The 86,814-nt window shown below is 61.5% G+C and carries 68 protein-coding genes, 3 tRNA genes, 2 rRNA genes, 1 other RNA gene, 2 pseudogenes and 1 CRISPR repeat array (1 of these 77 cut by a window edge); of the genes and pseudogenes, 60 read left to right on the top strand and 16 right to left on the bottom strand.

Going from position 1 to position 86,814, the window contains the following annotated elements; genetic code table 11:
* Positions 1-25 precede the first annotated feature (25 nt).
* Positions 26-145, top strand: a 5S ribosomal RNA gene (gene rrf / locus CZ322_RS09610).
* 110 nt (positions 146-255) lie between these two features.
* On the opposite strand, the pseudogene CZ322_RS09605 reads toward rrf (CZ322_RS09610), so the two are convergent.
* Positions 256-798 (bottom strand): annotated as a pseudogene (locus CZ322_RS09605) (IS1634 family transposase); the annotation flags it as partial.
* A 10-nt stretch (positions 799-808) separates the two neighbouring features.
* Here CZ322_RS09605 and CZ322_RS09600 point away from each other — a divergent pair.
* The 9 genes from CZ322_RS09600 to ilvD all read left to right on the top strand — a co-directional run bounded on the left by CZ322_RS09600 (position 809) and on the right by ilvD (position 10,265).
* Positions 809-1,063: an iron chelate uptake ABC transporter family permease subunit gene (locus CZ322_RS09600; RefSeq protein WP_087071108.1), complete on the top strand. Its 255-nt coding sequence runs from the start codon at positions 809-811 to the stop codon at positions 1,061-1,063.
* On the top strand, positions 1,050-1,505 hold the full coding sequence (locus CZ322_RS09595; protein WP_459543368.1) for an ATP-binding cassette domain-containing protein: 456 nt from the start codon (positions 1,050-1,052) through the stop codon (positions 1,503-1,505). Before CZ322_RS09600 ends, CZ322_RS09595 begins: the two co-directional genes overlap by 14 nt.
* A 68-nt stretch (positions 1,506-1,573) precedes the next feature.
* A 5S ribosomal RNA gene (gene rrf, locus CZ322_RS09590) occupies positions 1,574-1,693 on the top strand.
* Between the two features lie 327 nt (positions 1,694-2,020).
* A complete protein-coding gene (locus CZ322_RS09585; protein WP_159455034.1) occupies positions 2,021-3,112 on the top strand; it encodes a heme/hemin ABC transporter substrate-binding protein in 1,092 nt (363 codons plus the stop codon).
* Between the two features lie 136 nt (positions 3,113-3,248).
* Positions 3,249-5,054: an ATP-binding cassette domain-containing protein gene (locus tag CZ322_RS09580; RefSeq protein ID WP_087071106.1), complete on the top strand. Its 1,806-nt coding sequence runs from the start codon at positions 3,249-3,251 to the stop codon at positions 5,052-5,054.
* Entirely contained in the window at positions 5,038-7,026 is a 1,989-nt protein-coding gene (locus CZ322_RS09575) for an amino acid ABC transporter ATP-binding/permease protein (protein WP_087071105.1), read from the top strand. Before CZ322_RS09580 ends, CZ322_RS09575 begins: the two co-directional genes overlap by 17 nt.
* 33 nt (positions 7,027-7,059) lie before the next feature.
* Positions 7,060-8,154: a FecCD family ABC transporter permease gene (locus tag CZ322_RS09570; RefSeq protein WP_234984534.1), complete on the top strand. Its 1,095-nt coding sequence runs from the start codon at positions 7,060-7,062 to the stop codon at positions 8,152-8,154.
* A complete protein-coding gene (locus CZ322_RS09565; protein WP_200807194.1) occupies positions 8,114-8,332 on the top strand; it encodes an ATP-binding cassette domain-containing protein in 219 nt (72 codons plus the stop codon). The genes CZ322_RS09570 and CZ322_RS09565 overlap by 41 nt, the downstream gene beginning before the upstream one ends.
* 88 nt (positions 8,333-8,420) lie before the next feature.
* Positions 8,421-10,265, top strand: coding sequence for a dihydroxy-acid dehydratase (gene ilvD, locus CZ322_RS09560; RefSeq protein ID WP_026429555.1), 1,845 nt, complete (start codon positions 8,421-8,423; stop codon positions 10,263-10,265).
* A 53-nt stretch (positions 10,266-10,318) separates the two neighbouring features.
* On the opposite strand, the gene CZ322_RS09555 is transcribed toward ilvD, so the two are convergent.
* Positions 10,319-11,620, bottom strand: coding sequence for a threonine/serine exporter family protein (locus CZ322_RS09555; protein WP_234984533.1), 1,302 nt, complete (start codon positions 11,618-11,620; stop codon positions 10,319-10,321).
* A gap of 293 nt (positions 11,621-11,913) precedes the next feature.
* Between CZ322_RS09555 and CZ322_RS09550 the strand changes: the two genes are divergently transcribed.
* The 6 genes from CZ322_RS09550 to CZ322_RS09525 all read left to right on the top strand — a co-directional run bounded on the left by CZ322_RS09550 (position 11,914) and on the right by CZ322_RS09525 (position 18,418).
* Positions 11,914-13,746 (top strand): acetolactate synthase large subunit, encoded by a 1,833-nt coding sequence (locus tag CZ322_RS09550; protein ID WP_087071103.1) that lies wholly within the window; start codon positions 11,914-11,916, stop codon positions 13,744-13,746.
* A 46-nt stretch (positions 13,747-13,792) separates the two neighbouring features.
* Positions 13,793-14,356 (top strand): acetolactate synthase small subunit, encoded by a 564-nt coding sequence (gene ilvN, locus CZ322_RS09545; protein WP_026429557.1) that lies wholly within the window; start codon positions 13,793-13,795, stop codon positions 14,354-14,356.
* A gap of 144 nt (positions 14,357-14,500) precedes the next feature.
* Positions 14,501-15,529 carry a ketol-acid reductoisomerase gene (gene ilvC / locus CZ322_RS09540; RefSeq protein ID WP_087071102.1) on the top strand — a complete coding sequence of 343 codons (1,029 nt, stop codon included), beginning with the start codon at positions 14,501-14,503 and terminating at the stop codon, positions 15,527-15,529.
* Between the two features lie 215 nt (positions 15,530-15,744).
* Positions 15,745-16,560 (top strand): thioredoxin domain-containing protein, encoded by an 816-nt coding sequence (locus CZ322_RS09535; protein ID WP_159455033.1) that lies wholly within the window; start codon positions 15,745-15,747, stop codon positions 16,558-16,560.
* Positions 16,561-16,613: 53 nt separating this feature from the next.
* Positions 16,614-16,880 (top strand): ACT domain-containing protein, encoded by a 267-nt coding sequence (locus CZ322_RS09530; protein ID WP_087071100.1) that lies wholly within the window; start codon positions 16,614-16,616, stop codon positions 16,878-16,880.
* Positions 16,881-17,050: 170 nt separating this feature from the next.
* Positions 17,051-18,418, top strand: a complete 1,368-nt coding sequence (locus tag CZ322_RS09525; RefSeq protein ID WP_087071099.1) for a PFL family protein — start codon at positions 17,051-17,053, stop codon at positions 18,416-18,418.
* A gap of 125 nt (positions 18,419-18,543) precedes the next feature.
* On the opposite strand, the gene CZ322_RS09520 is transcribed toward CZ322_RS09525, so the two are convergent.
* On the bottom strand, positions 18,544-19,725 hold the full coding sequence (locus CZ322_RS09520; protein WP_087071098.1) for a thiolase family protein: 1,182 nt from the start codon (positions 19,723-19,725) through the stop codon (positions 18,544-18,546).
* A 176-nt stretch (positions 19,726-19,901) separates the two neighbouring features.
* On the opposite strand from CZ322_RS09520, the gene CZ322_RS09515 reads away from it, so the two are divergent.
* Both CZ322_RS09515 and CZ322_RS09510 read left to right on the top strand, forming a co-directional pair.
* A complete protein-coding gene (locus tag CZ322_RS09515; protein ID WP_087071097.1) occupies positions 19,902-20,972 on the top strand; it encodes a 3-isopropylmalate dehydrogenase in 1,071 nt (356 codons plus the stop codon).
* A gap of 30 nt (positions 20,973-21,002) precedes the next feature.
* The gene (locus CZ322_RS09510) at positions 21,003-22,145 is read left to right on the top strand and encodes a branched-chain amino acid aminotransferase (protein ID WP_087071096.1); all 1,143 of its coding nucleotides are present in this window, start codon (positions 21,003-21,005) and stop codon (positions 22,143-22,145) included.
* Positions 22,146-22,251: 106 nt separating this feature from the next.
* Here CZ322_RS09510 and CZ322_RS09505 read toward each other — a convergent pair whose 3' ends face one another.
* Positions 22,252-23,232: a diacylglycerol/lipid kinase family protein gene (locus CZ322_RS09505; RefSeq protein WP_159455032.1), complete on the bottom strand. Its 981-nt coding sequence runs from the start codon at positions 23,230-23,232 to the stop codon at positions 22,252-22,254.
* A gap of 158 nt (positions 23,233-23,390) precedes the next feature.
* On the opposite strand from CZ322_RS09505, the gene CZ322_RS09500 reads away from it, so the two are divergent.
* The 8 genes from CZ322_RS09500 to cas5e all read left to right on the top strand — a co-directional run bounded on the left by CZ322_RS09500 (position 23,391) and on the right by cas5e (position 32,641).
* Positions 23,391-24,380, top strand: a complete 990-nt coding sequence (locus CZ322_RS09500) for an aldo/keto reductase (RefSeq protein WP_087071094.1) — start codon at positions 23,391-23,393, stop codon at positions 24,378-24,380.
* A 375-nt stretch (positions 24,381-24,755) separates the two neighbouring features.
* Entirely contained in the window at positions 24,756-25,073 is a 318-nt protein-coding gene (locus CZ322_RS09495) for a transposase (protein WP_087071093.1), read from the top strand.
* Between the two features lie 123 nt (positions 25,074-25,196).
* The gene (locus tag CZ322_RS09945; RefSeq protein ID WP_143231897.1) at positions 25,197-25,403 is read left to right on the top strand and encodes a hypothetical protein; all 207 of its coding nucleotides are present in this window, start codon (positions 25,197-25,199) and stop codon (positions 25,401-25,403) included.
* Between the two features lie 776 nt (positions 25,404-26,179).
* Positions 26,180-26,554: a transfer-messenger RNA gene (gene ssrA, locus CZ322_RS09485) on the top strand.
* Between the two features lie 273 nt (positions 26,555-26,827).
* Positions 26,828-28,199: direct repeats of the CRISPR family, unit length 29 nt; unit sequence CTCTTCCCCGCGCAGGTGGGGGTAGTTCC.
* A 290-nt stretch (positions 28,200-28,489) separates the two neighbouring features.
* Complete coding sequence (locus CZ322_RS09480) at positions 28,490-30,148, top strand: type I-E CRISPR-associated protein Cse1/CasA (protein WP_087071091.1); 1,659 nt, start codon at positions 28,490-28,492, stop codon at positions 30,146-30,148.
* A gap of 1 nt (position 30,149) precedes the next feature.
* The gene (casB, locus tag CZ322_RS09475) at positions 30,150-30,791 is read left to right on the top strand and encodes a type I-E CRISPR-associated protein Cse2/CasB (RefSeq protein ID WP_159455031.1); all 642 of its coding nucleotides are present in this window, start codon (positions 30,150-30,152) and stop codon (positions 30,789-30,791) included.
* Positions 30,792-30,813: 22 nt separating this feature from the next.
* Positions 30,814-31,923 (top strand): type I-E CRISPR-associated protein Cas7/Cse4/CasC, encoded by a 1,110-nt coding sequence (locus CZ322_RS09470; RefSeq protein ID WP_087071089.1) that lies wholly within the window; start codon positions 30,814-30,816, stop codon positions 31,921-31,923.
* A complete protein-coding gene (gene cas5e / locus CZ322_RS09465; RefSeq protein ID WP_087071088.1) occupies positions 31,916-32,641 on the top strand; it encodes a type I-E CRISPR-associated protein Cas5/CasD in 726 nt (241 codons plus the stop codon). The genes CZ322_RS09470 and cas5e overlap by 8 nt, the downstream gene beginning before the upstream one ends.
* A gap of 275 nt (positions 32,642-32,916) precedes the next feature.
* Here the strand turns inward: cas5e and CZ322_RS09455 are convergent, their stop codons facing one another.
* Positions 32,917-33,957 carry an iron-siderophore ABC transporter substrate-binding protein gene (locus tag CZ322_RS09455; protein ID WP_087071086.1) on the bottom strand — a complete coding sequence of 347 codons (1,041 nt, stop codon included), beginning with the start codon at positions 33,955-33,957 and terminating at the stop codon, positions 32,917-32,919.
* A 134-nt stretch (positions 33,958-34,091) separates the two neighbouring features.
* Between CZ322_RS09455 and CZ322_RS09450 the strand changes: the two genes are divergently transcribed.
* From CZ322_RS09450 to CZ322_RS09440, 3 genes are read left to right on the top strand one after another with little or no spacing between them, the layout of a single operon-like run.
* Complete coding sequence (locus CZ322_RS09450; RefSeq protein ID WP_087071085.1) at positions 34,092-35,126, top strand: FecCD family ABC transporter permease; 1,035 nt, start codon at positions 34,092-34,094, stop codon at positions 35,124-35,126.
* Positions 35,123-36,271 (top strand): FecCD family ABC transporter permease, encoded by a 1,149-nt coding sequence (locus CZ322_RS09445; RefSeq protein WP_087071084.1) that lies wholly within the window; start codon positions 35,123-35,125, stop codon positions 36,269-36,271. Before CZ322_RS09450 ends, CZ322_RS09445 begins: the two co-directional genes overlap by 4 nt.
* A gap of 2 nt (positions 36,272-36,273) precedes the next feature.
* Positions 36,274-37,146, top strand: coding sequence for an ABC transporter ATP-binding protein (locus CZ322_RS09440; protein WP_087071083.1), 873 nt, complete (start codon positions 36,274-36,276; stop codon positions 37,144-37,146).
* Positions 37,147-37,210: 64 nt separating this feature from the next.
* On the opposite strand, the gene CZ322_RS09435 is transcribed toward CZ322_RS09440, so the two are convergent.
* Complete coding sequence (locus tag CZ322_RS09435; protein ID WP_234984532.1) at positions 37,211-38,161, bottom strand: YggS family pyridoxal phosphate-dependent enzyme; 951 nt, start codon at positions 38,159-38,161, stop codon at positions 37,211-37,213.
* A 161-nt stretch (positions 38,162-38,322) separates the two neighbouring features.
* Positions 38,323-41,094, bottom strand: a complete 2,772-nt coding sequence (locus tag CZ322_RS09430; RefSeq protein WP_087071081.1) for a DEAD/DEAH box helicase — start codon at positions 41,092-41,094, stop codon at positions 38,323-38,325.
* Positions 41,095-41,951: 857 nt separating this feature from the next.
* Here CZ322_RS09430 and CZ322_RS09425 point away from each other — a divergent pair.
* The 3 genes from CZ322_RS09425 (at position 41,952) to CZ322_RS09415 (ending at position 43,558) form a co-directional block, all read left to right on the top strand.
* Positions 41,952-42,024 (top strand) — tRNA-Lys (locus CZ322_RS09425).
* Positions 42,025-42,439: 415 nt separating this feature from the next.
* Positions 42,440-42,880: a hypothetical protein gene (locus CZ322_RS09420; protein ID WP_087071080.1), complete on the top strand. Its 441-nt coding sequence runs from the start codon at positions 42,440-42,442 to the stop codon at positions 42,878-42,880.
* A gap of 195 nt (positions 42,881-43,075) precedes the next feature.
* Complete coding sequence (locus CZ322_RS09415) at positions 43,076-43,558, top strand: Hsp20/alpha crystallin family protein (protein ID WP_087071079.1); 483 nt, start codon at positions 43,076-43,078, stop codon at positions 43,556-43,558.
* A gap of 124 nt (positions 43,559-43,682) precedes the next feature.
* On the opposite strand, the gene CZ322_RS09410 is transcribed toward CZ322_RS09415, so the two are convergent.
* Entirely contained in the window at positions 43,683-44,570 is an 888-nt protein-coding gene (locus tag CZ322_RS09410; RefSeq protein ID WP_087071078.1) for an AraC family transcriptional regulator, read from the bottom strand.
* Between the two features lie 420 nt (positions 44,571-44,990).
* On the opposite strand from CZ322_RS09410, the pseudogene CZ322_RS09405 reads away from it, so the two are divergent.
* Both CZ322_RS09405 and CZ322_RS09400 read left to right on the top strand, forming a co-directional pair.
* A pseudogene (locus CZ322_RS09405) lies at positions 44,991-46,445 on the top strand (sugar porter family MFS transporter).
* A gap of 109 nt (positions 46,446-46,554) precedes the next feature.
* Positions 46,555-47,655 (top strand): alpha/beta hydrolase, encoded by a 1,101-nt coding sequence (locus CZ322_RS09400; protein ID WP_087071077.1) that lies wholly within the window; start codon positions 46,555-46,557, stop codon positions 47,653-47,655.
* Between the two features lie 478 nt (positions 47,656-48,133).
* Here the strand turns inward: CZ322_RS09400 and CZ322_RS09390 are convergent, their stop codons facing one another.
* Positions 48,134-49,705 carry an aspartate:alanine exchanger family transporter gene (locus CZ322_RS09390; RefSeq protein ID WP_087071075.1) on the bottom strand — a complete coding sequence of 524 codons (1,572 nt, stop codon included), beginning with the start codon at positions 49,703-49,705 and terminating at the stop codon, positions 48,134-48,136.
* Positions 49,706-49,736: 31 nt separating this feature from the next.
* Here CZ322_RS09390 and CZ322_RS09385 point away from each other — a divergent pair, with 31 nt between their 5' ends.
* From CZ322_RS09385 to CZ322_RS09305, 17 genes are all read left to right on the top strand, one after another.
* Complete coding sequence (locus tag CZ322_RS09385; RefSeq protein WP_087071074.1) at positions 49,737-50,660, top strand: ATP-grasp domain-containing protein; 924 nt, start codon at positions 49,737-49,739, stop codon at positions 50,658-50,660.
* Positions 50,661-50,841: 181 nt separating this feature from the next.
* A tRNA-His gene (locus CZ322_RS09380) sits at positions 50,842-50,917 on the top strand.
* A 283-nt stretch (positions 50,918-51,200) separates the two neighbouring features.
* The gene (gene mvk, locus CZ322_RS09375; protein WP_087071073.1) at positions 51,201-52,181 is read left to right on the top strand and encodes a mevalonate kinase; all 981 of its coding nucleotides are present in this window, start codon (positions 51,201-51,203) and stop codon (positions 52,179-52,181) included.
* The gene (gene mvaD / locus CZ322_RS09370; protein ID WP_087071072.1) at positions 52,178-53,152 is read left to right on the top strand and encodes a diphosphomevalonate decarboxylase; all 975 of its coding nucleotides are present in this window, start codon (positions 52,178-52,180) and stop codon (positions 53,150-53,152) included. The genes mvk and mvaD overlap by 4 nt, the downstream gene beginning before the upstream one ends.
* Before the next feature lie 73 nt (positions 53,153-53,225).
* A complete protein-coding gene (locus tag CZ322_RS09365; protein ID WP_234984531.1) occupies positions 53,226-54,347 on the top strand; it encodes a phosphomevalonate kinase in 1,122 nt (373 codons plus the stop codon).
* A complete protein-coding gene (gene fni / locus CZ322_RS09360) occupies positions 54,344-55,504 on the top strand; it encodes a type 2 isopentenyl-diphosphate Delta-isomerase (protein ID WP_087071071.1) in 1,161 nt (386 codons plus the stop codon). The genes CZ322_RS09365 and fni overlap by 4 nt, the downstream gene beginning before the upstream one ends.
* A 37-nt stretch (positions 55,505-55,541) precedes the next feature.
* On the top strand, positions 55,542-55,826 hold the full coding sequence (locus CZ322_RS09355) for a type II toxin-antitoxin system RelE/ParE family toxin (RefSeq protein WP_087071070.1): 285 nt from the start codon (positions 55,542-55,544) through the stop codon (positions 55,824-55,826).
* Positions 55,801-56,100, top strand: coding sequence for a HigA family addiction module antitoxin (locus tag CZ322_RS09350; protein WP_087071069.1), 300 nt, complete (start codon positions 55,801-55,803; stop codon positions 56,098-56,100). The genes CZ322_RS09355 and CZ322_RS09350 overlap by 26 nt, the downstream gene beginning before the upstream one ends.
* A 257-nt stretch (positions 56,101-56,357) precedes the next feature.
* On the top strand, positions 56,358-56,699 hold the full coding sequence (locus tag CZ322_RS09345) for a helix-turn-helix domain-containing protein (RefSeq protein WP_087071068.1): 342 nt from the start codon (positions 56,358-56,360) through the stop codon (positions 56,697-56,699).
* Between the two features lie 778 nt (positions 56,700-57,477).
* Positions 57,478-58,401, top strand: coding sequence for a transporter substrate-binding domain-containing protein (locus CZ322_RS09340; RefSeq protein ID WP_087071067.1), 924 nt, complete (start codon positions 57,478-57,480; stop codon positions 58,399-58,401).
* A 169-nt stretch (positions 58,402-58,570) separates the two neighbouring features.
* Positions 58,571-59,230: an amino acid ABC transporter permease gene (locus CZ322_RS09335; protein ID WP_087071066.1), complete on the top strand. Its 660-nt coding sequence runs from the start codon at positions 58,571-58,573 to the stop codon at positions 59,228-59,230.
* A complete protein-coding gene (locus CZ322_RS09330) occupies positions 59,214-60,110 on the top strand; it encodes an amino acid ABC transporter permease (protein WP_234984530.1) in 897 nt (298 codons plus the stop codon). Before CZ322_RS09335 ends, CZ322_RS09330 begins: the two co-directional genes overlap by 17 nt.
* Positions 60,107-60,997, top strand: a complete 891-nt coding sequence (locus CZ322_RS09325) for an amino acid ABC transporter ATP-binding protein (protein WP_234984529.1) — start codon at positions 60,107-60,109, stop codon at positions 60,995-60,997. Before CZ322_RS09330 ends, CZ322_RS09325 begins: the two co-directional genes overlap by 4 nt.
* Before the next feature lie 5 nt (positions 60,998-61,002).
* Entirely contained in the window at positions 61,003-62,085 is a 1,083-nt protein-coding gene (locus tag CZ322_RS09320; protein ID WP_087071065.1) for a hydroxymethylglutaryl-CoA reductase, read from the top strand.
* The gene (locus CZ322_RS09315) at positions 62,082-63,257 is read left to right on the top strand and encodes a hydroxymethylglutaryl-CoA synthase (protein ID WP_087071064.1); all 1,176 of its coding nucleotides are present in this window, start codon (positions 62,082-62,084) and stop codon (positions 63,255-63,257) included. Before CZ322_RS09320 ends, CZ322_RS09315 begins: the two co-directional genes overlap by 4 nt.
* Positions 63,258-63,466: 209 nt before the next feature.
* Positions 63,467-64,195, top strand: a complete 729-nt coding sequence (gene hemQ, locus CZ322_RS09310; protein ID WP_234984528.1) for a hydrogen peroxide-dependent heme synthase — start codon at positions 63,467-63,469, stop codon at positions 64,193-64,195.
* 137 nt (positions 64,196-64,332) lie between these two features.
* The gene (locus tag CZ322_RS09305) at positions 64,333-65,598 is read left to right on the top strand and encodes a ferrochelatase (protein ID WP_087071062.1); all 1,266 of its coding nucleotides are present in this window, start codon (positions 64,333-64,335) and stop codon (positions 65,596-65,598) included.
* On the opposite strand, the gene orn is transcribed toward CZ322_RS09305, so the two are convergent.
* Positions 65,599-66,306: an oligoribonuclease gene (gene orn / locus CZ322_RS09300; protein ID WP_257959927.1), complete on the bottom strand. Its 708-nt coding sequence runs from the start codon at positions 66,304-66,306 to the stop codon at positions 65,599-65,601.
* Between the two features lie 121 nt (positions 66,307-66,427).
* Positions 66,428-66,500 (bottom strand) — tRNA-Arg (locus CZ322_RS09295).
* 46 nt (positions 66,501-66,546) lie between these two features.
* On the opposite strand from CZ322_RS09295, the gene CZ322_RS09290 reads away from it, so the two are divergent.
* From CZ322_RS09290 to ettA, 4 genes are all read left to right on the top strand, one after another.
* A complete protein-coding gene (locus tag CZ322_RS09290; RefSeq protein WP_087071061.1) occupies positions 66,547-68,865 on the top strand; it encodes a GTPase in 2,319 nt (772 codons plus the stop codon).
* 43 nt (positions 68,866-68,908) lie between these two features.
* Positions 68,909-69,526, top strand: coding sequence for a single-stranded DNA-binding protein (locus CZ322_RS09285; protein WP_087071060.1), 618 nt, complete (start codon positions 68,909-68,911; stop codon positions 69,524-69,526).
* Positions 69,527-69,658: 132 nt separating this feature from the next.
* Positions 69,659-69,859 carry a hypothetical protein gene (locus tag CZ322_RS09280; RefSeq protein ID WP_087071059.1) on the top strand — a complete coding sequence of 67 codons (201 nt, stop codon included), beginning with the start codon at positions 69,659-69,661 and terminating at the stop codon, positions 69,857-69,859.
* A 249-nt stretch (positions 69,860-70,108) separates the two neighbouring features.
* Positions 70,109-71,788 (top strand): energy-dependent translational throttle protein EttA, encoded by a 1,680-nt coding sequence (gene ettA, locus CZ322_RS09275; RefSeq protein WP_087071058.1) that lies wholly within the window; start codon positions 70,109-70,111, stop codon positions 71,786-71,788.
* Positions 71,789-71,938: 150 nt separating this feature from the next.
* Here the strand turns inward: ettA and CZ322_RS09270 are convergent, their stop codons facing one another.
* Together CZ322_RS09270 and CZ322_RS09265 are read right to left on the bottom strand one after the other, a co-directional pair.
* The gene (locus CZ322_RS09270) at positions 71,939-72,874 is read right to left on the bottom strand and encodes an acyl-CoA thioesterase (RefSeq protein ID WP_180948632.1); all 936 of its coding nucleotides are present in this window, start codon (positions 72,872-72,874) and stop codon (positions 71,939-71,941) included.
* Positions 72,875-72,905: 31 nt separating this feature from the next.
* Positions 72,906-75,656 (bottom strand): DNA methyltransferase, encoded by a 2,751-nt coding sequence (locus CZ322_RS09265; RefSeq protein ID WP_180948631.1) that lies wholly within the window; start codon positions 75,654-75,656, stop codon positions 72,906-72,908.
* Between the two features lie 208 nt (positions 75,657-75,864).
* Here CZ322_RS09265 and CZ322_RS09260 point away from each other — a divergent pair, with 208 nt between their 5' ends.
* Both CZ322_RS09260 and CZ322_RS09255 read left to right on the top strand, forming a co-directional pair.
* A complete protein-coding gene (locus CZ322_RS09260) occupies positions 75,865-76,791 on the top strand; it encodes a DNA adenine methylase (protein ID WP_087071056.1) in 927 nt (308 codons plus the stop codon).
* A 291-nt stretch (positions 76,792-77,082) separates the two neighbouring features.
* Complete coding sequence (locus CZ322_RS09255; protein WP_087069845.1) at positions 77,083-78,507, top strand: IS3 family transposase; 1,425 nt, start codon at positions 77,083-77,085, stop codon at positions 78,505-78,507.
* Here the strand turns inward: CZ322_RS09255 and CZ322_RS09940 are convergent.
* Both CZ322_RS09940 and CZ322_RS09250 read right to left on the bottom strand, forming a co-directional pair.
* A complete protein-coding gene (locus CZ322_RS09940) occupies positions 78,437-79,963 on the bottom strand; it encodes a hypothetical protein (protein WP_143231896.1) in 1,527 nt (508 codons plus the stop codon). The genes CZ322_RS09255 and CZ322_RS09940 overlap by 71 nt on opposite strands.
* A 198-nt stretch (positions 79,964-80,161) precedes the next feature.
* Positions 80,162-80,860 carry a TetR/AcrR family transcriptional regulator gene (locus tag CZ322_RS09250; protein ID WP_087071055.1) on the bottom strand — a complete coding sequence of 233 codons (699 nt, stop codon included), beginning with the start codon at positions 80,858-80,860 and terminating at the stop codon, positions 80,162-80,164.
* A 92-nt stretch (positions 80,861-80,952) separates the two neighbouring features.
* Here CZ322_RS09250 and CZ322_RS09245 point away from each other — a divergent pair, with 92 nt between their 5' ends.
* Positions 80,953-82,206 (top strand): MFS transporter, encoded by a 1,254-nt coding sequence (locus tag CZ322_RS09245; RefSeq protein ID WP_234984527.1) that lies wholly within the window; start codon positions 80,953-80,955, stop codon positions 82,204-82,206.
* Positions 82,207-82,381: 175 nt separating this feature from the next.
* Here CZ322_RS09245 and CZ322_RS09240 read toward each other — a convergent pair whose 3' ends face one another.
* Positions 82,382-84,040: a SulP family inorganic anion transporter gene (locus CZ322_RS09240; protein WP_087071054.1), complete on the bottom strand. Its 1,659-nt coding sequence runs from the start codon at positions 84,038-84,040 to the stop codon at positions 82,382-82,384.
* Positions 84,041-84,282: 242 nt separating this feature from the next.
* Between CZ322_RS09240 and CZ322_RS09235 the strand changes: the two genes are divergently transcribed.
* Positions 84,283-85,635, top strand: coding sequence for an MFS transporter (locus CZ322_RS09235; RefSeq protein ID WP_087071053.1), 1,353 nt, complete (start codon positions 84,283-84,285; stop codon positions 85,633-85,635).
* Positions 85,636-85,872: 237 nt separating this feature from the next.
* Positions 85,873-86,814 carry the 5' portion of a hypothetical protein gene (locus CZ322_RS09230; protein ID WP_087071052.1) on the top strand. 915 nt of this gene lie beyond the right edge of the window, so only the first 942 of its 1,857 coding nucleotides appear in the window; it begins with the start codon at positions 85,873-85,875; its stop codon lies beyond the right edge, outside the window.

Raw genomic sequence — 86,814 nt, 5'->3', positions numbered from 1 at the left:
GGTTGGTTGGTGTTTGTTTGGTTGTGGCGGTGGTTATAGCGGCAAGGGTATACGCCCGGTCTCCTTTTCGAACCCGGTAGCTAAGGTTGTTTGCGCTGATGGTACTGCACTCGGTGGGGTGTGGGAGAGTAGGTCACTGCCGCCATATTTTCTTATGTGTGTGGGGTGTTAGTCCTGTTGTGGGGCTGGCACCCCACACACCCATTTAACCCGAAGAGCCGGCGAAGGGAATAGGTGAAACCTGACTTGGCTCATTTAGTGCGACTTTGGCAGTGACTCGATAAGCACGGCCACGTCCGCCGGCAGCGGGGTGCGAGCATGAACGACCTGCCCGCCGACCTCAAGCGTGAACGAGCGGTACTTCTTCAACGTCCGCACCAACCGTTTCAACGACACACCCGTGGACTGCTCAAGAACATGCCCGCACGCCATCGCTACCATCACAATCGTTAAATGCGCCTGGATCGAGTCTTCTTTACGGTGAAAGATCGGACGCGCCCGTAAATCCGACTTCGCCATCCGGAAAGCCTTCTCGATACGGAATAACTGGCGATAAAACCCGATCACCGCACCAGCATCCAAATCCAACCGATTCGTCTCATATCCCTTAATCCCAGCCAACGCAAGATGCTTATCCGCTAATGCCTGGTTCACGCGCTTATTGGGAGCTTGCAAGTCAACATACCGGTTACGCTTGACCGGTATTTTCCCTTCCACCGCACGCCTGGCCTTGTCTAACTGTTCTTTCACACCCCGCCGCGTGCGCCGAGCCCGATCCTTCGAGTACTGATAATAAACAANCGCCGCCGTGTGCTTCGCCGGCGTGATCGGCTTCGTGGGCCTCATTGTCCCGCACGTGCTGCGCCTCCTCATGGGCCCCATGAATCGGATGCTCATCCCCGCCGCGCTCCTGGGCGGAGCGGTGCTCCTCACCTACGCCGACCTCGCGGCCCGCACCCTCGTGCCCTTCGCGGAACTCCCCATCGGAATCTTCACCGCGCTGGTGGGCGGCCCCACCTTCTTCATCCTGCTGCGCAAGAACCTGCGAGGTGCCCGTGGTTGATCTTTTCTCCGCGGTGGGTGGGCCGGCCGGGGAGCTTCGCGCCGAGCACCTCAATTTCGCCTACGGTACCCACCGGGTTCTCCACGACGTCAGCATTACCGCGCGCCCCGGGCGGGTCCTCGGGGTGCTCGGCCCCAATGGCACCGGAAAATCCACCCTGCTTTCCCTGCTCGCCGGCGACCTCAGCCCCACTTCCGGGCAGGTCCGTATCGGCACCACCGCGGTTACCTCTCTCTCTTGGCGGGAGCTGGCGCGCCTGCGCGCCGTCATGCCGCAAAACTCCACCTTCCCCTTCGCCTACCTGGTGCGCGACCTGGTGGCCATGGGCCTCGGATCCGGAAACGGCGCGGCACGGGGGAACGGGGCCGGGCGAGGCGGCGGCGCGGCACGGGGCAACGGCGCCGNGTCAGGAAAAATAATGTGTGAGAGATTCTTTGCGTGAGATAGGTATGTTTGCGTTCACTGTGCGATGACTGGCCACCGCGGGTTGGTTGGTGTTTGTTTGGTTGTGGCGGTGGTTATAGCGGCAAGGGTATACGCCCGGTCTCCTTTTCGAACCCGGTAGCTAAGGTTGTTTGCGCTGATGGTACTGCACTCGGTGGGGTGTGGGAGAGTAGGTCACTGCCGCCATGTTTCTTGTGTGTGGGGTGTTAGTCCTGTTTGGGGCTGGCACCCCACACACCCATTTAACCCGAAGAGCCGGCGAAGGGAATAGGTGAAATGGTCTCAGCAAAGAAGCTGATCCAAAGCGTCACCAGCCGGAAAGGTGTGTACCCGGATCCGCTCACATAGCGACAGTTGGGCGGATGCGTCGCCAGGGCTCAACCTTGTCGTAAGGGTGTGGTACCGTCCGATACATGATCGGCGCGCCGCCTTCGGATAGCGACATGCACGCGGGTTGCTCGCGGGGGCTAGCTGCGCCGTCGTACCTTAGGTACACGCGAAATGGAGGTAAGAATGAAACGTTGGGGAGCGCTGTGCGCGGTGCTCGCACTCGCCCTGGGCGCCTGCGGAACCACCGGGAAAACCGAAGGGAATTCCCCGAAAGAAGGCGCCGCATCCGCACCGGCTGCTGAAGCGCAAGCATCCGCGCCCACCACCACCGCGGTAGCCGTGCCCGATCCGCGCAGCCTCACCGGAATGGTGAGCGTCGATCCACTCCCCGAACCGCATCCGGCGCAGCCCGCCGCCGTCAACCTCCCCGTCACCATCACGGACGCCAGTGGCGCGAAAGTGACCGTGACCGATGCGTCGCGCGTGGTGACCCTCGATATGTCCGCCGCGATTTCGCAAACGCTCCTCGCCCTCGGGCTGGGCACCACCATCGCGGGCCGCACCGTATCCGATACGGAGCCGAGCCTCGCGGACGTTCCGGTCGTCACCGAGAGCGGGCACAGCGTGAACGCCGAGGCAGTACTGCGCCTCGCCCCAACCCTGATCCTCACCGACGGCACGATCCGCGGGGCCGAAGGTGCCCTCGCGCAACTCGAAGCCTCCGGTATTCCGGTGGTGCGGCTTACGCGCGCAACAAAGTTCGACGACGCGCCCGCCCGCGCGGCGGAAGTCGCCCGCGCCGTGGGAGCCGGGCAGGCGGGCGAAGAACTGGCCGCCCAGATTTCCCAATCCATCGCGCAGGCGCGGATCGACGTCGCCCAGCTGGCCCCGGCCGACCCGCTGCGCATGGTCTTCCTCAATATTCGCCCCCAGGCCGGGCTGTTTATGCTGCTCGGGAGCGAATCGGGTGCCAGCGACGTGATTGACGCGGTGGGCGGGCGCGATATGGCCGGGGAAGCGGGAGTCACCAAGGCCCGGCCAGCCAGCCAGGAAGCGCTGCTCGTGGCCAACCCCGAAGTTATTATCGTGATGACCAATGGGCTGGGCGCACTCGGCGGGATCGAGGCGCTCGAAGGCCAACCCGGGATCTCGCAAACCGACGCCGGGAAGAAGCGGCGCGTGCTCGCCATCCCCGATAACCTTTCCCTCGGATTCGGTCCGCAAAGTGGCGATCTTATTCGCGCGATGGGCCAGGCGCTTTACACTGCCCAGTAGCGGCACAACGCCGGCAGCGGTGGGAACGCATAGCCGGCACGTAGTGGGAACACGCCACGCGGCGTGGGAAACGCGGGCGGGCAGGGTGCCCGCGGTAGCGCACCGCGAAGGGATAATACGAAAGGATAGTGAGAGGATGACCGTGGCCCAGCGCCCCAGCTCGCGCGAGGGACATCCGCATTCTTCGCCGGCCGGGCATGCCGCCCGGTCGACACAAGGCCCGAGCTCACGGCAGCGCCCTCGCTCACGCGGGGCGGATCCGATTTCCGCCCCCGGGCGCCGCGCCGCGCTCATCGCGGCCTGCCTGCGCCTGGCCACCATCGCGGCGATTATTGCCGGGTACGTGACGGCGGCTCACACCAGCGCGGCACCGCTGAGTACCGGCCACCTCTGGCTCGCGGCCGGCTTCTTCGCCCTGGCCGCCGCCTGCGCGCTAGCCGAACGAGTGGGCAGCACCGGGGCAGCCCGCGCGGAGGAACGCCGGCTGCGCGGCCGGCTCCTCGAACGCACCTTCGCGCTCGCCCGCACCGGCACCCCCACGCCCTATACTGCTGGGCGCCTCCTCCCGCTCCTCACCGATAGCGTCGAGCGCATCACCAATTACCGGCAGGGTTACGTGGGCACCACCATTGGTGCGTTGCTCGCCCCGTTCCTCACTCTCGCCTTTATCGGGATCGCCATTGACCCGGTGATCGGCTTCGGCGTGATGGCGGCCCTCCCGCTTATCCCCGCCGGCATCGGCCTCTTCTTCCGTTTCTTTCGCCGCGCGTCTACCGAATCGCGCCGCGCGCGCGACACCCTCGTGGATAGCTATCTCGACGCCATCCGCAATATGACCACCATCCGCCTCTTTAACGCCGGGGAACGCACCGAAGCCGACCTGGCCCGCCGCGGCGAAGCGAACCGCCGCGCCATTATGCGGATGCTGGCCGGCAACCAAATCGTCATTATCGTGATGGACGGCCTGGTCGGGCTCCTCCTCATCTGCCTGACCGCCGGGCTCACCACCGCCCGCGCCGCGCACCTCGCCCCGTGGGAAGCCCTCGCCGTGGCCCTCCTCGCGGTGGTTCTCCTTGAACCGCTCTCGCAGGTAGCGGGCTTCTTCTACATCGGGATGGGCGGGCGCGCCGCCCAAAAAGCCATCACCCGGTACCTCGCCATCGCTCCGCGTATAGTGCACGACGGCGCAGCTGCGGCTCCCAGCACCGTTGAGGATTCAGGTGCGGCTGAGAGTGACGGCGCCACCCCGCCCGCCAGCGCCGCCCCGCTGATCACCGTGACTAACGCGGCGGTGAATTACGGGCGTGAAGAGGTGCTGACCTCGGTGAATCTGCGCGTGGCGCGCGGGGAACGCCTCGCGATTGTGGGAGTGAGCGGAGCCGGGAAATCCACCCTGCTCGCGCTGCTGCGCGGAGCCCTGCGCCCGCAAGCCGGGAGTGTGCAGATTGGCGAGGTCCACGTGGATGCTGAGAGTGGTGACCTGGCGCAGTTGCGCGCGCGCAGCGCCGTCGTCGCCCAAACAACGTGGATGTTTACCGGAACTATTGCAGATAACCTGCGCCTGGCGCGCCCGGATGCCACCGCGGAACAGATGTGGGAGGCACTGCGGCGCGCGCAGGTGGACGAGGACGTGGCGCGGATGCCGGAGGGGCTCGATACCTACCTCGGGGAGGATTCCGCTTTGATTTCCGGCGGGCAGGCGCAGCGTATTTCGCTGGCGCGGGCGTTTTTGGCCGGGCGCACCCTGCTGCTGCTCGACGAGCCCACCGCGCAGGTAGACCTCGAATCCGAAGACCGGATTTGTGCGGCGCTGGCGGGGCTGGGGCCCGAGTATACGCTCGTCATGGTCACGCACCGTCCCGCCTTGGCGGCGCTGGCGGACCGGGTGGTGCGGGTCCGCGACGGAATTCTCGAGGAGGTCAGTGATGTCCACGCCGAGTAATAAAGCCGCGCTGCGCGGGAATGATGCGCGTGAGAATAACGGCGCCGTGCAGCGCAGGAATGGTGCGCGCGAGGATAACGGCGCCGTGCTGCGCGGGAATGGTGCGCGCGAGAATAACGGCGCCGTCCGCGTAACAAGCGGCGCCGCGCCGGGGTTGCGCACCGTGCTGCGCTGGTTGCTTTCCCTCACCCGCCCCGTCCACGGCCCGCTCGCCCTGTCCACCCTGTGCCGGGCCGCCGGCCAGGTGGCCGATATTGGGCTGTTCGCGGTGGCGACCTACGGGATGGTGGCGGCCGTGAGCAGCGGCGGGGGAGCGGGCTTCCTCTGGTTCGTGGCTCTCCTCGCGCTCCTCAAAGCCGCCCTGCGCTACCTCGAACAATTCACCGGGCACTACGTGGCCTTCCGGGCCCTCGAACTGCTGCGCACCCGCGTTTTTGCCGGCCTGTGGCCCAAGGCCCCCGGGATTATGGCGCGCTCGCGTTCGGGGGATATCGTTGCCTCCCTCACTCGCGATATTGACCGCATTGAAGTGGTCTACGCCCATACTGTGGCGCCGGTGGTCTGCGCCTACGTGCTCACCCCCGCGGCGCTGCTGGTGGGCGGCGCGCTACTCGGGTGGCACGCGATGGCGCTGCCGGCCGTGGCCGCGGCTCTAGCACTTGCGGTTATCCCTTACGTGGGTACCCGGCGCGCGATTGATGCGACGACGGCGCAACTCGCCGCCCGCGCCGATCTGGCCGCGCATGTGACCGATTCGCTCTACGGCCTCGAAGACGTGCTCGTCTTCGGCCGCACCGCCGACCGGATGGACGAAACAGCGGCCCTGGGTGCGAAAGTCGCCACCGGTGGATCTTTCCCGGCCTGGGTGGCCGGGCTGCGCCGCGGGGCCAATATTATTGCCGCCGGTATGAGCGCGGCGTGGATTATCGCGGTGGGAGTGAGTGACCCGAGTATCTCGTTGCCGCTCGCGGCGGCCGGCGCGGTGGCGGCGCTGCGGGTATGGGAAGGCCCCCAGGCTCTCGAAGATGCGGCGTCGTCCCTCGATGCCTCGCTCGCGGCCGCGCGGCGTATCTATGCCCTCGCGCACGCGCCCCAGCCGTGCCCGGACGGCCCCGGGATCCTCATGCCCGAACGCGGCCTCTCCGTGGAATTCGACGACGTCCACTACGCCTACCCGGAGCGCGAGCGCGAGGTGCTGCGCGGAGTGAGCCTGCGTATTCCCGCCGGTTCCCATACAGTGCTGGCCGGGCGTTCCGGCTCGGGTAAATCCACCCTGGTGCATCTGGTGGAACGCTACGATGACCCGACATCCGGGATGGTGCGCATCGGCGGGATTCCCACCACGGACCTCAAGGTCGCTTCGTTGCATGCCTGCGTGGTGGGGGTGTCTCAAAAAAGCCAGATTGTGGCCGGGACCATCGCCGATAATCTGCGGCTCGGGGTACCGAAGGCCACCGAAACTGAGCTGTGGCGCGCCCTCGGCGTGGCCGGGCTGGATAGCGATGTGCGGGCCATGCCGGACGGCTTGAATACCCGGGTGGGAGGCGGTACCTCGCACGGGCGGCCCACCGGATATGCGCTTTCGGGCGGGCAGGTGCAGCGCCTGTGCCTGGCCCGCGCGGTTCTCATGCACCCGGCCGTCCTCATCCTTGATGAATTCGCCGCGGCCCTCAATAGCGAACTTGAAGCGCGCATCCGCGCCAATCTGCGCGCCGCCCTGCCCGAGGCCACCATTATTGAAGTGAGCCACCGCCTCGATGCGGTGCGCGAAGCCGATACCGTGGCGGTGCTCTCCGGCGGGCGCCTGGTGCTGGCCGGCCCGCCCGCCGAGATCACCGAAGCGCGGGTGCGGGAAGCCGTGCGGGAGAACGGCGCAGCGGTGGAAGGGGCGGCGCACCGCGAGACGGCGGAGGATACTGCCGCGCAGCCGGAGACTACGGCAGAAAACGCGCCCCGGGCGCCGCGCCATTAGCGCTCCGTACAACATTAAGGCAAGATAGACAGGATGAGTGGACAGCGCGGCAACCAGGGGCACGCGGCCACCGCGCTCTCCGCGGTGCCCGGCGCGCCAGCTATGCCCGCGGAGCCGGGCACGCCGGGAGCACCCGGAGCGTCAGCCATGCCAGCGCTCCCCGCGGTGCCCGCCGGCATAAAAGCACGCCGCCACCGGCGCTTCTGGACGTTCCTCATCCTCACCGTGCTCCTCGCTTTGGGTATGCTCCTCTCCGCACACCTGGGCCAATTCCCCGTCACCGTGGGAGATGTAGGGCGCGGTATCGCCGCCCGCTTCGGGCTGGCCGCGCCCCCGGAAGATCCCCTCGTCATGGCGGCGCTCTGGAATATTCGCTTCCCCCGCATCTGCTTAGGCGTTTTGGTGGGCGGGGCGCTCGCGGTGGCCGGCGCCGTTATGCAGGCGGTCTTCTCCAACCCGTTGGCCGAACCGGGAATTATCGGGGTGTCCTCCGGATGTGCTTTCGGGGCCGCCCTCACCATGGTCTTTGTTCCCGGAGCCTTGGGCGGTTTCTCGGTACCGCTAGGAGCCTTCGCTGCCGGGCTCGTCACCTCCGCCACCGTCTACCTGCTGGCGCGCTCGCACGGGCGCGCTGAAACTCTCACCCTGGTGCTCACCGGCATCGCCGTGACCGCGGTGGCCTCCGCCCTCACCTCCATCGCCACCTACCTGGCCGATACCAATGCCCGCGAACAAATCGTGTTCTGGCAGATGGGATCGCTGGCTGGAGCCTCCTGGTTCCAGGTCGCCGTGGTGGGCGCGGTGGTTGGCATCGGTATCCTTGGCGCCCTCGCGCTGGCCGGCCGCCTCGACCTGCTCAGCCTGGGGGAGCGCGAAGCCGGGCACGTGGGCGTGAACGTCGCCGCCCTGCGCGCTTCCGCCATCGTGCTCACCGCCATCCTCACCGCCGCCGCCGTGTGCTTCGCCGGCGTGATCGGCTTCGTGGGCCTCATTGTCCCGCACGTGCTGCGCCTCCTCANTTTCCCACCAGCAGCGCCTCCTCGAGCTGTGCCGGCGCCTGGCTGCAGGCGGGCACACCGTCGTCGCCGTGCTGCACGATATTCAACTGGCCGGCGCGCTCTGCGATGACGTGGTCCTCTTGCGCCACGGCCGGGTGGAAGCGGCCGGCACCCCGCGCCAGGTACTCACTTCTGAGCTACTCACCCGGGTATACGAATGGCCGATCCGAGTGGAGACGCTGCGGGATGGGACCATCGTCGTCGTTCCTACCACCGCGACCACCACCGCAACCACGTCCGAAAAGTGAGAAAGCAATTCTCACTACGTGGACACGGCTAGACTAAGGACCACGGCGGCACCGCCCGCCACCACAACACACGATACGAAGGGGAATAATGGCGCAGCTGCGATCGGCAACCTCAACAACAGGCCGGAATATGGCCGGGGCGCGGGCGCTCTGGCGCGCCACCGGGATGGGCTCGGAAGATTTCGGAAAACCGATTATTGCTATCGCTAATTCCTTCACCCAATTCGTTCCCGGGCACGTGCACCTGCGCAACGTCGGGAAAATCGTGGCGGACGTGATCCAGGCGAACGGCGGGGTGGCGCGCGAATTTAATACCATTGCCGTGGACGACGGCATCGCCATGGGCCACGAGGGCATGCTCTACTCGCTGCCCAGCCGCGAAATTATTGCCGACTCCATCGAATATATGTGCAATGCGCATACCGTGGACGCCCTCGTCTGCATTTCTAATTGCGATAAAATTACACCCGGCATGCTCATCGCGGCCATGCGCCTGAATATTCCCACTATTTTTGTGTCCGGCGGTCCCATGGAGGCGGGCAAGCCGGTGGAAGGCGTCGTCGATCATAATATTGACCTGATCGACGCGATGGCCCTGGCCGTGGATGATTCCATCACGGACGACGAGCTCGCGCGCGTGGAAGAAAACGCCTGCCCCACCTGCGGTTCCTGCTCGGGCATGTTCACCGCAAATTCCATGAATTGCCTGACCGAAGCGCTGGGCATGTCCCTCCCCGGCAACGGCTCGACCCTCGCCACCGCCACCCGGCGCCGCCGGCTTTTCGAGGAGGCCGGGAAACGCATCGTCGCGCTCACGAAACGTTTTTATAACGACGACGACGCCAGCGTGCTGCCGCGCAATATTATGACGAAAGCGGCGTTTACCAATGCCATGTCCATGGATGTGGCCATGGGCGGCTCCACCAATACCGTGCTTCATATTTTGGCCATCGCCCAGGAAGGGCACGTGGATTTCACGCTCGCGGATATTGATGCGCTTTCGCGGCGGGTGCCCTGCATGGTCAAGCTCGCCCCGAATTCCACCGAATTCCATATTCAGGACTTCCACCGCGCCGGCGGGATTCCGGCGCTGCTCGGGGAAATGTACCGGGCGGGGATGCTCGATGACTCGGTGCATTCGGTGCATTCCGATGACCTGAAATCCTGGCTGGAAACCTGGGATATCCGCGGGGTGGCGCCTTCCGAGCAGGCCCGTGATCTTTTCAGTGCCGCGCCGGGGAACGTGCGCACCACCCGCGCATTTTCGCAGGATTCCACCTGGGAAAGCCCGGATCTGGACGGGGAGCACGGTTGTATTCGCAGTGCCGATCACGCCTATACCAAGGACGGCGGGCTGTGCGTGCTGCGCGGGAACCTGGCGGAGGACGGTGCGGTTATTAAAACGGCCGGGATTAGCGAAGAGCTTTTCCATTTCGAAGGGCGGGCCCGGGTGGTCGATTCCCAAGAGGCCGCCGTCGAACTTATTTTGTCCAAAGCGGTGGAACCGGGCGATATTGTGGTGATCCGCTACGAGGGTCCCAAGGGTGGGCCCGGGATGCAAGAAATGCTGTATCCCACGTCCTACCTCAAGGGTCTGGGGCTCGGGAAGGTGTGCGGGCTCATTACCGATGGGCGTTTTTCCGGGGGAACTTCGGGTCTGTCCATCGGGCATGTATCCCCGGAGGCGGCCGCGGGCGGTAATATTGCGCTGCTGCGCGAAGGCGACCATATTATTATCGACGTGCCCACCCGGTTGCTCGCCATGGATGTGTCCGAAGAAGAACTGGCCGAGCGGCGCGCCCAGATGGGCGAGCTGCCCTGGCGCCCCGAGAAGCGGGACCGGCATGTTTCTAAGGCGCTGCGGGCCTACGCCATGATGACCACCTCGGCGGATCGCGGGGCGGTGCGGGTGGTGGACGGCCGAGTGGATTAGGCACCGCGGTCGCGCTGGTCGCGGCGCGCGTGCGGGCCCCGGCACGCTATTCGCTACTCGTCGAAGGCCGGGCTGAGTTCGTGGGGTGGCTCCATGAGCCAGTGCCGGTCGGTGATCATGCGCGCGGCCGCCACCCCGGCACCCACCGCGCAGATCACCAGCACCACGTTGGTGAGCGCTCCGGCAGCCTGGGCGATTTGCCCGGCATTAATGGCGTGCAGACCGCGGAAAAATACCACTCCCGGAATCATGACGACGACGGCCGGTACGCTCAGCGAGACCCGGGAAAAACGGGTGCGGCGAGTGAGGAGGTGGGCGAGCACGCCGGCCCCCAGGGCCGCGAGGAAAACCGCGGCCACATTGTAGAAACCGGCATCCTGGGCGGTTAGGCGTGCGGCATTGACAATCGCGCCGATGGCGCCGGCCAGCAGCGCCGCGCCCTGCTCCGCGGTGAAAAGCATGGCGAAACCGTAGGAGGCCACGAAGGTCGCGGCACCGCGCGCCAGAGCCAGCCACGGCTCGGGGATCACGTAGGCGGCATGCGGGGCAATATCCGTACCGAAAATAACGGTGACCACCCAGACCGCCATCCCGGCGGCCAGCATGAGCATGGTGACATAGGCACCGCGGGTGAGCCCGGCGGAAAAATCAGCGCGAATCGTATCGAGCATCGCGGTGACCAGCGGGAACCCGGGAATGAGGAAGAGGAGGGCGGAAACCACCCCGGCTTCGTGCACCACCGCAATATCCCAACACGCCTCAGCCACCCCCACCGTGGCCAGGTAGAGCAGCGCGGCCAGCGCCCCCACCAGGAACCAAATTCCGAAGTGATTGACGAGGCGGCGGGCCAACCAGCCGCGCGCCGCCTGCCCCACGCTCGCCGCGAAGAAGACCGCGGCGCATTCCACCACCCCGCCCCGGTTGAGGAAACAGAAACAGGCGCAGGCCAGCCCGGACACCAGGGCCAATACCCAGGCCGGATAGCTGCGGGCCCGCGCAATCGCATCATCGAGGGCGCTCGTGACCTGCGCGGGAGTGGAGCCGGCCGGGAGAGCATCAATGGCCACAATAAGGGCGTCAATACGGGCGGCATTCACGCCGAGGGTGCGCTGCTCCCCGGTGAGGGTGCACACATCCCCGCAGCCGTAGCACGTAACTGTGATCTCCGTGAAGGAGACCGCGGCGTGGGTGGTGCGGATCCCCAGGGCGTGGGCGGTGCGCTCCATAGAGTGTTTGACCCGGTAAGCGGAGGCGCCGCTGGCAAGGAGAAGTAAGCCGGCGCGCAAAACCGCCCGTGCGGCATAGCGCAAGTGGCTCGGGTGCTGCGGGGCGGGTGGCCGGTGCGAAAAGCTCACGCGTCCAGAGTACGCTTCTCGAAAAACCGCGGAAAACTGTCCGAACAATGAAACCGAAATCCACGATGTGAGACAGATTGATCTTTTTAGCGCTCGGGGACCGCACTCCGGTAGTCTGAAGGGCATGGCTCAGATTCTTCTTATTATCGTAGTGAGGTAGCGCGCACCACCGGTTGCGCGCTCCCCTCACGTGAGGGGATTTTTTATGCGCCAACCACCACGCTTGCACCCCGCTCGGTGATACCGGAAGAACAGGCCCGAAGAACCAGGTGAACCAGGTTGAAGGAGGAACCATGGCCGCATCCGAGATGAATGCATCCGCGATGAGCGCGTCGGCCGCGTCCCGCCGGGACCGTCCCGGTGAGATCCGCGAAAAAATGGACGGCGCCCGCGCCATTGTCCGCACCTTAGCGGAACTCGGTGTTGATGTCGTCTTCGGGCTGCCCGGCGGAGCTATTTTGCCCACCTACGACCCGATGTACGATAGCGATTCTCCCCGCCATATCCTGGTGCGCCACGAACAGGGCGGCGGGCACGCTGCCGAAGGCTACGCGCTAGCAACGGGGCGCGTGGGGGTGGTGATGGCTACCTCCGGGCCGGGGGCTACCAACCTCGTCACCCCGCTGCTCGATGCCAATATGGATTCGGTCCCGCTGGTGGCCATCACCGGCCAGGTGGGAGCGGCGGCCATCGGAACCGATGCCTTCCAGGAAGCCGATATCGTGGGTGCCACCATGCCCATGGTCAAGCATTCTTTCCTCGTCACCGATGCCGATGATATTCCGGCCCGCCTGGTCGAAGCTTTTTACCTGGCGGCGAGCGGGCGCCCCGGCCCCGTCCTCGTGGATATCGCGAAATCCGCGCAGAACCAAGAAACAGAATTTGTGTGGCCCCCGCGCCTGGATCTGCCCGGATACCGCCCGGCCGGCGAGCCGGATTCCGCCGCGGTACGCGAAGCTGCCCGGCTTATTGCCACCGCGGCCCGCCCCGTGCTCTACGTGGGGGGAGGGGCGGTGCGCGCCCGGGTTTCCCGCGAGGTTACCGAGCTGAGTGACCTGACCGGTGCCCCGGTGGTCACCACCCTGCCGGCCCGCGGCACCGTACCCGATTCCCATCCCCATAACCTGGGGATGCCGGGGATGCACGGCACCGTTCCCGCGGTGGGAGCCCTCCAGCGCAGCGATCTCATCGTGGCGCTGGGCGCGCGTTTCGATGACCGCGTGACCGGGGCCCTGGACGGTTTCGCGCCGAAGGCGAAGGTTATCCACCTCGATATTGACCCGGCGGAAGCATCCAAGAACCGCACCGCGGACGTGGCAATTATCGGGGATCTGGCGCAATCCGTTCCTGCTCTCCTCGCGGAGGTGCGCGCGGCCCGCGCCCAGTATGGGGAAGCGAATCTGGATCCCTGGTGGGGCTACCTCAACCGCCTGCGGGGAACCTACCCGGCCGGCTACACCCCCACGGATGACGGCCTCGTCTCCCCGCAATACGTGATCGAGCGCCTGGGCGCCGTGGCAGGAAGTGAAGACACCATCTGGGTGACCGGGGTGGGCCAGCACCAAATGTGGGCCTCGCAATTCTTGCGTTTCGAGCATCCGCACCGCTGGCTGTCCTCCGGGGGAGCGGGCACCATGGGCTACGGTATTCCGGCCGGCATGGGCGCGAAAGTGGGCCAGCCCGAACGCACCGTGTGGGTGATTGATGGCGACGGCTCCTTCCAGATGACCAATCAGGAACTGGCCACCTGCCGCCTCAATAACATCAATATCAAAGTGGCTGTTATTAATAACTCCTCGCTGGGGATGGTGCGCCAGTGGCAGACCCTCTTCTACGAGGGGCGCTATTCCTTCACTGATCTGGAAACCGGGAATAACACCCGCCGTATCCCCGATTTCGTGAAACTTGCTGAGGCTTATGATTGCGCGGCCTGGCGCGTGGAGAAGAAGGACGACGTCGATACCGCCATCCAGCGCGCCATGGAGATCAATGACCGCCCCGTCGTTATCGACTTTATTACCTCACCGGATGCGGAAGTGTGGCCGATGGTTGCCGCCGGGGTATCCAATGATGAGATTATGTACGCCAAGGGGCTGCGCCCCGAAGTGGATGAGAACTTCGCGTGAGTAGCGCATTTTCGCCGCTCGAGCCGCCACGAAAGGAAGGATAACAATGCCGCAGCGCCACACGCTCTCCGTACTGGTGGAGAATAAACCCGGAGTGCTCACGCGGGTGGCCGGGCTCTTCGCCCGCCGCGCGTTCAATATTCATTCGCTCGCCGTGGGAGAAACGGAAAACCCGGCGCTCTCGCGTATCACCGTGGTGGTTGATGCCGCGGTGCAACCCCTCGAACAGGTGGCCAAACAGCTCAATAAGCTGGTGAACGTCATCAAAATCGTGGAATTGGACAGTGAGGAAGCGGTGCTGCGCCGCCTCGTCCTCATTAAAGTCGGCGCTGATGATACGACCCGCTCCCACGTGGTCCAGGTGGTGGATCTTTTCCGCGCCCACGTGGTGGATATGGTGCCGGATGCCGTCACCATTGAAGCCACCGGCTCCGACCGCAAGATCGGTGCCCTGCTCACCGCCCTGGAGCCCTATGGGATCCGGGAAATTGTGCAGTCGGGAACCGTGGCGCTCGGGCGCGGAGCCCATTCGCTTTCCGAACGTGTTACCGCAGATATGGCGGGAGACCCGGGCAACTTCCCGGAGGAGCTTGCCCGCGGGCGCATCTAAGCCAGAGCGGCGCGCGGCCAGCTGGCGGCGTCGTCGTACTTAATACGGGCCCGCACGCAACGCGGCGCCGTGACCGCAACGAAACCGAAACCGAGATAACGACAACCGTGGGGCCTGGCCCCGACCCAACAAAAGGAGAAAACCATGGCAGAAATTTTCCATGATGCCGATGCCGATCTGTCCCTCATCCAGTCGAAGAAGGTTGCCATTATTGGCTACGGGTCGCAGGGGCACGCCCACGCGCTCAACCTGCGCGATTCCGGCGTGGACGTGGTGGTGGGCCTGCGCGAAGGCTCCAGCTCGGTGGCGAAAGCGCAGGAGCAGGGCCTGACGGTGCGCTCCGTGGCCGATGCCACCAAGGAAGCGGACGTGGTGATGATTCTGGTTCCGGACCAGACCCAGCGCGGGCTGTGGGCCGCGGAAATCGAACCGAATCTCAAGGCCGACGCCGCGGTGTTCTTCGCCCACGGTTTCAATATTCACTACGGCTATATCAAGCCGGCTGCCGGCCACGATGTGTGCATGGTGGCGCCGAAGGGCCCGGGGCACACGGTGCGCCGCCAGTACGAAGACGGCCGCGGGGTGCCGGTGCTCGTCTGCGTGGAACAGGACGCCTCCGGGCAGGCCTGGGACGTGGCGCTGTCCTACGCCGCGGCGATCGGCGGCACCCGCGCCGGCGCCATTAAGACCACCTTCAAGGAAGAGACCGAAACGGACCTCTTCGGCGAGCAGACCGTGCTGTGCGGCGGGGTTTCTCAGCTCATCACCTACGGTTTCGAGACCCTGGTGGAAGCCGGGTACCAGCCGGAAATGGCCTACTTCGAGGTGTGCCACGAACTCAAGCTCATCGTTGATCTCATTAACGAAGGCGGGCTGACCAAGCAGCGCTGGTCCTGCTCGGATACGGCCGAATACGGCGATTATGTTTCCGGCCCGCGCGTGATCACCCCGGATGTCAAGGAACATATGAAGGACGTGCTGGCCGATATCCAGAACGGTTCCTTCGCCAAGCGTTTCATTGACGACCAGGATGCCGGCGCCCCCGAATTCAAGAAGCTGCGCGCCGAACACGAGCGCCACCCGCTGGAGGCCACCGGGCGCGAGGTGCGTTCCATGTTCGCGTGGAATACCGACGTGGACGCCGATTACACCGACGGGCAGACGGCGCGCTAAGCGACGTGACCACGGTGCGCGCACGGTGCATGACGGTGCGTTCGTGACGGTGCGCGAAACCGGGCGCGCTGTGGGCGCGCGGGACGTGACCGCCGTTGTTGCCGTTCCCAGGTGGGGCGGCTAGGATGAGCGCCAGTTAGCCGGCCCGCTCGCGGCAAGGTACCGCGGGTGGGCCGGTTTGCATGAGTTCAGTTCTGTTGGGAGAAAGGCCGCAGATGCGTCGTCGTTCCGCTTTCGCTTTCCTCGGGGTACTGGCCTTCGGCCTTGCTGCCTGCACCGATACTTCAGACGCACCGGGGGTGAAACCTACCGTGGCCGCCACCACTGATAGTACGACGGCGCCCAGCGGGCCCACCGCAACCGCGACTCCGAGCGCGACTAAAGAACCCGCTCATCTGGTGCCCATCCAGCGCGGCGCCAATGTGGTGACGGAGAAAATCCCGGCTCCCCTCGATCAATGGGGCGGCATTCCCATCGGGGCGGACGGGGTAGCCGGAAGCGTCAACGAAGGCAAGCCGGTGGTGCGGGTGTACTCCGATTACTGGTGCCCCTGGTGCAATGACCTGGTGCGCGACCACGGCGAAGAACTCATTCAGATGGCTAAAGACGGGAAGATCACCCTGGTCTACCACCCGAATATGCGCTTCGAGGAATCGCCCTACAGCGTCAAGGGCGAACAGGCTGAAGTGTGGTTCGCGGTTAACGCCCCGGATAAATACCTCGATTTCCACGAGCTGCTCTACAAAGAAGGCTCCATCCCGGTGGTCAAGCACGTGGATCGTGCCCAGCGCCAGCAGCCCGATCCGAAGCTCATTGAGGAATTCGCGACCCGGGTGGGCCTGGATGCGGCGCAACTGGAAAGCTTGCGCGCCACGCTGGCCGGGGATGAGTACCTGCCCCTCCTCAAGCAGCTGCGCGAACAATTCCTCGCGGACGGCATGAAGTACATTCCCGCCGTTGTTATCGACGAGAAACTGGTGAGCGACCCGAATAATGGCAACCTGGACCAATTCCTCGCGCCGCTGAAGTAGGTGGGGCGATAGCGGGCGAAAAACTGTCGTAGCGGCGTGGCACAATAGAGGCCATGAAAGCCATCATGACTGTGACCGGAGTGGACCGCACCGGAATTATTGCGGCCGTCTCCGCTGAACTCGCCCGCCTCGGGGTGAATATTATCAACGTGACGCAAACCCTCATGGATGAGTACTTCACCATGATCCTCGAAGTGGCGCTCCCGGAGGGTAGCTCCATCACCCAGGTGCAGCAGGCCATGGCGGAGCTGGGCGCCGCAGAAGCACTCGAGATTCACGTGCAGGCGGATTCCATTTTCCGCGCCATGCATCGCGTATAGGGTCGGCCGGTGTAATGGGCCGGTCCGGTGCCTATAGCCGGCCGGCGTACACGAACGGCATAGCAGCGCGCACGGGAGCTACGCACAGAAGCGAGAACGCGCACAATAGCACGCACGGGAATACGCACACCAACGTGCATGGGAACGCGCACAGGAACGGGAGAATACCTATGTATGCCAGCAGTGAGCCTACTGCCCACAACATTCTGGAAACCCTCGCGATGATTCGCGAGGATCGCCTCGATATCCGCACCGTCACCATGGGAATTTCCCTGCTCGACTGCGCGGATTCTGATGGCGAGCGCGCTCGCGAACGGGCCCGCGCCCGCATTATGGAGCGTGCCGCGCGCCTGGTGCCGGTAGCCCAGGAAATCGAAGCGGAACTGGGCATCCCCATTATTAATAAGCGCATTTCCGTGACCCCGATTGCTATGGTGGCCGCGGCAAGCGGGGAAAAGGACCTCACCCCGTGGGCGGTTATGCTCGATGAATGCGCCCGGGATATCGGCGTGGATTTCGTGGGTGGGTTCTCCGCCCTGGTGGAAAAGGGCATGACGCGCGCGGATGAGGCGCTTATCGATTCGATTCCTGCCGCGCTGGCCGCCACCTCGGTGGTGTGCTCCTCCGTCAATATTGGGACGTCGCGCGCCGGAATTAATATGAGCGCGGTGGCGCGCATGGGGCAGACCATTTGCGAGCTCGCCGCTCGCACAGATAAGGGTTCCGGGGCTGCTCGACTGGTCGTTTTTGCTAATTCGGTGGGGGATAACCCCTTCATGGCCGGGGCTTTTCACGGGGTGGAAATGCCCGATTGCGTGGTGTCTGTCGGGGTTTCCGGGCCGGGCGTTATTACCCGGGCGATTACGGCTGCGGAAGGTGCTTCCTTCGATGAACTCGCGGAAGAAATCAAGCGCAGTGCTTTCAAGATCACCCGCATGGGGGAGCTGGTGGGGCAGCTGGCCGCCCAGCGCCTCGGGGTGCCCTTCGGTGTTGTCGATCTTTCTTTGGCTCCCACCCCGGAAGTGGGAGATTCGGTGGCGCGGGCCCTGGAAGCCATGGGCCTGGAACGCGTGGGCGCCCACGGCACCACCGCGGCCCTCGCCCTCCTCAATGACGCGGTGAAGAAGGGCGGGCTCATGGCTTGCTCGCACGTGGGCGGGCTCTCCGGTTCCTTCATCCCGGTCTCGGAGGACGAAGGCATGATCGAAGCCGCGCGGCTCGGCGCCATTAGCCTGGCCAAACTCGAAGCCATGACCGCGATTTGCTCGGTGGGTCTGGATATGATCGCGGTGCCCGGGGATACCCCGGCCGCGACCATCGCCGGCATGATCGCCGACGAAGCCGCCATCGGCATCATGAACTCCAAGACCACCGCCGTGCGAGTCATCCCCGCAACAGGATTGAGCGAAGGCGATACCGTGGAATTCGGCGGGCTGCTTGGCAGCGCGCCGGTCATGCCGGTCAGCCCCTATTCCAGCGCGGCCTTCATCGCCCGCGGGGGCACCATCCCGGCGCCGGTACACGCATTCAAGAATTAGGCGGCGGTTGCGGCGCGGCGGCGGGGGCGCAACCGCCGCTGTTCGTGGGCGGGGCACTCGCTGTTCGCGGACAGGGATTGTCCGCCTTTACCGCGCCCGCGACACTACTAGCGGGCGGGGTGCCGCTAGCGGGCGCGAATAATTGCAGCGATGCCCTGCCCGCCGCCAATACACAGCGTCACAAGTGAATGCTCAATTCCGCGTTCGCGCTGGTTGAGGAGGGCGCGCAGCGAAATAATCGCTCCCGAGGCCCCCACCGGATGTCCCAGCGCAATCGCTCCGCCCAGCGGATTAACGATCTCTGGATCCAACTCCGCATCGCGAATCACCGCAATCGCCTGGGAGGCAAAAGCCTCATTAAGCTCCACCCAACCAATATCCGCCCGGCTCAGGCCGGTGCGCTCCAGCACCTTCTCAATAGCCAGGCGCGGGGCATAGCCCATATACTCCGGTTCCACGCCGACGGTAGCCACATCCACCAGCTCACCCAGAATATCCACACCCGCCGCAATCGCATCCTCTTCCCGCATGAGGACAAGCATGGCTGCGCCGTCGTTAATCCCGGAAGAATTACCGGCCGTCACGGTGCCGTGCGCGGCAAAAACGGGGCGCAAGTGGCTGAGCGTTTCAACGGTCACGCCCGTGCGCGGATACTCTTCAGCAACGACGACGCGCTCCGTTGGCTTCCCGGCATCAATCGTGAAAGGGACCTTTTCCTTATCGAAAGCCCTGGATGCGATGGCAGCCTGGGCGCGGGCCTGGGATTGGGCCGCAAAAGCATCCTGCTCGGCGCGCGAAATACCGAATTTTTCCGCCACCCGCTCCGCCGTCCAGCCCATCGGCCGGCCCGAGAACGGATCAGAAATCAGCGAAAATGTGCCATCCACGTGCTCGGGCCCATCGAGGTGACCGGCCCGCGAAAAATCCATCACCGGCTGGCGCGTCATATTTTCCGCACCGCCGGCCATGACGATGCGCGCGTCCCCCGAGCGCAGGGCGCTCGCGCCGCTGGCCAACGCCTGCACCCCGGAGCCGCACACCCGATTGACAGTCAGGGCAGTGGAGGAGGCGCGTGCCCCGGCGGTGAGCGCGATACGGCGGGAAATATAGGCATCGGCACCGGTCTGGCCCACGCAACCCACCACGAAATCATCCACATCCGCCATCGGGATGCCGGCTCGCTCCGCCGCCGCGCGCGCCGCCGCTGCACCTAATTCATGCGCGGGAGTAGTCGCGTAATAGCCGCGGAACTTCCCCGTGGGGATGCGAGCACCGCCAACAATGACGATAGTTGAATCGAACGCCATAACCTTGCCTCCAGAGATTCAAGAATTCAATTCTACGAGGAGAGCGGCGCCGGCTCCAGGAGACGTACCTAACCTCCCGAAAGAACGCATCTTCGCGCCGTCACGCCGCGCGCGGGCGTCTCGCAAAGTGAGATGTTTGGTCTCACTAGGTGGACGGATCTCGTATACTCATTCACATGCGCGCCTCTATTAATCTTGCCGTTATTGCCGGGGATGGCATCGGTCCGGAAATTGTGCCCGAAGGTCTTAAAGTGTTACGTGCTGCACTGGCGGAGAGCAGCACGGAACTAAGCGTGACCCCCTATAGTATCGGGGCGCAGCGCTACCTGGATACCGGGGAAACCCTGAGCACCGCGGATCTGGAGGCGCTGGCCGGGCATGATGCGCTGCTGCTCGGGGCTATCGGGGATCCGCGGGTGCCTGCCGGAATCCTCGAGCGGGAGATTTTGCTGCGGCTGCGCTTCGCCTTTGACCACTACGTTAATTTGCGACCCAGTGTGCTCTATCCCGGGGTTCCCACCCCGCTGGCGGAACCGGGAAATATTGACCTGGTGGTGGTGCGCGAAGGGACCGAAGGGCTGTACTCGGGCAACGGCGGCAGTGTTCACCGTGGCATGCCCACCGAAGTGGCAACGGAAGTATCTGTCAACACCGCTCACGGAACTGAGCGCTTGGTGCGCTATGCTTTCGAGCTGGCCGCCTCCCGGCCCCGCCGCCACCTCACCCTCGTCCACAAAACCAATGTGCTCGTGCACGCGGGCGGACTCTGGCAGCGCACCGTTGATCGCTTGGCCGCGGAGTACCCGAATGTCAACGTTGATTACTGCAATGTGGATGCCGCCACGATTTACCTGGTGACCGACCCGCAGCGTTTCGACGTTATCGTGACGGATAATCTGTTTGGCGATATTCTGACCGACGAAGCGGGGGCGGTAAGCGGGGGAGTGGGGCTTGCGGCGTCGGGCAATATTAACCCTGAAGGCGATTTCCCCTCCATGTTCGAACCGATCCACGGTTCGGCTCCGGATATTGCGGGGACCGGGAAAGCCGATCCGACGGCGACCATCGCCTCCGTGGCGCTGATGCTGCGCCACCTCGGGCTTGCCGGGCCGGCCGCGCGTATTGAGGCGGCTATCCGGGGGGATATGGAAGCGCGCGCCGCTGCTGCGGCGGCCGGTGTACCATTGCGCCGCACAACCACCCAGATCGGGGATGCTATTCTCACCGCTATGGAAGATAACCGTTAAGGATCACCACCAAGAAAGAAGGACTCAGGTATGAGCGTTCCGATGACTCCGGAAGAAATGGAAGCTGCCGCTACCACCCCCGCGCCGGCAGATAGCCTCGCGGGGCGGTTCGCTGTGCACCCGAATGAGCACCCGGCCAGCGAAGAGGAGGTCAGCCAGGTCCTGGCCGGCCCCGGTTTCGGCCGCTACTTCACCGATCATATGGCGCGGGCAACCTGGACCGCGGAAAAGGGCTGGCATAACCACGCCATCGTGCCCTACGGGCCGCTCAGCCTGGACCCGGCCGGCGCGGTGCTCCACTACGGTCAGGAAGTTTTTGAGGGCCTGAAAGCCTACCGGCATGCGGACGGATCGCTGTGGCTATTCCGCCCCACCTACAACGGGGCGCGCCTGAACTTCTCCGGGCATCGGCTCGCTATCCCGGAGCTGCCCGTGGATGATTTCGTGGCCTCGCTGGTGGATCTGGTGCGCCAGGACCGGCGCTGGGTTCCGGGAGCGGCGGGCGAATCGCTGTACCTGCGGCCCTTCATTTTCGCTTCGGAAGCTTTCCTCGGGGTGCGGGCGGCCGCGGCCTACGAGTACATCGTGCTCGCCTCGCCGGCCGGGGCGTATTTCCCCAACGGTTTCCAGCCCATCAAGGTGTGGGTGGAACCCGATTACCACCGCGCCGGCCCCGGCGGCATGGGCGCGGCGAAGACCGGCGGGAACTACGCGGCCTCGCTGCTGCCCAAGGTCACCGCGGGCGCTGCCGGCTACGATGAGGTTCTTTTCCTCGACGCCGCAACCGCCACGAACCTTGATGAGCTGGGCGGGATGAACGTGTTTGTGGTTTACGCCGACGGTAGCGTGGCCACCCCGAAACTTACCGGCAATATCCTGCCCGGTAATACCCGTTCGTGCATTATGCAGTTGCTGCGTCGCGCCGGGGTGGAGGTACGCGAAGATACCCTCGCTTTGCGCGATGTGGTAAGCGGAATTCAGGACGGTAGCGTGGCGGAAATGTTTGCCTGCGGGACCGCGGCCGTGGTGACTGCCATTGGTCAGCTCACCGGGGAAGATTTCAGCGTCGAGCTGCCTACCCATACCGTGGCCCAACGGATCTACGAGGAACTCACCGGCATCCAAAACGGTACTCGTGAAGATCCCTTCGGGTGGATGTACCGGATCGCTTAGCGGGCTGGGCTGCGCTGCGTCCGTGGGGCTGGTTGAACTACTACGCGCGCGTGGCTGGGCTGAGACGCGGGTAGCGCCGGGCTAGTTTACGTCGCGCATAAGGCCGCTACAGGCGCGGCGGTGGAACAAGGAAACAGCCGGCACCGGCGGCCACCGTTACGCTGAGCGGGGTGGGGAAGAGGTCTTCGCCGTCGACCGCGGGAATAAGACCGGGCATCTCCAGGCGAACACTGTTGACCTGAATCTGGGTGACGATATCGCGCAGTTTGGAAAAATCTCCGGTGTAGATATTGCGAAGGTTGCGGGCCGCGGTGCGGCGCGATACCGGGCCGACGACGGTGAGGGCCAGCTTGCCATCACGCGGATCCGCATGCGAGCACATCCGGATCCCACCTCCGTAACTGCGGGTATTACCCACCGCGCAGAGGGTAGCTTCCAGGGTGAAGGGCTCGCCGCCGTCGATACTCAAGGTGAGCGGGGTGGTGCGCATGGCCGCCACTTCGGCAAGAACCGCAAGGAAATAGGCGGCCGAGCCACCCGGCCACCGGATCTGTTTGGCGCGAGCATTAATGCGGGTATCGATCCCCGCGGCGAGGATCGAGGCAAAATAGCGGCGCTCGGGTTGGGAAACACCGTTTACTTCGCGAATGGCCAGGCCCAGGTCGGTGATCACTGTATACCCGGACGCGATGGTGCGGGCAGCTCCGGCGACGTCGAGCGGAATGCCAAGCCCGCGCGCAATATCGTTCCCGGTTCCGCCCGCAACTAAGCCGAGCGGCTTGCCGGTGCCGGCCTGCTCCTGCACGATGAGATTCGCCAATCCGTCTCCACCGCAGGCAACCAACGCGTCGATATGAGGATCGGCCAGCGCTAATCTGGCATTCTTGCGAGTTTCCGCGACGGTGGTGGCGTAGTGCCCTACCACGTCGATGCCATATTTGAGCAGCTCGGCGGTCATATGGGCAGCTAGCGACGTGGCGCGGCCCTTTCCCGCGGTCGGGTTAGTGAGGAGGACGACGCGCCGGATCGGGCGCGGTCCCTCCGGATAGCCGTTTCGCTGGTGCTGCTGCGCCGCAGAATCTGGCATAGTGGCAAACCCTCTTTCCCTCGGTGGTGGTGGCGCGCCCCGAGCCTCATAATTCCCTGCAAGGCTGCGCCTGAAAACACCGCTCACAGGTGAGCACTGTTCCCTCATCGTAACCGAGCTGCCGAACGGGCGCGCTCGGCGTCCGCTAGGCTGGCGGTATGACAATGACGTATCGCCCGGTAGGGAAGTCCGGCCTGATGGTATCCGCCGTCGGCATCGGTGGTAATAATTTTGGCCGCGCCCACACGCAAACCGAAACGCAAGAAGGTACGAATGCCGTGGTGCGGGCCGCGCTTGAAGAAGGAATCACCACCTTCGACCTTGCCGACGTGTACGGCAAAGAACCCGGCCTTTCGGAAACTATGTTCGGAACGGCGTTACGGGAAGCGGGTGAGCTGGCCCGCGGCGTCGTCGTTATAACAAAATTTGGTATGGATATGCAGGGGTGCAACGGCGCGGATTACGGGGCGCGCGGTTCGCGGCGCTACGTGACGCGGGCCTTGGAGGCATCGTTGCGCCGGCTCGGCGTAGAGGCGATTGACTTGTATTTTTATCACACGCCGGATGGTGTGACGCCGCCCGAGGAGACGCTCGAGGCGCTGTCGGATGCGGTGCGGGCGGGCAAAATTCGGTATTACGCGACGTCGAACCACGCCGGGTGGCAGCTTGCCGATGCCTCGCATCTGGCGGCTGCGCGCGGGTTGGTGGGGCCGATTGCGACAGAGTCGCATTACAACTTGATTGATCGGCGCGCGGAACTCGAGGTGGTGCCGGCCGCGCAGCGTTTCGGCCTGGGAATTTTCCCGTACTTCCCGCTGGCGAACGGCTTGTTGACGGGTAAGTATCGGCGCGGTGCGGCTCCGGAAGGTTCGCGGATTGCGCACTCGAAGGCAGCGCTGCTGGAGTCCACCGACTGGGATCAGATTGAGGCTTTTGTTGCGTTTGCGCAGGCGCGCGGCTTGACGCCGGTGCAGGTGGCGATGTCGTGGTTGGCCTCGCGGCCGTGCGTGGCTTCCGTTATTGCCGGTGCGACGACGCCGCAGCAAGTCCGCCAGAATGCAGCCTCCCTGGTGTGGGAGCCGAGCGGTGCGGACCTCGCTGAGCTCGACGCGATCTTCCCACCGCCGGAGAAGGTGGCGTTGTTTTAGGGACTGTGGGGTGGCCGTCTGGTTTGGAAGATTGGCAGAAGTTCTCATGTGTGTTGGTTTTCCAGATTCGGCTCCACCGACTAGGCTCGTAGCGAGCGGTTTTCCACGCTAAGGCGTGGGTATTTCTGGGTTTAATATATTGTCTAGGTAGGCCGCTTTCCCCGCGTGAGCGGGGGTACCAAGAATATTCGAGGTTGGCTTTTCTCCGGTATGTATAGCTTCGTGTTAGCGGAATGGGAGACTTGAAAGACGGGTTAAAGATATTGTCTTCGTATTTTCATTCTGGTAATCTCGTCTTATCTCAATGTGGGGAAGCGTGGGAAAATGAAGTGGTCCAGGTTTTCTTCCTTTTGAGTAGATAAGGAAATCTGGATTATGCCGAAGAAATTTGCTTTGGAAGCTAAGGACCTCGTTATCCACCTTATTGAGGAGCGGATTCTCACCGAGGGGATGTCTTTACAAGGTGCTTGCAGGGCTGTAGCTCCTACATATGGCATTTCCTGGCATACGGCCCGCCGATGGGTCCAGCAAGCCCGTAAGAACGGGCCGGTCAGGCGGGCGGAAGAAGACATGGTAGCGGAGAACATGCGGCTACGTCGAGAGAACCAGGAACTACGCGACGTCAATGAACTCCTGAAAGCCGCGTCGGCCTTTTTTGCGTGTCAGGCAGGCCACCCACATCAGAAATTGTGAGTGACGACCAGAAAAACCCTCGCGCCAGTAGTCCAAGGTGAGTTGGGTATCGGATTCGCTGTTGGATTTCCTTCACGTTGGTGGGACTTGGACATTCGGGGTTTCCTACGCATGACTGGGATCATGGGTAGCCGTGATAAGCGCGAAAAACAACGTCTGCATCGAAGCGCAGACAAGGCCGAAGCTAAAATGAAACGTTTAGAACAACGGCGCGAGAAAGAACTCGCAGCTAAAGACGCCGAGATCGCGAGGCTGGAAAAGGCAAGTGAGGTGTTAGCGAGAGCTGTCGTCTCTGCTTATCTCTTCTCCGAAAAACACGGAAATGGTTAGTCGGGTCGGTCAGTTTCGTAGTGACATCACGAAGCGCGGTGGTGACAGTATGGGGGAGCACTCCTGTTGGTTCGCCGAATGTTGGTGTGGCCATAGGATTGCCCCCGCTCGCGCGGGGAAGAGGCCGTGACCTGGCGGCCGCCACACCACGACATAGAATTACCCCCGCTTGCGCGGGGAAGAGTTGCCTGCCTGATCTTGCCGCACGTGGATGTTGGAATTACCCTCGCCTGCGCGGGGAAGAGGGCATAAGCCCGGCGGGGTCGAGCCAGCCCGCGGAATTACCCCCGCCTGCGCGGGGAAGAGCCGAGGGAACAATAGCCTTATCGCCCGCGTAGGGAAATACCCCCACCTGCGCGGGGAAGAGGACTGCCTGACCTGGTCGTTTATTCGCAGCGAGCCCGAAAAACAAGCTGGAACAGAGTTCCAGATCTGCGGATCTCTGCGACATATGCCCGATATGCCGGTCCACCGAGCATGGCGATCATGTCAGTTCCCACGCTTCAAATTTAGCTTATTCCACACCCTTCGTCCTCATTGGAAACGAGGAATCGCTTCTGATTATCAAGTTTGACAATGGTGACAGGGTGCTTACGGGATCGGCGATGCTCACTATGGGTAGATGTGTGGATCTTCTCACCCCGGAAATGGCATCGGATTCTAAGCGGATTGCTGGCGGGAATAGCGCGTGCGGCGTCGTCGTTGTAGACTAGTAAATCCACCGTGTAACCAGCGTTGAATGCCGGGCGGGTGGAACTGTTTGATAACAGCATATTGGGGATGATCGGTTTCGACGGCGGTAGTTAGTTGGAGGGAAGCGGGCCGAGGATGTAGAGTCACCTCGATAACGCTCTCTGCAAACCAATAGGTGCCAAGAACAAGAGCACCGATTTCGCCCTCGCTGCCTAAGCTAAGCGACCTGCGAAATCTGCTGAACTAGGTGTGCTTTCCGCCTAGATCTCAGCATCGTTGAGAAAGCCACTGGTGAGTACGTTTGCTACGGGCGTGCTCGCGACACCAACATAGATAGGTTCGTCAGGGCCTGGTTCGTGTGGAACCCTGGAGCCGAAAACAACTACCAACGAACTGCGCCCGGAGAATACTCCTTTGGCTATCGTCGGACCCGGGTTCGATTCCCGGCATCTCCACTTATGATGAGCACCCACTCCGATTCTTCGGCGCGGGTGCTCACGTTATGTAAGCGCCTTGTCGCCACGGCCCAACTTGATAATCAGAAGCGACTCCTCGTGTCCGATAAGGACGAACAGGGCAGAATAAGCTAAATTTGAGGCGTGGGAACTGACATGAAAGCCATGCTTGGCGGGCTGGCAATGTGGAGGCGTCTCGCGGAGAACCACAAAGCTGGAACTCTGTTCCAGCTTGTTTTTCGGGCCCGCCGCGAATAAACGACCAGGTCAGGCAGTCTCTTCCCCGCGCAGGTGGGGGTAGTTCCCGTATTCATGCCGCGCGGCGAATGGCGCAGCTCTCTTCCCCGCGCAGGTGGGGGTAGTTCCATGCCTAGCACGCCATCGATGCTGTAATCGGACTCTTCCCCGCGCAGGTGGGGGTAGTTCCAAAGACCATTGAGACACAGACTGCCGGCTCGCCTCTTCCCCGCGCAGGTGGGGGTAGTTCTATTGGTGCTGAGATCGGGCGGGTGTTTATTGACTCTTCCCCGCGCAGGTGGGGGTAGTTCTAATCTCCATTATTGCCCCTCTCCTCCTTGTAGCTCTTCCCCGCGCAGGTGGGGGTAGTTCCGCATATACGGGTGTGGTCATGCGAGGGCGGGGCTCTTCCCCGCGCAGGTGGGGGTAGTTCCTACATGGCTACCATCATGGATAACATCACCATCTCTTCCCCGCGCAGGTGGGGGTAGTTCCGGGGCCGAGCGGGTCACGCGCGAGCCGGATAGCTCTTCCCCGCGCAGGTGGGGGTAGTTCCAAAGACCATTGAAACGCAGACCGCCGGCTCGCCTCTTCCCCGCGCAGGTGGGGGTAGTTCCGCTTTGATGGATTCACGGGTGCGCGGGAACGCCTCTTCCCCGCGCAGGTGGGGGTAGTTCCCGAGATAGTGCCGTAATTACCCTCGAGATCAGCTCTTCCCCGCGCAGGTGGGGGTAGTTCCATCTGCCGAGCTTGCCTTGCGAGCAAACAGGCCTCTTCCCCGCGCAGGTGGGGGTAGTTCCAGATTTTAGCGATGAAATTACGGGTATTGCGTCTCTTCCCCGCGCAGGTGGGGGTAGTTCCGGCGGGATGAACAACCCGCCACCGGCCCCCACCTCTTCCCCGCGCAGGTGGGGGTAGTTCTATCGCCGAGGCCGAGCTCGGCGGGGAGCTGCACTCTTCCCCGCGCAGGTGGGGGTAGTTCCGTCGCCGCCGCGCATGATATTCGGGATCATAACTCTTCCCCGCGCAGGTGGGGGTAGTTCCGCCCGGCGAAACATTCGGCTCTCTCAAAGCTGCTCTTCCCCGCGCAGGTGGGGGTAGTTCCCTTCGGGATTTTGTTCCCGCGGGTGAGGAAGCCTCTTCCCCGCGCAGGTGGGGGGTAGTTCTAGATAAGTCATCCAGAGTTGACATCTCTACCGATCTTCCCCGCGCAGGTGGGGGTAGTTCCTCGTAGCCGGTGAGGTTTTTACGATCCCTGATATCTTCCCCGCGCAGGTGGGGGTATTTCCCAAGGCGCATATACCCGGCGCGTAGGTGTGGCCTCTTCCCCGCGCGGGCGGGGGTATTTCCTTCCAGGACACCGGCGATATCGACGATATGGTCTCTTCCCCGCACAAGCGGAGGTAATTCCCTATAACCGAGATACCGGGAATCGAACCTCTATTGTGTGTTGATCTACCATAGTCGTCTCCATGGGCTAAGCTCGTAACGAGCGGTTTCCACGCCAAGGCGTGGGTAGGTCCCCTGCTTAGGACCGCCTTCCCCGCGTGAGCGGGAGTAGCAGCACGTTTCCGATTGCGTATTCTCCCACATGTTTAGCTTCAGGCTCGCGGGGAGAAACACACTTATAAACACAGGTGAAATATGTTGATACTCGTATCTTCTTCCGTCAATCTCGTTTCATTTCAATGAGGGAGAAGCATGGACAATATCAATGCTTTGACGGATATTCCGTTACTTGTTACTACGCGCGGGCGATTATCAGTTCGCGATGCACTTCTCAATGCTCATATTCGAAAAGATCCCCCTAACGAAAAAAAGGACTACGAACCGCTGGTTGAACCGGCAGTCGAACCAACAGGTGAACCAGTAGTCCTAGATAAGACTGTTCCGGGCTACGTGTACGGTGCGCAGCTGAGGTTGATGGCGGCGGTTACCGCCGTGGCTGTGAGGCTTTCCAAGCGCACTCACCGGGATCCGTTCCGGATCGAAGAGCAATCCATTCTTTCGGAAGGGCTTGAACCGGAGGCTATTGACAAAGCTATCGAATTGCTAGAACCAGGTTCTTTCTTATTTGATGACCAGCAGCCCTTTATGCAGCGGCCAGCTGAGCCGATGCGTAACGCGAAAGATAATGAGCGCAAGCTCGGAAAAGGAGAGCAGCGGCTCAAGAAGCTGCTCCCTTCCATGATCTCTGATCAAGGTGAAGAGTTCTGGAGTCTGCTAACACAACATGACACCCTTTCTCCGGAAGATGCGGCGCTTTCTCTTCTCGTCTACCACTACTATTCGCCGGCTGGAAATAACTCTTATGCCGGTCAAAAGGCCGAAATGGGAAGTCCCGGTTTCCATTTTGTGGGCGTGGGCATGACGGCAACGGAACTAATCTGGGAAGGCCCGTCACTTCTCCACACCCTCTTCGCGATGATCCCGTATTCGTGGGTTGAGGGAGAAGGTTTGCCCGCCTGGGCGGATCGAACTGGATCCCGAGGAGGGACCGATCACCCGCTATGGCGGGCTACCTGGTCATCCAATAGCGCCGCCTGCTATTGGGAGAATAACGAGCTTGCCGGTGTGCGCATCGGCGGTGTTCCACCGGCCTGGGTTCCCCCGGAGGCGGGAACAACGAAAGAAAGTCGAAAAGCCTATTGGGTTGACCGGGATCAGAACGATCCTTTCTACCTGTATATGCGTAATAAGGCCAATGAGTTGAAAGCTCAGCGGATGGATGTGGGAAGGGATGCCACCGATTTAGCGGTAGAGTGGGCCGCCCTCGGTAAATTGGCCAAAGCGGCCCAGAAAAATGAACATATTGTTTCTTCCGATGACTGCCACTTGATTTTCATTCGTCACTACATTGAAGGAACTGCTTCTTCTCCCGTTATTCGCTCCTCGCGCGTCGATGTGGCAGACCCGCATCTATGGGCTTTCGGGCTGTCGGATCGGGCGCAAGACCAAGTCCGGCGCCACGCAGAGTTCATCCAAGCTCTGCACTACTGTGTTATCCGACCGTTCCGGCGCGCTCGCGGAGCGGCCTCTGTTGCACCCAATGGTTTACCCACTGTTCTTGATTCGCTCGAAAACTATCGGGATTCGGCATCGGATATTTTCTGGCGCGCGATCACCCGTTCCTATGAAGATTTCCTTTCTCAAGTGACATCCGCGGAGCGGCGTCCTGAAGAAGTTCGCGCGGCTCGCAACGAGGCGGCGCGGGTCGCACTCAAAGCTTTTGAAGAGGCGATTTCCCCCTATCGCTCTCAAGATCCAGCGCTATTCGCGGCAGTTTATTCGAACGTTGCTCGGCATATTCGGGCTGTCACGAAACAATTTGATGTTTCCACGGCTGATGAGGAGAAATAACATGACGCAAACAGATGCCCCAGAGCAAAAGCCTTGGAAGGCGTTGCTACTTGAGGTTTCACAATGGGCTAAAGAACGGAAAAATAATCCTAGATGTCGGGCTGCGTGCGCTGCGATTCGGCAAGGGGCAACGCCGTTCACTCAAATGCGCGCTTATCCCTATGTCCTACCCGCGGTACCAGAAGATGCACGCCCCGAGCAACGTAATGCCTTGCTTCGGGTAGCGGCCTTGGCCGCGGAATATGACCGGGTGCCCCATTCGAGCGAAAAGAAGCGCCGTAATAGTTTGGGGCGGTGGGCATATCGAGTGGCAACCGCTGAGAACAAAAACGGACGCGCACAATCCGTGTCACCGGATAACCCAGGAATGATTGCCGCACGGCTAGCGTACCTGCATACCCAAGATATGGAAGAAGCGGCCCGGGCCATCCGGCGAATTTTCGAGGTGGCATCAACGATTCCGGGCCCTGTTCCCCCCGTCGATTATTTCGATATTGCCGACACTCTGATGCGTTGGGGTAATGGCGTTTCACCAGAATCCCAATACGTGCGCATGCGAATAATCGAGGAATTCTATTCCGCTCCCCAACTCAAAGTTTCGGATCAATCTGAAACCGTTTCTACCCAAGTTTCTGAGAATTAAAACCTTACCGAGAGGACCAATCATGTACCGTCACCTAACCCTGCATCTCCTTACTCCGATCAGCTATTCGAATCTCAACCGTGATGATTCGGGAACTCCCAAACGTCTCATGGAAGGTGGCGTTCTCCGCGCCATGCATTCCTCGCAGGCCATTAAACGCGGTGCACGTGTTGCTTACGAAAATGCCAGCCTTGACGTTTCGGTGCGTTCCGGCAAGCTCGAGGAGGTTATTTGCGACGCCGCCCTTAAGCTTTCCCCCGATCTGAACCCGAAGAAAACCTTGACAAAGGCTCGTGCCCTCGTTGGTCAATTCACCAAGAAACAGGCGAAAGCTGATGCCGATGATGGTGCGGGAGCTGCTGAAGCGGATCGTTCGATCTGGCTGAGTGCGGAAGAGATCCAGGTTGCGGCGCAGGTTGTGGCTGGCGAAGTTGATCCTGATACCGAGTTTGTGCTTAACGGACGCTCAGGTTCCCTAGCCATCGCCGCTTTTGGGCGCATGTTCGCGGCGAAACCTGAGAAGGGTACAGAAGCAGCATTGAGCGTATCTCCTGCCGTTACTACCCACGCTGCCACCATTGGCACTGACTATTTCTCCACCGTTGATGATATTCGGGAGCAGGAAAAGTTCAGCGGGAAAGAATCCCGCAGCGGGGCCACCTACCTTGGAGTTAGTCAATTTACAAGCGGTATTTTCTACCGCACGGTGACTATTGATCGCGAGCAGCTTCAAGTTAGCTGGACCGCTTTTGGCAAGCCGGAGGCCAAGGAAAACCTACGTGAGATGATTACTGCTCTTATTTACGGTCAACCGCGTGGTAAAGAGCATTCGACGGCACCCTACACACAGCCTGTCGTTCTACTCGCTGAAGAGCAGCGCTACCGCTGTGCCTACAGCTTTGAAACGCCGGTGAAGACCAGCTCCCAAGGTGGATACCTGGAGCCGTCTGTGCGGGCTCTCGGGGACCAATTCCATGCTGCTCGCCGCTTCGATCCTGATAACTTCGGGAGCGCACTGGCGCTTACGGGAACGTTCCCTCAGCTGGAAGAGCTGTTTGGAGTGGAGCCCACCTCGAAGAACGGCCTCGTTGATACGGTCGTGGCGTGGATCTTGGGCGGCCAGAATGAGTAATCCAACATTCCTGCGTCTAGCGGGTCCCGTGCAATCCTGGGCGGGGCCGCGAGTGACGGGGAACGTGGTCAATTCGGAGCCTCGGCCTACCAGGTCCGGTCTCCTTGGTCTCCTCGCGGGCGCTTTAGGTGCTCCGCGCGAAGAGTGGCCAGAGTGGCTGGAGGGAGCTGATTTTGCAGTAAGGGTTGATCGTCCTGGCTGTTTCATCAATGAATTCCAGACCATTAATCCCCGCGCTACTAAAAGCGGTCTCCGAAATGACGAGCTCAAGTTCCGAACACGCCAGTTGTGGATCCGGAAACAAAGTGATTCCGACAAAAACCTGGCGTTCACCCCGGATCAGCAAAACTCGAACGCGGTCATCCGCCGCACCTACTTGGCCGGAGCCGAGTTCCTCGTGCGAGTCACCTGCCCGGGGCATCAGGAGGAGGTGGACGCCGCGCTGCGCAGTCCTGCTTTCGTTACCTACTTGGGGAAGAAAGCCTTTGCGCCGTCGTTCCCGTTCTATCTGGGACGTGGCGAGGATGACATGCTCAACCGGATCCCGGTGTGTGACCCGTCTTTCGAGAAACCGAAAAAACAGGTGTGGACCTATTCGCGGGCCCCACATATGCCCGATAGTGGGCCGGGGGCATTGCCCGGCACCGCGAGCATGGTGGACGTGGTGACAGAACGGAAGGAGTGGCTCAATCGGGTAGCTGAGCTGCTGGAACGCTAGGTTCCGTTGCGTCGCGGCGCGAATGCCGTCGCGTAGCGGCTGCGAGCACCTTCGCGGCCCGCCCGCGCTTCACGGCGCGAAGTGGTCGCGAATGCCAGCATGTCGCGGCTGTGAACCCGCCCGCGCGCGACGGCGTTACTTCGCGCCACAGAAAACGCCCCGGAAAGATCACCCATATAAGTGGTCGTTCCGGGGCGTTCTGTGCCTATTTATGCGCACGCCAGTAGCGGGCAGCTTAGGCAGTTCGCCACGAGAGTATTTACTTCGCAGAGTATTTACTTCACAGCCTTCTCAATAAGCGGCGTCAGCTTATCCAGAGCCCACAGCTGCGCGGCCGGGGTGCCCAGGGAGAACGCATTGGAGAGGTCGCCGTCCACCACGAAGGCGTGGCCGGCAGCAACTGCCGGGACCTTCTGCCAGGTGGCGTCGTCGGTAATCTGCGCGGTATCAATGAAAATCGGGAACGCGGCAATCAGATCCGCATCAATAGCATCGAGCTGCTCGGCGGACAGCTGCACGGCGAAACCGCTATCGGCGGTGGCCAGCTCCTGCACCTTCGGATTCTGCACAAAGCCCAGCTTCGTCATGAACTCCAGGCGAGTATCGCCCTTCAGGTAGGCGCCCCAGCCCTCGGAAGTCTTGGTTGCCACGGTCACCGACTTACCCTTCCAATCCGGGTGCGCGGCCGTGACCTCGGCGAACTTCTTCTCCACCTCATCGAGCTGCGCCGCAGCGGCCTTCGGCTTGCCCAGCGCCGCGCCGATCATGGTGACCTGGTCCTTCGTGGACGTCAGCCAATTATCCGCACCTTCCGGCAGCGAGACCGTCGTCGCGATCTGGGAAAGCTTATCGTGGCGTTCCTTATCGCCCGAGGTCTTCACATCGAGAATGAGATCCGGCTTGAGCGCCGCGATCTTCTCGTACGAAAGCTCCATAGTGCCCAGAATCTCCGGGGTCTTCTCATAGGATTCGCTCACCCACGGGCCCACGCCGTTGCCGCCGAAAGCCAGCCAGTCGGCAGCGCCCACCGGCTGCACGCCCAGCGAAAGCGCCACCTCGGCATCGCCCCAGCCCAGAGCGACCACGCGCTGCGGGGCTTCCTTGACGGTGACGGGCCCGAATTTTGTATCAATCGTTGCGGGGAACACGGCCTCGTTCGTGGTGGTCCCATCCGCCGCGGAACTCGCCGCCGCGGAGGACGAGGCAGGGGACGCCGAAGAATCGGCAGAATCATTACTCTTCTGAGAACCGCATCCGGCAAAAGCCAGGCAAGCCACCAGCACGGTGCCTGCCCACGCGGTCAGGGACTTCTTCATAACTTCCTTTCGTGGATGCCGCACTCGCGGCCGGACGCACCTGCGGCTGCGGTGGTCGTGTGGTTGTCACTGAAACCACAGATGCCCTATTAGGATACGCTGGCGTTGTTTAATTGGGGTAGCCTGTTCTCGTTATGAACAGCACCGCCCACACCGCCCCCGGCCGCACCATCGCGCGCCGGCGCGCTGTGGCTCTTATCGCCGGAGTGATCGCTGTTCTCGTGCTGGCCATCCTCTCCATCTGCATCGGCGCCCGCCCCATCTCCCCGGGAACACTGTTTACTATCCTCTCCGGCGCGGACGGCGATTCCATGGACGCGCAAGCAGTGCTTACTTTGCGCCCGCCACGCACCGCCGCCGCCATCGCTATCGGTGCCGCCCTCGGGGTGGCCGGCGCTCTTATCCAGGCAATTTCGCGTAACCCGCTGGCCGAACCGGGAATCCTCGGGGTCTCAGCCGGTGCCGGTTTCGCGGTCACCCTCGCCATCGCGCTCGCGGGCATCAGCCGGCCGAGCGTCTACATGTGGTGGGCGGTGGCGGGCGCGCTCGCGGCCACCGCGGTGGTCCTCCTGATCGGATCGCAGCGCACCGGCCGCGCGGATCCGGTCCGCCTCATCCTGGCCGGGGTGGCGCTTTCTGCTGTGCTCAACGGCATTGTGGGTGTCCTGCGCCTGGCCGACCCGCGCACCTTCAACGAAATCCTCGTCTGGACGGCCGGCACGCTGGAAAACCGCCCCTGGGAGGTGATCCTGCCGGTCCTCCCGCTCCTCGCTCTCGGGCTCATCGTGGCCGCCGCACTCACCCCGGCTCTCAATATCATCGCCCTCGGCGACGATACCGCCCGGGCCCTCGGCGCGAACGTCACCGCCATTCGCCTGGCGGGCATAGCGGCGATGACGCTCCTCACCGGAGGCGCGGTTGCCATCGCCGGCCCTATTTCCTTCATCGGCCTCATGGCGCCGCATGCCATTCGTTCATTTGCGGGCGCGGATCAACGGTGGGTCGTGGGACTGTCCGCGATCTGGGCGCCGGCCCTGCTCCTCGCCTCGGATATCCTCGCGCGCATCATCCTCCCCAGCGGCGAACTGCCCGTCTCCGTGGTGAGCGCCTTCCTGGGCGCCCCGGTCCTCATCTACCTCGTCCGCCGGCGAAAGGCTTTCGCGCTATGAGTACGCCGCCGCAACCCGCAGCGCAGCAGCTCGCCGCACCGCATACGGGTGCCGCGCCGCAGTCCGTTCCCGCCGCGCCAGAGTTAAGCTCCGTAGCGCCAGTAACCGCGCGCCCCCAGCGTTCTCGCTCCACCGCTGCACGACGACGCCGTTCCCGCCTGGTTGCGGCCGTGGTGAGCCTCGCCCTGGTGGTCGGTTGCCTCGGGGCTCTGCTCCTCGGGGATTTACCCCTCACTCCGGCCGAGGTGGCTGCCTGCTTCTCCCCGGATTCGATGAGGGCGGTTGCCGCAGGCCAGGGGGATTTCGCGGCCCAGGTTGTTCTCACCTGGCGCCTGCCGCGCATCCTCGCTGCGGTCGCCTTCGGGGCGGCGCTCGGCCTTTCGGGAGCGCTCTTCCAAATTCTCACCCGTAACCCGCTCGGCTCGCCGGATATTATCGGCTTCAACGCTGGCGCCTATACCGGCGTTATTCTCACCCGGACATTCCTTGTGGGCGGAGCCCTCGCGGTGAGTATGGGCGCGCTGGCAGGTGGCGTCGTCGTCGGAATAATTATTTATGCGCTGGCCTACCGCAACGGCGTGTCCGGATTTCGCCTCATCATCGTGGGGATCGGCATGACGGCGATGCTCAGCGCGGCGAATACCTGGCTGCTGTTGCGGGCCTCGGACGAGGTGGCGCTCAGCCTCGCGGTGTGGGGCGCCGGGTCGCTCGGGCAGGCGTCGTGGGCGAATGTGGGGCCGGCGCTGGGAATTCTTGCGTGCCTGGTGCCGCTGGTGGCGTGTTGCGTGCGGCCGTTGCGGCAACTGGAATTGGGCGACGACGCCGCAGCTGCCCACGGCTTGCCGGTCGAGAAGGCTCGCCGGGGGATCCTCGCGGTCGGTATCGCTTTGACGTGTGTGGTGACGGCGGCGGCCGGGCCTATTGCCTTTGTGGCTTTGGCGGCTCCGCAGGTGGGGCGGGCGGCGGCCGGGCGGCGCGGAATTTCGCTCGTGCATAGCGCGCTGGCGGGTGCCTCGATTTTGTTCCTGGCTGATCTGTTCGCCCAATTTGCGCTGGCGCGGCCGGTTCCGGTGGGGGCGATTACCACGGTGGTCGGTGGGGTGTATGTGCTGGTTGTGGTGTTATCGCAACGGAAGGGGCGATAAAAATGCGTCAGAACGAGGGCGTGGATATGGGAGGTTCTGTTGGGATGGCTGCCGGCGCTGCGGAGAGTGCGGCTGCCGACGTTTCTACCGGTGCCGCGCGGCTGCGCGGGGAGGATCTCTGCCTCGGCTATGGCGATGTGGCGGTGGCGCGGGATTTGAATGTGGCGATTCCGGATGGGTCGTTCACGGTGATCGTGGGGGCGAATGGATGCGGGAAGTCCACGCTATTGCGGGGTTTGGCGCGGTTGCTTTCGCCGGCGAGTGGCAGGGTGCTGCTGGATGGGCGGGATATTGCGGCGATGGGCTCGCGGGATTTCGCGCGGGAGCTGGCGTTGCTACCGCAGTCGCCGCATATTCCGGAGGGGATTACGGTTGCCGAGCTGGTGGGCCGGGGGCGTTATCCGCATCAGGGTGTGTTTTCGCGGCCGTCGAAGCGTGATGAGGAGGCGGTTGCTCGGGCTTTGGCGGCTACGGGGACCGCGGATTTTGCTGATGCGCTGCTGGGGGAGCTGTCTGGTGGGGAGCGCCAGCGGGTGTGGGTGGCGATGGTGCTGGCTCAGGATACTCCGATTATTTTTTTGGATGAGCCGACGACGTATTTAGATATTGCCTTCCAGATTGAGCTGTTGGATTTGTGTGCTCGCTTGAATCGGGAGGGGCGGACTTTGGTTGCGGTTCTTCATGATCTGAATCAGGCGGCGCGTTACGCCTCCCATGTCATCGCGATGAAGGACGGGCGTATTGTTTTTTCGGGTTCGGCTGGCGAGGTGTTTACTCCGGAGAATATCGCGGAGATTTATGGCCTGACCGCGGTGGTTATCCCGGATCCGGTGACGGGTACCCCGATGGTTGTGCCGGTTTCGGCGCGTAGTTAGCGCGCGGGCGCGCAGGAATAGTAGCGGTAGTCAGGCCGCGGGCAAGCCGGAATCGTAGCCGTTGTTAGGCCGCGGGCCGGGGCCCGAAAATGGCGCTGCCGACCCGTACCTGGGTGGAGCCTTCCGCCACGGCGATACCCATATCGTGGGTCATGCCCATGGAGAGTTCGCGTACGGTGGGGTGCTCGCGCTGGAGCTGGTCGCGTAGTTTGCGCACGAGCGCGAAGGAGCGGGAGATTTCCCGTACGTCGCTGGTGTTCGCGCCGATGGTCATGAGGCCGTCTATCCGCAGGTGGGGGAGCTGCGCGATCTGGCCGACGAGTTCTTCTACCTGTTCCGGGTCGATTCCGTATTGGCTGGCTGCCCCGGAGGAATTGACTTGTACGTAAATGGAGAAGGGCCCGTGGGCGTGGCCTTCCTCAAGCAGGCGGCCTTGGAGCCGGTTGAGGCGCTGGGCTAATTTGAGGCTATCCACGGTTTCGATGCAATCGGCCAGTTCGAGGGCTCGCCCGGCCTTATTGGATTGCACGTGGCCGATGACGTGGGTCCAGTGGGGCGGGTTGCCTGCGCTGGCCGGGGCGGTGCCGCTTCCTTCCCAGGTGCTGGCATCATGAATGAGGCGTTCAGTTGAGTCTGAAGCGGTGCCGGGAGTTGAGGTGGAAGCCGTGTTGAGCGCCAGTGCAGACGCGGTTCCGGAGCCTGTTTCCGCCGCCGTTGCGGGCACCGCGAGCTGGGCTTCTACGTCCTGTAGTTGTTGGATGAAGTTTTGGCCCATGAGGCGGGAGCCGGCGGCGAGCGCGGCGCGGATGGCGGTGATGGGCTGGTGTTTCACCACGATTTGGAGTCGGGCAGTGCCGAGCGGTATTCCGGCAGCTTCTTCCGCTCCGCGTAGGGCGTCACGCACGAGGGTGATGCGCCCGGGGATTTCTTCCGCGGTTGGGGTGATGCTGGATAGTTCAGCAAGGCGAGCAAGCTTGTCATGCTCCGTATATGTCATGGTTTGTGTCAGCTCCACAGGTATCGGGTATCCGCCGGTGTTTATGGTAGTTCTCTGTGCCGCGAACTGGTGAAATAATCTCATAACTGGCGTCATGGTCCTAGAGCCGGAACAATCGCCCCAGAACTGGCGTCATACTTTCAGTGCCGAGTAGCGGCTGAGAATTCCGGGTAGCCGCCTCATAATTCTCCCACGCTAATAATGTCGAGGATGGCATGCCCAGCAGTATCGCTTGCCTCAAGGTCCACAACTGCCCAGAATCCCCAGGAGTTGTCACCTGCGCCGTCGTCAAAAACTTGACGCACTAACCAGGCGCGCAGGCGCCCGGTGGCGGAGCTTAGGTTGTCCATAACGCTATCCACGTGTTCCGCAGGGACGCTGGCGGTGATGAAATCCGCTCGGTCGGGGTGTTCCAGCATGGTGACGAGTTGGGCGGAGCGTGCTTCGGGTCCGATGCCGATCTCTTGGTAGGAATCGAAGTAGGCGTCGGTAGCATCCATCCAGGTATCGCCATCCCAGACCGGGCCGCCGAGCCAGAGCGGGATGCCGTCCCCGCGGGCTACACCGGCGCCGTCGTCCAGGGCTGCTCGATCAAGCCAGTCGAGATTTTCGTGCGCCACGGCTTCCACGAAGCGGAAGAGTGCGTTGCGGATGGAGACTCGCAGCGCGTGTGGGCTGCGCGAAAGCGTAACCTTGCCATCTTCATCCGCCCCGAAAGCGCGCTCGCGGGCGCCCCCTGCGCCGCTGTCAAGATTGGCGATCTCCGTGGCGGTGATTCGGCCATCGCGCAGGGCTTCCCATTCGTCCAGCAGACTGGAATCCACCGAGCGCACCAGGCCGCCCAGCCAGCCGGTCATGTCTTCAAGATCCGGGGTGCGGGCTTCCAGCGGAACGGTTTGCCGGAGCGCCTTGTAGGTGTCCGTGAGGTAACGCAGCAGAGTTCCTTCGGATCGGGCCAGGTCATAGCGAGAAATAAATTCGGAGAAGGTGATCGCGTTTTCGATCATTTCCCGCACGATGGACTTGGGGGAGAGCTGGAAATCATCCACCCACGGGTTGGTTTGCCGGTAGATCTGGAGCGCCGCGCCTAGTTCTTCCGCGAGGGGTTGCGGCCAGGTGATTTTATCTGCCTCGGCCATGCGTTCGTCATAGCCGATACCCGCGGCTTTCATGCGCCCGATGGCACGCCCGCGCGCCGCGCGTTCCTGCGCGTACAGAACCTGCATGGGGTTATCTTGGACCGCTTCGATAACCGAGATGACATCGAGGGCGTACTCCGGGCTGTCCGGATCAAGAATATCCAGCGCAGCCAGCGCGAAGGGCGCCAGCGGCTGGTTCAAAGCAAAATCAAAAGGAACTTCACGCGCGTATTCGATGGGGGAGTGCCCCGGGTGCTCAGCCAACCATTGCGGAGTGTGATGGAGGATCACCCCGGCGCGCTCCAGAGACATATAGATGCGGGTGGCTTGCCGGATAAGCTGGTTGGATGCCGTGCGCGGTTCGTGATTATCCGTGAGTAATGTGGTGACGGCCGCGACGTTATCCCCCGGGCGCTGGAACAAATTGAGCATGAGCGAATGGGAGACCCGCATCTGGGACGTCAGAGTTTCCGGCGCGGCACCCTTGAGGTACTCAAAAGTTTTTTCCGACCACAGCACCGTATTTTCCGGGGGCTTCTTCTTTTGAATGCGGCGCTGTTTGACCGGATCATCCCCGGCCCGGGCCACCAGCCGCGCATTTTCGATTTCAAATTCGGGCGCCTGCACGATCACATCGCCTTTGGTATCAAACCCGGCCCGCCCGGCGCGGCCCGCGATCTGGTGGAATTCGCGTGCGCTCAGGTGCCGATTGCGCTGACCATCAAATTTAGCCAGCCCGGTCATCACAACGGTGCGAATCGGAACGTTAATGCCGACCCCGAGGGTATCTGTACCGGAAATAACCGGAAGCAGGCCCGCTTGCGCCAGCTTTTCCACGAGCCGCCGGTAGCGGGGGAGGAGGCCCGCGTGGTGCACGCCGATACCGGACCTGAGCAGCTTAGAGAGAATTTTCCCGAAACCGGGGCCGAAGGAAAAATCCCCCAGGGCTTCTTGGAGGCGGGCTTTCTGTTCCTTGGAAACAAGCGCGTGGGTGAGGAGGGCTTGGGCCTGCGCTACCGCTTCTCGCTGCGAAAAATGCACCACATATACGGGTGCCCGATGCGTGGAGGTGAGTTCCAGGAGGAGCTCACCGAGCGGGTGATAGGAGTACGAGAACGACAGCGGTACCGGCCGTTCCGCGTTACTCATACATTCGACGGCGCGCCCGGTGCGCTTCTCAAGATCCTCCTCCAGCCAGGTGGTATCCCCCAGCGTGGCGGAAAGAAGCACCTGCTGAGTGTGGGTGAGTTCCAGAAGCGGTACTTGCCAGGCCCAACCGCGTTGCGGATCGGAGTAGTAGTGGAATTCATCCTGGACCAGCACGCCGATATCCGCCGCCGCACCATCACGCAGACTCAGGTTCGCCACGATTTCCGCGGTGGCACACACCACCGGAGCACCGGCATTAATAGTGGAATCCCCGGTCACCATCCCCACGTTATCGGCACCGAAAACATTGATGAGTTCGAAAAACTTTTCCGATACCAAAGCCTTGAGAGGCGCGGTGTAATACGCGGTTTTCCCGCGCGCGAGCCCGCAGAAAATGGCGGTGAGCGCAATGAGTGACTTCCCCGAGCCGGTGGGCGTGGAGACGATCATATGAGCATCATCAATAGCGGCGAGCAGCGCCTCTTCCTGATGGGGATAAAGCGACCGCCCGGTGCTTTCCGCCCACTGGGTGAACGCCTCATAAAGCGCATCATCAGGCGGGTTGAGCCCATACTTATCCTCCAGAAGGTCCAGGGCAACATTGAGTTGCGGACGAGGGCGCGACGCCGCGGCCCCGGGCTGATCTGACTGTTGTGAACTCATGACTTAAGGGTGCCACACTCCTACGACATAAAAATCTGCCGAAACGGATGCGTGGTGTTCGTCCAGTAAATTCTGAAGAAATAGATAGCGATGTGACGTCGTACTTCTCTTCCCCGCGCAGGCGGGGATTCCGCGCGCCGTATCTGCTGCGGGTACCGGCAGTCTCACTCTTATATACGACGACGACGCCGCCCGCGAGCGGGGCTTTTCCCTGCCCAGTACGGGAACCGGCAGTCACCCTGTCCTTGATCGGGATGGAATGCTGCTTATCGGAACGAGTGTGGAGGGTATAGGCATGGCGCAATAAGCTAAATTTGAGAAGTGAAAAGTGGTGCGGTTGTAGCCTCCAGCGCACCGGTCAGCATCATCGAGGGAAGCGTGAATCTGGAACTTTGTTCCATCGCGTTTTCCGAGTCCGCCGCCGATAAACAGCCAGGTCAGCCAGCTGTTCCCCGCGCGGGCGGGGGTAATTCCTCGTCGGGCACCAGGTAGCCGCCCTCGCTATCCTCTTCCCCGCGCAAGCGAGGGGTAATTCCAAGGATTACAACAAGGGGAATACCGCCGGTATCTCTTCCTCGCGCAAGCGGGGGTGTAGAGGCGCGGAAACGGGGAGGGTGCGATGTCGCATCGGGTAAGTGCCCGTAGACCCTTAATCTCTGGGTTAAGGGTTGCATCTCTTGGGCGGGATGCTGTTGGTGCGACGTCGCAAAGCGCGCTATCTCGCGCTTATCTGGCAGTGGGGGAGGTGGTGTGAGGGAGGAAACAGCTTTAGGTAGGGTTCTTAACTTGCGCTGGGTGGTGGGCCTGGGTAAAGTATCTATTCGTCGCCGCGGGCGGCAAACATAAAAGAATAACGAGCACCGCTAGCTCAATTGGCAGAGCAACTGACTCTTAATCAGTGGGTTCTGGGTTCGAGTCCCAGGCGGTGTACAGCAGGCCCCGTAGTTTCCAAGCTATGGGGTTTTCCGCATTATCGTGCGGAAAGCAGTCACGTGACTAGCGTACGTCGCGGATTGTTTTTACGCCACCATTTCTCAGCACTGTGCCATGGGACTCTTTTACAGCTACGCGCAGGGCGAAATTGCGGGCTTCCCCCATAACTATCTAAGCGACACCTGTCGCGTTATTCTTGATCGCGAACTAAGCGGCTGGCGCGACCGGCGCGAGCGTACCGGTGTGGCTGGCGCGAGCGGAGTGAACAGACCAGTGTTGGTGACGCGAGCAGTGCGAACTGGGCGGCGCGAACTCGTAGCTCGAGCTGAGCGGCGCAAACTGAGTGGCGCTGACTGTGTGAACGGCACGGAAGTGCACGCCCGGCAGCTGTGGCCGCGCTAGAGGAGTATTTATGAGCGACTGTCCCTATTTCCGGATCTCTAAGAGCGGGCTGATTGTGCTTGCTGGCGGGGTGTGGTGCCTGGCAGGAGTGAACGTCGCGCGCATTGGTGTGGAGAGTATCGCGGGCTCCACCATGGGCGCGCCGTGGATCTGCCTGCTTCCTCTGCTCGTTTTCGCCGCCTTCGGGGCGATGTTCGCCAAAGTTGCCGGGAAACATATCCGGCGTATTCGCTCCCATCCGTGCTCGGCACGGCCCTTGTGGCACTTCTTTGACGCACGCTCCTACCTCGTTATGGCCATCATGATGGGCGGTGGAATTGGCTTGCGTGCCAGCGGATTCCTGCCTGATTCCTTTATTGCTTTCTTCTATACCGGCCTGGGCGCCGCGCTCGCCGGGGCTGGCCTTCTTTTCTTCCTTGCTTTCGTCCGGGGTATACGCCGCGCGCGTTAGGCGTCGGTCGTGGTATACACCTTCTCTAAAGCTGAGCGTAACTGACTCAACCACTATTGAGCCTAGAGTGAACAATTACTCCTGAGTGGAACAAATGCAGGGCAGTGGAGGTTGAGATTGATGTCAAGGCGATAGGCCCCGGGCGCCGCAAGGCGCGCGGCGTCGTCGTTCATAGAAGTGAAAGAAGGATTGACCATGGCATACGATATTGATCGCACAGTGTCCAACGCGGTGGACCGGTTCCTCAGCCCCTTTGATGGCTTTTTCGCCGTTCCCACTCGGATGGTGAACGGGCGGCGTTCCGATCTGGAGAATCTCGCGCTGCAATACCGTTCGCAGCTCAAGCAAACTGAGGATGGATACGAAGTTCTCTTCGATGTTCCCGGGTTCGCGCCGGAGGATATTGACCTCAACGTTTACCCGGATCACATCACCCTCAAGGCCTCGCAAGAAGAGGAAATTGAGGGCGGTACGCGCACGCGCTCCGTCTCCCGCAGCCTCGGCTTCGACCAGGCGGTGGATACCACCACGGTGGATGCGGATCTGAGTGATGGCGTGCTGACCGTCTCGGTGAAGACCACCGCGGGTTCGCAGGGTCGCAAGGTTCAGATTGGTTCGGCTAAGCCGGCTTCGGCTGAACCCGCGGCAGAGGCTCCGGCCGAAACCCCGGCCGCCTAGCCGGCTGAAGTGGCCTACGCGCCGCTAACCGTAAAAATCGAAGTGAAGGGCAGCTCCGGGATTATTCCTCCCGGTGGCTGCCCTTTGCCAACCGTTTTGCCAGCCGCTCTTCCTCACCGCGTCTTTACCTGCTCTTCCCTAACCGGGTTCTGCGATATTCCAGCGGGGTCATCCCGTGCCGCTCCATAAAAGCGCGATTGAGCGCCCGGGTGCTGGGGAAACCGACCCGCTGGGCAATATCTTCCAGGGTGGGGACCTGCTCCTCCATGAGCAGGTAATACGCGTCCTCGACCCGCAATTGCGTGACGTACTGTTTGAAGGTCATCCCGGTGCTGAGCCGGAAAAGTCGGCTGAAATGCTCGCGCGAATAGCCGTGCGCTTCGGCCACGCTCGCAGCGGTCAGCGGTTCTTTGTGGCGGCGCTCGATATCGCTCACAATCGCGAGAATCGTGGTATCGGTAGCGCGGCGAACTCCGCGCGGGCGGCACCGAACAACGAAGTTCTGGTAGAGCAAAAATAGGATGTCGAAAAGGATCGCGTTAATTCCGAAAACCCGTTCCGGGCCGAGCATGCGGGTGGTGTCGATCATGCGCAGGCATAAGTCAATGAGTGCTTGCCGGTCTTCATCCCGCGCCCGCGCCGAATCCACGGACATCACATAAAGATCAGCCTTCTTATAAATTCGTTCAATACGGCTGCTGTCATACGTAATGGACAGAATGAGCGGCGCTTTCCCGCCGCGTGATTCCGTAATAAATGAATGGGGAGTGTAGGGGCTGATAATGCAGAGCTTTCCCGGGTGGAGGGCCTCAACGCGCGAATCGATAGTCACGCTCCCGCCACCCTCCACAACGTAATTGACCTCGACTCCGGAATGCCAGTGGGTCGGAACCACTTCCGGCTGGCGATGTACTAGCACCAGAGCGGGGTATTCGGCAGGCATGGAACCCACCTCACAAAAAGCACGATTGAGGATGGGCTCTCTCGGGGTGTGTATGCGGTTATCCATCATGCTTAACTCCTCGCGGATTCATCTCTCATAGTAACGAGCCGCCCCGGAGTCTGGTCAGGTATGAGGGGATAGCTCCCGGGTATGAGGGGATAGCTCCCAGTATGAGGGGACAGCTCCCAGATATGAGGTGATGGCCCCATTCTTCGTGAGAAAAGCTGCGGGGCCGCCAACCATGTCACGTTTGAGCATAGAGTGTGCCACATTTCGGCACTACCGCCCGGAAAATTTCGCCTAGGCTCAGTGGCGCGAGGGGTAAGGAACAGCCAAGAATCACAACGGCTGAGAAGCACAACACCAGCCAAGATTCACGCGAAGCAGGAAGTAGCACGCATGTGCTTCAGGCTCCGCACTTACCCCGGCTTTCGACAGTGCCTCCTTCGAATGGGAGAAGGGGGCGGTTGATAGAGAGGAAGATGCGCAATGACGCGTAATAAAGAACAGCGCGGCACCCCGGCACCAGCGGCAAAAGCCCCGCTGGACCCGGTCATCAAACGCCGCATTATTATTGTTTGCCTGGCCGCCGCCGTCGGCGGTTTTCTGTTCGGATACGACACATCCGTTATCAACGGCGCGGTCGATTCCATTGCCGGTTCCCGAACCGGCTGGGATCTGAGCGCCTTCATGAGTGGTATCTCGGTTTCCTGCGCCCTCTTCGGGTGCGTGATCGGCGCCTGGTTTACCAGCCATATTGCTGATCGCCTGGGCCGTGTCCCCACAATTTTCATCGCGGCAATCCTGTTCGTGGTGTGCTCGATTTTCTCGGCGATCGCCCCGAGCGTCTGGATCTTCATTATTTTCCGATTCGTTGGTGGTCTTGGCGTTGGCCTCGCCTCGGTGATCGGCCCGGCCTAAATCGCTGAGGTAGCTCCGGCTCAGATGCGAGGATTCCTCGGCTCCTTCCAGCAGATGGCCATCGCTTTCGGTATCCTCGCCGCCGTGGTGGTGAACGCCACCTACGCGAAGGCTTCGGGCGGTGCCGACGAAACCTTCTGGTTCGGGATGCCCACCTGGCGCATCATGCTCCTGAGCATGATCGTGCCGGCCCTCATTATGCTCATCGTCTCCCTCAAACTCCCCGAATCCCCGCGATTCCTCGTTATGAAGGGCCGTGATGACGAAGCCGCCGCGATTTTGAAGCGCCTCACCGGCGAACAGGATCCGGAAGGTAAAGTCCGGGAAATCCGCGCAACCCTCTCCGGCGAGAAAGCCGCGAAGCTCTCCGATCTGCGCGGCAAGACTTTCGGGCTGCGCAAGGTGGTCTGGATCGCCATGGCGGTCGCTGCCCTCCAGCAGCTCTCCGGCGTCAATATCATCCTCTACTACGATTCCTCGCTCTGGAAGTCAGTTGGTTTCAGCGAACAGCTCGCCCTGAATATTTCGGTGTACCGGACCATTGGCGCGATTATCGCGACCATCCTGGCGATGTTCATCGTTGACAAGGTGGGCCGCCGTTTCCTGCTCATCACCGGCTCCACCGTCATGACGATCTTCCTGGGAGTTGCCGCCCTCGGTTTCTACCAGGCCGAAGTCGACGGCGCATCCATCACCCTGCCGGGCATGTGGGGGCCGATTACCCTGGTATCGGTCTACATCTTCTACCTGGCCTTCTGCTTCACCTGGGGCCCGGTCATGTGGATTGTGCTCGGGGAGATTTTCCCGAACAACATCCGCGCCCTCGGCGTTGCGGTGGCAAGCGCGGTGAACTGGATCGCGAACTTCCTGGTCTCGACCACTTTCCCGCCCTTGAAAGACGCCATCGGTACGGGTAACGTCTACCTGCTTTACGCCGTCTTCGCCGCCGTGAGCTTGATCTTCGTGATGAAGGCGCTTCCGGAAACTGCCGGTGTTGAGCTCGAAGATATGCCGGCGGAGTAGCCGCGCGCCAATTAATCGAGTGCAATTAACTCAAGTGTCATGAGCCGAGCGCTGAATAGCCAAGTGCTGAATAGCCGCGCGCTCATGAACCAAGTAGTGAGGACAACACATGCATCCTGATACCCCGGAGAATATTGCCCGGGCCCGCACGTGGACGCCTATTGATGAGGATCTGGCCGGCGTTGACGCCGCGATCCGGCAACGTGCCATCGAGGTGCGGAAATCTTTCGTTCTCGATGTTGATATCGTGCGGTGCGAACGCTGGCACACCCCGGACACGGTGGATGTGATCGCGGATATTCCCTATCTTCCCGACGGGGAAACCAACCCCTTCCACCGCCTGGATCTCTACCTTCCCCACGATGCGTACCTGCGCGGCGGCAAAGCGCTGCCGGTCTACATCGATATTCACGGTGGCGGTTTCGTCTACGGAACGAAGGATCTCAACAAGAATTTCGGAGTCCATCTCGCGGAGCGGGGTTGCGCGGTTTTCTCGCTGAGCTACCGGCTCGCCCCGGCTGCTGATTTCCTCGACCAGCTCCGCGATGTGCTCGCGGGTTGCGCCTGGATTGCGCGCCACCTCGATGATTACCCGGTTGATCCGGATTCGGTTGTGATCACGGGGGATTCCGCCGGCGCCACCCTGGGGCTGTACGCGGTTGCGGCTTTGCGTAATCCTGAAATTTTCGCGGCCCTGGATGCGCCTGACGCGCCTGCCGTTGCGCCGGGCACCGCGCCGCACGCCCCGGCGCCTGCCGTTCTGGGGGAGGAGCGGCTCGCCGTTGCGGGCATGGCTTTCGTCTCCGGTCTTTTCGACCTCTCGGACCTGGTGCCTTTCGTTTCCGGCCGCCCCGGTGGTGGGAACGACGACGCCGCCACTCCCACTCTCGCCTATCTGACGGAGATGGGGGGCTTCATCGACCGCGCCGTGCAAGTGCTCGGCGAAGAGCTGTTGTGCGCCGAAAAGCTCGTTTCGCGCTGCGAGCTCCCGCCGGCTTATCTGGTCACGAGTTCAGATGACTTTATCGAATTCGAAACCCTGCTCTTTGCTGGATATCTTTCCCGCAAGGGAATCCCGGTGGAATGCCATTCCTACCGGCCCCCGCGCGGGGCAACCCTGGGCCACGTCTTCCCGGTGGGGCAGGTGTGGCTGGAGGAGAGCCGCGAGGTCCTGAGCGACCTCAAGCGTTTCGCCCTCGAATGCCGGTAGGACCTGAAATACCGGTAGCACACGCCGGATAAGCCGAGCTCTCTACTTCGGCGCGCACTCGCTTTTCTGCCCGCGCGCCATGAGCTCGGCTTCCGGCGTGCCTTCGCGCACGTAGGTGGCTCCGGCATTCGGAGTGGCCTCATTGGCCAGCGTGATGCTCTTCCCGTCCTCGGCGAAATGCGCCACCGAGGTGCCGATCTCCTTACCGTCGATATCCTTCCAGGTCACGAGGTTATTCGCCGGCTCAAAAAGCCCGGTCATCACCTGGGATTCCCCGCCGTTGCAATCCACTACCTTGGAGATCAGTTCGCGCCCATCCACGCTCACCACGTACATAGACGCCCCCGCCTGCCGCATAAAACTCCCGGCCTCGGTGGTTTCGCCAGCATCGCAGCCGCCCAGCAGCAGCGCCCCCGCGCCCGCCCCGCCCAGCGCNCCGCGCCGATCTCCGGCGCGCCGCCACACCGCTCCAGCCTCGCTACAACACCAAGACCGCGGGCACCAGGAAAATCTTGACCACAATCGAGAAAGCGAAGAGGGTGGCGTAGGCATTATCGATGCGCTCATCGCCCACCCGGGAGGTGGCCGCATCCAGGACCGCCGGCTGGCCCAGGAAACCGGCGATGGCGCCGGCGGTACGGGGCGCGGAAAGGCGCAGCACCCAGGCGCCGGCCACCAGCAGAGCCGCGCAGGAGACCAGCGTGATCACGCAGACCGTCACCGCCGCGCCCACGGCCTGCGGGGAGACCACGATCTGCGCGAAACCGGGCCCGGCCGTGAGCCCCAGGCCCGCCAAAAACAGGGTGAGCCCCAGCTGGCGCATCGTCAGATTCGCGGCCTCCGGCATGGCCCACACAAAGGGCCCGGTGCGCCTGGCCGCCCCCAAGAACATTCCCGCGATGAGCGGCCCGGCGGCGGTACCCAGCTGGAACACCTGACCGCCCGGCAGCGGGAACGTCACGAAGCCGAGCAGCAACCCGGCCACCATCCCCACCGATAGGCTCAGCACGTCAATCTCCGAGATGGAGCGTTCGGAATCCCCAAAAAGATCCGCGATGGCATCCCAGCGTTCCCGCGGGGCCACCACGGTGACGCGGTCGCCCGGCTCCAGGATGAAATCATCGCGGGCCAGCAGCTCTAGGTCTCCGCGCCGCACCCGGGTCACCACCGCGCCGTATTTAGCGGGCAGATTGAGTTCCCCGATGGAACGCGCCGCCACGTCCGGATTGGACACCACCAGGCGGTTGAAATCCACGTGGCTGCGATCATCGGCCAGGTGTTCGCTGCGCAAATGCCCGAGGTGCGCGGCGGCCGCCTCCACATCTGCCGCCAAACCAACAACAACGACGTCGTCCCCTATCTCAAGGTCCTCACCGGGCAGGGCCACCCGCACGCGTTCGCCGCGCCGCAAGTAGGATACTCGCACCCGCCCGTCGGCCCACTCAGGAATATCGCGCAGGTTCATGGGGTGTTCCACGGTGATGGTGCGCGGATCGAGCAGGCTTCCCGCCAGCGAGGGGGTATCGCGCAGCCCCGGCCAGGCCCGCCCCACGATGAGGGAAACCAGGATAATGCCGATAATGACAGCCAGAGGATACCCGAAGGCATATCCGATAGCGGGCTGTGTGGAACCGTCCGTGAGTCGGGTGGCGGTGGCGAGGGCCGGTGCCGCCGTCGTCGCCCCTGTGAAAAGGCCGGCCAAAAATGGCCGTTCGATACCGAAAAGAATGCCCATGACCAGGGCGGCGCCCGCGGCGAGGAAAACCGCAACCACCGAGGCCAGAAGCAAGGAAAGATTGCGCCGCAGCTGCGCGAAAAAGGCTGCACCCGAGGCGATGCCCACCGTGTACACGAAAAGGGCGAGCCCGAGGGACTGCACCACGTCCATACCCGCCCCGAGTTCGGGGAAGCGCGCGGACATGGCCAAGCCCACAAAGAGCGCGCCGGCCGCGCCGATACGTATCCGGCCCAGCGGAATCGCCCCGAGCAGGGAGCCGAGGGCCACCACAACGAAAATTGTTAATAAAGGAGAAGAGTCAAGGATCGCCACGCCATAAGACTAGCCGGGGTAGAGTTAGAGTGTGTCTGATCCCATTGTTACTCTTGCAACGAGCAAAGACTTACCGAAGCTCGACGTGGACGAGGCCGGCCTGCCCGATGCCCTGCGTGAGCGCCATATCGAACCGCGCGTCGTAGCGTGGAACGATCCCGATTACGACTGGAATAACGCCGGAGTCGTCGTTGTCCGCTCAGTTCGTGATTACGGGCGCGATCCGCAGGCTTTCATTTCCTGGGCCCGTTCCGTTCCGCGGATTCTCAACCACGCCGATATTATGGCGTGGAATTCTGATAAGCATTACCTGCGGGAATTGGAAGCGGCGGGTTTGCCGACCATTCCCACCACCTGGCTGGAACCGGAGGAAAACCTCACGAAACACCAGGTCCATACCCGTTTCCCGGCGCACGGCGATTTTGTGGTCAAGCCCGCGGTGTCATCCGGCGGGCGCGGCACGGGGCGCTATACCGCCACCGATCCGGCCTCGCGGTCCCAGGCGATTCTGCACGCCCAGCACGAGCTGGCTAAGGGCCGCAGCGTGATGGTGCAGCGCTACCTGGAGAATATCGACCGCACCGGTGAGGTCTCGCTCATCTTCCTCAACGGCCTGGCTTCCTACCGGGTGGAAAAGGCTCCGCTGCTCCACCCGCGTTTCCGCAGCGCGGACCAAATCCAGGAAGAAGTGGTCTCAGTTTCCGCGGCGCGCGAATCGGAATGGCGCTGGGGCGAGCGGGTGCGCAATGTGCTGCACGGGCTCATCCGCGAACATACCGGGCGCGACCACCTGCTGCTCTTCAACCGCGTGGACATCGTGCCGGCCGCGCCGGGGGACCCGAACGAGTTTTACGTTATGGAGATTTCCCTGATCGACGGCTCGCTCTACCTGTCGCTGGATGAGAGTCACCTCAATCGTTTCGCGGACGCGATTGCGGTGCGTACGGCCTGGTAGCGGTACTAAATAGCACGACGGCGCAGCTCCCGCTCCCGCGCATAAACGCGACTGAGGTACGACGGCGCAGCCGGGCGGGGCGCCGATCTGGCTCACAACGTGGCCGCTATCACCGCCGCTGAATTGTCTTTGCGCGCGGTGACCGGCTATAGTTGTTTATCGGCGTTCTTTCGCCGAAATGGTGGCCATAGCTCAGCTGGCAGAGCACCTGGTTGTGGTCCAGGAGGTCGCGGGTTCAAGCCCCGTTGGCCACCCCAGAGTTCAGGCTCGTTTTGAATGTTTGGAAGCAAGCAGGCGAAACGAGCCTGAGTCGTATCGCTGGTAGGGGATGGCGGTGGTGCCGGCCTATCGGCGCAATGCCGTTTTTGGCGGTTGTTCTATAAGGCTCAGCGCACCGCCGAAAACGTGGCGCGCGCTATCCTCACCGTCACGCCACCAAATTCTCGGTACCATAGGGGAATGACCAGCGCGGAGCCGTGCCCCGCGCAGCCAGGGCAAGTACAGGTAGGCCGCTCGCGGCCGTGACAAGGAGCCGCACAGTTGAGCCAATCGCAATCCTTCGCGTTCGATACCCAAACCCGTATCCCCAAGGTACGCATCGGGGTCGGCCGCGCGCACGGCAAGGCGATCCTATTCGGCGAACATGCCGTGGTCTACGGCGCCCCGGCCATTTCCCTACCCGTCCACGTACTTCCCGTCATCGCCAACGCCACCATCACCACCGGCGAATCAACCATCAGTTCCGAACTTTATCGCGGCCCGGCCGCCACTGCCCCGGAGCGCCTGAGCCCCGTGGTTGCCGCTATTGACGCCGGCCTCGATTTCGTGGCCCCGGGCAGCTCCGCCCACGTCACCATTTATTCCGATATTCCTTACGAGCGCGGGCTGGGTTCCTCGGCCGCGGTCGCTGCCGCGATCGTTTCGGCCATCGCCGACGCCGCGGGAGTGCACCTCTCGTCCGCCGAGCGTTTCCTCCTCATCCAGGTAGCGGAACGGGTGGCCCACGGGCGCCCTTCCGGCATGGATGCCCACGGCGTCGTCGCCGATACTGTTATTAAATTCCAGCGCCCGGACGTCACGCCCCTCATCGTGGCGCGCCCCCTCCACGTGGTTATCGGTGATTCCGGGGTGCCCGGCGCTACCCGGCAGGCCGTCGGTTCGGTGCGTGAGCTGCGCGAAAAGTTCCCGGCCAAAGTGGAGGCCCTGGTTGCACGCCTGGCCGGATACGCGGCGGACGCGGAAATGCAGCTCGCAACAGGAGACTGGGCGAGCATGGGGGAGAATATGTGGCGCGCCCACGCCACGCTCGCGCAGCTCGGCGTCTCCTCCCCGGAACTGGACACCATGGTAAACGCTGCTCACGGCGCCGGGGCGCTCGGCGCGAAGATGACCGGCGGCGGGATTGGCGGTTGCGTTATCGCCCTGGCAGAGAACAGTGTTCACGCGAAAGACATCGCAGCGGCGCTGAGCGCGGCGGGCGCGGCAAACGCCTGGTCCACCTGGGTGGAGGCCAGCAAATGAGCACCGCGCGCGCCCACCCGAATATTGCCCTCATCAAATACTGGGGGAAAGCGGATGACGATCTCATGCTTCCCGCCGCACCTTCCGTTTCCCTTACCCTCGATATTTTTCCGACGACGACGACAGCCCGCCTCGCCCCCACCGCCCAGCGTGACCGACTCATTCTCAACGGCCACGAAGCGAGCGAAAAGGCGCTTAGCCGGGTAGAGCGGGTGCTCGATGTTATCCGCGCACAGGCCGGGCGCAGCGAAAAACTACTGGTCATCAGCGACAACGAAGCTCCAACCGGCGCCGGGATGGCCTCCTCAGCTTCCGGATTCGCGGCCCTGGCGCTCGCGGCCACCACCGAATACGGGATGGGTGTAAACACCGCTCACCTCTCTCGCCTGGCTCGGCGCGGTTCGGGATCGGCTTCGCGTTCCGTTATTAGCGGGGTGGCGCTCTGGCATGCCGGAACAGATGAAGAATCTTTCGCTGAAGAAATCCCGGCCCCGCCGCTGGCCATGGTCTCCGTGGTATTAAACACTGCTCACAAGAAAATCACTTCCCGGGAAGCTATGGTCACCACCCGCGCTACCTCGCCGTACTACCGCGGCTGGGTGGAATCCACTCGTGAGATGGCCGCGCAGATGGTGGAGGCCTGCAAGGCGGGGGATATGCGGCGCATCGGCGAACTCACCGAGCTATCCGCGCTGCGCATGCACGCCCTCATTATGAGCTCCGACCCGCCCATTCATTACCTAACGTCCGCATCCTGGCGCGTTTTTGAGCTGGCCCGTACCCTGCGCGGCGTGGGACTGGATGTGTATGCCACCGCGGATGCCGGCCCGAATGTGGTGCTCCTGACCCGCCCCGAGCTCGCCGCTGAAGTGGCACGCCACGCCGAAGCCCTCGGCAAAGTAAACATTGCTCACGCGGGGAACGGTGCTTACCTGGTAGCGGAACCGGAGTCACACCGCGCGGTGTCCTAAGCCGCCGGCGTGAGAGCAGCCACGCGGTGCGTTACAGTTGCCGAAGGAACGTGGGAAGAACACGGGAGGTGTTGTGAGCGAAGCAGGTAGCTTGAGCAGGGCAGATAGCGTGAACGGAGCAGATACAGAGCAGTCATCCGCGCGCATCCACGCCAATGCGCCGGGCAAGCTCTACATCGCGGGGGAGTACGCCGTGGTGGAAGCCGGCCGGCCGGCAATCCTCATCGCTGTGAACCGTTTTATTGACGTTGTTCTTAGCCCGGCGGAAGGCTCCGGCCTGGTGCGTTCGCACGGCAACGGTTTCGCACCCCTCTACTGGCGCCACGAAAATGCCCTCCCTGTTTTTGACGATATCGGCTCCGATTACGCCGCCAACGCCATCCGCACCGTGGAAGCGCTGCGCAGCGAACGCGGCTTGGAGGCCCGCCACTACAACCTCGATATCACCTCCGGCCTGGTCGAAGAGGACGGCCGCAAATACGGCTTGGGTTCCTCGGCCGCGGTGACGGTGGCTATCGTGGATGTGCTCAATCGTTTTTACGATCTCAAACTCACCCTGGAGGAACGCTACAAGGTTGCGCTGCTTTCCGTTCTGGAGCGGGCCCCGCGCGCTTCGGGCGGGGATATTGCTGCTTCCACCTACCGAGGCTGGGTCTACTACCGCTCCCCGGACCGCGCGGGCTTGAGCGAATACGCGCGCAACCACAGCGTGACCGAGACTCTGAGTGCCCCGGCCTGGGATCCGTGGGCGGTGGAATCACTGCCCGCTCCCGCCCGTGAAGAACTCCTGGTGGGCTGGACGGGCCTGCCCGCTTCCACCGAGCACCTGGTTTCCGGGGTGCAGGCCCGCTCGCGCGGCGCCTACTTCCCCGGATTCCTGGACGAATACGAGGACGTGGTGGAACGCCTGGCCACCCAATTGCGCACCGGTGGACGCATCGGCGCGGAGATCACCGCCGCGCGCCGGCTCCTGCGCCAGCTGGGCGCCAGCTCGGGTATCACCATCGAAACCGAGCGCCTGACTCATTTATGCGACGTCGCCGCCGAGCTGGGGGGAGCTGCCAAATCATCCGGAGCTGGCGGGGGTGACTGCGGGATCGCCCTGGTGGGAAGCGATGTGGATAAAGACGCGGTGTATCGGGGTTGGCGCGCGGGCGGCGTCGAACCGCTGAACCTCGCGGTGGTGGAAGGATGAGCGCGGTGAACGCTGCCGGCGCGGCTGGGGCTAGCGGTTCGCGCGGTATGGGCGATGGAGCCGGTGCTCAGCAGGATACTTCCCGGGCGGCGCGCAAGGACGAGCATGTGGCCCTCGCGCGGGCTCAGGAGATCCGCCGTAATGATTTTGATTGCGTGGCGCCGGTTCATCACGCGCTTGGCGCGTGCGACGTCGCCGCGGTGGACTTGTCCACGCAGGTCGGGCCCTTCACGTGGCCGCTGCCTTTCTATATCAACGGGATGACCGGCGGGACGGAAGCGACCGGGCGCATTAACCGGGTGCTGGCGATCGCGGCGCGGGAAGTGGGCGTGCCGATGGCGAGCGGATCGGCCTCGGTGGCCCTTGATGATCCGGCTACGGCTTCGTCTTTTACTGTGATTCGGGAAGAAAATCCGCGCGGTTTCGTTATGGGCAATATTGGGGTGGGACGTAGCGGCGCGGATGCTCGGCGCGTGGTGGAGCTTCTGGACGCGGATGCCCTCCAGCTGCATCTCAATGCCGGGCAAGAAATTGTTATGCCGGAAGGCGAGCGGGAGTTTTCCGGTTGGCGCGCCTCGGTGGAGGAGATTGTGGCGCAGGCCGGCGTACCGGTGATCGTCAAAGAAGTGGGATTCGGGATTTCGCAGGAAACGCAACGTGTGCTCGCGGATCTTGGGGTGCAGGTGGTCGACGTCGGGGGAGTGGGCGGCACGGATTTCGCCCGCATTGAAAATTCCCGGCGGGAAGCGCGTGAATACTCGTATTTAGCGGGCTTCGGGCAGTCTGCCGCGCTGTGCCTGCTTGAGGCGGAGGCAGGAAGCCGGCTTGACCTGCTAGCTTCGGGCGGGGTGCGCACTCCTTTGGATGTTGTCCGTTCGCTTATTTTGGGGGCGCGTGCGGCCGGTGTGGCTCGCCAATTCCTTGAGCTGGCGGTTCAGGGGGAGGAAGCTGCTGTGGCCGGTTTGCGTTCCTGGCGGGATCAGGTGCGCGCGCTGCTGGCGCTGCTCGGGGCGCAGACGGTCAGTGCGGCACGGCAATGCCAGGTGCTTATTACCGGGGAGCTGGCCGAACGGGCCCGGCTGCGCGGCGTCGATCTTGAGGCGTATGCGCGGCGTGAACGAACGCATAATACTTCGCGCAATGCAACAGGCATATAGTATTGCTAATACTCTCGGGTGGCGTTAGTATTGAGGGGTGAGAGTACGTGACCCTGATCTGTACGCTTTCTTCCTGGGAGGCCCCTACCCAAGGCGTTATCCGGCCGGTTTGCAAAAGCAACTTACCCGGCGCTTGCAGATGCTGAACGCTGCGAGGACTGTGCACGATCTTCGCCAGCCGCCGGGAAACCGGCTTGAGGCGCTTTCGGGTAATCTCCGCGGGTATTGGAGTATCCGCGTGAATAATCAATGGCGGGTTGTGTTCCGCTGGGATAATGAAGCACAGGAGGCTTACGATGTCCATTTCCGTGACTACCACTAACCAGTATCTTTCGACCCCGGGCGAGATTCTGAAAGAAGAATTTCTTGAGCCTTTGGGGATCACGCCTTACCGCCTCGCCAAGACTATCGGGGCGTCGCAAACGTCCATTGGGGAGATTATTTCCGGTAAGCGTTCTATCAGTGTTTCGATGGCGTTTAGGTTATCGAAGGCTCTCGGGACAACTCCGCAGTTTTGGGTGAATTTACAGCGCGATTTTGACATTCTCTCTTTTGACGCATCTGAAGTTGAGAGTATTAATCCGCTTGTTGCCTAATTCATTGTCAGGTGCGAGTTGAATCTGCGTGCTTATCTTTATCAAAAAAGGGCACTCAACGCTCAACTCTGACCGTCATGCATCTCCCCATATTTCGCGCCCAAGTTTTCACAACTACTCGACACTGGCCATGTGCTCAAAAACTGTGAGGAACAGGTGTCTTGCATTTGAGTACGTCCCAGGCTGCCGACTATTGACGGGCTACGCTCCGCATTATTTTAGATATCAGTGATGCAGTACTAACGAGGAGGTTAACGATGGAGTTGGTGAATGATTACACCCTGTCGGTAGGCCAGCAGGTTAAAAAATATCGCACTCACCAGGGACTTACGCGCGAAGCACTTGCGGCAATGGCGCAGCTTCCGCTCGATGCCGTAGTGAAGCTTGAATCTGGGATGGGTGATGTTGAGGGAGCTGTTCTTTATCAGCTCTCGGTCGCTCTCGACGTGAGCATTGAAAGCCTTCTTTCGCTCGCTGATGTCGGTGACAAGGTCAGCTATACCACTTGTTCCGGGACGGACAAGTCGGATGTGGAAAAGATGCGCGACGCCGCGCTCGGCTATTGTGCCGACCTTGAATTCGTGTCAAGCGCGAGTTAAATCTGCACGACTCAGGCCAATGACTCGCCTTCCTAAGATATATAAAAGTAGAAGATGTATAAGATGTAAAAAGTAGTAAAGGTCGAGATCTGCGGATAAGGATTGCGACTGATCCGTTCAGATCAACAGGTAATTTGAGGGCCGTCGTATCATCTTCTCTTTGACTCGTCCGTAGTGGATAGCGCTGCGCCACTCGTTTCCTGCGGTATTTTCCCGGAACTGTACTGCGCTCGTACGACACGTGAAATACATCTGTGAAAAACATGCCGTCTCCCGCAGGGGCTCCTGTGATTGTTGGGGTACGTGAGGTTGCCGCGTCTGAGCGTTGTGTCTGTGTAGAACAACGCCGCACCGCAGTCGCACCTGACCAGCCCTCATAACCCCACTCCCACACCACCTTATGAGATGTCCCACAGAGATGGTTCTTTCCTCAACTGGATTTCTGCGCGATGAGCGCCTAACGTAATCCCCATGGCGAACAGGACCACTCAGATGCACACCGCGATGCGCGGTGCCTGCGTGCGTACCTGCATGTGCCCCATGTGTTGCATGTGTTGCTGTCGCTAGTTCGCCAGCGGAACCCGAATAATTAGATGCCCTCCTACTGAAGACCGGGCATTTTCGGATAAGCCAGCGCGGACAAGCGGTACCCCGGCGCTCAATTCCCGGGAATAGCACAAGTGTGGATAATGCGATGTCCGCGGTGGCACGGCCTTGCGTCTCGTTCCCAAAATCCCGCATTATCCACGGTCACCCCAACACCAAGTAAGGAAGAACCGTGGCAATTGCACAAACCTCACGTATTCGTCGTCGCGTCCTGGGCGGGCTGTCCGCCCTGGCAGCGTTCACCATGGCCCTTACCGGGTGCTCCAGCCCGGATCTATCCGGCTCGGGTGACTCCGCCACCGGCACCGCCGCCGATTCCGGGACCGGCGCGGCGAGCGCCACCGTGGGGGCCCGCACCCCTGAACAGATCAAAGAAGCCGGCTCGATTCGCATCGGCACCTTCGCGGACAAGGCACCTTTTGGCTCGCTGGTCGGGAAAAACACCTACGAAGGCTACGACATCGTTTACGGTGACCGCCTCGGTAAAGACCTGGGCGTCAAAGTCGAGTGGGTCCCGGTGGATGCCTCCTCGCGCGTGGAATTCCTCAAGTCCGGGAAAGTCGATGTTATCCTCGCGAACTTCACAGTGACTCCGGAACGCGCCGCGCAGGTAGACTTCGCCAACCCCTACATGAAGGTCTCCTTCGGTGCCGTTTCCAGCGCGAAGGAGCCGGTGCGTTCGGAAGCGGAGCTCGCGAATAAAAATATTATTATCGTCAAGGGCACCAGCCAGGATGCGTGGATTACCGCCAACCACCCGGAATGGAAGGTAACCAAGTACGAGCAGTACACCGAGGCCACCAATGCCCTCACCGACGGGCGCGGGGATGTGTGGATTACGGATAACACCGAAGCCCTCGCCTTCACCGAACAGAACAAGGATTTCGTGACCGGAATTGCCTCCTTCGGGGAAGAATCCACCATCGCTGCCGCCGTACAGCAGGGAAATACTGAGCTGCGCGACTGGATCAATAACAACCTCGTGGATCTCGGCAAGGAAAACTTCTTCCACAAGGACTTCGAGCAGACCCTCGCCCCGGTTTACGGCACCGCGATCTCTCCCGATGAACTCGTCATTGAGGGAGGGGCTCGCTAAAAGTTCCTCCTCCCTCACGCGCGGGCCGCCCGGCACCAAAAATCGTCCGGCCCCAAAATCGCCCGGCTCCAAGAAAAGCCGCCTGAATCGGCTCAACAACCGCCCGGCCTCAGCTAACCGCCCGGGTGGCCCGCGCCGGGGGAGAGTGAACCTCACGCGAGGAGACTCCATGGATCTATCAGTACTGAGCGAAGCGTGGCCCCTGTACCTGCAGGCCATGCTCGTCACGCTCCGCATCGGCGCCATTGGCGTGGCCGCCTCCCTCCTCCTCGGCTGGGTGTGCGCGGCGCTCGCGCATTTCCGGGTGCCTATCGCGCGCCAGCTCGTGGCCATCTACATCGAGCTTTCGCGCAATACCCCGCTCCTTGTTCAGCTTTTCTTCCTCTATTTCGGCCTCCCGAAAATCGGCCTCACCCTCACCGGGGAAACCTGCGCGATTATCGGGCTGACGTTCCTGGGCGGCTCCTATATGGCCGAAGCTTTCCGCTCCGGCTTGGAATCGGTGCCGCGCATCCAGCACGAATCCGCCCTCGCCCTCGGGCTCACCCGCCGCCAGGCCCTCACCCGGGTCCTGCTCCCGCAGGCCGTCGCCGTGGCGATGCCGGCACTCACCGCGAATATTATTTTCCTCATCAAGGAAACCTCGGTGGTGTACGTCGTTGCCGTTCCGGACCTCATGTACCTGGCCCGCGAACATATGGGTCTGCAATCCACAACGCAGGAAGCACTGCTCCTCCTCACGGTGTGCTACACGATTATTCTGCTCCCCATCGCCCTCGGGGCGCGCTGGCTGGAAGGGAGGATGCGCCGCTATGCTGCCGTTCGCTAACGTCACCCTCGCTTCCATATCCGCGTATTTTACGACGACGCACGGCGCCCTCGCCTCCCTGCCCGCTCGCTTCACCTCCGCACCCGCGCCCGCCGTTCCGACGAGCGGCGGGGGAGGCTGGCCCCCCCCCCTCCACCCCGAGAACCTCTCCCCCCTCTTCCCAGGACTGTTGGGCTCAGTGCGCATCGCCCTCCTCGCGCTGGCGCTCTCCNAAGGCTGGCGCCCGCTCCTCGACCCGGAGAACCTCTCCCTCCTCTTCCAAGGACTGTGGGTCTCGGTGCGCATCGCCCTCATCGCGATGGCGCTCTCCCTTGTATGTGGCACACTCTTGGGCCTGGTCATGGACGTGCGCTCGCGCCTGGTCCGTTTCCTCACCCGCGCCTACGTGGAGGTGCTGCGCATCATCCCGCAGGTGGTGCTCCTCTTCATCGTCTACTTCGATTCCACTCGCACCTTCCACCTCGATATGTCCGGCGAGCTCGCCGCGATTATCGTTTTCACCCTGTGGGGGACGGCGGAGATGGGGGACCTGGTGCGCGGCGCCATTGCCGCCGTACCCGCCCACCAATACGAATCGGCACGCGCGCTGGGGCTCTCCACCCGCCAGCTCCAGCGCCACGTGATTCTTCCGCAGGCCATCCGCCAGCTCATCCCCCTCACCGTCAATCTCACAACCCGCATGATTAAAACGACGGCGCTTGTCTCCCTCATCGGCGTCATCGAAATCCTCAAGGTTGCCCAGTCGAATATCGACCGGGAACGTTTCGACTACCCGGATGCCGCCCTGTGGATCTACGGCGCGGTCTTCCTCATCTACTTCGTGGTCTGCTACGCGATTTCCGCATATTCACGCTACTTGGAAAGGAAACTAGCACTATGACAAGCCCGGCATATTCCCAGCCCCTCGACCCTGAACTCGCCTCCGGCTCGCACGCCCTAGGCGCCGCCACCACCAGCCCGAGCGCCTTAGGCGCCGCATCCGCCCCCAGCCCGCTCGCTGTGCGTGGCGCGGCCGGGCATGCACAAACGCTGCGTTTAGTCGACGTTGATAAAACCTACCCGAATGGCGTGCATGCCCTCCAAGGTGTCTCGCTTGAGGTGGCGCCTTCCGAAGTTGTCGTCGTCGTCGGCCCATCTGGATGCGGTAAATCTACGCTACTGCGCACCATCAACGGACTGGAGGATATCCAATCCGGAAGCATTTCGTACGGCGAGCAGAACCTCGCGGAACCGGGCACGGACTGGACCGCGGCGCGTGCCCGCATCGGGATGGTTTTCCAGAATTACGAACTGTTCCCGCACCTATCCGTCCTCGAGAATCTGCTCCTCGCCCCGCGGGTGGTGCGCAAGGCGCCCGCCGGCCCCACGCGCGAACGTGCCCTGGCGCTGCTGGAACGCGTCGGGCTGGCGAGCCGCGCCGATGCGCGCCCCAGTCAGCTTTCCGGCGGGCAAAAGCAGCGGGTGGCGATTGTGCGCGCGCTCATGATGGAGCCGGAGGTGCTGCTCCTGGACGAAATCACCGCCTCGCTGGATCCGGAGATGGTGCGCGAGGTGCTCGATGTGGTCCTCGAGCTGGCCGGCGGCGGGATGACGATGCTGCTCGTCACCCACGAAATGAATTTCGCGCGGGCGATCGCGGACCGCGTGGTCTTCATGGACGCCGGGAAAATCGTGGAAATTGATAGCCCCGAGCGTTTCTTCACCAGCCCCGCCTCTGAGCGCGCCCGCGCTTTCCTCAAGACATTCGTTTTTGAGCCGGTAGACTGAGCGGCGTGACTGACTCGAGAATCACCCCGGACTCGCACACGCCCATCCCCACCAAATGGGTGGGCCCCATTCACATCTCCGGCCCCGTCCTCAGCGGCGCCGTGGAGGTCCCGCTCGCCACGTACGAAACACCGCTGTGGCCTTCGTGCAACCGCGGCGCGGACGTCTCGCGCATGGTGGAGGGCGGCATCTGCGTGTGCGTGGCCGATGAGCGCATGTCCCGTTCCGTGCTTTTTATTGCCGACGACGCCGCGGCGGCTCTCCGCGCCGTCACGGCAATCGCGGCGCGGCGCTCCGAGTGGGAGCGTGTGGTGGCCGGGCAGTCGCGCTTCGCGCGCCTGCTGGATATCCACCCCGAAGTGGTGGGGAATTTGCTTTTTGTGCGTTTCGAATTCTCCACCGGGGATGCCTCGGGCCACAATATGGCCACCCAGGCCGCCGAAGCGCTCATGGGCGCGATATTGGCGGTGTGCCCAGAGCTGGACTACGGCTCCATTTCCGGCAATTACTGCATTGATAAGAAACCCTCCGCCGTCAATGGGATTCTGGGGCGCGGGCGGCGCACCATCGCCGATATTTTTATTCCGGATGAGGTGATCGCCAAGCGGCTGCGCAGTGATGCGCACCGGATTGCTGAGCTGAATTACCGCAAGAATTGGGTGGGTTCCACGCTCGCCGGGGCGGTGCGTTCCGCAAATGCCCACTATGCCAATATGCTGCTGGCGGTCTACCTGGCCACCGGGCAGGATGCCGCGAATATTGTGGAAGGCTCCCAGGGTTTTACCCACGTGGAAGAACGCGAAGGCGGGCTTTATGTATCCTGCACTCTCCCGCATCTCATTGTGGGGACGGTGGGCAATGGCAAGGACCTGCCCGGGATCGAAGCGGTGATGGAGCGCATGGACCTGGCGGATCGCAGCCGACCGGCCGGGGAAAATTCCCGGCGCCTGGCGGCCATGATTGCCGCCACCGTGCTGTGTGGGGAACTATCCTTGCTGGCCGCGCAAACCAACCCGGGTGAGCTCATGCATGCGCATCGTAAATTTGAACGCGGCGGGGCACCCGCGCCGGTGAGGAGGACTAAGTGAATATCGGCATTGACGCGCTGGCCTGCGCCACCTCGCATTACTGCCTGCCGCTCGCGGATATGGCGGAAGCCCTGGACGTGCCCGTGGGTAAATATCACGTGGGGCTCGGTCAGGAGCATATGAGTATCCCGGCCCTCGATGAGGACGCCGTCACCCTGGGGGCCCAGGCCGGGGCCCGCCTACTGGCCGCCACCGGCACGGAGGGAATCCGCACCGTCATCTTCGCCACCGAATCCGGGGTGGATCAGTCGAAATCCGCCGGGGTTTTCCTGCATGCCCTCCTCGGGCTGCCGCGCCATGTGCGCACCGTGGAAATGAAGGAAGCCTGCTACGGGGGGACCGCGGCGCTGCAGAGCGCCCTCGGTATTGTGGCGCGCCACCCGAAAGAAAAAGTGCTGGTGATCGCCGCGGATATTGCCCGGTATGCGGCGGGCGGGGCCGGGGAACCCACTCAGGGAGCCGGCGCCGTGGCTTTCCTGGTGAGCGCGGAGCCGCGCCTGCTGAATATCCCCGCGGTGAGCGGCGTTTACACCGCGGATATCAACGACTTCTGGCGCCCGAATGATTCCAGCACCCCGCTGGTGGACGGCCACCTCTCCATGGACGCCTATATGGATGCCCTCACCGGTGCCTACGATGATTACCTCGCTCAGGGCGGCATCCCCGCAGCTCAGCTGGCTCGTTTCGTGCACCACCAGCCCTTCGGGAAAATGGCACGCAAAGCCCATGCCCGCCTCATGGCCCATACGGGCGACCCGCGCGGCGATGAGGTGATCGAAAGCGGCCTCGCCTACGGGCGCCAGATCGGCAATTCCTATACGGCAGCCCTGTATATTGGCATTCTTTCCCTGCTCGGCACCGACCCGGCCGATCTGACCGATACCCCCATCGGGCTCTTCTCCTACGGCTCGGGCGCGGTGGCGGAATTCTTCACCGGCATCCCGGCGGCCGGCTACCGCGAGCGACTGCGGGAAACCGGGGCGGATGCGGAAGGCGTAGCCGCGATGCTGGCCACGCGCGAACCCATCGATTTCCCCACCTACCGAGTTCTACACGGGGCCCTGCGCACCGATTCCGCTGATTTTTCGACGCCGCCCCAGACCACCGCACCCTTCCGCTTCGCCGGGGTGAGTTCCGGGGTGCGCCAGTACGAGGCGCGGGCGGAGGGATAGTGGCCCGGTGCGGCGTCGTCGTACCAAGATGGCGACACCCACGCGTGCGGCGCCCCGCAAAATAATCGTCTTCCGCATCGAAACTCGGCGATACTGAAGGGGAGCCACCCGCGCCGGGCCGGGCGAAAATCGGCAGTCTCCGAAATCTGATACAGTTTTTCTGCGCGTGTCAAGTGACGAAAGACTTAGGAGACAGTACGATGGGGAACATGACTCAACGACCCGCAGATGTGGAACCGAACTGGAGCGTCTCCGGCGGCGACCACCATCCTGATACCGAATACACGATTTACACAGTTGTTCATCGCCCGGCCGGCAGCCCGGCCCCCGCGGATCTTTCGAATGCCACGGCGCGCATTGATGAAGTTATTGCCGCGCATCCGGACGTTACCCTGCGTGGCTTCTACGATCTGTCCAATTTGCATGAGCATGCCGATCTCATGGTGTGGGTGCACGGTAAGAACCTCGCCCCGCTCCAGGATTTCATGCGTGATCTGCGCACCACGCCGCTTTTTGAAAATCTCGACGTGACCTGGCAGGTTCCCGGTGTGCACGTGGCCGCGGAATTCAACCGCATGCACGCGCCGGCCTTCCTGGTGGGTGATAAGCCGCTCACCTGGCTGTGCACCTACCCCTTCGTACGGCACGCCGATTGGTACCTCATGGACGGCAAGGAACGCGCCGTGCACCTGCGCGAACACGGTATGGCGGCCTCGAAATTTGAGGGGATCCTCGCCAATACGGTGGCGTGCTTCGGGATGTCGAATTACGAGTGGATGCTCGCTTTCGAAGCCGAAGATCCCACCCAGATTGTGGACCTCATGCGCGCCATGCGTTACACCCAGGCGCGGCGCTGGATGAAGCACGAAACGCCCTTCTTCTTCGGGCGGCGGTGCGAAACCAGCGAGCTCGCCAAGATTCTGCGCTACGAAGCCTAAACGGTGTTTACGCCGTAAACGACGTTCACGGATAAGCAGTGTTTACTGATAAGGATCGGTGACGTACCGTCACCGAGTAAACAGCGCTCGCGCAATAAGCAATGTTCACGGATAAGCAGCGCTTACACAGGAGATTCATGGACTACCAAAGCCAACAGACCAGCGCCGCCCTGGTGGCCGAACGGAAAGCTCCGCGTGCCACGCGCATCACCCGCGCCCCGGGCGAGCATATTCTTGCGGGAAGCCCCGCGGTGCAGCACGCTGCCGCGCGCGGGGAGCACTGGGTGAGCGAACCGACCGCCTACGATGCCATCGTGCTCGCCTCTTTCGGCGGGCCCAACGGCCAGGAGGACGTGCTGCCCTTCCTGCGCAACGTCACGGCCGGGCGCGGCATCCCCGATGACCGCCTCGAAGAAGTGGCGGTGCACTACCGCCTCAACGGGGGCAGCTCGCCGATCAACGGGCAAAACGCGGCGCTGCGTGCCCGCTTGGAAAGTGAGCTTGCCCGGCGCGGCCACAATATTCCCGTCTACTGGGGCAACCGCAATTGGGAACCCTATATTTGGGAAGTGGTGCGCGAGGCGTACGAGGATGGCCACCGCACCCTGCTGGCGGTGCCCACCTCGGCGTATTCGGGATATTCCTCCTGCCGCCAATACCGGGAGGATTTCGCGGACGCGCTTGAATACGCGCAGATCCCCGAGGATATGCGGGTGGATAAACTGCGGGAATTCTTCGATCATCCCGGTTTCGTGGTGCCCTTTATTGATGGCCTGGCGGCTGCCTACACCCAAATGCAGGAGCGCGGTTTCGCGGCTGAAGAGATCGAAGTCCTCTTCACCACCCATTCCATTCCCAACCGCGCCAATGAGCTCTCCGGCCCGCCCGAACTGGGTGGCGGGCTCTACCTGCGCCAGCACGAGGCGGTGCGCGATGCTATCCGCGCCGCGGTGGAGGAGCAGGTGGGGGCTCGACTGAGCTGGCAGATGGTCTTCCAGTCGCGCTCTGGCCCGCCGCATATTCCGTGGCTGGAACCGGATATTAATGATGTTATCGAAACGCTGCCGGGGCGCGGGCGGCGGGCCGTCGTCGTCGTTCCTATCGGTTTTGTATCCGAGCATATGGAAGTGCTGTGGGACCTCGATAATGAGGCGCGGGCCACGGCGCAGCAATGCGGCCTGGCGTTCGCGCGGGTTTCCACCCCGGAAGAGCATCCGGCTTTCGTGGCCGGGCTGGCTGACCTGGTGGAGGAGCGCCTGGAGGGGCGCCCGCGCGCGCAGCGGGCCCACCTCACCGAGATGGGCCCGTGGTTCGATCTGTGCCCGGCGCATTCGTGCCGGAATCCGCACCTGCCCGAGCTGCGCGCCATTGGCGGCTTCATCGGGGAAGGCGTGGACGCGTAATTATTCGGTGGTGCCGGCGGTGCTGGCAGTTTCGCCGGCCGCGGTTTCGGCTGGTGTGGTGCCGGTTTCGCCGGCATCGCCCGCACCGCTTGAAGCCAACCGCTTCGTTTCGCCTTCCACGCTGCGGGCAGCCTGCTGGGCGGCCTCGGTCTCCACGCTTTCCGGGAAGAGCACCGCGCGGTAATAGCGCAGCTCATCAATGGAATCGTAAATATCACCGAGCGCCCGGTGGTGCCCGAACTTCTCCGGCGACACAAAATACGCCTTCGGGTACCAGCGCTTCGTCAACTCCTTAATGGAGGAGACGTCAATAATGCGATAGTGGAGGTAATCGACCAGCTCAGGCATGTATTCGATGAGGAACGTCTTATCGGTACCCACCGAATTACCGCCCAGCGGCGCCTTACCTTCCGGCACCCGCTCCTTGAGATAAGCGAGCACCTGGCTCTGCGCCTCGGCCACGCTCACCCCGGCCTCCCATTCATTAATGAGGCCGGACGAGGTATGCATATCGCGCACAAAATCGTTCATCTGCGCGACCGCCGCATCGGAGGGCTTAATAATAATATCGATGCCCGCGTCCACCGGCTGGAGGTCACCGTCCGTCACAACAACGGAAATCTCCACCAGCTCATCAACACGCGGATCCAAGCCTGTCATTTCGCAATCGATCCAGACAATCGGATCGTTTAGATCGTGGTAACTCACCCCTCCATTCTAAGCACACGCGCGCGGGCGGGCGCGTGCGGTCCGCGTGGGGAAGGGATGGTACGACGACGCCGCCAGCTGGCAGGCCGTAACTCCGCTACGGAGCGGCTCAATCCATGAGCGCCCCCGAAAGGATTCGAACCTTCGACCAACGGATTAGAAGTCCGGTGCTCTATCCACTGAGCTACGGGGGCCTGGCGCGCGCTCGGCACAATATGTAACGAACTTTCACAATACGCAATGAGCTATCACGATGCGGAAAGAACTAACACCTTGCGCAGAAGCGGCGCTCTTAATGTACCCGAATCGGCGGCGCGGTTAAAACTACGCGCCCGCGTCAAAATAGTGAACAATAGAGGGGTGGCTCAATATCGTGATGTTCCTCGTCTCATCGCTCGCACTATCGACGCGCTCGATAAAGCGCGCTTTCCCCTTGCACTACCCGGCTCGCGCGATATCGAAGCCGAGCGCACCCAGCTCATCACCCAGCTAAAAAACCGGGTGCTCCCGCGGATGGAACGGGAAGCCACCCCGGCGGTGGTGGTGCTCGGCGGCTCCTCGGGTGCCGGGAAATCCACCCTCTTCAATTCGCTTTTCGGCGAAGAACTCTCCGCCGCCTCGGTGCTGCGCCCCACCACCCGCACCCCGGTCATCGCCGTGCACCCGGATGACGCACCGCTCCTGGACGGCCACGTGCTCACCACTTTGGCGGAGGTACGCGAAAGCACCGGGGCAATCCCCGGGCTGGTGCTGGTAGACGCCCCCGATCTTGATTCCGTGGACGCCGATAACCGCGCCCTGGCTCGCACCCTCCTCAATAGCGCCGACCTGTGGATTTTTGTGACCACGGCGTCCCGCTACGGGGATGCCACCGCCTGGTCGGTGCTCACCGATGCCCACGGGCGCGGGGTGACCACCGCGGTGGTACTCAACCGGGTTCCGGCCAGCGCCACGCCTACGGTGCGCGCGGACCTGGCGCGCCGTATGGAAAGCTCCGGGCTGGGCGACTCCCCGCTTCTCATCGTGGCCGATAACGGCGGCCCCACCGCCGGGCTCCTTCCCCCCGCCAGCGTGGCCGAGCTGCGCCAGTGGCTCGAATCCATGTCTGAAACCGGCTTCGGCCAGGCGCTCATCACCCGCGCGGATGCCGCCATGTTCCCGCATATGGGCGAACGCCTGGAACATATCGCCGCCGCGGTGGAAATGCAGGCGGAAGCCGTGGAGCACCTGCGCTCCGTGGTGGAGCAATCCGCCACCGCCCCGCGCGAGGCCCTGCGCAAGGCCGCCCTCAGCGGCCGCTTCGGGGCCGGGGCTCCCACCNCTCGACGGTGCCCTCACCGAAGTCACGGAGGTATTCCTCAGCCATCTCGGCGATGTGGAGCTCGGCTCGGGGCGCACGCTCCGGCTGCGCGCCGTCGAATTCAAAGACAGGTTCTAGTGGAGGAAGGGAAGAAGCTCATGGACACAGCCACCGTGACCGCGCGCTTGGAGCAGCTGCGCGGCGTCGTCGCTCAAGGAAAAGATCTATTCGATCCGTATGTGCTGCAGCGGGCCGAAAGGGAACTGGAGGAGATTTCCGGGCGCCTGGAGGCGGGGCTCGGCCTGACGGTGGCGGCGCTCGCGGGCGGCACCGGTTCGGGGAAGTCCACGCTGTTCAACGCGCTCACCGAGCTCAATTTCGCCGACGCGGGGGACGTGCGGCCCACCACCATGGATATCACGGCTTGCGTGTGGTCCGCGGCGGCCCGCCCCGTGCTGGCGGCCCTCGGCGTGAAAACGGAGCGCACCATTTCCCATAATTCGCTGCTCAATACCTCCAAGCGTGATCTTGATTCCCTGGTGCTCCTTGACCTGCCCGATCACGATTCGGTGAGCCTGGGCAATTCGGCGCTCGTCAATCGGATTTTGCCGCTCGTGGACGTGCTGGTGTGGGTGCTCGACCCGCAAAAATACGCCGATCACCTCATCCACGATTCCTATATCGCGGCGATGCGCGAACGCGCCGATCGTATGATCGTGGTCCTCAACCAGATCGATACCCTCCCGGAGGGCGGCACGGAGGCCATCACCGCGGATATCCGCAAGCTGCTACGCGCGGACGGTATTGCCGATAGCGTCCCGATTTTCCCGGTCTCGGCGCTGCGACGGCGCGGGCTGGAGCCGCTGCGCGACGCCCTGGAGAAGGCAGCCGGGCTCACGAATGCCGCGCTGGAGACCACCGCTGCGTATCTTGACGAGATCGGGGCGCGCCTGGGGGAGGGCCTTGAGGCTGCGCCGGTGGCTTTGGAGGCGGAGAAAGCGGAGGAGATCGCGCGCGGGCTGTCGGTGGCATCCGGCGTGCCGGCGGTGGCCGAGGCGATTGCCGGGGTGGGCTGGCATGCCCGCGCCNCATTGCGTTGCTCCGGCGCGGGAGGTGCTCGACCAGTACGCGCGCGTGCGCCAGGTGGTGCGTGGGGAGTAGGGAGAGTAGCTGGCGATCTATCCACAGGTTGCCGAAATGTCATGGTTATCCACAAGCAGGTGCATGCGGATAGCCGAGCGAGAGTGAGCGGGTCATGATGGTGTCCACCGCCCGCACGTGGCGGTGGGAAAGGACAGCATCATGGTTAATGACACCATCGTCGCGGTACGTGGATATGCCGGCGGCAACCCGAAAGTTTATGAGAACGCCACCAGTGGGGATGTCACCACGGTCAATCTTGGGGTGACCCCGCGCTACTTCTCGCGAGAAACTAACCGCTTTGAGGACGGCAATACTATTTGGTACACGGTGCGGGCTCGCGGCACCCTCGGCCGTAATATCCAAACATCGGTGACTACCGGCACCCCGCTGCTGGTGCGCGGGCGGCTCGATATGCGCGAATGGACCGGTAAGGACGGTTCCACCATGCGCGGGCTCACCCTCTTTGCCGATGCCGTGGGAGTCGAGCTCACCACCGGGCGGGCCAGCTTCGTCAAAGTGCGCCCCGATCCAGCTGCGGAAACAAATGGCGGAGTCGCTGGCACGGTGAGTTCCGCGGATACAGCGGCAGGGGAAAGCACGCCGGGGGATAGCCGTTGGCTCACCGAGGAGTCGGATTCTTCTGAAGCGTCGGGTGAACCGCTCGGGCCAGCTGGAATAGGTGTGCCGCCTCCGGGGATGTCACCTGACTCGATGTCACCTGATGCGATGTCAGCGGATGAAGCCTTGCGCTCGGATCCGTCAGGTGGCGCATGGTGATGCCGAAAATGCCTCTACTCACCCGTTGTTCTGATAGGTACACTACAAGCATGCCCGGGTTTAATTCCTCGGAACAAACCCTGGACCACTTCACTATTTCCGCGCCTAGTTATTGAGGGGAGGGATGTAAAGATGAGTATCAATATTGGTGAAGAAATGCTTGACCGTCTTGAAGAACTTGCGGGTGACAATGCCGAAGTAGTGGCACACGAGGCTATTGAAGATGCCCTTGACCTCATTGAGGCGGAGAAGATCTGGGCGGATGTTGAGTCCGGCAAAGAGCGGCTCATACCTTTTGATGAGGTGGTGCGTCGCCTCGGGGTGGAAAATTAGTTTCAGCCTCCTAGGCAAGGCGTATACCGAAGAGACATCTACCAGACTCGTTAGCGATTCTTTTACCACCACGTAGATATCCATAGTCTGCCGCGATGGCATGCTTATCTACTTGAGAAAATCCCATTCCATCCCGGTTCCAGTCACATCGGGGGGACTTTTCGCGGGCGGCTCGGTACACTGGTCTGGGCCGCTCGCGCAACACCTAGCGCGATGCGCGGCACTGAATCGCGAATCAGGACGGGATAAGTGGCTGAATACATTTACCAGATGATCCACGCTTCCAAGCGTGTGGGGGATAAGACCATCCTTGACGACGTCACCATGGCGTTTTTCCCCGGAGCCAAGATCGGCATGGTCGGTCCGAACGGTGCCGGTAAATCAACAATCTTGAAGATCATGGCCGGGCTGGATGAGCCCTCCAACGGGGAAGCGCGCCTCTCCCCGGGCTACACGGTGGGTATCCTCCTTCAGGAACCTCCCCTCGAAGAGGATAAGACCGTCCTGGAAAACGTGCAGCTAGGGCGTAAGGACATTCTGGAGAAGATCACCCGTTTCAACGCCATCGGTGAAGAAATGGCGAATCCGGATGCGGACTTCGATGCCCTCATGGAAGAAATGGGCAAGCTGCAAACGGAAATCGATGCCGCGAACGCCTGGGATCTGGACTCTCAGCTGGAGCAGGCCATGGCCGCGCTGCGCTGCCCTCCGGGGGATACCCCGGTGTCCGTACTTTCCGGTGGGGAACGCCGCCGCGTGGCCCTGTGCCGCCTGCTGCTGGAAGCCCCGGACCTGCTTCTCCTTGACGAACCGACGAACCACCTGGATGCCGAATCCGTGCTGTGGCTCGAAAAGCACCTGAAGTCCTACGCGGGTGCGGTTATCGCCATCACCCACGACCGCTACTTCCTGGACAATATGGCGCAGTGGATCGCGGAAGTGGACCGCGGCTGCCTCTACCCCTATGAGGGCAACTACTCGACCTACCTGGAAACCAAGAAGGATCGTCTGGAAATCCAGGGCAAGAAGGATGCCAAGCTCGCCAAGCGCCTCAAGGATGAACTTGAGTGGGTGCGTTCCTCGGCGAAGGGCCGCCAGGCCAAGTCGAAGGCACGTCTGGAACGCTACGAAGAAATGGCAGCGGAAGCTGAACGCACCCGCAAGCTCGACTTCGAAGAAATCCAGATTCCGCCGGGGCCGCGGCTGGGCAATGTGGTTATCGAAGCGAAGAACCTCAAGAAGGGCTTCGGGGACCGCGTGCTCATCGACGGGCTGTCCTTCTCGCTGCCGCGCAACGGCATCGTGGGCATTATCGGCCCGAACGGCGTGGGTAAAACCACCCTCTTCAAGACCATCGTCGGCCTCGAACCCCTCGATGGCGGGGAGCTGAAGATCGGGGAAACGGTGAAGATCTCCTACGTGGATCAGAACCGCGCCGGTATCGATCCGGAAAAGAGCCTGTGGGAAGTTGTTTCTGACGGGCTGGATTACATCCAGGTCGGCCAGGTGGAAATGCCCTCGCGCGCCTACGTTTCCGCATTTGGCTTCAAGGGCCCGGATCAGCAGAAGAAGGCCGGGGTGCTTTCCGGTGGTGAACGCAACCGCCTCAACCTCGCCCTCACCCTCAAGCAGGGCGGCAACCTGCTGCTCCTTGACGAACCGACCAACGATCTGGACGTGGAAACCCTGTCCTCCCTGGAAAACGCGCTTTTGCAGTTCCCGGGTTGCGCCGTGGTTATCACCCACGACCGCTGGTTCCTTGACCGCGTGGCCACCCACATCCTCGCCTACGAAGGCACCGATGAGGATCCCTCCAAGTGGTACTGGTTCGAAGGTAACTTCGAAGGCTACGAGAAGAACAAGGTGGAACGCCTGGGTGAAGCCGCACTCAACCCGGGTGCCGGCGCCCACCGCAAGCTCACGCGCTAAACAAGCTCACGCGCTAGACAAACTGGCGCGCTAGGCGAGCCGCCGCGCTAAGCGCGCGTGCGAAAAGTTCAGGCGCGCTAACTGCGTACGGGCACGAGTCAACCGCTTATGCCCACGCGCGCAGCGCCCACATTGAGTAGCTACCGCCAGCTACTCGACATGCTGCTCGGGATGGTCCGGGTGTCGTTCTGGCACCCGGACCATCCCTTCTTGGCTCATGGAGGCAATATGGCGGCCGTCCTGGAAGAACTTTGCGTTCACCAGGGCGCGCCCGTTCTGCGCGGAAACACACTCCATCTCCGCCAAAATCCACTCCGACATATCAAAATTGCGATGCCACCAGATCGCGTGATCGAGGGTCGCCACCGAAATCCCGCGGGAAAGCCAGGCCAAGCCGAGGGCCCGCAAGGCCGGCTCCAACATGAACTGATCCGCCGAATACCCGAGCATCGCCCGCTGGAGGGTGCGCGAGGTCCCTTCCGGCATCGGCGAACGCGCCCGTAGCCACAGGTGCTGGCGCGGGGACCGCCCCGGATCCGGCCGCAGGTAGATATCACCTTCCACCCGCCGCATATCGATCCCGTTCGTGGACGACATCACCTTCGCGAACACGTTATCGAGCGCCCCGAAGAAATCCACCGAAGACGGCAGCCCCTCCGGCCCGGGAACATCCGGCATGGAGGAAGCCAGGGTAGGCCCGGGCTGGCGCAACTGGAACGACACCCGCGCCGTGAAAATCAACCGGTCACCCTGGTACGCGGTGACATTCCGGGTAGAGAAGGAGCGCAGATCGTTGATCTCCTCCACCTGGAACTCGATAGGCTCATCCAGGTGCCCGGCCCGCTGGAACGCCGCGGTAATGGAATGCGCCAGCCGCTCATCCTCACCGATGCCGAGCGAGCGCTGCACATCATCAGCCGCCGCCATCGTGGCCTGCCCGAGCACCTGCCCGCCGTACACTTTCCCGGTGATCTGCACCAGGTTCTGGCCGCGATACCGCCCCGTCCCGCAGCGCTCCAGCCGCAAATTATTGAGAATCGACGCCAAGGGCTCGGTGTGCGTTTCCGGTATATCGATGCGGTGCATATCTTCCTCACTCCCGGCGGCGCGCGCCACGCTACTTCCCCTCCGCCGCAACGAGCTGCTGATATTTCTCAAACAGGACGGCCAGCCGCTCCTCATCAGAAGCAAAGGGCTTGTTGCGATAAAGTCTATCGACTGCCTCGTCAATTTTTTCGTGCGCTTCGCGGAGGTTGCGTGGCATAAGGTCCGGGTCGTAGAGCTCGGCTAAGGTTTTTTCGCAGTGGTATTCGCGTACATCGAGTACGCGTAGCGCACGTTTCGTAAGTTCTTCTTTCGACGACGCCGACAACTCTGGCACGGGGAAAGTGTTATAAACCAAGGTATTCGAGTAGCGTAGCCGGGTTTCGAGCTGGCCCCCAACAGCGCGTAGCCAAGCCATATGCATTTTCGAGGTGAGCAAGGCGAACAGCCACGGCTCAGCATCGTAGATAGCGAACGCCAGATTGGAAATGATGGTGTCTGGGCCAAGGTAGCCGACGGGAACGTACTCACGGCGTTCCGAAGAAACACTTGGAACGATAATCGAATCCGTAGGCTTATAGCGGACTTCCCCAAATCGCCAAGGAATAGCAGCAAACTCTTGGGTCTGCTTCTTTGTGCTGGCCGAACGCATAGCGGAAACGTGCTCCAGGCGCCGCTTCACCTCCGGAATCTCGGCTGCTTCGTGCCGGTTTTCTTCCGTGAGCCACAGGCAGTAGCGGTCTTTCCCATTGATGTAGTCGTCAGCTCCCACGAACTGCTTGAGGACTTCGGAAAGCTCGGGATGGCTAGTGAGGAGGTCTTCAGCTTCCTGATCCGAAAGGATGAGGTTACCGCCGTCAGTCGGTTGGGATCCCTTGGTCATTTTTGGTAGGAACGGGGATAAAGTTGTGCTTCTTGCAGTGACGAAGGTGCTCTCACCAGCAATGAGGTAGGCGTTAATATTCTCAACCGGAGTTCGCACCAGGTCCGTGAAGAGGCATTTCGGTTCGGAAGATTCGTTGCGCAGGCTGATAACGGCCACGGTTACTCCGGCATTATGGGAGGCGTTATTGCTCCACTTGAAGGAGGTGTAGGCGTAGCCGATTTCAATGCCGCCCGTGAAAACGTAGGGGTGGAGCAGAGCGACCTGCTCGCCCTGGGTAATGGAATTCGTGGTCACAAAAGCGAGCTTGGCTCGGGTGCCGCGAATGTAATTGGCGCCCTTAATGAACCAGAGGGCAACGTAATCGAGCTTCTTCGGATACTTCGCGCTATCGAAAACATAGGCGAAGTCCTCCTTCTGATCCTTGGTCTGGTATGTACTTCCTACATAGGGTGGATTTCCGATAATGTAAATTTCATCTGTTCCGTTATTGGGGCAGACCTCGTTCCAGTCGAGGCGGGTGGCATTCCCGTGCACAATATGCCCGGTTTCCTTGAGCGGGATGAGGGGAATATCCACGCCGAATTTCTCCGCGAATTCCTCATTCATCTGGTGCTTAGCGATCCAGAGCGAGAGGATCGCCATTTCGACCGAGACGTCATCGATTTCGATGCCGTAGAAGTTCTCGATATTGATAACCGACGAAGCCAGGCCCAGGGTAGCTGCGCCCAACTTTTCTTCCTCGCCCATCCCCAGCAAAGACCAGGAGCCCGAGGTGGAGAGGCTATCGATGCGTTCCAGGATTCGGTGCTCCAGCTGGCGCAGCGCTTTATAAGCAATAACAAGGAAATTGCCGCTGCCGCACCCGGGATCGAATACCTTAATGCTTTGGATACGAGCCAGCAAATCCCGCAGTTTCTTTACTGAATTGGCGGCAGCATCGTATTGCTTTTCCAACTCGTCCAGGAAGAGCGGGCGGATGGTTTTGAAGATATTGGGAACCGAGGTGTAGTGCTGACCCAGGTTGGCGCGCTGCTGCTTATCGACCACGCCCTGGAACATGGAACCGAAAATATCAGGGTTGATTTCTGACCAATCCAGGGTGCCGAGCCGCAAGAGGGAGTCCCGGGCCGCCATGGTGAAGTGGGGGACCGCCAAAGAGGCGTCGTCGTCGTTATTAATACGGAAAAGGCGACCATTGACGTACGGGAAGTCTTGCAGGTAGACGGGTTTGTCCGCGGCGTTCGGGGTGTCGAGGGCGCGGAAGAGGGTGCGGAGGAATTCCGCGGTGTCGGAGCCGTCGCGGGCGGTGAAAGAGCCGATGGCGCTGGTGAACTGGCCGCGCGCGAAAATGCCGGTGTCCTCCGCGAAGAAACAGAAAAGGAGGCGGGTGAAGAAAATATTGAGGCCGTGGCGGGACGCGGCGTCGGTGAGCATATCCGGGCTGGCTTCGAGGAGGTCGTCGTAGAGCTTGCTCATGTGTTCGGCGGCGCGGCGGTCCGCTTTGGTATCCGAGGCGAAATCGCGGCGCTCCATATTCGCCCACGGCAGGAAGAATGTGATGTTTTTGTCGATCTGCGCGAGCGGGGTGATGAGGGAATCGCCCGTTTTCGTATCGAAAGCGGCGAGGCTGATGTAATCGGTGGCGATGACGAAACGGGTGTTGTAGCGGATCGCGGTGTCGCTGGTTTTGAGATCGAGGGCCGCGGCCACGAGGTCGCCGGAGGTTTTGCGGATGTACAGCTTGTTTTTCCACGCAATTTCGTGTTCGCGGTCGGCCGCGACGTTGATCGAGCTGGCGGTGGTGGAACGCAGGCGGGCGATGGAAGATTTTGAGATGCCGTACGCGCGCAGCAGGTCAAAGAAGAAATCGCGGGTGTAGCTGGGTTGGCCGGCCAGCGCGCGCACGCTTTCCTCGATGGTGGATAGGGTCAGTGCCACGCGCGGCTCCTTTCACGGCGGGCCCGGGCGCGCGGGTGCGGGCCGGGGTGGTATGGGACTATCTTAGGCGGTGGCTCTGATGTTTCGCGTGCATAGGCAGGGGGTTGAACCGCTTTTTAGGCTCGTTGAATCTTGTCAAGTGAGGTGTCGGGGGAAATCGCCCTCTCCCTTGCTTTGTCCCGTACTATTAGGGGATGGGAGAATATCTATGGGTTTGATCAACACTAGTTGCGTAGCCGAATGCGAAGGGCAAACCGATGCGCTATGCATTGTAGCTAGACGTACTTTCTCGTCATTATCGCCACTTCGGTATCCAGGGGGGAAGGCGAAACTGGCCGGGTTTCTTTCTAAAATTCTCGACTCGGATGGTGGTATTCGACGTTATGTGGAACCCTACGCAGGTGGTGCCGGTGCAGGAATTGCCCTTCTTTCTTCCGGCCAGGTTAATGAGTTGCACATCAATGATCTCGATCCTGCTGTTTACTCATTTTGGAAGCTTTTCAAGAATAACGTGGACCGCTTGGTATCGTTCATTGAAAACGTTCCACTCGACGTTGAACAATGGAATTATCAAAGAACAATATATAGGGAGGCGCTCTGTCCAAGCCCGGAGTTAGGACTAGCATTCTTCTATCTCAATCGTACGAACAGGTCGGGAATCCTCAATGCAGGTGTGATTGGTGGTAAAAAGCAAACCGGTAATTATAAGATGGATGCTAGATTTAACCGAGGGGCGCTGGTTAAACGTGTCACGGATTTAATTCCGCATCTTGACCAGATGTTGGTGACAAACAAGGATGGTCGCGACATTATTAGTGCTTATGGCAATGATGAGAGTACGCTTCTTTATATTGATCCCCCGTATGTTCAAGCGGGCTCGAGACTATACCTTAACGCTTTTGACGGCTACGACCATATGAGTCTAGCCAATGTCATCCATGAATACCCAGAAGGGCGGTGGGTGATCACTTATGATAACCACCCTCTCGTTAGAGACTTGTACCGCAATGATTACTGTGTGCCTCTCTCGATTACTTATTCAGCGCATAAGAAAACAACCGCTCAGGAACTTTTAATAACATCACGGTACCTGGCGGATAAAATTGCAATCATAAATAAGGTTGCAGGTATGTAGAGTAGTCGAAAATATACTTATTTAGTTTTATAGTCCGCATACCATTGAGAGAGGAAGGCGAAAAGTACTGCCGCATTGAAAGCGCTTATAACGTGCTGCCCTGTCAGGTTCTGATAGGACGCATGTGCTGCTAGATTTCCATAGGTGCCAGCAGCTTCTGAAAAATTGCATGCATCGAACGTTGATTTGAGCTTCTTGTATCCGCCGAATTCTGGGAACTGTTTTGAAACATAAGTGAGGAAGGAATGGGGGTGCGGACGGTTTCCTAGAGATTTTTAAGGAGAACGTTCAATGAGTAAGCGTACGTACACGAGAGAGCAGATCCGTAAAGCCCTCACCACCTACCAACGCACGCAATCGGTAACCGCCACAGTCCGTAAACTGGGCTACCCAGGCCGAGACACGCTCTACAAATGGATCCGGAATAGCAACGAGAAACCAGAGCAGAGAAAACCGAAGAAACACGCCCCTAACCAGAAAATATCAACGGACGTGAAAGTAACTGCCTGCAAGCGATTCCGCAGCGGGGAAAACGCCTACACTATCGCCCAGGATCTAGGAATCGTGAACTGCACAAACATCTATGCTTGGGTTAAAAAGTGGGATGCGGAAGGCAGTCTAGGACTCATGAACGAGAAAGAATGCGACCAGATCAAAGCGAAAACCCGCCACCAACTGGAAGCCCAGCTACCCCAAGACCCGGAAGAATTACGTGCTCTTGTAGCCGATTTAATCGTGCAGAAACGCGTCTTGAAAGCCCAGCTCGAGCTAGCAAAAAAAGGAAAAGCCCGCACAGGCGGGCGCAGTGAAGCGGTAGAGAAAACACGGGTAGCTAACCAGCTACGCTCTACCACGCCGCTAGCCATGGTCTTAGATACCTTGGATTTGCCGGCAAGCTCGTACTATTACACCGCTAAACAGCTAGAGCGGCCTGACAAGCATGCTCGCTTGCGTGAGTTGATCGCTCAGATCGCGCGCGAGGGCTTGTATACGTATGGGTATCGGCGTATCCGTTTAGCGCTTAGAAAGCTTGGGTATGTGGTCTCGGAGAAAGTCATCCAGCGCTTGATGCGGGAAGAGGAAATCCCGGTCAGGTATGCCAAAGCACGCCGGAAGTACTCTAGTTACGGCGGGGAGATCAGCCCGGCACCGGAAAACCTAGTCGAGCGTGACTTCCACGCTGATGAGCCCGGACGGCTTTGGCTCACGGATATCAGCGAGTTCCACGCAGCTAACGGGAAGGTTTATCTCTCCCCGATTATTGACTGTTATGACGGGAAAGTCGTGGCGTATACGAGGGGATTACACCCAACCTCAGTGTTGGCTGATTCCTCCCTTGAAAACGCCCTGGCAACCCTCCCGCACCAGCGTCTAAACGAGCTACAAGCCGGCCAGAGTGAGCATCCACTCGTGATCCATTCGGATCGGGGAGTCCACTACCGGTCTGTGTCCTGGATTGAGCTTACGCGGCGTTACGGGTTGACGCGGTCGATGTCGAAGAAGGGGTGTAGTCCGGATAATTCTGCTTGTGAGGGGTTTTTCGGGCGGATGAAAACCGAGATTTATCACGGGAAGAAGTGGGCTACAACCGATGAGTTATGCGAGGCGATAGACGAGTATATGTTCTTCTATAACCAGAAGCGTATTACCTTGAAGTTCGATGGTTTAACGATTGTGGAGCATCGTCAAGCGGTTTTAAGCGATAATGTCCAATAAACAGTCCGCAGCCCCAATTGTCCGATAGTTTTTCGACAACATAGTCTACATTTTGCTTATGGTTGGAGTGGGGACGGGAAGGCAACTTCATGTCCGGTATATTTGAAAGGTCCAACGCGGACAGAGTGAGTTCGAAAAGGGACCGGAGCGCTGGAGTAATAAGGTAGAGCTTCGCGCGCCTGTTTGTTTGGTTAGCTGGTAGGTTTCCGTAAGTGAATACTCCATAAAGGAGGCCATTTACGTGCTCAAACTCAACGGATTCGTTGATGGTGAAAGTTGGGTGGACGTACTTGACGCCGAGCTGGTTATCGTCATTGTGCGATCCATCTTTTAGATTTTTCCTTAATGCATTCTTAAGGCTAATATTTCCGTTTTTAAAGACGTCTGAGTCGAGGGTGGCATCGACGCTTGGTTGCGAGCTCTCGCCAGGGGATTTCGGGGAATGATTGTTACTTGTCTCGCTTTTTGGACGGGAAAAGGGCTCCGATTCAGGTGAAGATTTTTTAGCGCAGTTGTCCTGGTGCCCTTGATCTTGTTCTTTATTTATTGGGGGCGTATCACCGTTGGAAAGGAAACTTAGAACTTCCGAGCGAGCTTTTTCGTCACCTTTGTGAATCGGATGACGGGTATTTAGAGGTGGTTCCCCTTCCTTCATGAGTTGCGCTAACCGCACGAGAATAACCAGCTGGTCGTCAGTTAATCTATCTGCCATTTCCTTTGGTGTCGTCCCGCAGGGAGCGAATAGACCTTCTTTTGTAAATTTCAGCCCAGTAAGTTGGCGAATCTCTTCCAGCCGGAGCGCGTATTCGAGAGGGGATGCCTTGACCGATGCTAATAGTTTCACTTCTTCTTCGGTGAGCCGCCCACGCAGTGCGTCGACCAGAGCGAAAAATGATCCCGCTTGCAAAAGCCGATTGAGACGGGATTTTAAATTATAACGCGACTTTAAATCTGCGACGGTCGATCCGGATTCAATCTGGACGTAATAAAACTGTGCCTGTTGCTCGGTAGACCATTGCTTCTTTGCTGTTTGCGTGTGTAGTCGCGCTATATGTGGCTGGAGTTCATCTGCGGATTCCGAGACCATAACGCGGATGTGAGATGGAATATCGGCCAATTCGCTCTTGTATTTTGTGACAAGTCGATCATATTGTGTCGCGATTTTATCTCCGAAGCGATGGGCGAGTGCGGGGTTATTCAGTAGTTTCAGTACTGTAACGCGGCGATTTCCTTCGAGAACTGTATATCCAGTATCCGTAGAGGTGACAAGGGGGATTTCGTTGTCGAGGTAGCCGGCCTTTAGAATCTCGCTAGCTAGTTCAAAGACCTTTTCATTCTGAATAAGATACAGAATGGCCTCATTCTCGTCGGTAGCGTGGATCGGCATGCGATAATTGCGCAGGTCGAGTGAAAGCTCTGTGACTGCAACTGTTTTAATATCTAGCGGGTACCCCATATTGTCTCCTCACATTCCCATTCCCATTCCCATTCCTATGTAGTCTACACACCATGGAAGCGGTGCCGTGTGAGCCTGGAGTGGCACCTGGAAACCTAAATTGCAACGGCTTACCGGAAGATCGAAGAATCTCGTGAAGTCGCCGTCGAGTTGTAGAATTATAACAATCTTAGATGTATAAGTGAACGTCGGTACGCGCTACTCGGTGCTTTCGCGGGGGAGGAGCGTTTGTTCCAGGCCCACCAGGAGGGCTTGCACCATGATGGTGAAGTATTCCTGGCTCATCTGGTTTTCGTGCTGCGGATCCGTGAGGGGCAGCAGGTAGTTGGTGAGCATATCGGTGAGCGCGGTGGAAGTGGCGGCCAGGGGCTGGGCCTGGGCGACCATGCGGCCTAGATCGTGGCGCTGCTCGCGGCGAGTGGGGCTGCGCAAATTGCGCGCCGTGATCGCCCACAGAATTGTATTGATAATCATGGTGTAGGCCTGCGGGGCGTGATGGCGGAAACCGGCCTCGTGCAATTTTTCGAAAGATGCTTCAAGGAGGGGGAGCATCTCGGCACTGAAATTGCCGTGCATCATCCGCTCCGTTACCCCCGGATGTTCAAGCAGAACCGGGCGGGCGTTCTGCGCCAGCGCCATGAACCACTCTTTCCACTCCAGGCTTGCTTCGGGCAGGGCGATGGAGCCGATGAGATGCGCTATCACGGCATCGACGATGGCGTCCCGATTGGCGAAGTAGTGGTAAATCACCGAAGGGGAGACCTTGAGTTCAAGCGCTAAATCGCGAATCGACCAATTTTCGATGCCGCGGTCACGGGAAAGGGCCTGGGCAGCGTGGCGAATCTTATCCTGGGTCAGGCCGACGCGCCGGCCGGTGTTCACGGATTTAGCGTGCATATGCCCAGCATATCGCCACCCCGCATTGACATTACTAGAACAGTGTTCTAGTGTGTGTGCCGTTCACCCATTACTTCTGAAAAGGAAGCGCTATGACCGACGCGAATACTCACCCGCAACCGGCAGCGGAACCGGAATTGGAGCCTGGCTCGACAAAGGGCCAGATTCCTGGCCTGTTCCCACTATTTCTCACCGTGTTACTGGCCTATATGGGCCAGATGATTCTCAACCCGATTATTGCCCCGCTCTCGCGCGAAATCGGCCTGCAAGAATGGCATATCGGGGCGACGATCTCCCTGGCGGCCATCGTGCTCTCGCTTAGCTCAACCACGTGGGGGAGGGTCTCCTTGCGGCGGGGCACCCGCCCCATCCTGGTGACCGGCATGCTCGGCGCGGCCACCGCGCTCGCGGCCTTCGCGGTAGTGGCCTGGTTTGGCTTGCAAGGAGCGTTGGTTGGGAGCGCCCTGGTGATCGGGGTGGTGTTCACCCGGGGCCTGCTGTACGGCGGATCCATTGCCGCCATCACGCCCGCCGCCCAGACCTACATCATCACCCACACCTACAGTGAGGCGCAGCGAGTCAAAGGCGTGGGCATGCTGGGCGCCGCGCAAGGATTCGCCACCATCCTCGGTGCGCTGGTGGGTGGGAGCCTGGCGGCCCTCGGCGGATTTATGCTGCCGCTGGTGGTCATGCCGCTCATGATTTTGGCCGGGGTTGTAGTGCTGCTGGTGACCTTCAAACCCACCCGGGGTGAAAAGCGGGTGGAGAAGCCCGCTAAAGTCAGCTACTTCGACCCGCGAGCATTCGCCTTCCTAGCCTGCGGCTTCCTCATGTTCACCGTATTTTCCACCCTGACCACCGTGTTCGGCTTCCTGCTCCAAGACGCATTGGGGCTGGAAGCGGCGGCCACCGCCGGATTTACGGCCTTGTGCATGTCCATTATGGGAGTGGTCATGATCATCGCCCAGGCCGCGCTGGCACCGCGGCTCGGCTGGAACGCGGTGCAGCTCTTCCGCCGCGGCCTGGTGATCTTCTTCGTGGCGGTGGCCCTGCTGCTCTACCCGAGCCACCTGTGGATTTTCGTGCTGGCCTGCGTGCTGGCGGGGCTCGGCTCCGGTTTAGCGATGCCGGGCTATAACACCGCGCCCACCCTGAAGATGGAGCCGCATGAGCAAGGCGGCATGGCCGGGCTCATCAATGCCAATAACGGCATGGCCTATGTGCTGGCCCCCGTTGCGTCCACGGCGCTCTATGGGATCGCACCGTGGCTACCGATTGCAGTATGCGTGGTGCTGCTGGCATTGGGCATTCTCATGAGTGCGGTGCATCCCTCATTTAGGCGGTAGCGGGGGAGGCGGCGTCGTCGTACCTATTTCGCACGCGCGCGAAAAGGCGACAAGGTATGGTTCGCGGGGTGGTGAGAAAAAACGTCTCCCCTGGGACACTTCTACGAGAGGTGCGGGGAGTCCTGTCACCGGGAACGGTACCAGAAAATGTGCGGGACCGGTAGATGATGGGGACTTACGTTTCTTCGACCGCGCGGAAACGGCCGGTGGCGGTGGAGCTGCCATTCGCGGCCACGATGCGGCGGGCCTGCGCCATCGCGCCGTCCATATCCGTGAAAAGATAATCGCCGATGCTGAGTTGGCCCAGTTCCATGCGCTGGGCCATCTCCTGCACCTGCTTGGGGAGGCCCTTGACCAGCACGGTATTGCCGGCATCGACCAGGCGGTCCACCACCTGCGCCAGGGCTCGCACCCCGGTGGCGTCCACGATTCCGACGCGGGAGAGGCGCAAAATTACCACGTCCACGCCCGCCAGGCGCGGGATTTCGCGCTCGATGCGGTCGCCCACGCCGAAGAACATGGTGCCGTCTACCCGCAAAATAGCAATTTTCGGATCGGAGGGGAGATCCTCGCGGAAAATACCCGAACGGTTCGCCATGCGCCGCAACACCAGAATCCCGGAAATAATAATTCCCACGGTGATCGCCCAAATAATATCCAGACCCACCGTAATAATCGCCGTGATCACGAAAACGGAAGCATCCGAGCGGTTGGAACGCATCACCTGGCGCACCGTATCCGGATTAATCATGCGGTAGCAGGTCACCACCAGCACGCCGGCAAGAACCGAGAGCGGGATAGCAGAGACCGCGGCGGAGACCAGGTAGACCACCGCGATGAGAACCAGGGAATGGATGAGGGCGGCCAGGCGCGAACGCCCACCCGAACGCACATTCACGGCGTTGCGGACGATCGCGCCGGTGGCGGGCATGCCGCCGAAAAGCCCGCAGCCCACCGACGCCAGGCCCTGGCCCACCAGCTCCCGATCCGGAGAATAGCTGCCGCCGCGCACCATCCCCGCCGCGATCCGCGCGGAGATGAGCGACTCGATACCCGCCAGGGCCGCCACCGCGAGCGCGCCCGGCGCCAGGGCGCTGAGGAGGCTTATGGAGATTTCGGGGACGACCTGTGCGGGGAGAGCGGAGGGGATGGTGCCGATGGTGGGCACCGTGAGGCCGGCGGCCCAGGCGGCCAAGCTTACCACCAGTACCGCGATGAGAGATCCGGGGAGCTTCTTCGAGATTTTCGTGCACGCCGCGATAATGACGATGGCGGCCAGGCAGAGCAGCCCCGTGGTGAGCACCGTTGCGGGAGTTATGCGGGTGAGGGCTTCGAAGTCGGCCGGCAGGGTGCTCAGGCCGGCGCGCGTCTCCACGCCGATAATATTCGGGACCTGCTGGAAGAAAAGAATGGCGGCGATGCCCACCGTGAAACCTTCGATCACCGGCCAGGGAATGAGGGAGACGGCGCGCCCCAGGCCCAACACCCCGGCCAGGAGGATGAGGCCTCCCGCCATGAGGCACAGGAGCGGCACCACTCGCGCACCGTGCGCGGCGACGATGGGTGCCAAGATGACCGCCATGGCGCCGGTGGGCCCGGAGATCTGGTAATTGGAGCCGCCGAAGATTGCCGCGATAATTCCCGCAACGATGGCGGTAATGAGGCCGGCCTCCGCGCTCAGGCCGCTGGAAATAGCGAAAGCTAGGGCGAGGGGGAGGGCTACGATTCCCACCGTGACCCCCGCAGCGATATCTTGGCGCCAATATTTTTTGGTGGCGCGTAGGTCATCGGTGCAGGGCAGTAGGGAACGCAGATGCGTGATAAAAGCGGGCACAGAAACCTTTCACAATCTCAGCATCTGAACAGGCCATATCGCGCATACGTGGAGAGTGTGGCGCTCGAATAGTGTTGTTTCGCACCGGATCGCGCTGTTTTATAGCGGTGGCGTCAAGATGCGTGCTTGGTCGAACGAAGCCACCATAGCATATGTGTCCATATTTTGAGACGGGCCTTGTGGCGAGATCTTGTGGCGGCTTCGGTATTTCTTGGGACTTCCGGCCCGGCTACAGTTAGACCATGAAAAAACGAAGCGCCGGGCTGGTGATCGCTATTGCCGTCATTATCCTCGAACTTATCGGGGGAATGCAGACCTACCTCAACCAGCTGATTTTGCCGATCCTGGCCAAAGACCTGCACGCGCAAAACCTCTACGGCGTGATTATGGGAGTATCCGCGATTGCTTCCATGGCGGGGCTGCCCATCGGTGCGGCGCTCATGAATCGGATGCGGCTGCCGCGCCTCCTCATGGGCGCCACCGTGTTCCTGGTGCTGGGTGCGTGCACCAGCGCTGCGGCGCCCCATATCTCGGTCTATCTTCTCGGTGCGGTGATCCGGGGGCTGGCCGGTTCCACCCTGGCCATGACTTCCATCGGCGCGGTAGCGCTGGGGCTATCCGGGCGTGCCCGGCGCCTCACCCTAGCTTTTTCCTCCGCCAGCTGGGTGGTCTCCTCCGTGGTAGGCCCGGCCTATGCGGCGTGGGCAACGCACCTGCTCTCCTGGCGCTGGGCCATGCTCCTCTACCTCCCGCTACTTCTGATAGCCCGCTTCGTTATCGCCCTCAATCTTCAAACCGAAGGGGAACGCAAAGAATCACCCTTCTCCTATACCGCGCTCCTCCTCATCGTGGCGGGCGTGGGAATAACAATTATTCCGGCATCCGGCCCGCTCAAGATCGTGCTCATGGTCATCGGGGTGGCCGTGCTGGGCCGCGTGGCCGTGCTCCTCATGCCGCAGGGCACCTTCACTCAAAAAACACCCCGCCGCGCCGCACTGGCCGGCATGCTCTTCCTGACCGGCGGCTATTTTGCGGGAAATGAACTCGTTTCCCTCACCGCGCACGACCTCTACCAGGCCGGCCCGGACGCCCTGGGCATCATCATTATGGGCGGCGGGCTCGGCTGGGCCGTTGTGGGCGTGGTCTGCGGTATCAAACCGGCCGCGTCTCGGCGCGGATATCAGCTCCGTGTTATTTTCGGCCTCGGTTTCATCGCGCTCGCGGCGCTCTTCTTCGCGGCGTGGATTTTCTTCGGGTGGCGCCCGGTATCAGCTACGCCTGTCTTCTGCATCGCGTGGACCCTTGCCGGGATCGGCATAGGCATCGCCTACCTGGACACCCTCAATATTTTCTTCGACGACCCGGATGAACCCGACGGCATCACCATCGAGGAGATGGCCAGCTCTGCGGTGATCGTGGAATCCCTCGCATCCACGATGTTTATCCCGCTGACCACCTCCATCGTGGCCCTGGCTTTCGTATCGGGAGATGGCATTTCTGCGCTGCCCTACGGGATAACCTGGCTGCTTATCGCGGGTGCAACGATTATTTCCTTTATCTACCTTCGGCACGCCTACCCTGCGCGCACGGTTTAGGCATGCTTGCGGGGCGTAGGCCCACCTGCGCGACGTAGACCCGCCCGTACGATGTAGGCTCGTCCGCACGGCCGTAGGGCGCCGTGTGCGATTTTTCGCAGGCATAGATTTTCGCACCGAAATAATTTGATGTTTTAGATATGCAGTTCCGCATAGATTTTGCGCCGGAATTCCCCACAAGTTGTGAATAATTAGTTAAGATGGAGGAAAGTTTAGTCGTCTCTGAAAGGGCAGAGCATGTCTATCCTGAGAGCTTTTTCGCGCCACACACGCACCGCCGGAGCTGCTATTGCGGCGCTCGCCGTTATCGGGGCAGGCTCGGTTGCCGCACTGGCACAACAACCGGCAAGTTTCGCCACCGATTCCAACTCCATTATTACCGCGAAGCACGTTTTCGATAACCCCGGGTCCTGCCCGGCGGATGCTCCGCGCGGACGAACAGAAATCTGGAAAAACACCCGAACCGCATCCGGTTGGGAAACAACAAAAATAGGGACGGTCGGAAATATCGTCGAAGCGATGGTCTACAACCCCGCCGACGGCAATATTTACGCCGCAACCGGATATTCGAAAGGGCAGGGGGATTGCGCCCCGGAGATCGCGAATTATTCCTTCATCAAAATAGCGAAAGACCCCGCTTTGGCCGCGGAAAACCAGGTGGTTACCACCCGCCTGGGCGCTATGCCCCACGGCGACCAGGTGCTTGACGCAGCCCTGGTGCCCGTCCAGGGCCAACCGAATTATGTTTTCATCAAGGAACGCTCCGATATGGTGACGGCGCGGCCGCTTACCGACATCATCACTCCCGCATGGGGCGGCACCCATTTCACCAACAGCGGCGAATTCGCCGGGGAAAGCTCGCATTCGGCCGCGCAGGGAATGCTCTACCAGGACGGAACATATTGGGCCATGCGCTCAAACAGCCTGGTGCGCGCGAAAACCGGAGACACCATCACCGCCCAGGGAATTAAGATGCCGGGCTTAGTGGAGGCCAGCACGGTACAGGTGCACGAATTGCATAAAGCGGAGCTGCACGACGACGCCTATTCCACGCCGAGCAGCTCGCTCGAAAATGAGAATCTCCAATTCGTCAGCGGCATGATGATCCGTCCAGGATTATTTGGCTTCACCGAATATCAGAGCGGCGAATTCTGGCAGGTGGCCGTCGATAATTATGAC

Source organism: Actinotignum timonense (assembly GCF_900155575.1).
GTDB classification, from domain to species: domain Bacteria; phylum Actinomycetota; class Actinomycetes; order Actinomycetales; family Actinomycetaceae; genus Actinotignum; species Actinotignum timonense.
The sequence above is the reverse complement of the archived record's forward strand: the minus strand, read 5'-3'. Positions and strand labels throughout refer to the sequence as shown.

Bases quoted from the DNA above. Each gene is read 5' to 3' on its own strand.
- ilvC (WP_087071102.1), top strand. From the start codon at position 14,501: ATGGCAGAAATTTTCCATGATGCCGATGCCGATCTGTCCCTCATCCAG.
- CZ322_RS09530 (WP_087071100.1), top strand. From the start codon at position 16,614: ATGAAAGCCATCATGACTGTGACCGGAGTGGACCGCACCGGAATTATT.
- CZ322_RS09255 (WP_087069845.1), top strand. From the start codon at position 77,083: ATGAGTAAGCGTACGTACACGAGAGAGCAGATCCGTAAAGCCCTCACC.
- CZ322_RS09575 (WP_087071105.1), top strand. From the start codon at position 5,038: ATGTCCACGCCGAGTAATAAAGCCGCGCTGCGCGGGAATGATGCGCGT.
- CZ322_RS09505 (WP_159455032.1), bottom strand. From the start codon at position 23,232: ATGCCAGATTCTGCGGCGCAGCAGCACCAGCGAAACGGCTATCCGGAG.
- CZ322_RS09495 (WP_087071093.1), top strand. From the start codon at position 24,756: ATGCCGAAGAAATTTGCTTTGGAAGCTAAGGACCTCGTTATCCACCTT.
- CZ322_RS09940 (WP_143231896.1), bottom strand. From the start codon at position 79,963: ATGGGGTACCCGCTAGATATTAAAACAGTTGCAGTCACAGAGCTTTCA.
- CZ322_RS09480 (WP_087071091.1), top strand. From the start codon at position 28,490: ATGGACAATATCAATGCTTTGACGGATATTCCGTTACTTGTTACTACG.
- cas5e (WP_087071088.1), top strand. From the start codon at position 31,916: ATGAGTAATCCAACATTCCTGCGTCTAGCGGGTCCCGTGCAATCCTGG.
- CZ322_RS09500 (WP_087071094.1), top strand. From the start codon at position 23,391: ATGACAATGACGTATCGCCCGGTAGGGAAGTCCGGCCTGATGGTATCC.
- hemQ (WP_234984528.1), top strand. From the start codon at position 63,467: ATGACTCAACGACCCGCAGATGTGGAACCGAACTGGAGCGTCTCCGGC.
- CZ322_RS09520 (WP_087071098.1), bottom strand. From the start codon at position 19,725: ATGGCGTTCGATTCAACTATCGTCATTGTTGGCGGTGCTCGCATCCCC.
- CZ322_RS09550 (WP_087071103.1), top strand. From the start codon at position 11,914: ATGGCCGCATCCGAGATGAATGCATCCGCGATGAGCGCGTCGGCCGCG.
- CZ322_RS09345 (WP_087071068.1), top strand. From the start codon at position 56,358: ATGGAGTTGGTGAATGATTACACCCTGTCGGTAGGCCAGCAGGTTAAA.
- CZ322_RS09525 (WP_087071099.1), top strand. From the start codon at position 17,051: ATGTATGCCAGCAGTGAGCCTACTGCCCACAACATTCTGGAAACCCTC.
- CZ322_RS09410 (WP_087071078.1), bottom strand. From the start codon at position 44,570: ATGATGGATAACCGCATACACACCCCGAGAGAGCCCATCCTCAATCGT.
- CZ322_RS09580 (WP_087071106.1), top strand. From the start codon at position 3,249: ATGACCGTGGCCCAGCGCCCCAGCTCGCGCGAGGGACATCCGCATTCT.
- CZ322_RS09415 (WP_087071079.1), top strand. From the start codon at position 43,076: ATGGCATACGATATTGATCGCACAGTGTCCAACGCGGTGGACCGGTTC.
- CZ322_RS09430 (WP_087071081.1), bottom strand. From the start codon at position 41,094: ATGAGTTCACAACAGTCAGATCAGCCCGGGGCCGCGGCGTCGCGCCCT.
- CZ322_RS09455 (WP_087071086.1), bottom strand. From the start codon at position 33,957: ATGAAGAAGTCCCTGACCGCGTGGGCAGGCACCGTGCTGGTGGCTTGC.
- CZ322_RS09280 (WP_087071059.1), top strand. From the start codon at position 69,659: ATGAGTATCAATATTGGTGAAGAAATGCTTGACCGTCTTGAAGAACTT.
- fni (WP_087071071.1), top strand. From the start codon at position 54,344: ATGAGCGCGGTGAACGCTGCCGGCGCGGCTGGGGCTAGCGGTTCGCGC.
- CZ322_RS09285 (WP_087071060.1), top strand. From the start codon at position 68,909: ATGGTTAATGACACCATCGTCGCGGTACGTGGATATGCCGGCGGCAAC.
- CZ322_RS09260 (WP_087071056.1), top strand. From the start codon at position 75,865: ATGGGTTTGATCAACACTAGTTGCGTAGCCGAATGCGAAGGGCAAACC.
- CZ322_RS09510 (WP_087071096.1), top strand. From the start codon at position 21,003: ATGAGCGTTCCGATGACTCCGGAAGAAATGGAAGCTGCCGCTACCACC.
- CZ322_RS09470 (WP_087071089.1), top strand. From the start codon at position 30,814: ATGTACCGTCACCTAACCCTGCATCTCCTTACTCCGATCAGCTATTCG.
- CZ322_RS09250 (WP_087071055.1), bottom strand. From the start codon at position 80,860: ATGCACGCTAAATCCGTGAACACCGGCCGGCGCGTCGGCCTGACCCAG.
- CZ322_RS09335 (WP_087071066.1), top strand. From the start codon at position 58,571: ATGGATCTATCAGTACTGAGCGAAGCGTGGCCCCTGTACCTGCAGGCC.
- CZ322_RS09535 (WP_159455033.1), top strand. From the start codon at position 15,745: ATGCGTCGTCGTTCCGCTTTCGCTTTCCTCGGGGTACTGGCCTTCGGC.
- CZ322_RS09400 (WP_087071077.1), top strand. From the start codon at position 46,555: ATGCATCCTGATACCCCGGAGAATATTGCCCGGGCCCGCACGTGGACG.
- CZ322_RS09945 (WP_143231897.1), top strand. From the start codon at position 25,197: ATGGGTAGCCGTGATAAGCGCGAAAAACAACGTCTGCATCGAAGCGCA.
- CZ322_RS09450 (WP_087071085.1), top strand. From the start codon at position 34,092: ATGAACAGCACCGCCCACACCGCCCCCGGCCGCACCATCGCGCGCCGG.
- CZ322_RS09325 (WP_234984529.1), top strand. From the start codon at position 60,107: ATGACAAGCCCGGCATATTCCCAGCCCCTCGACCCTGAACTCGCCTCC.
- casB (WP_159455031.1), top strand. From the start codon at position 30,150: ATGACGCAAACAGATGCCCCAGAGCAAAAGCCTTGGAAGGCGTTGCTA.
- CZ322_RS09235 (WP_087071053.1), top strand. From the start codon at position 84,283: ATGAAAAAACGAAGCGCCGGGCTGGTGATCGCTATTGCCGTCATTATC.
- mvaD (WP_087071072.1), top strand. From the start codon at position 52,178: ATGAGCACCGCGCGCGCCCACCCGAATATTGCCCTCATCAAATACTGG.
- CZ322_RS09270 (WP_180948632.1), bottom strand. From the start codon at position 72,874: ATGCACCGCATCGATATACCGGAAACGCACACCGAGCCCTTGGCGTCG.
- CZ322_RS09305 (WP_087071062.1), top strand. From the start codon at position 64,333: ATGGACTACCAAAGCCAACAGACCAGCGCCGCCCTGGTGGCCGAACGG.
- CZ322_RS09245 (WP_234984527.1), top strand. From the start codon at position 80,953: ATGACCGACGCGAATACTCACCCGCAACCGGCAGCGGAACCGGAATTG.
- CZ322_RS09515 (WP_087071097.1), top strand. From the start codon at position 19,902: ATGCGCGCCTCTATTAATCTTGCCGTTATTGCCGGGGATGGCATCGGT.
- CZ322_RS09420 (WP_087071080.1), top strand. From the start codon at position 42,440: ATGAGCGACTGTCCCTATTTCCGGATCTCTAAGAGCGGGCTGATTGTG.
- CZ322_RS09350 (WP_087071069.1), top strand. From the start codon at position 55,801: ATGTCCATTTCCGTGACTACCACTAACCAGTATCTTTCGACCCCGGGC.
- CZ322_RS09585 (WP_159455034.1), top strand. From the start codon at position 2,021: ATGAAACGTTGGGGAGCGCTGTGCGCGGTGCTCGCACTCGCCCTGGGC.
- CZ322_RS09440 (WP_087071083.1), top strand. From the start codon at position 36,274: ATGCGTCAGAACGAGGGCGTGGATATGGGAGGTTCTGTTGGGATGGCT.
- ilvN (WP_026429557.1), top strand. From the start codon at position 13,793: ATGCCGCAGCGCCACACGCTCTCCGTACTGGTGGAGAATAAACCCGGA.
- CZ322_RS09445 (WP_087071084.1), top strand. From the start codon at position 35,123: ATGAGTACGCCGCCGCAACCCGCAGCGCAGCAGCTCGCCGCACCGCAT.
- ilvD (WP_026429555.1), top strand. From the start codon at position 8,421: ATGGCGCAGCTGCGATCGGCAACCTCAACAACAGGCCGGAATATGGCC.